Here is a 115,343-nt window from a genome sequence, read left to right as displayed (position 1 = left end):
CCGATAACTAAGTTGGGAGGCGAGAAATCCAGCTATCCAGTACCTACTTACCAAGCATTAAAAGGAATCGCAGAATCAATTTATTGGAAGCCGACAATTATATATATTGTTGATGAAGTTCGGGTGGTTAATCCTATTCGAATGGAATCAAAAGGAGTTCGTCCATTGGTTTTCAATAACACGTCCAGCAGTAACCTCGCTTATTATAGTTACTTGCGGGATCCGGTTTATGAAGTAAAAGTGCATTTTGAATTCAATCACCATCGTCCTGATTTGCGGAAAGACTACAATGAGAACAAACACTATCAAATTTTGAAGCGATCATTGGCCAAAGGTGGTCGACGAGATATCTTTCTAGGAGCTAGAGAGTGCCAAGGATATGTCGAGCCCTGTGAATTTGGTGAAGCTGTAGGTGCCTATGATGAGGATGAAAATCCACAATATTTTGGAACGATGGTTCATGGGTTATCTTACCCTGATGAAACAGGAAAAGATGAACTACAAGTTCGTCTGTGGCAACCAAAGATGGAGCAAGGGGTAATCATTTTTCCACGGCCGGAAGAGTGTCACCTTGTTCGTACCGTGAAAAAGATGAAGGCTAAAGAATTTACGCTGTCAGACATTCAATCAGCAGAAGTCTTGTTTCAGGAGTTGGAGGTGGAGAAATCGTGACTTGGATTGCAGACTTATATGAAACCTATGAAGCAAATCAAGACCAAATTGGCCAAATTTTGATAAGAAGAAACCAACAGTTTTCTCTACTTCCAGTGGGTCATGCCTATAGAAATGTACAAATTGAGATGCAGATTACGCCAGATGGGGAATGCTTTGATGCTCGAGTTTTGAGTAAAGAAGAGATGCCGACTATCATTCCGGTAACTGAAGCATCTGGGGGAAGGACCAGCAGTCCCGTTCCGCATCCGCTCCATGATGGGCTGAAATATGTTGCAGGAGATTTTGACCAATATGTAGATGCAAAAAAGAAAAAACCGACACCTCATGAAATGTATATGGAACAGTTACAGCATTGGTCTGATCATGACCCACGCTTGATGGGAGTATACCGCTATCTGCAAAAAAATCGATTAATCAAGGATTTGGTAGAAAAAAAGATTTTGTTCCTTGATGACAATGGCAAATTACTACCAAAATGGTCGAAAGAAATGACGGATAAACTAGGGTACAAACCGGCAATCTTTGATGTATTGGCAGGAAGTCAGGATTCAGCGATGATTCGTTTTACGATTCATGATCCACGAGGGAATAAAAATGAGCTCTTGTTATGGGAAGATCCTGAAATTGTAAAATCAGCAACTAAAGAATTCATTGGAGGACAAGAGGGTATCGATTATGTAACTGGAAAACCGATGCCTGTGACAGAATCACATGCCTCTGGATTACGCTATGGCGGCGATATGGCTAAACTGATTTCAGCTAATGACGCGACTAACTTCACTTATCGGGGCAGATTTACAGATAAAACACAAGTTGCCGGTGTCGGTTATGAAGTGTCACAAAAAGCACATAACGCGCTAAAATGGCTGATTTCTAAGCAAGGTATTATTCGTGATGGACGCGTTTATCTAGTTTGGGGAAAATCACTTCCAGAACGTTTTACACCGATGGCGGGAGGTCTTGATTTTTTTGGTGAGGATGACGATCTGGAAGAAGATTCTGGAATACCTCAAACACAAGAAGAGTTCGCAAAATTGCTAAAGAGTGCAATATACGGAAAAAATGAAAATTTGGCCATTGATGACAGAGTAAATATTATGATTTTAGACAATGCAACTCCGGGACGAATTGGTATTTTGTATTATAACTCTACCGATCAAAAACAATATTTAACACGTATCGAACTGTGGCAACAGCAAGCAGCTTGGCGTCATACGTATTTTGTGAACAAACAGCCGCGACATTATTATGGAGCGCCCAATTTGTATGACATCGCCAAAGCTGCTTTTGGTGAAAATGCCAATGATAGAGTCTTGAATAATGCGACAACGGCTTTATTTACCTGTGTAGTTGAAAATAAAAAGGTTCCTTACGATCTGATGTCCAAATTGGCTCATCGGGTTTCAAACCCAGCAAGTTTTGAACAAAATTGGCAGTGGCGTAAAGCTTTAGAAATTTCTTGTTCCATGGTAAATAATTACTTTTTCCGTGATAAAGGAGGATGCTCAGTGAGTCTCGATAAAGAAAGAAATGAGCGTAATTACTTGTTTGGACGCTTATTGGCTGTTAGTCATGTACTTGAAAATGAAGTTTTAAAAAATCAGGGAGCATCTGGACGATCTACTAGCGCGGAACGTTATATGAATGCGTTTAGTATGCATCCGGTAAAAACCTGGATGATCATTCGAAAAAATTTGCAACCTTATATTGATCGTTTGCGCCCAAACCAAAAAGTTTTTTATGACAAGTTATTTTCTGAAATTATGGATCAATTTAATCCAGAAACGTATACAGATAAGTCATTAGATGGGCGTTATCTGTTAGGGTACTATAGTCAAGAATATGCAATTTATCATAAACAACCGGTCAAAGAGGAGGAAGAATAAGATGAGCTTGCAGAACAAATACGATTTCAAGGTGATTTTTTCAGTGAAAAATGCGAATCCAAATGGCGATCCATTGAACGGAAATCGGCCGCGGCAGGATTTTGAAGGGTTTGGCGAAGTCTCTGATGTTGCTATCAAACGGAAAATTCGCAATCGACTACAAGATCTTGGTGAACGCATCTTTATCCAATCAAATGACCGTGCAGATGATGGTTTTACTAACCTCAAAGATCGTGCCGAAAGCGTAGAATCTCTGAAAAAGATTCTTGGGGACAAGAAAAAAGCGGACGTTGATGCTTTTGCTAAGGTTGCTTGTGAGAACTGGTTTGATGTTCGAGCTTTTGGGCAAGTTTTTGCTTTTTCAGGAACGCAAGTATCAGTAGGTGTACGAGGGCCCGTTTCCGTTCAATTAGCCGAAAGTGTAGAACCGGTAGAAATTACTTCTATGCAGATTACTAAAAGTGTCAACTCAGTTCCTGGTGATGGGAAAGGCTCTGACACCATGGGAACGAAGCATTTCGTGAGTAGCGGTCTTTATACCTTTAATGGAAGTATTAATCCTCAATTAGCTGAAAAAACGGGCTTTACTGATGCTGATGCTGAAAAATTTTTGGAAGCTTTAAAATCTTTATTTGAAAATGATGCGTCAGCTGCTAGACCTGAAGGATCAATGACAGTGGAAAAAGTTTACTGGTGGAAACATCCGAGTAAAGCAGGCGCTTATCCATCCGCAAAGGTTCATCGTTCCGTTAAGCTGATTAAAAAGGGTGATGTTGATGTACCACGCTCTATTGAAGATTACGATATTGAAGTGGCTTCTTTAGAAAAATTGCCGGTTCAGGAATTTGATGGTATCTGAGCATGTATCAAGAAGAAGATTTCTTGATGATTTCGGGAATTCAGCATTTTGTTTTTTGTAAACGACAATGGGCGCTGATTCATATTGAACAACAGTGGGCAGAAAATACGCTGACGGTAGAAGGCAGCCACCTGCACGAAAAAGCAGATCAGCCTTTTATTCGAGAAAAGCGTAATGATCAATTGATTGTTCGAGCCCTCCCCATCCATTCGCGAGAGTTAGGAATAAGTGGTATTTGTGATGTAGTGGAATTCATCCGTGATGATAGCGGAGTAATGATTCCCAAGTACCAGGATCGTTTTCGCATCAACCCTGTTGAATACAAGCGTGGAAAGCAGAAGCCGGATCTCAGTGATGAAATGCAGTTGACAGCACAAGCTTTCTGTTTGAACGAAATGTTAGTTGCTGAAATCAAAAGTGGCGAACTATTTTATTTTGAAACCCGTAATCGACTGACCGTAGAAATCACTAAAGAGAAATTAGAAAAATTGCAGGAAATTACGGCTGAGATGCATGAATATTGGCGTAAGCGGTGGACGCCGACTGTGAAAATCACGAAAAAATGTGAACGGTGCTCCTTAAAAAACGTGTGTTTGCCAGTCCTTTCCAAAAAAGAATCAGTAGCATCCTACATGAAGCGGAGGTTGGCAGAATGAGAAAACTCCTAAATACAGTTTTTATTACAACTCCTGATTTATACCTTCGCTTGGATGGTGCGAATTTAGTAGTTTGGAACCAAGATGAGCGAGTGGGGCGGATACCGCTTCATAACCTAGAAGGAATCATAACCAATAACTATGTGGGGATGAGCCCCGCGTTGATGAGTGAGTGTATGAAACGAAATATCGCCATTACATTTTTGACCGCTGGCGGTAAATTTCAATGTCGTGTTGTGGGGCCAACTTTTGGCAATGTACTTTTGCGTAAGAAACAGTATCTGATGTCGGAATCTGAACCAGAAAGCTTGACCATTGCCAAAAATTTTATTATAGGTAAACTATACAATCAACGTTGGATGTTAGAGCGTTTTACTCGAGACCATGGGTTGAGGATCAATCAAGAGTTGTTTAAGCAGGTTTCAGCTGAATTGAAAGATGGTATTGGAATAATTCGCTCTCAAGTAACTGAATTGGATACATTACGAGGAATTGAAGGGCAGCTGGCTAGCCGATATTTCTTTGTATTTGATCAGATGATTTTGCAACAAAAAGAGACCTTTCAATTTAGCAACCGCAGCAGGCGACCGCCACTCGATCCAGTCAATGCACTATTATCTCTCTCCTATTCATTGTTGACCCACGATTGTGCAGCAGCATTAGAGTCAGTTGGTTTGGATCCGTATGTTGGCTTCATGCATCAGGACCGACCAGGTAGACTATCTTTAGCGTTGGATTTATTGGAAGAACTCCGAGGAGTCTATGCGGATCGTTTCTGTCTGGGATTGGTCAATCGTAAAGTATTGACTAAAAAACATTTTCTGGAAAAAGAGAGTGGAGCCGTCTTATTGACAGACGATGGACGAAAAATATTTTTTGATGCCTGGCAGTCAAAGAAAAACGAAAAGCTGCAGCATCCTTTCCTAGGAGAACAGATTCAATGGGGCCTGGTTCCTTATGTTCAAGCCTTGCTACTTGCGAGATACTTGCGGGGTGATCTGGATGAATATCCGCCCTTTCTTTGGAAGTAGGTGCTCAAAATGATGATATTGGTAACCTATGATGTTTCAACCCTCGATCGTAAAGGTAGCAGGAGACTTCGGAAAATTGCAAAAATCTGTCAAGATTATGGAGTCCGTGTACAAAATTCAGTCTTTGAGTGCGTTGTAGATCAAACGGAATATACACAGCTAAAAATCAAACTCTTACAAACAATCGATGAGAGTGAAGATTCATTACGTATATATCGCTTGGGTAAGCAATACAAGTCTAAGGTTGAACATTTTGGTGTCAAAGAAGCGATTCAAGTTGAAGATACACTGATCTTCTAAGTAATGAATGGTGCGAACCAGGGGCAAACATCTTTTTCCTATAGGTTTCGCACCTGATTTTTTTTGAAATTCTTTTTATTTGTGGAAATATCCATATGGTTGTATGCATATATTAATCATATGCACAGAAATAAACAAAAATGAGACGATATTTACTTATTTTTGCAGTCGCTCCCTGTATTGGGAGCGTGGATTGAAATCCTTTTTTATTTTCATAAATATCAAAATTTATTGTAGTCGCTCCCTGTATTGGGAGCGTGGATTGAAATACTATTCATAAACAAGATTATAGAGTCAGTAACCACGTCGCTCCCTGTATTGGGAGCGTGGATTGAAATCCAAAAACAAGAAATGCCTACCTCAAAAAATTAGGTCGCTCCCTGTATTGGGAGCGTGGATTGAAATTATGCCCTCCAGCGGTTGAAGGAGTTCGGCATTGTCGCTCCCTGTATTGGGAGCGTGGATTGAAATTGTAATGTATCGGTAATTTTGAGATCATTATTTTGTCGCTCCCTGTATTGGGAGCGTGGATTGAAATTTTCTTGAATTGGTAACAACGAAAAGAAAAATCGTCGCTCCCTGTATTGGGAGCGTGGATTGAAATAAATTCACTCACCTCTCAAAATACAGTCTCAGTAGTCGCTCCCTGTATTGGGAGCGTGGATTGAAATTATCACTTTATAACTAGCCGTGCCGTTTTGATCTAGTCGCTCCCTGTATTGGGAGCGTGGATTGAAATACATAACCGATTATATAATCGGTAAATAAAATAACGTCGCTCCCTGTATTGGGAGCGTGGATTGAAATTTTTCCGTCTGGATGGAAAAACATTCCTTTTTTGTCGCTCCCTGTATTGGGAGCGTGGATTGAAATACGTTTTCCATTGTTTGAGCAAACTCTCTCGCCGCGTCGCTCCCTGTATTGGGAGCGTGGATTGAAATTTTAAATTTTGGTCTAGTCCTTTTCGGTCTAGTCGTCGCTCCCTGTATTGGGAGCGTGGATTGAAATTCCATTTTCTTCGGTTTCTAAAAGATTTACATTACGTCGCTCCCTGTATTGGGAGCGTGGATTGAAATCCACGATAATAAAACACGACTACCAACAATCTTTAGTCGCTCCCTGTATTGGGAGCGTGGATTGAAATCGCACGATAGTCCAGGTATTCACCGGTAGCAGTCTGTCGCTCCCTGTATTGGGAGCGTGGATTGAAATTCAAAGGGTGTACGAAACGCCATTCTTGAAGTCAGTCGCTCCCTGTATTGGGAGCGTGGATTGAAATCAAACCTCTTTAAAGTGAGGATTGACGTTTTTCGTGTCGCTCCCTGTATTGGGAGCGTGGATTGAAATATTTTTATCATTCCTTTTTTGGCTATTTATTTATGTCGCTCCCTGTATTGGGAGTGTGGATTGAAATAATAAAGCCCATAAGCAATACATGAAAAATAAACGTCGCTCCCTGTATTGGGAGCGTGGATTGAAATTACAAAAACGTTTGTTTCAAGGTCCCACGCATAGGGTCGCTCCCTGTATTGGGAGCGTGGATTGAAATGTTATTTTGTGATTGCCCCTGTTGGATTTCAGGTCGCTCCCTGTATTGGGAGCGTGGATTGAAATTTTCGAACGCCATCGAGGTCAATCATCACGTCTCCGTCGCTCCCTGTATTGGGAGCGTGGATTGAAATGCTTGTAATGTATGATATGCTTTTCTTTTTTTGGGTCGCTCCCTGTATTGGGAGCGTGGATTGAAATAGCGGTTAAGGCAATTTGATCAGCGTTCTTTTGGTCGCTCCCTGTATTGGGAGCGTGGATTGAAATTTTATGGTCAGGCGGTGACTGCTGATGGCAATTGTCGCTCCCTGTATTGGGAGCGTGGATTGAAATGCAAGAACTTTGGCGAGGAGCTAGAAGCGGGCTATGGTCGCTCCCTGTATTGGGAGCGTGGATTGAAATATCAAGTTGCATCAAAACACCTACTTCTTTTTCGTCGCTCCCTGTATTGGGAGCGTGGATTGAAATAGCCAATTCACGATCATCAGCTCTTCCGGCTTTTGTCGCTCCCTGTATTGGGAGCGTGGATTGAAATATCAAACGGATGCGCGATGAGGAAGGCAAGAAATGTCGCTCCCTGTATTGGGAGCGTGGATTGAAATAATAACTATATTTCTTCAATGATTATCGGAAACGGGGCGCTCCCTGGATTGAGATACAGCCAATAGCAAACTAAGTTCTTTTTGCTGTCGCTTCCTGTATTAGGTGCGATTCAATTGAAATAAACATTTCTTTGCTCGTTATTTTAAGTAGTGATAGCAATCATTATCCCCTCTTCACGATAACTCTGTTTAATATTGGCCAGAGAATTAGGTAGAAGCTAATATTGCCCAAGGCGTGTAAGGCATCAAAGCTCAGACCGCTGATCCAGTAGGGCCAAAATACGGTCATTCCCATAAGAAAGTAATTAAAAATAGAGTAAATAAATCCGTAAACAAACCCTAGAAGACCGGAAATCACGGCTTGGAACCATAATTTGGAACCAAAAACTGGAAGACGGGTGAGTAGATAGAAAATCAGTAGGATGCCAGTGTAACTGATGAATTGTCCGATAGTCCAAATTCCAAAGCCTAAAAATAAATTCGTGATTACCAGGGATAAACCAGTAACTAATAGAGCTTCAGGAAGACTCAAAATGAGAGTCAGCATTAACAAAATTGCTGTCATAGGTTGGACGTTTGGAAGAAAGGTGAACAAAAATCGGCCTACTACACAGGCGGCAGTGAGCAAAGCCAAAAAAGCAATGCGGCGGGCTGTGAAAAAGGCAGATACGTGGTGTTTTGAAGGGTTCCGATCATTAATTAGATGATCGGCTTTTTTTTCGTGAGGTAACTTATTCATCAGGAATTCTCCAGTTCGCTTTTTTTGAAGTTCGTTCAACAGGCAACGGACTCAGAGCCTGTCTTTTTATTATCAATATCGATTAGAACTCGTAAAAAACAGTCAGGTTGTGGACTGTGTGCAGTACAACTTTATCATATCTTGTGGAAGGGTGGAATATTCTGAAAATTATTTCTAATTTTTCCAAATGATAGGATAAGCATGATAAAATGTGTACAAAGTAGAACTGGTTCCTAAGAATTGGTGAATCACGTTCCACAAGATGGAGGGATGTACCCAAACATGAAAATTTCAAAATTATTTGAACCAAATAAGACAGTTCTTTCTCTTGAGGTTTTTCCACCTAAGAAAGAGAGCGGGTTAGGAATGATTTATGAAACGCTCCATGAATTGCAAGGGGTACGTCCGGATTTTGTGAGTGTGACATATGGGGCTGGTGGCAATGAAAGTTCCAATAAGACACTGGAAATCGCTGCGACTATCAAAAACAGATACGGAATTGAAGCGTTGCATCACCTGACTTGTGTAAACAATACCCAAAAAGAGATTCAGGCTATTCTCAAAGCGATGAAAATAGCAAAAATTGAAAATGTGTTAGCCTTACGGGGAGATTTTCCTGAAGACAGTAAGGGACAAATGCAGGCTCAGGATTTTACCTATGCCAAAGATCTAATCTCAGAAATTGTGGTTGATCCTTCCTTTTGTGTGGCGGCGGCTTGCTATCCGGAGGGGCACATTAGCCAAGCTTTAGACGAGGAAAATTACAGTCATCTTTTGGAAAAAGAACAGGCGGGAGCAGAATTTTTCATTTCTCAGCTCTTTTTTGACAATGAATGCTTTTATCGTATGGTTGAAGGGGCACGACAGATTGGGGTGACTAAGCCGCTGGTGGCTGGAATTATGCCAATTTTATCGCAGGCCCAGGTTCAGAAAATGATTTTCATGTGTGGGTCTAGTCTGCCATCAAAATTGATAAAGCTGATTTATCGCTATGGTAATGACCCCATCGAATTGCGCAAAGCAAGTCTGGAGTATGCTTGGCAGCAAATGGATGATCTAATTCGTCATGGTGTCGATGGGGTACATCTTTATACTATGAACCGATCAGAGATTGCAATCAAGACTTTTGCCCATCTACGCAAGGAGGAGAGCAGTAAATGAAGAAAGGTCTAATCCCTTTAAATAAAAAGGAAGTGCTTCGTTACTTAGGATATAAGCGAGGGCAGGAACTTACTGGTGATATCAATGCAATTGTGGAGGAGATGATGGTCGAAGTTCAAAAAGTATCCAATGCACGATATCTCTACCAAATTTTTGATATTGAAGCCGATAATGAGGAAGAGATAATTCGTGTGTTAGATACAGAACTAGTGTTAACTGGCAAGGCTATCTGGCGGCATCTTCACAAAGCTCAGAAGGTAGCCCTTTTAGGATGTACACTCGGTATTGAAGTTGAGCAGGCTATCCGTCGCTTTGAAATCACTGATTTGACCCGGGCTTTAGTGTTAGATTGTGCTTGTACAGAATACATTGAAAAAGTCTGTGATCTTGCGGAATGTGATATCGCTGAGGCGGCATCTATGATGAGCTTTAGCGATATTTCCCAGACGCAGAAAGCTTGTCCGAACTATACATTGAACCAACGTTTTTCTCCAGGTTATGGGGATTTGCCGCTAGCGATTCAGCCGACCTTTATTCAGACAATCCAGGCGGATACTAAACTTGGAATTACATTGACAGAAACGAATTTAATGATCCCCAGGAAGTCTGTTACTGCTATTATTGGTTTATTTACTGACCCCGCGGCTGCCAAACCGAGAAGAAGGGACAGTTACTGCCGAGAGTACGATTTTAGAAAATGTGATTTCCGAATTGGAGGACAAAGATAATGAAGCGAAGCGGGCAAACGAGCTTTATCAAAAAGAAAAAGGAACAATGTGAAAATATCCCAGTCTTAAAGGCTTTACATGAAGGTTTTTTGTTGATTGATGGCGCTATGGGAACGATGTTGCAAAAAAATGGTCTGCCAACTGGGATGCAGCCAGAATTTTTCAACTTGACGCATCCTGAGGTAGTTGCAAAAATTCATGAAGAGTATGTTTTAGCTGGTGCGGATATTATTACTGCTAATACTTTTCAAGCAAACCGACACAAGATTGCAGCAGAAAAATTACCGGAGATTATTACGACAGCAGTTCAATTAGCTAGATCTAGTAACCCACGTTTTGTCGCCTATGATATAGGTCCCATCGGTACTTTGATGGCTCCTTATGGTACGTTGTCTTTTGAAGAAGCCTACGCTATTTTCAAAGAGCAGGTCGTGTTGGCAGAAGCAGTTGGTGCAGATTTAGTGATTTTGGAGACAATGAGTGATTTATTGGAGACAAAAGCAGCATTGTTAGCTGTCAAAGAAAATACCTCACTACCGGTTTTTGTGACGATGACTTACCAGGCTGACGGTCGAACTTTTGTTGGGACGGACCCGTTGACTGCGACATTGACATTACAGGCACTGGGGGCAGACGCCATTGGTCTAAACTGCTCCTTGGGGCCTAAAGAACTACTGCCGCTGGTAGATACAATCCTTGACTATGCCAAAGTTCCGGTAGTGGTACAAGCAAATGCCGGGTTGCCAGAAATGGAGGAAGGGAAGACTGTTTATCGGATTACCGTGCCGGAATATATAGAGCATGCGACAAAAATGTTGACTAAAGGAGTACGGGTAATCGGAGGATGCTGTGGCACCACCCCTGATTTTATTGCCGCACTACGGCACATTTTAGATGAAAAATTTGGTGGCCAACCACGATTGACGACACCCAAAAGTGTGACTGCTGTGACATCTGGCTCACAAACAGTAATACTGAATCACCATCTGTCTTTGATTGGTGAACGATTGAATCCTACTGGAAAAAAACGCTTAAAAGAGGCGATTCGGCAGGAAGACTTCGCTTATATCTTGAGAGAAGCCATTGACCAAGTACAGGCGGGTGCTGATATTCTTGATGTCAATATGGGATTACCTGAAATTGATGAGGCTGCAATGATGGTAAAAGCTATCGGGGAATTGCAAGGCGTGGTGAACGTGCCACTACAGATTGACAGTTCGTCCATTCGCGCTATTGAAGCTGGGGCCAGAGTTTACAATGGTCGGCCGCTAATCAATTCTGTTAACGGCAAAGCAGAAACTATGGCTGAAATTTTTCCAATTGCAAAAAAGTATGGAGGAGTAGTACTAGGGTTAGCGCTGGATGAATCCGGTATCCCTGAAACAGCGGCTGGTCGGTTGGTAATCGCCCAACGAATTGTCGAGACAGCGGCATCTTATGGAATTGCAAAAGAAGACGTGTTGATTGATCCGTTAGTGTTGACAGCTTCCGCGCAGCAAGACCAAGTACAAGTGACGCTCGATACATTGAAATTGTTAAAATCAGAGCTAGGTGTTCAAACGGTGGCAGGAATTAGCAACGTTTCATTTGGATTGCCAAATCGTCCACTTCTAAATACGACGTTTTTAGCAGCTTGTGTAGGAGCAGGGCTAGATGCGCCAATTATGAATCCTTTGAGTGAGCAAATGATGGCTGCTGTTCACAGCCTGCGAGTAATCAATCATCAGGATCGAGAGGCCACTACTTATATTGAAAAAAACCAAAACGTAACTCTAAATGCCATTGGAGGAGATAATAAACTTGCGGCCGTTGAGGTGAACAAAGCTGTCAATAAAGAAAAAATAGTTGCTTCTGCGGAAGATTCATTAAGAACTATGATTTTGCAAGGACGAAAAGATGAAACGCCAATAAAGACCGCTCAATTATTGGAAACGACCTCACCGTTGGAAATTGTGAATCAAGAGTTCATTCCAGCGTTGGATGAAGTAGGTGCAAAATTTGAATCAGGGCAATTATTTCTACCTCAACTGATGCAAAGTGCAGATGCGGTGAAAAGAGCGCAGGCTGTTTTGAAAGACTATTTAAGTAAACATGACCAGCAAGTAGATAAGCAGGGGAAAATTCTTTTAGCTACAGTCGAAGGCGATATTCATGATATCGGCAAAAATATCGTCAAAATGATTTTGGAAAACTATGGTTTTGACGTGGTTGATTTGGGAAAGGATGTTCCGATTCAGAAAGTTGTGGATAGTATTCGCGAACAAGATATCAAATTGGTGGGATTATCGGCGTTGATGACCACCACTGTTCAAAATATGAAGGCCACCATCACTGCTGTGAAAGAGGCAGGGCTCAACTGCAGTTTTATGGTAGGAGGGGCTGTACTAAATGAGGAATATCGCGCATTCGTAGGCGCAGACTATTATGCAAAAGATGCTTTGGAATCGGTGACAATCGCACAAGCTTTTTTTAATGAACATCCTGAATATAAATGATTGGAAAAGCTGACGCATAATACAAAGCGGTGGAGTGAGGAGAAGAGACAGTGAAAGAACAGTGGCTGCAATTAAAAGGAGAAAGGCGAACATTACCAAAGCTGATCTTGGGGACAGCAAACTTTGGTGATCCGAGTCGGGAAGACCTTGCTCAAGAGGTATTTGATGCGTATGAAGAGTTGGGAGGACGCGTTTTCGACACTGCCCGAGCTTACGGTAACGGAAAAAAGGCGCTAAAACGTTGGCTGACCACAATCAACCCTGACAGTGGTCGCTCTCGCATGGCACAGCGAAATCAGTATACGATTATCACCAAATGCTGCCACCCTAAATCAGGAAGTAGTAGCCCTCGCGTGACTCCTAAGGCTGTCCGGGAAGATTTAAATGCAAGCCTGAGAACATTAGGGTTGGATTACGTTGAAGTTTTACTGTTTCATCGGGATGATGAAACCATGGCAGTGGGTCCCCTGATGGAGGTAATGGCAGAGTTGTTAGCAGAAGGAAAGATTGGCGGGTTTGGTTTTTCTAATTGGAGTCAAAAACGTATGACGCAAGCTATTGCTTATTGTCGAAAAAATGGTTTGGCTACTCCAATCGCAAATAGCCCTAACTATTCGTTAGCACAAGTCAACGGGCAACGATGGCCAGGATGCCTAACAGCGGATGAAGAGATGCTTCGTTGGCATACGCAAAACCAGCTGCCACTTTTAGCGTGGTCACCGCAGGCAGAAGGTTTTTTTGTACCCCGCTATGAGTCAGAAAATGGCAAAAATCATGCGCCAACAGACTATGTAGCCGCCTATTTCAATACTGTCAATTGGCGACGCTTGGCTGCCGTAGAAAAGAAAGCTACTGAAAAGCAATTAGCACCTACACAGCTTGCACTGGCTTACGTCATGCAACGACCGGACTTTCCGGTGGCCGCCATTGTAGGGACCTCGTCTGTTACTCACCTGAAAGAGGCTTGGGAGGCACAGACCATCAGCTTGACGAATTCTGAATTGCAACAACTAGCATGTGACTAAATTTTTCTGTACCCATTATCCTACAATTGAAGCAGCGGTAACATAAGTTAGCTTGACTTACTGGTGAATGCAAGCTTCGATGAAACGTATCTTTACAGGACCGCTTTTCTTATATAAATGACTGAAATAGCTGCTTTTTCAAAGTAAAAGAATGCTGTGACAGTCGTCTAGTCACCTGCCTTCGAAGCGAGCACTATCAAATATGAGCCATAATGAAAAACCAAGTCACTTCCATTAAAAAAATAGTGGGAGTGGCTTGGTTTTTCATTGTTGAAAATTTCAAACGCGAACTTTCCATGATTTTAGGAAGGAAAGTTACCGTCATCTGTACTTAGATCTAATGACGCCAAAGGAAGTCTTTCTTCTTTTGAAACCAGAAACAATGCTGAGTACATGGAACTTATTGATAGTGATAAGAGATGCCTTAAAAGAGGTTTTCTGAAAAGCAACTCTCAGTTAGAAGATAATATTGTCTTTAATCATTTCTAAGTCGTGGATTAGGATTTTTCGCTCTTTCATGCAAATCGCTCCCATCTCGCGGAGCTGTTGCAGCATGCGGCTGACTGAAGAAGCTGTTGTTATTCCACAGAAATGTGCGATTTCTTCGTTGGTAACGATAAAATCAATCAAGATTCCTTCATCAGTTGGGACGCCGAATTTTTCTTGCAGTTCAAACAGCTGGGTACAGACTGCTCCAAATTTTCCGTTCATCAACATTTGTTGTAGTTTTTTCATATTGTGAAGTAGGCGCACACGATAATAATCCTTGACATACTGCTGCAGGTCATGACTTTGATTGATATCTTTCCAAAACTGGACGCGATCAATTCGATAAAGCTCTGCGACTGGCGATTCAATACGGATGTTGAAGGGTGCGTCAATAAATTGGGAGTACTCATCTTTCAAAAGAGACACAATCTCTAGTTGATTGATGTAGCGCAGATTGAACTCGCGGCCATCCTTTGAGATGACGCTGGTTTTGATAACGCCGCTTTTCAAAATGTAAGCATAGCTGTCTTGCAAACCTTCATAAGTCAGGTATTTTTTGCGGGTCTTTTTTACGATAGGAAATTGGTGGGCAGTGAGGTATTCCTGTAAGACGTGATTGTCCATCCGGTTGGGCTCCTTTGGTCTTTTCAGCTGCCAACTGTCGTAATTTTGATGGCAATACTTGTTGGCTGATACGACAATTTAGTTAAGCTTGAAACTGTACAATTATTTTCTGAAAAGATAGTTGCCTCTATTAAAAACCTGCTGACGGCAAAAAGCAATAACAAATGTTAATAAAAAATGTTTTCAGCACATGTTGATAGCAAACTCGATTTTTCTTGATGAAAATTTTCTGTAAACTATCGCCATTAAGTATTAGCTGCCGTGAAAATCTATTAAAGGGCGCCTTGATAGATTTTTCGCAGTGAAAATATTGAAGCCGCAGCTGCTGGTGAAGGATTGCATCAGTTGGAATCAGCTGGTAATTCAGCAGTTTTTCACTTTGCTGACTGCACACAGTGGACTTATTTCAGGAGGAACCTATGGAAAATCAAGAGAAATTATTTAACAAAGGGTTTGTCAGTATCACGTTGATCAATTTTGTCGTGTACTTGGTGTATTACCTGTTGATGGTAATCATTGCAGTGATTGCCCAAGACAATTTGCATGCCACTCTCAGTCAAGCAGGGTTGGCGTCGGGAATTTATATTATCGGAACGCTGATTGCTCGCCTGCTGATGGGGAAAAAATTGGAATTGTATGGGAGAAAAGCGGTCTTGCGCTATGGCGCGTTGTTCTATTTGGCAACGACGATTGCCTATTTGTTCATACCAGGAATTGGCGTACTTTATGGGGTTCGCCTGCTGAACGGTTTTGCCTATGGGACTGTTTCTACTGCTACGAATGCCATTGTCACCGCCTATATTCCACGTTCTAAAAACGGCGAGGGAATTAATTATTATGGACTGTCTACCAGTTTAGCGGCAGCCATTGGTCCTTTTATTGGGATGATTCTGTTAAATCTCACCAATTTTTATACAATCATCATTTTCTCAGTCGTATTAATCGCTGCGACAACAATTGCTTGCTGGGTTTTCCCAGTGAAAAATATCACCTTAACACCAGAACACAGAGCTGCTTTGGACAGTCGCAGTCTCGATAGCTTTATTGAGAAAAAGGCGCTGTTTATCACTTTCATCGCTTTTTGGATGGGCTTAGCCTACTCCAGTGTGCTATCTTTCTTATCTTCTTACGCACAGGTTATCCATTTAGTCGATGCGGCTAGCTTTTTCTTTGTTGTCTACGCTTTAGTAATTACCGCCACACGACCAATGTCTGGTCGAATCTTTGATGCAAAAGGTGAAAACTATGTAATGTATCCCAGCTATCTTTTCTTGGCCGCTGGATTAGCAGCGTTGAGTTTCACTACTAGCAGCTGGATGCTTTTAGTATCTGGTGCCTTGGTGGGACTTGGCTATGGTACCTTTATGTCAAATGGGCAAGCCGTTTGTTTGAAAACTGCAGATAGCCACCGGATTGGTATTGCGTTGTCTACTTATTTTGTAGGACTCGATCTTGGTTTGGGGGTTGGACCTTACCTTTTTGGCATGTTGCGTAGCCACATGAGCTTCCAGAATATGTATTTGGCTGCCGCTATTTTGCCGATTGCTTGTGCTGTAGTCTATCGACTGTTCTATCGCCAAGCAGATGCAATGGAAGATGCTGTAGAAGAAGTGGTGGAAGAAGTTAGCGCTAAAGCAAAATCAATTGTTAAACCACTAAACTCAGCAGACGATACAGTCAAATAACTAGTTATTTGGATTGTTGTTGAAAGTATACCGTCCAACACTGACAGCTTAGTTGTCCGTAGACGGTGAAAAAATAAACGCCTTAAGGCAGGAGGTGTCCCGTGCATGGACAAGGATATGGTAAAGATCATGCAACAGACATTGAACAAACTAGACGAAATCGCCCATAAATTGGAGCATATCGAGGTCAACACTCATCATCTAGACGACCAGCAACAAAGCTTAGAAGGTACGATGAAGCAGTTGAAACAAGTCGTTCAAAATGATAATTTTATCGGCTAATTACGGCTAAACGCTTCGATTGCAATGAAATAGGGAGAGTTCGTTTCCCACTCAGAAATGAGCAACTAAAAACCTGCTGAAAGATTCCTTTCCGATTCTTTCAGCAGGTTTTTTACCAGTTAAGAAAAATGTGAGTAGCGATTATCAAAACCACACCGGTAGCATCATAGCGCTGATTGCCACACCTTTGTAAGCTTCAGCCTCTTTTTTGAGTTGATAAAACAAAGTCAATAGTGCTTTGGGGAAGTGGTCTTTGTTTTCCAGATAACGCATTGGAATCTCACTGCAAATACGAGCAGCGATCAGCTTTGGATTTTGGGTCTTTTCCAGTTCAGATGCGGCTTCCAAGACAAAATCCTGCAGCTCAGAAATAGCCGCTACTTCTGGATCTGAGTAAGCGGTACTCAATTGCGCCATCATGGTTGTTACTCTGTTTTCAGTCATCTCATCATCTCCCAAATCCTACTATACGCTTCCTCTAAAGGGTGTAAAGTGGGAACCATTGAGCTTACGGTTTTGATAGCTGGTTGATGCGAAAAAGGCAATGATGAATTTTCAGAAAACTCTTGACAATTGTCGTTTAGCGCTTTATCATGTAAAAAAGCACAAAAGAAAAGCGATGATAAGAATCAGTACACTTGAGACGAAGGACAGAAAGCAGCCGGTAGATGAGAGGCGCACGAAGTCAAAAGTGGAATTCCTCTTGGAGCTTCCCGTTGAAGAGCAGTAGGCGGTGACGGATGTGGCCTTCGTTAACAGGCCGGGGTATCAGTAGGCAGCATTCTCAGTTTCAGTCTGAGTATGAGATGGCCGACAGCGTACCTGTCAAGGTGTACGGTGTGAGCCGGACACAAAAAAAGGTGGTAACACGAGCATATAGCTTCGTCCTTTCCCGGATTGGGAAGAGGGCGGAGTTTTTTTATTTTATCGTTCTTGGAGGAATAGCGGCTGCTGCTATTTGTGCCAAGAAGGCAGGTGTGAATGTACTCAAGGATAAGAATTTTCCAAAATGAAAGCACCGAAAAATAAGTTTTGAGGCCAGGTGTCTAAACAAGATCCGCACCGTCACTCAAAGCGGACGTTTTCAAAAGTCCTTTTTGAAAACAGAAAATCTACACTAAAAACTAAAGCACCGAAAAACAAGTTTTGAGGCCAGGTGTCTAAACAAGATCCGCGCCGTCACTCAAAGCAGATGTTTTCAAAAGTTCTTTTTGAAAACAGAAAATCTACACTAAAAACTAAAGTACCGAAAAACTTCAAATTGGGGGAATTTAAAATGAGTTTCAAACAATTGAGTCAGCGTATCAATACAGAGACGGTAAAGGCGGTTACAAAATTGGATCCGGAGGTGGCTGCCAAAAAGGCTGACCGGGATGCCGAATTGGAGAAAATTATCACGGGTGAGGACCAGCGTATCCTTTTGGTGATTGGGCCGTGTTCTGCCCACGATGAAGAAGCTGTGATGGAATATGTCCGTCGTTTGGCCCAATTACAGACGGAAGTCGCTGATAAGGTCTTCATGGTTCCTCGTATTTATACCAACAAGCCGCGGACCAACGGCGATGGGTACAAAGGATTGTTGCATCAGCAAAAGTTGGATGAAGGGTCCAATCTGATTCGAGGCATTCTGGCTGTTCGTAAATTGCATAAAAGAGTCATTACCGAAACGGGGCTGACAACTGCTGACGAAATGCTTTACCCGGAAAATCTGGAGCTGGTGGAAGATCTGGTGAGTTATGTGGCGGTGGGGGCACGTTCGGTGGAGGATCAACAACACCGGTTTGTAGCTTCAGGCATCGATCAGCCAACAGGGATGAAAAATCCAACCAGCGGCAATTTGACAGTGATGTTCAATTCGCTATATGCGGCACAACAAAAGCAGGAGTTCATTTACAATGGGGCCGAAGTGGAGTCTAGTTCGAATCCACTGGCTCATGTAGTCTTGCGGGGAGCATTGAACGAGGCGGGAAAAAATGTACCCAACTACCATTATGAAGATTTGATGGCCGTTGCTGACATGTATAAGAAGGGGACTTTCAAAAATCCTTTCATCGTTGTCGATACCAACCATGACAATTCTGGAAAACAATGGGAGCAACAGGTTCGAATTGTCAAAGAAACGATGAACAATCGCGACTGTCAAGCTGACTTAAAGACTATGGTCCGCGGATTCATGATTGAAAGCTACTTGGAAGATGGCCGTCAAGAACCAGATGGACAAGTCTTCGGACAGTCCATTACCGACCCTTGCTTAGGTTGGGAGAAAACAGAACAACTGGTCCGCTGGATTCACGCCAACGCCTAGAGAAATGATTTTTGATAAGCTATTAATGAAGCTTCTTTCCTTTAGAAAACGCGAAAAGTAACTAAAAAAATCGATAAACCCAAATCTCAATGAGTCGGGTTTATCGATTTTTTTAGTTAAGCTAGTTATTGCAGCAATGAACCAAAGCGGGGTTCTTGCAGCTCGTGTCCTAGATAGCGATAGACAGGATAGTTCTCTCCATTTGGCAACTGGAGAAGTTTGACTCTAAAACTGTAAAGAATCGTTGGCAAAGTGTTGCAGTGCTGCTGTACATAAGAAATCACTCGGTGGTCCCAATCACAAGCAACAGTAAATGTATCTTTGAAGACCCGTTCATCTAAAGCTTTCGTGATCCTTTGAACCAACGCCGGGTGATCGTTTTCCGAGGTATGCTGCCGGAGATCATAAAGCAGCTGATTTTTATTGGGAATTCGACAAAAATTGTTGCGATGGAGGGTCACTTCCTCCCAATACTCTTGTTGGTAGTGCTGTAGCTTATTCAGTATAGTGAGCAGGTCCGACTGCTGACTGCTGTATTGGTGTAGATCTTCCAAAAGAGCAATGGGTAGTTCATTGACCGGCGTATGAGCCTGCCTCCATTCAAGAATCAGCGCTTCGTTCCAGCGGGTCTCGTGATAAAAGTGGGTCGCAGAAACTGTCAAATTATGTTCGATGAAGCGTTGGATCGGATATTTCATGATATTCCTCCTTTTGCACAGCAGCAGATAGCGTAAATGGCAACAATCACAGATGGATTTCACATTATCGGAGAATAAGAAAAAGAGACAGCAGCAAACTAGAAGTTTCTTTCTATCTTCTAATGATAGCACAACCGAAATGAAAGCGTAATCAAAAAGTAAGATAGTTCACAAAGCTTTTGAAAGAATATGATCTTTTGAATTCCTGGATTTGGTTGTGATGACTCTGTAAGAGGAAAAACGTCTGTTAGATTCCCTAAGAAGCTCCAAAAGAGTTTGTACATCAATCATTAGATAAATTTGTTATTTTTCCCATGATAAGGTGGCTTCATTTTCGGCTAAAAAGTGATACAATAAGAACAAGGTCTAGACCTGTAAGCGTTTTGCTGAAGGCAGGCAAAAGGCAGCGGCAGGCTTCGAAACAATCCATAAGAGGGAAGCAACTTCCTCTAGCATAAAACGTTTTTGAAGCAAACTGGCTGCTCAACCAATCTCTAGGAGGAAATACTATGAAATTAGCAGTATTTGATATCGGCGGCTCAGCTGTAAAATATGGATTATGGGAAAATCGTGAAATTAGTCACACTGACAAATTTACAACACCTGCCAGTTTCGATGAGATGAAGGCAGAAATGAAAAAAGTAGTCGCTGGCTTTGGCGAGGGAATTGAAGGCGTGGCAATCAGTGCACCGGGGGCAGTCAACGTACCTGCTCGCCGGATTGATGGTATCAGTGCCGTGGAATACATCCATGGTCGACCTATTTACGATCAGTTGGAAGAACATTTGGGATTACCTGTGACTATCGAAAATGATGCCAACTGTGCCGGCATCGCCGAAGTTCAGATGGGGGCCGGAAAGGATGCTGAGAATGCTGTCTTTGTAGTAATCGGTACCGGTGTGGGAGGTGCGATCTTCATCGACCGCAAACTTTACAAAGCCTCTCACCTTTTCGGAGGTGAATTCGGTTTGATGAAACCGCGCGGCGATCGGACCTTGAGTCAAGTGGGAACTGGGGTCAAAGCCGCACTACAGTATGAACAAATCACTAAAAAAGAAATTGATGGCAAGGCGCTCTTTGAACTTCAAGAAGCCGGTGATAAGACTGCAGATCTGGTTTTGAAGGAAATGTATGACAATATCGCAGCTGTTTTGTACAATATTCAGGTTTCCATTGATCCAGACGTCGTAATTATCGGTGGTGGCATCTCTGCCCGCGCTGAATTACCGGAAGAGTTGGGTAGTCGTTTGTACAAAACATTGGCAGAAGAACGGGTCGAAGAAATCATGCCCGTGATTCGCAATTGTGAATTCCAAAATGACGCCAACTTACTAGGAGCCGCCTTGAACTTTGAATTATTGCACAAAGAGTTGCAAGACAAAACCTTGCGGGACTAATTGTCGATTGGCAATCGTTAATCGCTGGTAACAAATCAGAATAAGGTGCTCTGGTGTCAAAAAAGATACCGGAGCACCAATCAGACGGATAGTCGGTAAAACGCCAAGCAGTAAAGACAATGGGGACTAAAAAACGGTACTTTGCCTAACAAGGCAGCTGCGTTCAAAAAGGCTGTTACCAAGAAACAGTTGTTGAAGGTGGCTTGAAACGCAACTACCGTAAAGAAAGCAGCTGACATTCCCCCTCCCCCAGTTCTTTTGCCTGCAAGGTATTTTGCCGCTTTTTTATATTGCAGAGCTTCTGAGTGGCTGGACTTAAAAAGTCAAATTATTTTGAAAGTTCACAGAAAATATACGGCTATTTGTGTTACAATGCCATTAAATAGTAGAAGAATCGCCATAATGTTCGGCTTTGAAGGAAAGAACAGTGGCTCACAAGCGGTTGGGTTGCGGAGTTTTCCTGCTTCTGCTACTCTCAAATTGGCATTGCGGCTTTTTCGTAGGTAAAAGACGAAGAATCGCAGCAAGCTGAAAAATGTTTTAGAGCTATCAATAAGGTGAAGGGGTGTTTTTGTATGACGTATCGTGATTTTGATCCGGATCTATGGCATGCTGTGGATCTCGAGCTGAACCGGCAGCAAAATAATTTGGAGCTGATTGCTTCTGAGAATATCGTTTCTGAAGCGGTCATGGCAGCACAGGGCAGTGTCTTGACCAATAAATATGCTGAAGGCTATCCGGGGCGCCGCTATTATGGTGGTTGTGAATTTATTGATGTAGTAGAAAACCTAGCGATTGATCGTGCCAAGGAACTTTTTGGTGCCAAATATGTCAATGTTCAGCCTCACTCCGGCTCTCAAGCGAATACAGCGGCTTATCTGGCTTTGATCGAAGCAGGAGACGTTGTGTTGGGGATGGATCTTTCCGCTGGCGGACACCTGACGCATGGTTCCCCGGTGAACTTTTCTGGTAAAACCTATCACTTTGTCAGCTATGGGGTCGATCCTACCACTGAAGTTATCGACTATGATGTTGTTCGAATCCTTGCCCGTAAGCATCAGCCAAAATTGATTGTAGCCGGTGCCAGTGCGTATTCCCGCACCATCGATTTTGCGAAGTTTCGTGAGATTGCAGATGAAGTCGGTGCCAAATTGATGGTGGATATGGCCCACATCGCTGGATTAGTAGCTGCTGGTCTGCACCCATCACCGGTTCCTTATGCTGACATCACCACCACGACTACCCACAAAACATTACGGGGACCACGGGGCGGGATGGTCTTGACTAACAACGAAGAACTGGCTAAAAAAATCAATTCTGCGGTCTTTCCGGGAATTCAAGGGGGACCTTTGGAGCATGTAATTGCAGCGAAGGCTGTTTCTTTTAAAGAAGCATTGGCTCCTGAATTCAAGGACTATGCCCAACAAGTCATTGACAATGCCCAAGCGATGGCCCGTGTCTTTAATCAGGCACCAGAAGCCCGGTTGGTATCTGGAGCAACGGACAATCATCTGCTTTTGATTGACGTTCGCGGTTTTGGGCTGAACGGCAAAGAAGCCGAAACAATTTTGGACAGTGTCAGCATCACCGCCAACAAAAATTCGATTCCTTTTGAATCACTGAGTCCATTCAAGACGAGTGGTATTCGAGTTGGGACACCAGCAATTACCAGCCGCGGCTTCAGCACAGAAGATGCAGTTGAAGTGGCCAAATTAGTGGTGCGGGCCTTGCGAGAACGTGACGACGAGGCAGCTTTGGATCAGGTTCGTTCTGAGGTAAAAGTACTGACTGAAAAATATCCATTGTATCCTAATTTGTAATTTTATTACCCAATAAATATTGTTCTGACAAAGAATTCCGTAGTCCAGAGGGGCTGCGGTTTTTATTTTAAATTTTCTGACAACATAGACAGAGGTATGCAAAGGGAGTACAATGATGGAAATTTGAAAAGTGAGCTGTAACCCAGCTATTACAAGATAATGACTGGGCTACAGGAAAGTGGGGATAACATGATTGAATTTCAACAAGTGACAAAAAAATATGGCAACAACACAGCTTTGGATCGGCTGGACCTTCAGATTAAAACCGGAGAAATTTTTGGCTTTTTGGGACACAATGGTGCCGGAAAATCCACTACCATCAAGAGTTTGGTTTCAGTGATTGAACCCACTAGCGGCAAAATCATTGTCGACGGCAAAGAGCTGAGTGCCAATCGTTTGGAGATTAAAAAGCGGATTGGCTATGTTCCGGATACACCAGATTTGTTTTTGCAGTTGTCTGCCGGTGAGTATTGGGATTTGATTGCGGCTGCCTATGAATTGCCAACTGACAAGAAAAAAGAGCGTTTAGAGGAACTGGCAGGCTTGTTTGATATGTTGTCACACCAAGAAGAAGCTATTGGTAGCTTTTCCCATGGGATGCGGCAAAAGGCGGTTTTGATTGGCGCCTTGTTGCCAGATCCGGATATTTGGGTGTTAGACGAGCCTATGACCGGACTTGATCCACAAGCTGCTTATGATTTGAAAGAGATGATGAAGCGGCATGCGGCACGGGGCAATACGGTGATTTTTTCGACTCACGTTTTGGATACCGCACAACAGTTGTGTGATGAACTGGCGATTTTGAAAAAAGGCGAGTTGATTTACAATGGCAATACTGATGACTTGTTGGCGCAATCACCGGGGGAATCACTGGAAGCAATCTATTTGAAGATGGCCGGCCGGCAATCAGATGGCAACACCTTAGCAAGATTGGAGGGTGAGGCCCATGAATAGACAAAAATTGGGGGCATTGATTCGTACATCGCTGCGTTATGCCAATCCTCAATATACCGAGAAGGCTCGCAAAAAAGGAAAAAGCGGGGCTAAATTGACCCGCTCGCTGGTTTTGCAGTTTGTCTTTCTGGCAGCGTTGTTTACAGTGTTATACGGGGGAATCCTCTTTTTGACTGATTTTTCTCGTATGTCGGGTTATTTTACGATGTATGTCGGTCTTTTCGGAATCTTGGCCTTGTCCCAGGGAATTTCGGTAATCTACAATGTCTTTTTTGAAAGCAAGGATCTGGGAGCTTACTTGCCGCTGCCGTTTCAGCAGGCGGAAATTTTTCTTTCAAAAATCCTGGTCGTTATGCTGACAGTAGTACCTTTTGTGTTGCCATTGTTGGTATTGTTTGCGCTAACGGCATGGCAATCTGGCAGCATGATTGTGCTAGCCGCCGTTTTGGGAATCGTGGGCTTTCTACTATTTTTAGGCGTCATGTTGTTCTTGTGTGCCTTGATTGTATTGGGTTTGACCCGGACCAAGCTGTTTCAAAAGCATAAGAAGCTGATGACGACGGGGTTGATGGTTTTGTCGACTGGGATTGCGGTTGTGGGTGTACTGGTGATGCAAAACTCTGGTCATGTGGACTATTCAGAAGCCTCGGAAGCTTTGCCGGATCGAGGGGCACTGGTGCCGTTTTTGCCAGTCTATTGGGCCATGAATCGTCCATTTTCGCTGCAAGGACTTTTGGGATGGGCAATCTTGATTGGTGTCTTTTTGATTTTGGCTCTGGTCATCAAAGTGTTTTTCTTGCCTAAACTCTACGAACAATTGACTGAGATTTCGACTGCCCAAGCGGTGGTCAAGCGCAAACGCAAAGATGGTCAAAGCCTGAATCAATTGCTGCGGGCCTATAACCTCCAATTAATCAAAGATCCGAATCTGGCAATGCAGGTGCTATCCAGCTCGGTCATGATGCCGCTGGTGATGTTGATCTCTTCTGGCGGAGCGGTTCGCAGTACCCTGACAGACGGTTTGCCTGCTAAATTAGCTGGGGTGGCGTTTGCTGCAGGCTTGTTATTGTCTTTTCTGTCTTCCAATCCGACGTCCTTTGTGGCTAATATCATTTCTTTAGACCGAGAAAATTATGACTTTATCAATACGCTGCCTATCTCTAAGAAAGACTATTTGAAGCAAAAATTTCTCGTAGGTTATCTGATCCAAGCAGTGATTGCAATTTTGATGGCGGTGGTAGGTGGCGTGATGTTCAAGCTGTCACCACTGTTGATTATCTCATTGATTTTGGGCACTTTAGTGGGCAGTTTTGTAATGAGTCTGTTTTATTTTGCCAGAGATCATCGACTGCTTTTGACTAACTGGACCAGTGTCACACAGCTTTTTCAACGTGGTGGTGGGACTTGGCTAATGGTAATCGTGATGTTTTTGGGAATCTTTTTAGGATTTATTGCTATTGGTGTGTATGCAGTTGCGGCGCTATCGCTACCTTTTGTACCACTGAATATTTTAGTAGTAGGCGGACTGCTGTTGATTTGTGGCGGCGTGATTGTTTACTTCAAAAAACAATTTTGGGACAAGCTGGACACACTGGACTGGCAGCGACGAATTTCTTTAAATAAAGGCGAAGGTCCTCGAAAAATTGGACCCAAAAAATTTCGCTAAACAAGAAACTCCCCCATAACGGCGGGAGTTTCTTGTTTAGCAGATGAACGCAAATTGTCGTTGGAATCTTCAAAAAAGAAGATATTTTCAGCAATTCACTTTGTCAGTTGTGAGAATCGATATCTTGCATTACAATAAAAGAAAACTGCGCCAGTGGATCGGGAAGCTTTTCCGATGCAAGGTGACAATCAAGGAGTGTACGTAATGGGCAAATTTCAAGTGATCGACCATCCGTTGATCCAACACAAACTGACCATCATTCGGGATAAAAACACCGGAACTAAAGTATTTCGCGAGGTAGTCGATGAAATCGCCATGCTGATGGCTTATGAAGTTTCACGAGACATGCCACTGGAGGACGTTGAAATCGAAACACCGATTGGCCGCTCTACCCAAAAAATGCTTTCCGGTAAAAAAGTTGCTGTGGTACCAATCTTGCGTGCCGGTATCGGAATGGTGGATGGAATTTTGGAATTGATTCCAGCTGCTAAAGTGGGCCATATCGGTATGTATCGGGATGAAGAAACATTGGAACCTCATGAGTACTTCTTCAAGATGCCAGATGATATCGCTAGCCGTCAGCTTTTTGTAGTGGATCCTATGCTGGCTACTGGTGGCTCTGCAATTATGGCCATCGATTCATTGAAGCAACGGGGTGCTTCAAACATTAAATTCGTCTGTTTAGTAGCCGCTCCTGAAGGCGTTAAAGCATTGCAAGACGCTCATCCGGACATTGATATCTACACGGCTGCCTTGGACGATCACCTGAATGAACACGGCTATATCGTGCCAGGTCTCGGGGATGCCGGTGACCGTTTGTTCGGTACGAAGTAAACGCTGGAAAACTAATGATAGAAAGCCGAGGGGAAATTTTCCAATCGGCTTTTTTTTTAAGGGTAAAAGAAAATGGTTCTTGGATCTGACCGCTGAAATTGGAACAACTTATTTATGCTGCTACCCTGTTGAAAAAATGACTGAAAAAGTATTGGGGACTAGAGTGATGAAGGTGAAATTTTTCGAAGGAATGCATGGCCGAATGTCGTATGTTTTACAAAAGGGGGAAAGTGGCCGACCGCTGCTGGTTTTTATGGCTGGCTTTGGCACGACGAATAATTACTTGGAATTGAAGAATATTGCTAGGAGAATCGATAGTACTTTTTCAAAATTATTCATTGATCGCTTGGGTGTTGCCAGAAGTGATGAGACTTCGGCACCCCGAACTTGGCAGAATATTGTCGCTGAACTGCATGAATTGATTCGTACTTTGCATGAGGGCCCGGTTCTTTTCTTTGCACATTCCGCTAACGGTCCAATTTCATTGGCATATGCTCTAAGTTATCCTGATCAGGTCGCAGGATTGATTTTAAATGAACCAACCACTGTCAAAGTCGCAGAATTTTTTACTACTTCGAGTTATCAAAAAGCAAATGAGTGGCTTTCAGAAATGACCCCGGAAGAGCGTTATGAGGCAACAAAGGATCAGGAGTTAACACCGCAAGAGGAACAATTATTGGAAGCGTCAGAGAGGACATTTTCTGAAGGCACGACGATTTTTTCCGAGTATCTGGCTTCTGAGCAAAATTTAAAGGAAATTAGCGCCATTACCAAAGCCACAACTTCTCTACCGCCAATACTACTATTTGCTCAGCCTTTTAGAGAACAGGAGTACCGAGATTCTGAGTACGCCGGAGAAAAGACTAAGCTGTGTCTTATAAAAGGGCACCATGCGCTCTATTTGGCTCAGCCGGATTCGGTGGCCACAGCTATTAATGACTGGTTAAAAAGCCGGCCGATTTGATTCAAGAAAAAAACGGTTTTTACTTTACAAACGGCTGTTTTTTCACTATACTCTTATTCGTTGACATTGCTTCAACGAATGCCGACTTAGCTCAGTTGGTAGAGCAACGCACTCGTAACGCGTAGGTCGTAGGTTCGATCCCTATAGTCGGCATTTGAGAAACCTTGAGTAATCAGGTTTCTTTTTTTTACTGTAAAACACGACGGTGGCCTACGAAAATAAGAACAAAAACGATGCTGAACAGTCCTAGACGATGCAGGGAAAAGGATTCTTGTGGTGATTTTCTTGAGCCAATTTTTGAAGAAAAGTTAAAGCTGAAACTGTGAAAAAAATGATTTCCTGAAAAATTTCACAAAGTGTGCTATAATGAATGATATAAAGGGAGGTTTTTTATTGTGGCTACTTTTGGAAAATTTGATGCAACAGTCGTCCCGTCAGATCTCGGTAAGAAATTCAAACCCGAGACACATGTGAAATTTTTGATCTATGGTCAACCGCAAACCGGTGTGGTCACCAAACAGCTGAAGAATTCAGCAGTGGTGGAACTGGATCAGACTCCTGAAAATCAGCAGTTGATGGTTCAGAGCAATGGTGTCATGATTATCAATTATAAAAAAATGCAGAAAGTCTGAAGAGACTGCCAATAGCCTACTAGCCCAAAGTCGTTGCTTAGTCAGCGGCTTTTTTTGCAGAGTTTTGCTAAGTACAGCAAATATTACAGAGAAACTTTCTTCGTCGTATCAATTTGACGGGATACCTGGCACAACGATCATCGTAAAAGGGACTGTTGGTTTTAATACAGATGTATGCAGCTTTATCCCTAGAAGAGCCTACGGAAAACTCTGTGAGAGGGTATTTTTCTTAAGATTCTTTACTGTTGGTTAGGGCCGGACTTTCTTTTCCTGACGAAACCCTCTATAATGTATCAGTGTATCTGAAAAGCGCCCAGCAGTTGAATCCTTCGTTTTTACTGGCTGTGGAATGGACTTTTCGGAGTAGAACGAAATTGTCGGAGAAAAGAGTGACTTGATGGAGAACAGACTTTCCCAAAAGAATGACCGGGCGTTGCGTGACAGCCGTATCGACTACGGTGTCATCCTACCCGTTTTTTTATTGTGTATGATTGGCTTGGTTTCTTTGTATTCCGCCTTGTCCCATGACCCCAGCGGTCGTTCTGTGGTTCGCGGGGTATTGATGCAAAGTTTGTGGTATGGTGTCGGTACAGTAGCAATCGTAATTATCATGCAGATGAAGTCCAAATGGCTTTGGAAGCTAACCCCGGTGATTTACGGACTAGGTTTAGCAGTAATGGCGGCTTTATTGAAATTCCATGATAAGCAGCTGGCGATAGAGACGGGTTCAAAAAACTGGTTTCGAGTGACCTCTAACCTGACGTTTCAGCCTTCTGAATTAATGAAAATCGCCTATATTATGATGATGGCGCTGGTGGTAACTTCCCATAATGTAAAATATAAGGCTCGTACCTTACGTTCAGATTGGCTGTTGATTGGCAAATTGATGCTGGTCACCTTACCCACAGTCGGCTTGGTTATTGCCCAAAAAGACTTAGGGACGATGTTGGTGTTTCTGGCAATCTTCGGTGGCGTCTTTTTAATGTCAGGTATCAGCTGGCGCATCATTATACCGGCTGTAGCAATTGCTGTGATTATCGGCGGTGGGCTGATTTTCTTAGTCATGACGGATTTTGGTCGTGAGCTGTTGTCTCATGTGGGTTTTCATCAGTATCAGTTCAAACGGATTGACTCTTGGTTAAATCCGTTCCATGATATACAAGGGGATTCGATGCAACAAGCTTATGGCATGATGGCAGTCGGTTCCGGCGAAATGTTTGGGAAAGGGTTCAATGTCTCCGATATTTACGTGCCGGTACGAGAGTCAGATATGATTTTTACCATGATTGGTGAGATGTTTGGCTTTGTCGGCAGTGCCTTTGTGATTTTGGTTTATTTTGTTCTGATTTATCAAATGGTAAAAGTCTGTTTTGATACCAATAACGAATTTTACACATATATTTCAGTGGGGATCATTATGATGATCTTGTTTCACGTTTTTGAAAACATCGGTGCTAATATTGGTCTTCTGCCTTTGACGGGGATACCACTGCCGTTTATCAGTCAAGGGGGGTCATCAATCTTGTGTAATATGATCGGGATTGGGTTGATTTTATCCATGCGTTATCAAGCAGGAGCTCCAAAAGACAGCCTGTCATAAAAACGGCGGTCTCGACCGCAGCATAAGGAGGACAAAATGTACACATTGTATTGGTACCCGAAATGCGGTACATGTAAGAAAGCCAAAGCATGGCTGGATTCACAACAGGTAACGGTCCAAACCGTCGATATGGTCCAGAATCCTCCCAGTGCAAATCAGTTGTCCGAGTGGATGACCCAAAGTGGTTTACCAATTCGGCGCTTTTTCAATACCAGTGGCATGAAGTACCGAGAGCTGGGATTGAAGGACCGCGTGGCTGATTTAACGAAGGAACAGGCTTGTGCATTGTTAGCTACGGACGGCATGTTGATCAAACGTCCGATTTTAGCAAAAGATGGTCAATTTTTGGCTGTCGGCTTTAAAGAAACAGATTATGAAGGAGCAGTAAATTAATCATGGAAAAGAAATGTTTGAAAACAAAGGATAATTTATGGATCTTGTTTAACGGAGCGGAGTATGTGATTGGCCTGAGTGCCCAAGCACAAGAAGACTTGGGAAAAGTGACTTTTGCTAACTTGCCTAAGCCTGGAGCAAGTGTGAAACAAGGGGAACCAATGGTCGAAGTTGAAGCTGAAAAAGCGGTTCAAGAATTCCCAGCACCATTGTCTGGTACGATTTCTTCAATCAATGATAAGATTGCTGAAAACATCGACGTCTTAAATGACGAAGATGAAATGAATGCTTGGCTGGTTGCGTTAAAAGACGTGGACACAACCGAGTTTGACAATCTTTAAAATCAGCCAATAACAGCAAAAAGTCGCCGCCGCAATTGTCGGCGGTTTTTTACTGTTTCGAAGCTGCGGAGCCTTTTTTACAAGAGTGAAAATTTCTGAAAGTTTCTGGTTGACAGTCTTAAATCAGCTTGCTATAATCATCATCAATAACAACACAACTGAAAGCTTTGAAAAGAAGAGTACGTTTCGGAGCCGTTTGCAGAGAGCCCGGTCAGCTGAAAAAGGGTAGCGGAGAGAAGAAGCGGAAGATGGTCTTTGAGCAGATCAAGTGAGCAACTGCAAGCTTGATACGGGAACGCCCGTTATAGCGTCACGGTATGCAGCTGCACATCAGAAACAAATCTGAAGAGCTTAAGTACCGGATGAGGTTATTATTGAGAAATAATAGCGAACCAAGGTGGTAACACGAAATGATAAAGTCGTTTCGTCCTTTGCAACAGCAATGTTGTATCGTGACGAGACGGCTTTTTATTTGTATACTGACAAGGTGAGTACGCTTGTGGGTTAAACAATAGACAACGGACAGCCACATTTTAGATTTAACGCAAAAGAATGGAGAAAAGTACGATGGCATTGATCCAATTGAACAACGTCAAACGAACCTTTGACGTGAAAGGAAAACAGATCCGTGCAGTGGACGATGTAACACTGGCAGTGGAAAAAGGCGATATCTACGGTATTGTTGGTTATTCCGGCGCCGGGAAAAGTACCCTGGTACGGTTATTGAATGGTTTGGAACTACCCACAGATGGAGAAGTAGTTGTGGACGGGGAGAATATCTCTGCCCTCAGCAAAAAAGGGCTGCGAGATTTCCGTAAAAATATCGGGATGATCTTCCAGCATTTCAACTTATTGTGGTCTCGTACGGTTTCGGAAAATATCCAGTTTCCTTTAGAATTGTCGGGAATGAAAAAAGCCGAACGGGTACGCCGGGCCGAAGAACTCATGCAGTTGGTTGGTTTGGAAGGCCGCGGGGATGCCTATCCAAGCCAACTCTCTGGCGGACAAAAGCAGCGGGTAGGGATTGCGAGAGCATTGGCAAATAATCCGAAGATTCTCTTGTGTGATGAAGCGACGAGTGCGCTGGATCCCCAGACCACGGATGAAGTGTTGGATTTGCTGTTGGATATCAACCAACAGCTGGACCTGACCATTGTGCTGATTACCCATGAGATGAACGTCATTCGAAAGATCTGTAACAAAGTAGCTGTGATGGAGCTGGGAAAAGTCGTGGAAGAAGGTTCGGTGGCTGAGGTGTTCCGCAATCCTCAACAGGAAGTCACCAAACGATTTGTACAACAAGACTTAAAACCAAGTGAAGATCCGGCAGAAGTGCTGACGGAATTCATCAAGGAAAATCCAAACGGCACACTGTTGACGCTGACTTTCAAAGACGACAATGCCAATGAACCGGTAATCAGCCAAGCCATCCGGCAATACGACGTGGATGTTAATGTCGTTTATGGCAATATTCGACAGGGCAAAGAGGGCTCTTTTGGAACCTTGACCGTCCTTTTGACCGGAGATGCCACCGCTATTCGTCAAGCGACTGCGTTCTTCAGTGCCCAAGAAGTAGGAGTGGAGGTGTTGCACCATGGATAAGAGTTTTTCTGAGATCTATCTGAATTTTGATAAGGTCAACTGGGATCGCATGAAAGAAGCCACCGTAGCAACACTGGCAATGACGGTTTTCTCTTTAATCGTTGTTTTGATTTTAGGCTTTTTACTAGGACTTGTGTTGTACAGCCTCAGTCGTAAAAAAGGCTTAGCTTACACACTTTTGTACAATGTCGTTTCGGTGGTCAGCAATATTTTTCGCTCGACACCATTTATGATTTTGATGGTGTTGATTATGCCTTTTACAAAAGCAATCGTTGGGACCATCATTGACTGGCCTGCAGCTTTGCCGGCGTTAATCCTTTCAGCGGCACCATTTTATGCACGTATGGTGGAGATTGCCTTACGGGAAATTTCACCCGGTGTTATTGAAGCTGCCAATGCAATGGGTGCCAACAGTTGGCAAGTCATGTACAAAGTATTGATTCCGGAAAGCCTGCCCGCGCTAGTTTCTGGTTTTACCGTAACGGCGGTGTCTATGATCGGCTTTACCGCAATGGCTGGTGCTATTGGAGCAGGTGGTCTAGGATCATTAGCCTGGTCAGAAGGATTCCAGCTGAACAATCAGACCGTGACGTTGGTTGCCACAGTCATTATTTTGGTTATTGTTTTTATTGTCCAAGGATTGGGCGACTTTCTTACCAATAAATTGGATAAACGTTAAAAGGCTTTTCGACAACATTTGGGCTTTCGCCGCGGCTAATTTAAAAGGCGGCTTTGAAAATAAGGAGATTTTACCAGAAGCGGTCTGAACAAACCGCTAAAAAGAAAAAGGGGAAATGGACATGAAAAAGATTATTGGACTCGCAGCAACATTCTTATTGGCATTCGGCGCATTGGCCGCTTGCGGAAACAACGACAAAGATACCGCCGATAGCTCAGCAAATAGCGGCAAAGACGGTGAAACCACGTTAGTAGTGGGTGCTTCACCAAGTCCCCACGCTGAAATCTTGGAGGCAGCTAAACCTGTCCTGGAAAAAGAAGGCATCAAACTGGAAGTAAAAACCTTCACTGACTATGTAATGCCAAATAAAGCGTTGGCTGAAAAAGAAATCGATGCCAACTACTTCCAGCATATTCCTTATTTTGACAAACAAGTGAAGGAATATGATTATGATTTTGCAAACGCAGGTGCTATTCATATCGAACCGATGGGGATTTATTCCAAAAATATCAAGAGTCTGGAGGACATCAAGGAAGGCACCCAAGTGATTACTTCAAACTCTGAGTCCGACTGGGGCCGTATTCTGACTATCTTGGAAGATGCTGGGTTGATCAAATTGAAAGATGGCGTGGAAAAGACAACAGCAACATTTGATGACATTACCGAAAATCCTAAAAAATTAGTCTTCAAGCACGACATCGATCCAGGGGTCTTAATTCCAACCTATGAAAATGAGGCTGATTCATTGGTAGCTATCAATGCGAATTTTGTCTTGAGTGCTGACATGAATCCGACGAAAGACTCTCTTTTGTTGGAAGCTGATAACTCACCATATGCCAACATCATTGCTGTTCGTGCAGGTGATGAAAACAAAGAAAGCATCAAAAAACTTGTCGCTGCTCTTCACAGTGACGAAGTGAAGAAATTCGTTGACGAAAAATGGCAAGGTTCCGTTAAAATCGTAGACGCTAATTAATTGATATTTTGAAAAACATAGGCCGTGCTTGTTAAGATACGGCGGCGGGTTACGAGACAACTTCTATAATAAATGGAAAAACGAACAATGGGCGCCAATTTTGGCGAGACCATTGTTCGTTTTTTATAACTCTTATCTGTAGTCATCAGTCAAATACCTATGGACTATGGTTTCTTGTTGATTAGATGTAGCAGTTATCAAGAAACCGATTTTGCAAGCTGGTAATTTTGCTTTGTGGACCTACCAGCCGATTAAACCATTGCGATCTTGAAAGGTGCCAGTAGGACCATTTTGATCCAGTGTGGCCAGGCGGAAGATCGCATCAGTGCCTTCTGTGACCGATTGGCGGCCGCGATTAAAGTTGCCGCCGGTATTGGTGGGCCCGGGATCAGCAGCATTGATGCGCATGTTTGGCAATGCTTTTGCATATTGAAGAGTCAGCATCGAAAGAGCCGCTTTGGAAGAAGCGTAGGCGGGTGAAATGACTTTTGATTCTAAGGTAGTGTCATCTGTCTGTTTGGCAAAGGAACCGACACCGCTGGAGACGTTGACAATCACCGGATTATGCGAGCGTTGCAACAATGGTAAAAAGGCCTGTACGACCCGAAGGCTGCCAAAAACATTGGTGGCAAAGACTGATTCCAGCAAAGCCGCATCAACTGCTTCAATAGGGCGCCGCTCGCCAGGAATCCCTGCATTGTTGATCAGGACATCCAAAGAGTCTTCGCGGGTTTGGTATTGGAGGAATGCTTGTTGGACCGAAATTTCGTCGGTTATGTCCATTACCAGAAATTCACAGCCCAGCTTTTCAGCAGCAAGGCGTCCTCCTTCAACACTTCGACTAGTAATATAAAGTTTATGGCCGACTGCTAAAAGTCGCTTGGCAGTTTCAAAGCCAAGGCCGGTATTGCCACCGGTAATCAAAATTGTACTCATAAAGTCCCCTCGTTTCTTTTTGACAACTGTACCGCAAAGCTGCTGAAATGAACAGCAAACAGGGTAGTTGTCAGCAGCTGATGGCTAGGGTGCGAAATCAGCCAAGACGCCATTTGGGACAAGAAAATGGTGTGTAGATAGGAAAGAAGAGCAAATTCTTTAAAAAAGAGATTGTGGTGGCGACTGCAACAATTCATAGAGTTGTGAGGCAAATGCTTCATCAGGAAAATCATAAAACAGCGCACGACCATTTCGAAAGATAGTGATGCTGGGAAGTTTCTCTTCTTTTACAGCGTGTGATTCAGAATCGGCTGTTTGGGTATCTTGAGAGTGCCCTTCATTTTCTTGTACCAATTGGCGTTCAGTTGAAGTTTTTGAGTGAAGCTGAATCAGCAACGCCAGCTTATTTTGCCGGCAGGGCCAACCGGCTGCAGTAGAGATGGCTGCCAGTTCTGACAGTGAAACCGGTGCTGCCAATTGACCTTGGTAGATATGGCCGCAGACTTTTTTCAGGGGACGTTTAATTTGTAAATCAGTTTTTTTGCCACAGCTTGGGCACTCTTCTTTTTTGCGAATCTTGAAGCGCTGTAGTTCGCCTGACCAGACATCTGTCACTAAAAGTGTCTGCCAGTCCATTTTTTCTGGTTCTAACAGGCAGCGATAAGCTAGTCCTACTTGTAGTGCACTTACCAAGGGAATCAATGGGGTAATAACACCGATTGTCTCACAACTTTTTTCTGTCAACTCAGCCATCTGAGGAAAGACACATTGCAAGCAGGGTCCGTATGCTGGCTGAAGGGCCATCACTTGTCCGCTAGTCCCCCCGCAAGCAGCAAAGATAAAGGGTAGGTTTTTTTCAAGACAGAAGCTGTTGATGCTTGTACGGACAAGAAAATTATCGGTACAATCCAACACCAAATCCAATTTCCCTAACTCTTGAAAAAGCGCCTGATCAAAAGTCATGGCTAACGGCGTGACTTTGATAGCGGGATCGATGGCTGACAATGCTTCAGCACAAGCGGTTACCTTGTGTCGTTTGGCCTGGACATCGGCTACGGTAAAGAGCGTTTGGCGTTGGAGATTAGTCAGATCGACGGTATCAGGATCGACTAGAATCAATTCACCAACCCCGCCACGAACTAATTGTTCGGCGGCATAAGTCCCTAATGCTCCGCAGCCCACCAATAGCAGTCGACTATTATGTAATTTTTGTTGTCCAGTTAAGCCGATTTTGCTGACTCTAATCTGACGGTCGTAACGATTCATGGTAAAATCCTTCCAATCTGTTAAAATAATGGGGATGAGGTTCCATTATTATCTATCGGAACCAGCACAAATGAAATAAGTTAATTCTGTTAAAAATGAGACACGGGGGTAAAACAATGGACGAATTGACACATTTTAATCACCAGCAACGGGCGAAGATGGTAGATGTTACGGATAAAGCTATCACCTTTCGCGAAGCTGTAGCGACTGTCAAAGTCATCATGGCACCAGAAACGCTGCAACGGATCCATGCCGGACAAATCAAAAAAGGGGATGTTCTGGCTGTGGCCCAAGTAGCCGGCATCATGGCAGCTAAGAAGACGAGTGAATTAATTCCTATGTGCCATCTGCTGCCACTAAATGGTGTGGACATCAGCTTTGAAGACGATGGTCAGACTACCCTCATGATTACTGCTGTCGCTAAGGTCAGCGGCAAGACAGGCGTCGAGATGGAAGCACTGTGTGGCGCACAAATCGCTGCACTCACGGTTTATGATATGTGTAAAGCTATGGACCGCGGGATGGTGATTACAGACTGCCACCTAGTAGAAAAAAAAGGCGGAAAGAGTGGCCATTTTGTTTTTGGTGAATAATCACGGCCGTAAAACAATGAGAACTACCAATTTTACCTGATATTTGGCGGGTTCTCACTCAGAAATTAGAGCCTTGCTAAGAAACAGAGCCTGCGTTGTTGCGCAGGTTTTTTTGTTGCCGAGTTTTCAAGTCGAAAAAGTACCTAAGCAAAAGCTTGTCGGAAAGTCATTTCCAAGCTTCCACCAAAGTTTATTCCATAATTTTCATTAAAGCAACTGTATTTAGAAAGGGCTTTCGTATATAATGAGTTGGAGCATTAAAATTATTCATGATATCTAAAAAATAGTGAGAAGGTAAAGCCATGGCATTCATCAAATTACAAACCGAACCCATCGACGTTGCTGCTTGCTACGCACGTTTGAAGGCACCTCAATATGGCGGGATTGTGACGTTTTGCGGCACAGTACGGGAATGGACCGGTCCGCTGCAGACTACTTATATTGAATACACTGCTTATGAAGACATGGCGGTGAAAGAATTGGAAAAATTGGCTGCTCCTGTTGAAGCTGCTGGCGGACAAGTGGTGATTGTGCACCGCTTAGGACCTTTAGCCATTGAAGACGAGGCCGTGTTTATCGGCGTGGCCACTGCCCATCGCGGGGCCGCTTTTGATGGCTGTCGACAGATTATCGATCAGTTGAAAGTCAACGTACCTATTTGGAAAAAAGAAATCAATCACAATGGTCAGCGCTGGGGAGGAGAGATGGCAAATGAAAGAGCTTAAGCTGTTTGCCTATTTGGCAGAGACTCTCGGCGATACGATTACCCTGCAACTGCCACCGACATTTGATAAAGAACAAATTTTACAGGTAGCAGCTGCGGCTTACCCATTGATGAAAGCCGAAATTATGACCTGTAATGTAGCAGTGGACCAAGAGTTTGCCACTATAACAGATACATTTGTCAGGGAGGAAGTTGGCGAGATCGCATTGATCCCACCGGTGAGCGGAGGTTGAACAAATGACAAAAAGAATGGCGCCAGCACCGGGCTTGGCACAAGCTCCGGCGACTGAAAGAATAAAAGAAAAACAACAACCGCAAGAAGTTGGAAAACGAGTACCTTCTCAGACAGAGGATGTGCTTTCTAAACGTCAAGGATTAAGGGACCCTTATGGCCGGTTGCATGATTATGTACGCATTTCTGTGACAGATCGCTGCAATCTCCGCTGTGTCTATTGTATGCCGGAAGAGGGGCTGCCGTTTTTCCCTACAGATAAAGTGTTGAGTGCAAATGAAATCATACAGTTAGTGGAGAACTTTGCCCAGTTGGGAATCACTAAAATCCGTTTGACTGGCGGGGAACCATTGTTACGAAAAGATATTCTTGATATTGTACGAGGTATCAGCAATGTGGCGGGCATTAGAGATTTGTCAGTGACGACAAATGGTTTGGCATTGCCACGACTAGCCGGTCCACTATGGGAAGCCGGTGTCAAACGGCTCAATATCAGTTTGGATACTTTTGATCCGGAACGGTATAAAAATATTACTCGTGGCGGCAATCTCAAGCGGGTATTACAAGGTCTTGAAGCAGCAGCAGCTTTGCCCTTTGAGCAGATCAAATTAAACACTGTCGTCATTCGTGGACAAAACGATGACGAGTTAGCTGATTTTCTCCGTTATACCTTCGATCATCCGGTGAATGTCCGCTTCATCGAATTTATGCCAATTGCAGCAGATCAGGACCAGTGGGAAAAACAATATTTTGGTATCGAGAGAGTCTTTGACGTCTGTCGAGAAGAAGGCTGGGACTATGAGCCTATCGAATTTGCCGGCAATGGTCCTTCAGAAAACTTCCGTATCCGGGGTGCTCGTGGTAGCTTTGGTTTGATTCATCCTGTTAGTTGCCAATTTTGCGAAGGCTGTAATCGGCTACGAGTGACAGCTGATGGATGTTTGAAATCTTGTCTGTTTTGGGATGATGAAGACAATATCCGCCCAGAAATTTCTGATTTTGCCGCTTTTTCCGAAAAAGTTCACCGAGTTTTAGCAACTAAGCCGAAAAATCATGAAATGGCTCTTGATCGCCAAGAAGAAGTCAAAGATAAGCGGCCTACTTGGCGTCATATGAGCCAGATTGGTGGGTGAATAGCTCACTATTTGTTGCGGATTTTAGGGGTTCTTTACTTCTTAAAATGGGAAATCACTCGCCAGATAAGCTCAAAAAGCGGGTACATTTTTTTCGTTGGATTTGAGAGTGAGTTTTATTGGTTCGCAAGCAGGTGTCAGCGACTGCTTGCGGGCTTTTTTCATTTATTACTGTGGAGTTTAACTTTTGACTGGGTGGTAAATAGAGCCGGCTTTCCGCTGAGTTGGACTATGGGAGCTTTCCTTCAAAATTATTGCCGCTTTGTGGTATCTTTTTTCGATTGACAAACACACGTAAATCAAATACAATAACACCAATCATATAAGCGACTGCTTTGAAAAGAAGAGTACCGATCATGGATTTTTACAGAGAGCTCCGTTTGGTGGAAAGGGGCATTTGAAGTGTTTGGGAAGATGGTCTTTGAGCAGACGGGTGCGAACCTTGTTAAGGAGTGATCTAAGGCAAGGACAGTGCTCGACGGGAGCGCCCGATATAGCGCCACGGTCTTGCAGGGCCAGATTCTAAACTGCTTTTGGAATCTGTGAGCTGTTGCAGTACTTGGTGAGGTTGTTGCAGTGATGCAGCAGCGAAAAAAGGTGGTCACACGATACGTCGTCCTTTCATACATTTTTGTATGGAAGGACTTTTTTGTACCCGGGATGAGCTGACAACCACGAAAAAAATCACAATAGGAGGAGGTTTTCCTATGCCTATCAAATTGACGGAAGGTTTTCCCGCAAAGGCAGTGTTGGAAAAAGAGAATATTTTTGCCATTGATTCGAAGCGAGCTCGCAGCCAAGATATCCGTCCTTTGCGTTTGGCTATCTTGAATCTGATGCCACAAAAAATGGATACAGAAGTCCAGCTGTTGCGTTTGATTTCCCAAAGTCCACTGCAGATCGATGTGGATTTTTTGAGAATCGCGACTCATGAACATAAGCACACGAGTCTGCATCATTTGAACAAATTTTACCAGACTTTTGAGGAAGTGGCAGAAAAGCGCTATGATGGGCTGATTATCACTGGTGCACCGGTGGAACAGTTGCCTTTTGAAGAAGTGGATTACTGGGACGAGTTGATAGAAATTCTAGATTGGGCCAAAAACCATACCACCAGTACGCTGCATATTTGTTGGGGGGCGCAGGCAGCCTTGTATCACCATTACGGGATTGCTAAAGTTCCCTTGGAAAAGAAATTATTCGGAATCTTTGCCAATCGCTCGGTAGGCAATCACCGTTTGATCAGAGGCTTTGATGATTATTTTTATACACCGCAATCTCGTTATACCAGCGTAGATGAGCAGCAATTGGCTGAGTGTGAGCAGTTGAAGGTGATTGCTCGCAATCCTGAGATTGGCTCTACCATGATTGTCAGTCGCGACCACCGGGAAGTTTATGTTATGGGACATTTTGAATATGCGACTGAAACCCTGAAGAAAGAATATTTTCGTGATCAAGATCGTGGGCTGGCTACAGAACTACCGGAAAATTATTTCCAATACAATTACCCTACAGACAGCATTCGTAATACTTGGCGGGGACACGCCTATCTTTTTTTCCACAATTGGTTGAATGATGTCTACCAGGTAACACCCTATGCAATCCAGGAGGTAGGTAGCAAATTAACGCTGCCAGAACTAGAAAAGCTTCCAGACAGCTGAAACTGTGACAAATGGAAGTACCAGTAAGAAAAAGTAAGAATAAAGGAATATCTGGGGCAGGAAAACTTGCCCGAGAGGAACCAGGGAAATGGCGATTGGACACCGCCAAAAACAAGTGATTGCCTGGACAGCAGTCACTAATGTCACCCGCAGTGGCGATAAAAATAACCTGTCTTCTAGAGATTAGCAGGCAGACTTATACACAGCAAGATAAAGGATGACTGAGGAAAGAAGTGGAAGTTATGGACATACAGACATTTATCGAAACTTACGCAGTGGCGCGCAAAGGCAGTGACTGCCTCAAATGGGACGCGCTGCAGGAACGTTTCGGTGCAGAAGATCTGCTGCCTTTATGGGTGGCGGATATGGATTTCAAAGCGCCGCCGGCTGTTGAAAAAGCCCTCATTCAGCGCGTTCGTCAAGGAGCTTTTGGCTACTCACAAAATCTACCGGATTATTTTTCAGCTTTTGCTGTTTGGCAGAAAAAGCGTCACGGAATCACCCTTGAGTCGAATTGGCTGCGTTTTTCAAAAGGGGTGGTGGAATCCATTTATCATCTGATTCAAATTTTTACGACTCCCGGCGATGGTGTTTTGATCCAGCCACCAGTTTATTATCCTTTTTTTAATGCTGTTCGAGAAACTGGTCGCAAGCTAGTAGAAAATCAATTGGTGCAGTCAGAAGACGGCAGTTGGCAAGTGGATTTGGCAGCTTTTGAAAAACAGTTGGCCACTGGCAATGTTCGGTTGTTTCTGCTTTGTTCCCCTCACAATCCAGTGGGACGAATTTGGCAGGAAGCAGAGCTGCAAGCACTGTTTGCGCTTTGTGAAAAATACGATGTCTTAATCTTAGCTGATGAGATTCATCAAGACTTTGATTTCAGCGAAACAGGGTTTGTTTCTGCGTTGCAGGTAGCAGAAGGCCATTTTCAAGAAAGATTAGTCGTCGTCAATGCCCCATCAAAAACTTTCAATTTGGCCAGTCTGCTTCATGGGCATATTCTTATTCCAAATCATGAGTTGCGGGAATGCTTTGATCAGAAAATCAAACCCTTGAGTCAGTCAGAAAACAACCTTTTGGGGCAAATAGCCGGTGCAGCAGCCTATCGTGATGGGGGAGACTGGTTTGACGCCGTAAAACAAGTGATTTGGGAAAACTACCGCTATTTGCGAGATTATCTGGTCAAAACAACACCTAAAATTCAGGTGAGCCAGTTGGAAGGAAGTTACCTGGTTTGGTTAGATCTCAGTGGACTCGGTCTTACAGATGCCCAAACGGTCGAAAAATTCATCAAAGAAGACTGCCAGCTGGCGGTGGATTTTGGCAGTTGGTTCAGCGCCGAAAGTAGTTCTTTCATCCGTTTGAATCTGGCTTGTTCACCAGCTGTGATCAAACAGGCGTGTGACCGTTTAGCAACAGGAGCTTTAAAGCGACAACTGTCTGCAGAGAGGCAAATCAAGTGAGAAGCAAGGGATAAAAGCACTTCATTTGCAGGAGCGGTATCTTTTTAGAAAAGGCAACCAGCTGATGAGATTACAAAAAGGCAAAAACCACTAGCTGCCGACAACCTACATGAAATTGAAAGAAGGAATTTTCCATGACCAAAGAAAAAGTGACGACCTTTTTAGCGCAAATCGGTAATCAAAAAGATCCTTATACTGGAGCAATTTCTGCACCAATTCATCTTTCTACAACGTATTCCCACCCGCATCTGGGGCAATCGACGGGTTTTGATTATACCCGCACAAAAAATCCAACTCGTTCAATCTTGGAAGAAGCATTGGCAAAGTTGGAAGAAGGCAGCTTAGCCGTAGCGACGAGTTCTGGAATGGCAGCAATCCAACTAGTCTTGGGACTGTTGCCACAAGGTGCGCATATTTTGGCGGGGCGTGATCTTTACGGCGGCAGTTATCGGTATTTCAACTTTTTAGAAGAACAGGGAGTTGCTACCTTCGCTTATTTTGACAGCCAGGAGGAATTTGAGACTCTGTTAGCAGATACCCCAGAAGTAGCAGCGGTCTTTTTAGAGACCCCCACCAATCCTTTGATGCACGAGTTTGATATTGAAACGATCGCTGACAAGACCCATGAGCACGGGGCGCGTTTGATTGTGGACAACACATTTTTAACCCCACTTAGACAAAAGCCGCTGACATTAGGTGCAGACTTTGTCGTTCATTCCGGTACAAAATTTTTGTCTGGTCACAATGATTTATTAGCAGGAGTGGCTGTGGCTAAAAGTCAAGAGGGTGGGGAGAAACTCTCTTGGCTAGCCAATACGACAGGTGGTACGTTGGCACCTTTTGATTCGTGGCTGTTTATCCGCAGCTTAAAGACACTGTCACTGCGCTTGGAGCGACAAGAGGAGAATGCCGGAAAATTGGCTGCACAGCTTCGAAAGCTTCCTCAGGTGACGGAAGTTCTTTATCCGGGAATCGGAGGAATGATTAGTCTGCGGGTTACTGATCCCCAAAAAATTCCAGCCTTTCTTGAAAGCTTGGAGCTGTTCACCTTCGCAGAGAGTCTGGGGGGCGTAGAAAGTTTGGTGACTTACCCCACAACTCAGACCCACGGCGATATTCCGGTAGCAGTACGGGAAGCCTATGGACTGACACCAGATTTGTTGCGACTGTCGATTGGAATTGAGGATGCAGAAGATCTCTTAGCCGACTTGGTTCAGGCCTTGGAAGTATTTCCCACTGCCAAAACTATTTAGAAAAAGTGACAAATTAGATACCAACAAGAGGTTCAACAAAATCTTTTACTGACAAATTGCTGCAGCCAGGGGGACTAAAGCAATGTTTGGATGCAGTCGGCAGCATGCGCAATAATTTTTTATAAAAAATCTGCTTTTTGTGGTCTAGACGTTTGCCAGCTATGCTAGATGGTGCTATAATCGGACTATACCAAATACAAGAAAGCAGGGCTGAGCATGGAAATCATCCGCGTGAAAAATGCTGAAGAAGGCGGCAAAAAGGCATTTGAATTGATCAAAGAAGGTATGGCAAACGGCGTAAAAACACTAGGACTGGCAACAGGCAGTACTCCGATTCCATTGTATAATGAAATGACAACAAGCGATCTGGACTTTTCTGAGATGACTTCTGTCAACTTAGATGAATATGTAGGTTTAGGCGGCGACGACGAACAAAGCTACCGTCATTTTATGAACACGAACTTGTTTGATAAAAAGCCTTTCAAAGCCACTTATGTACCAAATGGCAAAGCGGCAGATTTGGCAGCTGAATGTGGTCGCTATGATGAAGTCATTGCTTCTAACCCAGTAGATATCCAAATCTTGGGTATCGGCGTGAACGGTCACATTGGGTTTAACGAACCTGGTGCTGACTTAGAAGGCAAAACAGCTGTCGTAGAATTGACAGAATCAACAATTGAAGCTAACAAACGTTTCTTTGACAAAGTTGAAGATGTGCCGACACGAGCGATCTCTATGGGAATCGGCTCTATCATGCAAGGAAAACAACTGATCTTGATGGCCTTTGGTGAAAACAAAGCAGATGCAATCAAAGGAACAGTTGATGGACCAGTAACAAACCATCTACCAGCTTCTGTTTTACAAAATCATCCCAATGCAATCATTATCGTGGATGATGCAGCAGCTTCAAAATTATAAAAAAAGACCGGAAGTAGCGTCCGAATGACGCCACTTTCGGTCTTTCTTTTTACCAAATTTAGAATCAGCGGCAAACACGATTAGCGCTACTCAGAAAAGTACCTGCCACAAATAGGCCAGTCCCAATGTTAAGAGGCCGCTGAAAAAGTTGACGGTATCATTGTTGAAGCCGATAATACCACTGATTTTTTGCGTAGCCGCCCCATGATGCTGCGTTTTTTCGGTAATCCGGCCGCAAATTTGACAACGGTATTTTTGTTGCAGTGTTGCTCCTAATAAGCTGTCGATCCATGTGGCAGCAAACCCACAAAGGGCCGGTAACCAGAAGGTGAGTCCGTTGGTCATTTGTGGAAATAGCAGCTGATTAGGCAACCACCAGACACCGGCAATTATTCCGGCCGCTGCTATTCCAGCGCAAGTTCCTAACAAGCTGACACCACCAGATAAACCGGCTGCTAAAGGACGTCCTGTCAGTAGTGAACGAGGCGGTCGTCGGGACAGCACACCAATCTCAGATGACCAAGTATCAGCAGCAGCACCAGCAATTACAGCAATTTGACAATATACGAGACGAGGATCACCGCCGGCTAGTTGTTGCCAAAGTAATGCAATTAACAAAGGGCCACAGTTTGCAACCACCTGCCAACCATCTCGAGCATGACTTTTTGCAATACGTTCATCGGAATCAGCAAGCTGCCCACCAGTGGTCAAAGCTGTTACCTGTGATGGAGCTTTCCGAAAGTACTTTTTCAATCCTTGGACTAGATAACTCATAGCAAAAAACAGAGCTAGATAACCTGCCATCACCGGTGAAAGAGCAAAAATAGCTGTGCCCATCACAAGTAAGAGCAGGGCCCCAGAAACATCTAGCCAATCACAAGCCAGACTGAAGACAGCAAGCAAACTACAGCCAATCAGCCCTATCACAGCTAGGTAAAATGTGATCATCGGTTTTTCTCCTCGTTTCATTGATAAAGTAAAGGTAAAACTAGCATCAGCCAGCGAGTCCTCATTTTACTGTAACAGCCCATCGGTAACAAGGCCTGGATGGAATTTGCCAATAATTTGCCGATTTTTTTGCAGTGTTCGATCAAAGGCTTTGAGCAGTGGCTGTAATTGAAATTTCAAATAAGAGGAAGTCTTGCTTGATTTGTTTCATTCCAGCACATAAAAAGGATAGCAAAGCAAAAAGACGCTTTTATAGCTATCAATTGATAATTTAACAAAAAAGCCAACCAGCAGTAGAATTATCCACACTACTGCTGGTTGGCTAAAAGTCGGTGTTGGGAAATTTGCAAATTACTTACATACCGATAAGATAATCATCATCTTGCATTGCTTCTACGGTTCCCAACAGATAACCATTACCCACTTGTGAGAAGAAATCGTGGTTTGATGTTCCGGTGGAGATCCCGTTCATGACAATTGGATTGACATCATCAGCAGTGTCGGGAAACAGTGGGTCTTGACCGAGGTTCATCAAGGCCTTATTGGCATTGTAACGCAAAAAGGTTTTAACTTCTTCTGTCCAGCCAATTCCGTCATAAAGTTCTTCGGTGTAACGCTCTTCGTTTTCATATAATTCGTAAAGCAAGTCATACATCCAATCTTTCAATTGTCCTTGCTCTGCTTCAGGCAGTTCATTGAATCCTAACTGGAATTTATAGCCGATATACGTGCCGTGGACACTTTCATCGCGAATAATCAGCTTGATAATTTCTGCTACATTGGCCAGCTTGTTGTTGCCAAGATAATACAGTGGGGTATAAAAACCTGAATAAAATAAGAAGGTTTCCAAAAAGACGCTGGCAATCTTTTTTTCTAAAGGCGTGCCGTTTTTGTAAATTTCATTGATCCGTTCGGCTTTTTTCTGGAGAAATTCATTGGTATTGGTCCAGGCAAAAATTTCTTCGATTTCAGCAGTGGTGTTTAATGTTGAAAAAATCGAGGAATAACTTTTTGCGTGGACAGATTCCATGAATTGAATGTTGTTGAGGACGGCTTCTTCGTGTGGCGTGCGAACATCTTTGCGGAGCTGATCCATCCCGCTTTCTGATTGCACCGTATCCAACAAGGTCAAACCACCGAAAACTTTGCCGACCAGGTCTTTTTCCGCAGGAGTCAGCTTGCGCCAATCGTCAAGGTCGTTGGATAAAGGAATCCGAGTATCCAGCCAGAATTGTTCCGTCAGTTTTTCCCATGTCGATTTGTCGATGATGTCTTCAATCTCGTTCCAGTTGATCGCTTCATAATAGGTATTGGTCATAATCGTTCCTCCATTGTTCTTTGTTGGGGACCAAGAAGAGCTGTCCGCAACAAGCTGCTGACAATCGTGTTCAAAATACGTCAAATGAAAATCGCAAACAGCTCGTCGCGGAGGGCTAATTCAAACTTTAAAAAATCAGATGACACAGCTTTCGCACTGGTTGGAGCCGATTTCTTCATTGTCGTCAGTAAAGGTGCGGACATAATAAATGGATTTGATGCCTTTGTTAAACGCATAGTGACGCAGAATATTTAAATCACGAGTGGTTTGCTTGTTCGTGTCTGTCTTCCATTCGTAAAGACCCGCAGGAATTTCTGAACGCATGAACAAGGTCAAACTCATTCCTTGATCGATGTGTTTTTGAGCTGCGGCATAAACGTCAATCACTTTGCGCATATCCATGTCATAAGCAGACTTGTAATAAGGCAAGGTATCGTTGGACAGGTAGGCTGCAGGATAATAGATCTTACCGATTTTTTTCTCTTGGCGTTCCTCAATCATACGAGTGATTGGGTGCAGACTGGCGCTGGTATCATTGATATAAGAAATCGAACCGTTGGGTGCAACCGCCAAGCGATTTTGGTGATATAACCCATCTTTTGCGACGGCTTTTTGCAATTTGCGCCAATCTGCAGCCGTCGGAATGAAAATCCCGGCAAAAAGTTCTTTGACTTTTTGTGAACGAGGGACATGTTGACCGGCTGTATAGTCGGCAAAATAGCTGCCGTCTGCATAAGCTGATTTTTCAAAGCCGTCAAAAACAATCCCCCGCTCCCGAGCAATCAGATTGGATTCTGTCAATGTCCAATAGTTTAACAGCATAAAGTAGATATCGGTGAATTCAATAGACTCAGCCGAGCCGTATTCCATGTGGTTTTTAGCAAAATACGTGTGTAGGCCCATCGCGCCCAATCCGATGGTGTGGGCTTCCTGATTGCCTTTTTCAATAGAAGGAACCACGTCAATGTGGGAATGATCTGTCACGTAAGTCAGCGCTCGAGTCATGGCTTTAACGGAGCGGCCAAAGTCAGGACTAGCCATCAAATTCACGATATTGGTGGAACCCAGATTGCAGCTGATATCAGTGCCTAAAACCTCATATTCCTGCTTGCCATTGATGAGTGAGGGTTTTTGCACCTGTAAAATCTCAGAGCAGAGGTTACTCATGATAATCTTGCCATCAATTGGATTGGCCCTGTTTGCGGTGTCGATGTTGACGATATAAGGATAGCCGGATTCTTGTTGCAGTTTGGAAATTTCGTTTTCCAAATCCCGGGCTTTAATCTTCGTTTTTTTGATTCGAGGATCGGCCACCAGCTTGTCATATTCAGCAGTGATATCCAGATAAGAAAACGGCATTCCGTAGACCTGCTCTACGCTGTAAGGAGAAAATAGGTACATATCTTCGTTTTTGCGGGCAAGTTCATAGAATTTGTCCGGGACGATGACACCTAAAGACAAGGTTTTGACCCGAATCTTTTCATCGGCATTTTCCTTTTTCGCTGACAGGAAGTTGATAATATCTGGGTGGAAAACGTTCAAGTAGACGACGCCTGCTCCTTGTCGTTGCCCCAATTGGTTGGAATAGCTGAAGCTGTCTTCAAAAAGCTTCATGACTGGCATCACGCCGCTGGCTGCCCCTTCGTAACCCTTAATAGGAGCGCCTGCTTCCCGCAGATTACTCAATGTAATACCGACACCACCACCGATACGAGAAAGCTGCAAAGCACTGTTAATTCCACGACCAATAGCATTCATGTCGTCTGTGATTTGAATCAGAAAACAAGAAACCAGTTCACCACGACGTTTACGGCCAGCATTCAGAAAAGAAGGGGTTGCCGGTTGGTAGCGTTGGTGAATCATCTCATCTGCCAATTGCAGCGCCAGCTCTTCGTTGCCTTCTGCAAAATAAAGGGCATTGACGGCGACGCGATCTTCGTAGCTTTCCAAATAATACTCTCCGTCATTGGTCTTCAAAGCATATTGCGAATAGTACTTGTAAGCTGCCATGAACGACTTGAAGCGAAAGTTTTGAGCGGTCAAAAAATCATACAATTTTTCCAAAAATGCCGGAGTATACTGCTGCAAAAATTCAGCCTCTAAGTAGTCCTGGGCTACCAGATAAGCCAGCTTTTCATGGATATCTTTAAAGACCATTGTATTGGGAATGACATTTTCTTCAAAAAAAGCTGCCAAAGCTTCTTGGTCTTTGTTCAATGGAATCTGTCCGTGTACCGGGCGGTTGATCTCATTATTCAATTTATAATAGCTGACATCTTGCAATGTTTTTAAACTCATAGGGATCCTCCTCGTTGAAACTGTGATTGCGGCCACCGCAGTTCAAGCTGGTGGGCGGTAAAAAAGGACTTGCCGACCCTGGTGGCTGGCAAATCCAAAGTGCCGAAAGTTCGTGTTTGGCATGTGTGTTAAGAAGCCAATTGGCGCAATTGATCCGGGCGGAAACCGACGATTGCAGATTCCGCACCCAAGATCACAGGAACAGTTTGAAAACCCTCCGCCTTCAAGCGGTCTACCGCCTCGGGGTGTTCGTCAATATTGATTTCAGTAAAGGCAATCTCGTTCTCTGTCAGGAAACGTTTCGCCATCTTACATTGCATGCAGTTATTTTTTGAGTAAAGGGTAATGTTCATCTGCTGATCCTCCATGTCTTCTGTTGGTATTTTCAGTATAGCGGATGACTGTAGTAAGTCAACGGTTTTGCTTTGCTCAGACACAAGATATAGTATTCGAGATTGTTATCAGTCACTACAGGTTGTGTTTGTCTGTAGGAGTATTGAGAGGTAAAAAATCATGGAATCGGTTCTTTTCGTCGAAAAATCAGTAGAAATTGAAAAGAATTATTTTGACTTTAATCAGTGACCAATTTTTAACTACCTGTTATCTCCATCAGACAGTTATAAGAAACAATCCTGCCAGCTTGTTTTAACACTTACGGGATTTTTTTGAAAAATGCTGCTGATGGGCTTTGTAAAAGGAAAAAGAAGTATCCGCTTTCATTCAATTAATTCCTGCGTTTTGAAGAGTTTACAACAAAGGTTCAAACAAAAAAAGTTTTCCATGTGAATTTTATTACAAATTGCAAAATCTCGTTGACTTACAAGGAAAATCCCTTTATTCTCAGAAGTAGAAAAGCATTGAGAATAATTCTCATTCGCAACGGGGAATTGCGAATGAGTCCAATAAAGTGAAAGTCGGGGGAACTATCATGGGGAATCTAACAGAAGCAATACCACACAAAAATTATCAGGTAACCAGCATTCCTGAAGAGCCGCAAATTAAGCAACATTTGCAAAATTTGGGGCTGATTCCAGGCAGTGAAGTCATCTTGCTAAAGACGCAAGGGAAAAACGGCATCGTTCTTTTGCACAATAGCCGCATTGCTTTGGATCAAAGTATTCTTGAAAAAATCCTCGTAACGGATGCTCAGACGGAAAAAGAAATCCTTTCTCTAGATCAATTAGCCGTGGGAGATAACGGCAAAGTGGTCTCGGTCTTCGGTGAAGGTGCAGTGAAACGTCGTTTGATGGACATGGGGCTCACAAAGAATGTGCAAGTTACCGTTAAAAAATTGGCGCCATTAGGAGATCCTATCGAACTGTCTTTGCGGGGGTACTCCCTTTCTCTGCGTAAAAATGAAGCGGAGTATATTTTAGTAGAGAAGGAGGCCGCGGCATCATGATGAAAAAAAGACAGCTGCAGATTGCACTGGCAGGTAATCCCAACAGTGGAAAGACCAGCACTTTCAATAATCTAACCGGCTCTTTGCAATACGTGGGGAACTGGCCGGGTGTAACAGTGGAGCGTAAAAGCGGCAAACTGAAAAAAGACAAGAATATTACTATTCAGGATTTGCCTGGGATTTATTCCATGTCTCCTTATACACCTGAAGAGGTCGTTTCTCGTGACTACCTGTTGAGTGGTCAACCAGATGCCATTTTGAATGTTATCGACGGCTCCAATATTGAACGCAACCTTTACCTGTCCACTCAGTTGATGGAATTGGGGTTACCGATGGTAGTCGGGGTCAATATGATGGATATCGTCAAAAAGTCCGGTAAACGTATCAATCTGGAAAAATTAGCTTACGGATTGGGTGTTGAAGTTGTCGGGATGAGCGCACTTAAAAAACAAGGGCTGGATCAGGCGATTCAAAAGACTGTAGAAACTGCCGAAGCCGCGCAACTGCCTCACTATCCTTCTTATGATGATCGTTTAGAAGCTTCTATTTCTGAAATCATCGACGTTTTAGGTAACACAGTACCGGAAAAGCAAGCCCGTTATTATGCCTTGAAGCTTTTTGAAAAGGATTCGCTAGCCCAAGCACAATTGGATCTTTCCAAAATTCAGCAAAAAGACATTGCTGAAATTATCGCCATTACAGAAAAAATCTTTGGTGACACTAGTGATGCAATCTTAGTTAATGAGCGTTATGAGTTTATTGCCCGCTTGATGAAGCTATGTATGACTGACGAAGGGGATCTGCGACTGTCGGTTTCTGACCGAATCGATCAGGTGGTCACAAACCGGATTTTGGCACTGCCGATTTTTGCCTTGGTGATGTGGGGTGTGTATTATATCTCCATTCAAACGATTGGGGTAATGGGAACCGACTGGGTCAATGATGTGTTGTTCGGGGAACTGGTTCCCAATCATGTGGCGGGCTGGCTTGAGGCAGGCAATGTTGCTCCTTGGATGCAAGATCTCTTGTTGAACGGGATCATTGCTGGTGTCGGCGCGGTAATTGGCTTCTTGCCACAGCTATTGGTTTTGTTCTTCTGTTTGGCTCTTTTAGAAGACTGCGGGTATATGTCACGAATCGCCTTTGTCATGGACCGAATTTTCCGCAAGTTTGGCTTGTCAGGAAAATCATTCATTCCTATGCTGATTGCTACTGGCTGTGGGGTTCCCGGAGTCATGGCTAGTCGTACTATTGAAAATGAAAAAGACCGGCGCATGACGGCTATGATTACGACCTTTATGCCTTGTGGTGCCAAACTTCCTATCATCGCATTGATTACCGGTGCCTTTTTCCCTGAAGCTAGTTGGGTAGCTCCCTCTGCTTATTTCGTCGGAATCGCAGCTATCGTGTTGTCAGGCATTGCGTTGAAAAAAACGCGTTTGTTTTCTGGTGATCCGGCGCCATTTATTATGGAATTGCCGGCGTATCACCTGCCACAAATTCGTGGCGTCTTTCATCAGGTGGCTGATCGTGGGATGGCCTTTGTCAAAAATGCGGCAACGATTATTTTCGTTTCCAGTATCGTGATCTGGTTTACTTCTACCCACAGCTTTACGTTCCAGAGTGTGAGTGAAGACGGCAGTATTCTGGCTGCCTTTGGTCGTTTGATTGCACCACTGTTTGCACCACTAGGCTGGGGCAATTGGCGAGAAACCGTTGGAGCCATCACCGGTTTGATCGCCAAGGAGAATGTTATCGGAACTTTTGGTGTCCTATATGGTGGACTGGACGAAGTGGCAGAAAATGGCGCAGAAATCTGGGGCGCCTTATCAGTTGCTCTGACACCGGTAGCTGCCTATTCTTTCTTAACCTTCAACTTGCTTTGCGCACCGTGTTTTGCAGCAATCGGGGCTATTCATCGGGAAATGGGCGATATCAAGTGGACTATGCGAGCAGTCGGATACCAATGCGGGCTAGCTTATGGAGTCAGCTTGGTGATTTATCAATTCGGACATATCATCTTTGAAAACGGCACAGTTGGTATCGGAACCTTTGCAGCAGCAGCTGTTTTGGCCTTTATGATTTGGGCGGTTCTTCGTAAAGTTGATGTGAAGAAAGCTGACGGGTTTGTTTTGACACTGCCGGACGCTGTTGTAAAAGAAGGAGCGAAATAATATGTTTTGGACTATTGTTTTGAGCATTGCAATTTTTGGAGGTGCCGGGTGGGTCGTTTTCAACAAAGTCACCGGTCGTTCGTCAAAATGTGAAGAGTGTAATTGCGGCTGTAGTGTCAAAGACAACAAGTTGATGCAGCAACAAAACGCTTCAAAAAATTGAACATTGTTAAAAAGGCTGTGACAATCAACTAGTCACCGTCCTTCAAAGCGAACCTTACCAAACGTGAGTCCACAAAAGCCAAGTCCCTTCCATTAAACAATGGAAGGGACTTGGCTTTTTATGTTAAAAAATTTAAACACAGACTTCTCTTTAAAACTGGGGGAGTGTTCTTGCTGGGGCTTTGACACGAGGATTGTCGTATCCATTTTCTTGCATATAGTTGCTTGCTCAGTTGATGAAACCCATCAGACACAATAAGAACATGGTTGTGGTGACAATAGCAATCATAATTAATTCCAACTGTGTCGGTGTAGCGGCTAATTTTGATGGATTCCCTTGGATAACCGCAGTGTTTGGCCAATGGGTGGTAATGTATTTTTCATAAGGCATGGCCTGGGGTGTCAATGCGACAGTGACATCTTGGGAATTTTCAGCTAATTTTTCCTTCAATTCATCAAAGGTCACCACAGTCCAGTAAATGGTGGGATAGTCTCGCATCAATTGACGTAGGCTTTCATTGCTAAATGCTGCCTGGCGCTTTTCTGAGGGGAGCCCGCGGACCGTAAGCTTGGGGCCTTGTGCCACCAGATAACCGGTGGTCCGACCCAATACCATTCCCTTAGGTGCCATCATGTAAAGAAATTCATCCCGATCAGGAATTATGATCTTTAACTGCGGATCCAGATCCTTCAGTGTTTTAGCAAATCGCTCTGAGACTGGGGGCAGTGCGGCAGCTTGATAAAGGGTGAGATCAATTTTTTTCAAATCATAACCAGGAACAATCTCCCATTCATAAGCCGGATAGGTGACTTTCAAATAATTCATAAGGCGAGGCAGGTACTGCTGGTCTTGCCAAGTCCATTGCAGCGCATTGTTCTGCTGGCGGCTAATGGTAACGACGATGCCTTTCATAAAAAACTCCTCCTCTGGGGATGAATGTGAAACTTACGGATTGATATAACCTTGAAATCCTATCGCAGCCAAGATCATCATATAAGTGAGGGCCCACAAGATAATCGCTGGGTCATACATATTTTCACCTTGACCATACACATTGGCTCCGCGGTTAGTTTTTATCAGGTAGCGCCAGGTTTGGATAAAGCATAGAAGGCTGTAAAAAAGAGGAATCAAAAAGCCTGATGGTTGAAAAATAATCTGGCAGATCAATGCGGTCAAAGATAAAAAGACAAAACCAGTGAGAAAGCGGTGAGCAATGAAAAATTTTGGTTTTTGTTTGTCCGGCAGCTTCTGATCCTGCAAAAGCTCATCTAAGGAAAGGTGATAGAGCTCACTGAGCAGGATCAGGTTTTCAATATCCGGCTGTCCTTTGCCATTTTCCCAGTTGGAAACACTCTGACGAGAGACAAAAATAGCTTGGGCCAACTCTTCTTGAGTCAATTGGTGTTCTAAGCGTAATTCTTTTAAGTGACGACTGATATCCATAATGAAGCACCTGCTTTCTTGAGTTCAAGTTCAAAAATACTGGCAATGGTTAGGCTTTTAGTCAATGAGAGGTAAACCTGACTGAGAACAACAAAACGATGGAAAAAAAGAATTTTGCTCAGGTACCTCTGATACATTCATCATAGCAGAGCTTGAGTAAAACTGAACTGATTTCTGGAATATTTCAGTGTCAAAATCAGTTGACATGGCTTTAGAGCGGGCTTTTTTGCTGCTGGATATGCTATAGTGAATGAGAGAAAACGTCCGGTTTACTATAAATCGGAATATGTTGGAGGAACCTGTTTATGAAAAAAATCATCGTTGCCATCACCGGAGCATCCGGCTCAGTCTATGCAGTGGACTTGTTGAAAAAATTGAAAAGTCGTCCCGATGTGGAAGTCCATGGAGTAGTGAGTCGCTGGGCCTGGGAAAATCTTCGTTTGGAGACGTCATTGACGCAAGAAGAAGTCATTGCCTTGATGGACGTCTATTATGAGGAAGAAAACCTAGGTGCGGCAATTGCCAGTGGTTCTTTTCTTACTGACGGCATGGTTATTGTGCCGGCCAGCATGAAGACGGTAGCGGGAATTGCCCACGGTTTTTCAGAGACCTTGATTGGGCGAGCGGCGGATGTCATCTTGAAAGAGCAGCGACGTCTGGTGATTGTCCCCCGGGAAACGCCGCTGAGTGTGATCCATTTGGAAAACCTTACTAAACTGGCGCGTCTGGGAGTAGTCATTGCGCCACCGATGCCGGCTTTTTACACACAGCCTCAGACGATTTCTGACCTGGTAAGTCGTCAGACTGATCGGCTGCTGGATTTATTGGGATTGCCACAAGCCGATGCTGTGCGCTGGCAGGGGGAGGAAAAATGACGTTTTTACGAAAAGAATTTATGACGACTCAGGCAGAGTATACAATGCAAGCAGAAGTGACGATAATCAACGAAGATCTTGTGGTGCTCTTGACCGGTGGAGATGTCCCGCATGTGGGAACTGTGACTGAAACGCTGGCTGAAGGGGTGCAGGTAAGCATACCGGCTACTAATTTTGAGTCCGAGTTTTACGCTTCGAAAAAGACGGCTACTGATTACGGTACTCTACGTTTTCCCAGTCATTCTGGACGCTTTCATAAAGACGATGTATTGGCGGAATCTTTTTTGAAAGCACTGTCCTTAGCGCCAGAAAAAAAAGCTGTTGTCATCGCCGGTGTGCATGTGGACGGCATCACAAAAGAGCAGATTGCAGTTTCCTGTCAAATGGCAGCCGCACTGGGGACGCAGGCGAAAAGCTGGCTGACAACAGTGGCTCCTGAGACTCGTGCCCCTCGCTATTACGATTGAAAAGTAGGCACAAATGGCCTTAAAAAACCTTAACAAAAAGGGGCGATGTCAATAAAGGCGATCGTCCCTTTTTAATGAGCTCTTTTTAAAAACAGCATAAAAAGGCAAAACGCTTTCTGATAAGCGGGACTTGAGTTTGCAGCAGAAGTAACAAAAAGAAAGTTTTATTTTAGCAAGTTAGCTTTTGTCACAGCCGTTTTTGCTTGAATTAAATAATGGTGAAAAGCAGCACAGACATTTTATTTTTCGGTGGGTTAGTGTTAGAATAAGCATGTTTGTTTTTGTGATACAAACTACAAAGACTGCTGTAATGTTGAGCGCGTCCTTAAAGACGACTCAAAAGGAGAACAGTGCAAATGAGCGCTGTTTTCAGACGGCCGTTGTTTGAGCGAATAGTGCGACGTATTCATATAGAAGGGAACTGTTTATGGCTTATAAAAATCTGCAAGAATTTATCCGCAGGCTGGAGAAAGATGGGGAATTGAAACGAGTCAAGTCACCGGTCTCAGCTGAATTGGAAATTACTGAAATCACCGATCGTGTGTCAAAAGCCCACGGACCAGCCTTGTTGTTTGAAAATGTAGTTGGTTCAGAATTTCCGGTACTAATCAATGCGATGGGGTCAGAAGAACGAATGGCATTGGGACTAGGCGTCGACAACTTGAACGAAGTCGGTGAACAGATCGCAGACTTGATCAATATGGCCAATTATGCCGGTTGGCTCAAAAGTGCGGCACAACTGCCGAAACTATCGCGGATGGCGGCGGTTTTTCCTATTAAAGTGAAAAACGGCGCTTGCCAAGAAGTGGTGATGACCGACCCTGATCTGACAAAACTGCCTATTTTGCAATGTTGGCCACAAGATGGCGGGCCATTTATCACCTTGCCGCTAGTGATGACAAAAGATCCAGACACCGGTCAGCAAAACACTGGCATGTATCGGATGCAAGTATATGATAAAAAAACGACCGGAATGCATTGGCACTGGCACAAAGATGGTCGGGAAATCTATGAAAAGTATCGCAAATTAGGGGGCAAAATGCCGGTTTCAGTTGCCCTTGGTGGCGATCCTGCAATCACTTATGCAGCCACCGCACCCTTGCCTAAAATGATTGATGAAATGATGTTGGCGGGCTTTTTGCGCAAGCGACCGGTGAAAATGGTCAAGTCCATCACAAATGATATCTATGTGCCGGCAGAATCTGAGTTTGTCATTGAAGGCTATGTGGATGTGACAGAGCCATTGCGAGAAGAAGGGCCTTTTGGAGATCATACAGGTTATTATTCTTTAGAAGACATGTACCCGGTATTTCATGTGACTGCCATCACCCACAAAAAGAATGCCGTGTATCCTACAACGATTGTCGGGCAGCCGCCGATGGAAGATGATTACATGGGATTGGCTACCGAGCGGGTCTTTTTACCTTTGCTGAGGATGATGGCACCTGAAATCGTGGATTTGGCCATGCCTTTTGAAGGAGTCTTTCACAACTGTGTGATTGTTTCCATTAAGAAAAAATTCCCTTATCACGCCCACAAGGTGATGAATACTTGCTGGGGAATGGGCCAGATGATGTATACCAAGATGATTGTTGTAGTAGAAGAAGATGTCGATCCTCACGATTTCTCCAAAGTCGCGTGGAAAGTCTTCAATAATATTGACGCCAAACGTGACCTGGTCATGAACGAAGGGCCGCTGGATGCCTTAGATCATTCCTCGCCAAATGCCTTTTTTGGCACACGCTTGGGAATCGATGCCACTCGGAAATGGCCCGAAGAAGGACATACCCGTCCTTGGCCAGACGATGTAACGATGGATGAGACAACGAAAAACAAAGTGACGAAACGGTGGGCTGAATATGGCCTGGATTAAAAAGTTAGGACAAAAACTGCATGCATACGGTGTGTTGGTGATGTTCCAACACACGATTTTTTCCTTTTCTTTTGGGATTGTCTCGCTGCTCTTGGCTTCTAACGGTCAATTTCACTGGCGTAAGATTCTCTTATTAGTCATTGGCCTTTTGGCGGCTAGAACTGGCGCTAATGCAATCAATCGAGTAATTGATGCTGACATCGATCAGGCCAATCCTCGAACAGCGGTACGACAGATTCCGCAAGGGAAAATGAGTAAAAAAGAAGCGCTGTGGTTTGCGATTGCCTGCTTTATAGTCACAGTGATTGTGGCGGGCCTTTTGGGACCAGTGACACTGGCATTGTCGCCTATTGCATTGTTCTTTATGGTCTTCTACTCTTACACAAAGCGTTTTACGGCATTGTGCCACCTGGTATTGGGTTTCACTTGCGCTATGGCGCCGGCGGGAGCTTGGATTGCCATTACCAACAGTTTCTCTTGGACAGCCTTCTTTTTGTCCGGAGCCAATATGCTGTGGGTCGCAGGTTTTGATATTATTTACGGTTCACAAGATGTGACGTTTGATCGCAGTCATGGCATCCATTCGATTCCAGCAGCTGTGGGTGTCAAAAATGGACTCTTGATTGCACGGTTCTTTCATGTCATCACTTTTGGCTGTCTGGTGCTGGCAGGGATTGTGACACCGCAATTTGGCTGGATTTATTTTGTTGGCTTGGTGGCTATCGGTAGTTTGCTAATCGTAGAACACAAAGTTGTGCGGCCGGACCATTTGGCACATGCAGAAATTGCTTCATACAATGTCAATGAAATCGTCAGCCTGGTCTTTTTGGTTGCCGGGGTGTTGGATGTGTTTTTATAACTTCTTGATTTATGTGTTTAACGGAAATTTGGAAATGTGGACAAAAGAATGTAAAGAAAAGGGGATTTATACAGTAATGAAAAAATGGACAAAAGCATTGGGAATTTTAACATTGGCAGTCGTGACGCTGGCGGCTTGCGGCAGTGGCGATAAAGAAAGCGACAAAACCGGAGTATCCAGCAGCGCTAAAGAAAACGAAGTCACTACTTTGACATTAGGTGTTATGCCTTCTACCGATAACATTCCATTGATTTTAGCCCATGAAAAAGGCTTTGATAAAAAACACGGTGTTGAAATCAAGCTGGAAAACTTCAAAGCAGCCAAAGACCGTGACGCAGCTTTCCAAGCCGGCAAAGTCGATGGTGTTTCTACTGACTTAGTGGCGATTGCTATTTATCAAGAAGCCGGCATGGATGTAAAGATTACAGGAAATACTTATGGCCAATTTGATTTGGTAACCGGTGACGACAGTATCCAGTCTGTTGCTGATTTGAAGGGCAAAGACGTTATTTTGTCTAAAAAGACCGGGACAGAATATGCTGTGACGAAAATGTTGGAAAAAGCGGGGCTCAAAGAATCTGATATCAATGTCAGTGAAGTGCCGCAAGTACCGACTCGTTTGGAGTTGTTGAAGAATAAACAAGCACAGGCGGCAATCCTGCCAGAACCTTTTGTAACGATGGCTGTAGCCGATGGGTTGCGGGTCTTGGATTCAACTCGTGAGATTGGAATCAATCCATTTGTTATGGGGATGCCAGCGGATGTCATTGATAAAAAAGCAGATGCTATCAAGGGGATGTATGATGCTTACAATGAGGCAGTGGATTACATCAAAGACCACGACAAATCCGATTATATCCAGCTGTTCATCGATGAAGTTGGTTTCCCGGAAACTTTGAAAGATCAAATCACTGTACCGGATTATACTCACGCAGAACAAGCAACGGATGAAGATATCACTTCAGCATTTGCATGGGCGCAAGAAAATGATTTGCTGACTAAAGATTTGAAACCGGCAGATGTCTTGTCGGATGTCTATTTCAAGTAACAGCTGAATTTGCTGATCTTCAGCAGAAACTTTGATAAAAAAATGACCTCAGCGGCCTGCATTTGTTCGGGCCGCTGTTCTTAATAACCGGCAGCGATAATCAGTCGGGGCCACAGGAGGAAACAAGACATGACACGTATGTATCAAGGACGCACCATCGAACTTTTGGCACCGGTGGGCACTTATGCAGATTTTCAACAGGTAATCCAAAGTGCCGCAGATGCCGTCTATCTTGGGGGCAAGAAATTCAACATGCGGATGCACAACCCCAAACACAATCTCACCAATGAAGAAATAGCAGCCGCAGTAGTTACCGCCCACAGTCTCGGAAAAAAAGTTTATGTGACCTTCAACAATATGATGACCAATGAGGAACTGGCGGATGCCGAAGCTTACCTGCGCTTTTTGGAAGGCGCAGGTGTCGATGCGCTGATTATTCAGGACTTTGGGGCGGTCCAATTGATCAAAGAATTGAATTTGGATCTGGAGCTGCATCTGAGTGTTATGGCTAACGTTCACAATGACGAGATGCAGGCAAGTGCCCAAGAGCTGGGAGTGACCCGCTGCGTAATCTCCCGCGAAGCTTCCCTGAAAGATGTCCAAGATTTTGTACGGGAATTTCCAGAGCTGGAGTATGAGTATTTTATCCACGGAGACATGTGTGTGGCTCATGGAGCGCAGTGTTATGCGAGTGGTGTTTATTTCGGAAAAAGTGGTAACCGGGGGCTGTGTATGAAGCCTTGTCGCTGGGCCTATCAAGATCCGCAAAAAACAGAAGAAACGACTAAAGATGAGCTGATTTACCCGATGGCAGTCAAGGATATGTCTTTGTACCAACACATTCCTCAACTCATTATGTCAGGTGTAAATTCTTACAAGATTGAGGGACGGATGCGCGGAGCCGATTATCTGATTGAATTGATTAATCTTTACGGCGAAGCAATTGACCGCTTTTTAGCGGATCCAATCAGTTATCAGACGGATCAAGAAAAGGTAGCCTTTCTTGAAGAAAATCGCGTGCGAGATTTGTCGACCGCCTATGCATTTGGTAAGCCGGGTCTGAGCAATATCGCCATCGATGGAAAAAGAGAGCCCCGGGTCTTTTCCCGTCCTTTGGAAGAACCAATTATGAAAGAGCGCCGAGTGGAAAAAGTGGCGGCACATTTGCAGGAGCTGTTAGCAGCTGCCCAACAAACCAGAAAAAATGAGCAAGTTGGACTAGCAGACTCAGCGACGCTTTCCCAAAAAGCTGAGGGTGTCGAGTCTGATGCTGAGGTGAAAACCAGCGCAGCAACGGCAACTATGGCAAATCCTGCTGAACCGACAATTCCTGAAATCCGCGTGACAGTGGATAATAAGGCCTCTGCATTGGCAGCGTTGGCGTGTGGAATCGACAGTCTCTACCTTTCTGGAGAAGTTTTGGCTCCCAATCCACCATTTAGCAGACAAGATTTACAAGAAATTGCCGACTGTGCAAAAGAAAGTCAGACGCCGGTCTTTTATGTGCTGCCCCGCATGGTCAATGAGGATCAGTTTCGCCGATTAGATGGATTAGTAGCGCAATTGCCGCAATTAGGCATCGATGGTCTGCTGGTTTCCAACATTGGCGAGGTTCATCGTTATAAAAACAGTGGTCTTAAACTTCGCGGCGACTACGGCTTAAATGTGTACAATCATCTCAGCGGCTGCTTCTATCAAGCACAAGGTTTGGAATCGGTGACCCTTTCCATCGAAGCACCAGCAGCCATTGTTGCCGAAACGCCAGCTTTGATGCCCATTGCTACTGAGGTGATTGTACAAGGTGCTCCGACGCTTATGTATATGGAACACTCCTTTAAAAAAGCTGAAATCGATCGGACAGACGAAGATTGGATCGATGGCGGAAATGCCGGTGACAATCTCGACTTAATCGATGAAAACGGCTTTATCCGCAAGATTCGTGCGGACCAATATGGTAAAAACCACCTACTGCCAACGAAGGATTTTTCTTATGCGGTATTATTACCTGAGTTGCTGCAGACTGGAGCAAAAGCGCTGCGGATTGAAGGAAAAGAATACGATTCAAGCGCACTGCGCCAAGTGATTGCTATTTACAAAGAGGCCTTGCAAACACCACAAGCAGAGCTGACCCAACGAATGGCTTGGGCACAGCGTTTGGAACAAGCAACAGGGCATGAACAGAGCTTGCAAACACTTATTTTTGATTGAAGGCAGCTGCTAAAAATAAGAGGAGCAGCCCTGTCTGCCTGCTAGAGTCTCGCGTTAAAGAGAAGTTAGTTTACTACAGAGAAAGGATGAAGATGTATGAGTTATTTGGGGCCAGAAGGTGTCATTGCTAAGAAAAATGAGTATTTTGTACCTTGTATCAACCATTTTTATAAAAATCCACCGCAATTTGTCAAAGGGGAGATGCAGTATCTCTTTGATTCCACCGGTAAAAAATACTTAGACTTCTTTGCCGGTGTTTCTGTCATGAACTGCGGCCACTCCAATCCCGCCATCATCGACCCGGTGATAGAGCAGATCCACGATTTGCAGCACGTCTGCAATATCTATCTTACTGAAAATGGTGTCAACTTAGCTGAAGCGTTGGCTGAGGTAACACCAGGAAATCTGAAACGGAGCTTTTTCGTTAATTCCGGGACTGAAGCCAATGAAGGGGCTCTGCTGATGGCACAGCTGTACACCGGGGCTCACGAATTCATCGGGTTGGATTTGGGACTGCATGGCCGGACTCAGTTGACGATGAGTTTGACAGGTATTGGAATGTGGCGAACTACGGATACGCCAAATGGCGGCATTCATTTTGCCCGTAATCCTTATTTTTATCGGGATGGTCGCCGTGATGAAAATCAAACGCAAGAAGAATTTGAAGACGAATGTATCGCTGACGTGGAGCGTTTGATCCGACGCCGAACTTCTGGCAAGATTGCGGCAATGATCGTAGAGCCGATTCAAGGAAATGCCGGAATTGTGACGCCAACGCCCCATTACTTCCAAAAGCTCAAAGCATTGTTGGATCAACATGGCATCTTATTGATTGTGGATGAAGTCCAAACCGGTTTCGCCCGTACCGGAAAGATGTTTGCTATCGAAAATTTTGGTGTCGTACCGGATATTTTGACAGTTGCCAAAGCACTAGGCAATGGCTTTCCAATTGGAGCTTATATCACCACGGATGAAATTGCCGCTGCTTTTACGCGTCCTTCGGCATCTACGTTGGGGGGCAATCCGGTTTCTGCTATGGCCGGTCTGTCGGTCTTGCGCTATATCAAAGAGGCCGGGCTGATGGAAAATGCAATTGCTCGCGGGACTCAACTACGAGAAGGACTTTTAGAATTAGCTAAAAAACATCCCTTGATTGGAGATGTCCGTGGGTTAGGGCTGATGCTTGGGGCGGAAATGGTGACCGATCGCAAAACGTTGGCCCCGGCTGCCGACCAAGTGGATGAAATTTTGGAAAAGATGAAAGATCGCGGTATCATCGTAGGCAAGAACGGGGAAAATCGTAATGTCATGGCAATGCAGCCACCTCTTGTTGTCACGGAAGCCGATGTTCGCTTTTTCTTGGATAATCTGGATGACGTATTAACCGAAGTGAAATAAACGTATTTTTGAAAAGGTAATGACTATTAGACTATTAAGAGTCTTGTTATACAACCTGTTAATAAAACAAGCCGCTGCCTTCACCAAAATCTGGTGAGGGCAGCGGCTCGTTCATTGCAAAAAAAGACCTACTGGCGGGGGACCAGTAGGCAGGAGTAAAAATGAAAAAGTGTTAGGGTTTGTCTTGGAATAAGACAGGTTGTTTGTTGGTACACTGTTAATATACAATCTAATTGTGAATAAATTGTGAACAGTGTTTTGCATCCAAGTAAAGATTCTATTGCAAACTGTTTACGAAGCATTTTTTGTCGTTAAAAAGGTAAAAAAAACTGGATTTTGACAGGAGAAGTTAAAAGTAACCGCTCTTTTTTATAACCTAAAAAAACTTGGCTGCAAGGGGCTTTTTTTTACTCTTACTGCTTGCATTTTCAAAATCGGAGTGCTAACATAAGAAAGTACTTTTCTTAACAAATTGTATACGGGCTGTTAGCTCAGTTGGTAGAGCAGCTGACTCTTAATCAGCGGGTCGCGGGTTCGAGCCCCTCACAGCCCATTGGGTGCCAAACCCACGCCATCGGTAAACTCTTGGTCTCCTCGGAGATTTCGAAAAGAGTTTACGCGGTGGTATTTTTTTGTCTCGAAAATTTTTCGGCAGCAGGATCAACTGATCCGCTGCCGTTTTTTTATTTGTGAATGGTACCACTCAAGTAGTATGAGAAGTTATAAGGGATTCTTACATCAAGGGAGGACGTCGTCTTTTTTTCTGTCTAGTTGTGTGCTATAATTTATCTAGTTTTAAAAACTAGATGTAATAATCATTGAAATTCAGAAGGTGATGCGAAGTGGAAACAATGACCGCAAAATTGGAAGAATGGGGCACTGAGATGGCTCTCGCTCGTCTGCCTCGTTGGTCAGAGCTGCCGGACTTAGAGCTGTATATGGATCAGGTGATTAATTTAGTAGATGTGTATCTGACTCCTTTTATCAAGCCGGAAAAGCACAATCTGCTGACCAAATCCATGGTGAACAATTATGTGAAGCTAGGCATGATTCCGGCGCCTAAAAAGAAACGTTATACAAAGACCCATGTGGCATTTTTGATTGCCATTACCACCTTGAAACAGGTACTGACTATCAACGAAATCAAAGAAGGAATTTTATTTCAAGGAAAAGTGGATGGGATTCAGCAAGCCTATGATTTATTTTGCCAGGAAACCGAATCAGCAGTTGGTCGGATCGCTTCTTTGGCACAAGGCAAAACACTTGCTGAAACGGACGTTGTGATTCCAGTCCGATACTTGGCAGTGCGCTCGGCTACTTTGTCATTTGCCAACAAACTGTTAGCCGAAAAAGCCATCCAGTTGGAGATTGATTATTTGCAGGAAGCATAAATTTTTGATGATAAGGAGCTTACTTTTATGAATAAAGAAAAAATCGCCGTGTTAGCGGACTCCGGAAGCGACGTACCACAGGATTTTGCGGCAGCCCATCAGGTGTTCACGCTGCCTTTGAAGGTCATTTATCCGGAGAGAGAATACATCGATAAGCTGGAGATTACTACGGATGAAGTAATTGCTCGCATGCCCGGCGAGATTCCTTCCACCTCATTGCCAGATGGTCAGGCAATCCTAGCGATTTTTGATGAGATTAAAGCAGCCGGCTATGAAAAGGTAATCGCGGTGACTATTTCTAGCGGTCTTTCGGGAACCAACAACATGGTTCGCTTGATGGCCGAAGAGTATCCAGCATTGGAGATTTTTGTATTGGATACGAAAAATATCGGGATTGCTTCGGGTTTGCAGGCGATTCGCGCAGTAGAGCTGATTGAAGCTGGGGAGACCTTTGAAACTATCTGCAAAAAATTGACAAAAGAAGTTTTACAAAACAAAGTCTTCTTCAATGTTGCGACCTTAGAATATTTGCAAAAAGGTGGTCGGATTGGCATGGTGACGGCTCTTTTAGGAACGGCTTTAAAATTGAACCCGATTATTTCTTGTAACGAGGAGGGCGTTTATTATACTGTAGCCAAAGCCCGGGGAAGAGCCAAAAGTTTGGCAAAATCACTGGAACTGGTCAAACAGTTTGCTGCCAGCCATAAAAAATACCGCTTAGCCGTAGCCCACGCTGGTGCTGAAAATGAAGCCCGAGAGATGGCTCGACTGTTAAAAGACATGCTGCCGAATGCTGTGGAAGAGGTCTTGTTTGGGGAAATCTCACCGGCATTAGTCGTCCACACTGGCCCACAACTTCTAGGTGTCGGTGTACAGGTCTTAGATTAGCCTTTGGTGACTGGCGGTTTTCCAGAAATGGCCTTTCCTCCTAAAAGCTGCTTTTGCTCAGCCTTATGATGAAAAAGTGGCAGGAGAAAAGAAGTTAGTCAGCACCGAAAGAAAAACGCGTCAAAGAAGATAGGAAAAAGAAACGGGGCTGTGAGGATAGTTCTGTCAGCCTCCTCTTAAGCGAACACTACCAAACGTGAGAACCCAGAAGCCAAGTCCCTTCCATTTGAAAAAGTGGAAGAAACTTGGCTTTTTATTGTTAAAAATTTCAAGCACAGACTTTTCTTGATTTCACTAAGCTCAGCTAGTGTCATTCACTTCTGCATTAAAGTGGCCGAGGCGTGTCAGACAGCTTGGGGGTGCCAAAAGCAATAGTGTCGCTCGTTCACTAACGGATCGTCCGACACTGAAAAAATGAAAAACGTCGGTATTTTAAGAATTCGTTGCGAAGGACTGAGGGTTTTTGGGCTTTTAATGAAAACCCTGTGAAAATAAGGTATAATGGCAAGGACGAACCAGAGCGTGCTTGAAAACATTAAAGTCACTTGCTTTAGATTTTTTGAATCGGTGGTTTAAGGTTTTCCCAATGAGTAGCAGGAGCAGAGCTTTAGCTTTTATTGCCAAGGAAAAGCAACAGGTTGCCGATGTTTTCAAGCGTGTTCTGACAGAACAGTAAAGTAAGAAGAGGTGTTCTTTTTGAAAAAAATTCTAGTAGTCGATGATGAGAAACCAATCTCCGATATCGTAAAGTTCAATCTATCCAAAGAGGGCTATGACGTTTATACCGCCTATGATGGTGAGGAAGCGTTGGAAAAGGTCAAAGAAGTGGAACCAGATTTGATTTTGTTAGATCTGATGTTACCTAAGATTGACGGCCTTGAAGTGGCTCGGGAAGTCCGTAAAAATTATGACATGCCCATCATCATGGTGACTGCCAAAGATTCTGAAATCGATAAAGTGCTGGGCTTAGAGCTGGGGGCCGATGACTATGTCACCAAACCATTTTCCAACCGAGAACTAGTAGCTCGTGTCAAAGCCAACCTTCGTCGGGGTTCCCAAGCGGCCAAAGAAGCCGAAGAGCCAGCGACTACCGATTTGACCATCGGGGATTTGACCATCTTACCTGATGCCTACATGGTGACTAAAAATGGTGCTGCAATCGAGTTGACTCACCGGGAGTTTGAATTGCTTCATTATTTGGCGAAGCATTTGGGACAGGTCATGACTCGTGAGCATCTGTTGCAAACAGTCTGGGGGTATGATTATTTCGGTGATGTACGGACAGTGGATGTGACTGTTCGCCGCTTACGGGAAAAAATCGAAGACAACCCCAGCCACCCTAACTATCTGGTAACTCGTCGCGGTGTCGGTTATTACCTGCGAAATCCGGAACAGGAGTAAACTCTCAATGAAAAAAAAAGTTCGCTTTTTTCAATCGGTGAACTTTAAAATCGCCCTGGCATTTATCTTGATCCTGTTGATTTCGATCGAGATTATCGGGGCGTATTTTATTCGCGGATTGGAACGCAATACCATCAAGACATTCACTGACAATATGAAAGACCAGGCTTCCCGAGTGGCACCGGAATTTGCCAATGATATTACGCAAAAAAATGGCGAAGAAGCTACCGGTGATGAATTGTCCAATATCCAGTTGCGGCTGGAAAACAGCGTTTCTACCGACGTGCTAGAAATGCGGGTGGTGGATGCTAACGGGATCGTTTTGGGAGCCACACCTTTGACCGACAAATCCCTTATCGGCAAGAAAAATGACTATCGTGACATCAATGACTTAGCCTTTGTCGCTAAAACAGCATATGATGAGGTCACGAATAAACGGGTCTATATTGTAGTTCAACCTATTCAATCAGCCACTGGAGACACTGTGATCGGGGCCTTGTTTATGAAAAGCGACATTGAAGGCCGCTATGAGGAAATCCACGAAACGGCGTTAATCTTTGTATTTGCTTCTTTGATTGCGGCGGGGATTTCGATTGTTGTTGCGGTATTGGTTTCTCGCTCCATTACACAACCTATTGTTGAAATGCGGGAGCAGGCGCTGCGCATTGCTCGGGGAGATTACAGTCGGCGGGTGACGGTTTACGGTCGAGATGAGCTGGGACAATTGGCGGAAACCTTCAATCAGCTGGGGGATCGAATTGCCGAGACGCAAGACGCCATGGAGTCCGAGCGAAACCGCTTGGACAGTGTATTGTCCCATATGACCGATGGAGTCATCGCCACCGATCGCCGAGGCAAGGTGATCACTATCAATGAAATGGCGTTAACTCTGTTGAATGTCAAACGAGAAGAAGTCATCGGTGAATCGATTTTGGAACTGTTAGAAATCGATGAAGACTATACGCTGCGTAAGCTATTGGAAGATCCTGATGAAATGCTGATTGAACGAGAAAATCCATATCGGGGTCTGGTAATCTTGCGAACAGACTTTTCAATGATTCGCCGGGAATCCGGATTTATTTCCGGTTTGGTTGCTGTTATGCACGATGTGACTGAACAAGAAAAAACTGAGCAGGAGCGCCGCGATTTCGTATCCAACGTGTCCCATGAATTGCGGACACCATTGACCAGCATGCGCAGCTATATCGAAGCGCTGAGTGAAGGGGCATGGAAGGACGAAGAAATCGCACCAAACTTTTTAAAGGTAACCTTAGATGAGACAGATCGCATGATTCGTATGATCAATGATCTGTTGGACCTTTCTCGAATGGATAGCGGCAAAGCGGTGCTGCAACTGGAATATGTCAACTTTAATGAGTTGGTGAATTTTGTTTTGGATCGCTTTGATATGATCGTCGACAACCAAGACGTTCGGAAAAAATACCGTATTCGCCGGGATTTCACGAAGCGGGATTTGTGGGCCGAAGTCGATACGGACAAAATCATTCAGGTGATAGACAACATCATGAACAACGCTATCAAGTACTCTCCTGATGGTGGGACAATTACGGTGCGTCTGTCAGAGACCCACAACAATATCGTCTTAAGTGTCACTGACCAAGGTCTGGGAATTCCTAAAAAAGATCTGGGTCGCGTCTTTGACCGCTTCTATCGAGTGGACAAAGCCCGCGCTCGTAAGCAGGGGGGAACCGGGTTGGGTCTAGCCATTTCCAAAGAAGTGGTGAAGGCACATGGTGGTAACATCTGGGTAGAAAGCCAAGAAGGCCGCGGCTCCACTTTTTATATCACACTGCCTTACGAACCTTATGAGGAGGATTGGTGGGAATGAAGGTATCCGAAAAAATCATTCGTTACGGCTTGATTGCTTTGTTGGCGTTGAGTCTGTACCTCTCTTATAAAATCTGGTTAAGCCCTAATGCTCGTACCTATCTTGGTGATAACCAGGCGACGGTGGTGGCCAATGCGTCCAACGTGCGTAAAGCCGATGAAGTTTTTCTACCCACACGATTGGTTTGGGTCAAGAGTCCAGAAGACATCAAAATGCTCTCGTCGGAAAATGCCATCAGTAAAATCCACGAATCGGTAATTAAGGGACGTTACGGAGAAGTCAGTGGCACGACTTACGATGACGACCAAGCTTTTTTGGAGGCGGCTGACATTCGTCATGGAGTCGAGATGAGCTATTTTGGATCGTTTCAACTTTACGAATATGCCAAAATGTTCAATCTAAAAATCGACTTAAAGGGGATTGCTGATGGAAAAGATGTCTACTTTACCAAAGTACAGTGGGATTTTGACAACAGCCGCATCCGTTTTATCAATACCAGAAGGCATCAAATCTATGAAGCGTCTATGACAATGGAATTGGATCCTATAGAGCAGAAATTGCAGCAATTGGATGAAGCGTGGATGCCTATGACTGCCGAAAATCGGTTGTCCAGCCTGCAATACAATACTAGCGAGAAAGTGAAACTGAAACTTTACAGTTATATTGCTTCTACTCAAACGTATACGGTTTTCCGAAATGCCTTTTTCCAAGATCCAGAAAATGTCAAAAGTAGTGAAGAAAGTCGTGATACCGTATTGTATGGTGGTTCAGAAACGATGCACGTTCAAGAGAACCGTCAAATCGTGGAATTTCAAGGACAGTTAGAGACAACAACAGAGGGCGAAGAAGACATTTATGATCGTAGTTATGGTTATATCAGTCGTTTAGGGACGGGGATTGGTTATTTGCGTTTCTTTGATCGGGACAAAGATGGCATCACTTACCGCACCTTTATCGAGGGCTTTCCGGTGTTTGGTGATGCCTATCAAGGGGAAGTAACCTTTGACATTCGTGACAGTGGAACTGGTGTGCCACAAGTGGATATTCACAGCAGTTTAAACACGATTCAAATTCCGATTCCATCAGATGAGACGGTTGAACTGGCCTCCAGCAGTGAAGTGATTGCCGAGCTGACAGCAAAGGGCGCTCAGACAGACCTTTGGCAAACAATGGTTATCGGTTATCAGCGACAAGATGTCAAAAATGCAGACGGTATTGTGGATATGGTGCCTACCTGGTATATCAAGTATGATGACAACTGGTATTCTTATCAACAGCTGCTAGATCACTTGGCACAAAAGGAGGGAGCTTGATTGGATTTTAAACGAATCGAATGGATCTTCTTTCTGGCTTTTCTAGGGGTAAATATCTTTCTCTTGAGTATTTATCGTTCTGCAAGAACTGAAGAAAACAGTGTGTCCGCCTCCAATCAAAAGATTGCAATCGAACAACGATTAAAAGCTGATGACATCAAATATAGTGGTGAGCTATCTACAAAAAAGGCGGAAGGCTATTATCTCAGTGGAGAACCGACCGACATGCAAAAAGCAATTCAGGACTATCGCGATCAGCTTGACGACAGTACAGCTTTTCGCTTAGGGATCAAAGTTGATGATAACCAATTGATCCGCAATGTTTCTGAAGGCTTTAATATCACTGATGATGGCAAAACTGCCGAGACGTTAGCCAAATTTTTGAGTCAGGAGGGCGAAGTTCTTTATGGAAAAGAGTACCAATATCTGCCGTACCTCTCGTTTCAAGACAAAGAGTATCCGTCAATTGTGGCTGCTCAGAGTTTTGAAGGAATCCCTTTTAATGATGCTTCCAGCCGACTGGACATCACCTTGGAAAACACCGATGATCTCTTAAAAATCACCCGCTACACACAAACCCACATCGGCAAAATTGAAAAGCTGCGGGACAAAGTCAATCTATACACTGAGCGGGATGCGATTGATACTTTGTATATCAATAATCGAATCCCACCCAAATCTACTATCGTTTGGCGGCAACTCGTTTACACACTGAGCCTGCAGTTTAGAGGAACCAATGTGTATATTCCTGCGTGGTTCATTGCTATCGACACTGGTAGCAGTCTGCAGGTGGAGAAGGTTAACGCCATCACCAATCGGGTCTTTACCAACAATCCCGTTCAAAAGGTGGAAAAAAATTGACGATGGCCTTATAATGGAAAACGATTTAAGGCGCGCTTGGCACTAAGAGTATTGGCTGGGCTCGTACTGACAGATGAAACAGCCACAACTTTCTCAGCAAGCCTCAACCTGGAGAAAACGGCTGGTAGCAGCTTAAAGAAGGGAAGTTTCAACTCATGACCACCACAACGGCGACGGCAACAATGAATATTTCAATCTTAGCCAGCGGCAGTTCGGGAAATTCCCTCTATATTGAAAGTGACAAAAAGAAAATTTTGGTGGATGCGGGTCTTTCCGGTAAAAAAATCACCGCGCTTTTGGCAGAAGTTGGTCGTAAGCCGGAAGATTTGGATGCTATCTTAGTAACCCATGAGCATCGAGACCATATTCATGGTGTCGGTGTGATGGCTCGCAAGTATAAATTGGATGTCTATGCCAACGAGAAAACTTGGGAAGCGATGGATCCATTGATTGGCAATGTGCCAGTTGAACAAAAGCAGATTTTTGATATGGGAAAAGTGCTGACTCTGGGGGATCTGGATATTGAAAGCTTTGGTGTGTCCCACGATGCAGCGGCACCACAGTTTTACAGTTTCCATAAAGATGGAAAAAAATTCGTAATGCTAACGGATACGGGGTATTGTTCTGACCATGTGCGGGGGGTGATTCGGGATGCCGATGCTTACCTGATGGAGTCCAACCACGATTTAGAAATGTTGCGGATGGGGCCTTATCCATGGAGCCTGAAGCAACGAATCTTAGGCGATCGCGGACACTTGTCCAATGAAGATGGCGCATTGGTGATTACCGATATCATTGGTGATAATACTAAGCGAATTTATCTGGGACACTTGAGTAAAGAGAATAACCTGAAAGAACTGGCCCATATGACGATGGAGAGTACCTTAAAGGAATACGATCTTGGAGTTGGGGTAGACTTTGATATCTTTGATACCGATCCTGATCGGGCATGTGAGATGTTTAGCCTTTGACCGAGTCTCTAACCAAGAAGAACGAAACGATTGCTCGTTATCTTTGTTTCAAAAAATGAATACGAATAACGAAGACTCTTTGAGAAGCGAATGACTTTTCAAAGAGTCTTTTTTTGTTTTGGCAATAATCGTTTCCTGTGGGAAAAAGCTAGCGCTAAAACCATCTGTAACAATATTTAGTTGCTGTTGGAAAATAAACGGACACTCAAATCAACTGGCTAAAAAGCACATTAAAAATAATAACGCTTTCATTTTCCTTGTTGACCTTGCCAAAAAACACGACTATACTAAAACTGAAAAAAAATTAGAATCACAAAAAAATAGTTAGGGTGTTGGGGATGGATTTAGGTGAAGCAACAGCGGTGGTTTTGTGCGGGGGCAAAAGCCACCGCATGGGTTTTAACAAAGCGCTGCTACAGATGGATGGACAATTTGTATTGGCTAAAACAGCGCAGCTATTGAAAAAAATCTTTCCTGAAGTTGTCTTGATGACAGATCGGGCAGAACGCTTTTTCGAAAAACCGGCTTTTAACGAACTAACAATCTGGGAAGACGACTACCCAGGGTGTGGGCCATTAGGAGGAATCACCTCAGCGTTGGAGAAAATTACGACGCCTTATGCCTTTGTGATGGCTTGTGATATGCCAGAGCTGTCATTTGCGGCAGTCAATGAGTTGGCGCAAACTGGGCAAACTCCTCAGGTCTTGCTTTACCAAAGAAAGGGGCGCTTGGAGCCATTGTTTGGATTTTATCACCGTTCTTGTTTGCCGGTCTTTAAAGGGCAATTGGAGCAAGGCGATGGCCGCATTCGAGAGCAATTTGCGCAATTACAGGTAACAACGGTGCCAACAGACAAGTTTACTTTTACAAATGTCAACACACCGGAAGAGCTTATTCATTGGAAGAAAATGGAGGGAATGCTATGAACAGTTATACCACCAGAGAAGCAATTGATATTTTGATTGCTAAGGCCAAGGCGAAAACAAAGCTGCCGCTGCCGCAACTCATAATTTTAGGAATCAATGCCGGCGCGTTGATCGCTTTTGGCTACTTGGCTTTTTTGCGAGTCAGCGGGGCGGTTCCCAAAGAATGGGGCAGCGTGGCTACTTTTCTGGGTGCTTGCGTCTTTCCCATTGGGCTGATTGCATTGTCATTTCTGGGAGGTGAGCTGTTGACAGGTAATATGATGGTCATGACTATGGCAGTATTAGACAGAGAAATTCGCCTGCGAGAACTGTTTAAAAATTGGCTGCTGGTCTTTTTAACCAATGCCATTGGTGGCATCCTAGTGGCGTTCTTTTTTGGGCATTTTGTCGGTTTGAGTGAAGGCAGTTTTTTGGCTAAAACAGGAGCTGTGGCTACCGCAAAGTTGGCGGATGGGCCGCTGATGATGGTAGTTTCAGGCATTGGTTGTAATATTTTTGTCTGTATGGCGGTCTTTATTGCGACTGTTAGTAAAGACTTTCTAGGGAAAATGTTCAGCTTGTGGTTTCCCATCATGATTTTTGTCGTTTGCGGGTTTCAGCACGTCGTAGCAAATGCCTTTATCTTACCAGCATATCTTTTTGCTGGCGGGGCCATCACCTGGGGACAAATTATTGAAAATCTGATCTTTGTCGGAATCGGAAATGCCCTTGGTGGAGCATTGTTTGTCGCATTTCCTTTGATTATTTTGAATCCGCGACAAAAGGAGGCCGACAATGAAAGCAGAGCCTGAAATATGTCTGGCTAACTTAATTCAAATTGGTTCTACTGGGCGTAATAGTGGCAAGACAACGCTAGCACTGGAATTAATCAACTATTTGCGACAGGAGCGCCCGGTCTATAGCTTGAAAATCATTACCATCAGCGGCCGCCAAAAAGGAAGCTGTCAAAGAGGCGGCACAGGCTGTGGAATCTGTACGGCATTTACCGGTGGTTATGAGTGGAGTGAAGAGCATTATGCTAAGGGCAGTAAAGACACTAGTAAGATGTTGGCTGCCGGCAGTACCAAGACCTTTTTGTTGAAAGCGTTGGAGGAAAATTTGGCAGCAGGCTTTAGAGATGTTTACCAGCAAGTGCCTGAAGATGCTTGGTTAGTTTGCGAATCAAATTCGTTGCGGAAGTTTTTCCGGCCGCAGCTCTTCATCATGATGGACAATCAAAAAAAGGCAAAGCCCAGCGCAGCAGCAGTAATGAACAAAGCCGACTTGCTGATTCAGCGGGCCGAGGAGTTTGATTGTCGCCAGTTGTCTTTAATCAATGTCTGAAACTTTTTTGGAGGAAACTATGACTACTTTAACATTGGACGAAAAATTAGATATCATCGAAAAATATGATGCCAATCCTGAGCAGATTTTAAATATTCTAGTGGATCTGCAGTTTGCTTCTGAGGCGGGCTATTTAGATGATGAAACCATCAAATTGGTAGCGGAATGTCTGCATCTGACACAAACGCGAGTTTCTGAAATTGTCAGCTTTTATTCAATCTTGAAAGATCAACCGCAAGCCAAATATGTCATCAAAGTCTGCAATAGCAGCCCCTGCCGTTTTTCACATGGGCCGCTGGTTTTTGCTGAGCTGGAAAAACAGCTGGGGGTCAAAGAGAATCAGATGACGGCGGATGGGCTCTTTATGTACCATGGGATTCCTTGTTTTGGGGCCTGTGATCGCGACCCGGTAGTAAAGATCAAAGACACTGTTTTTGATCAGTTGACTGCTGAAAAAATTAGTCAGCTGTTGATGGGACTGCGCAATGGGCAGTACCCGGATTTATAGGAGGATCACAAATGGAAGAAAGAGTATTGACAGCGCGCTTTGGTCGTTTGAATGATCCAGCCGCAGTAGACGAATACCTGCAATTAGCCGGGTATGCTGGCTTGAAAAAAGCCCTGAAGATGTCCGGGCCGGCAATTTTAGATGAATTGGATGAAGCGCTATTATTGGGCCGTGGGGGCGCTTCCTATCCATTGGGGAAAAAGTGGCGACATTTGTATCAGGCAGCCGGTCCAGACAAATACATTGTCTGCAATGCTGATGAAGGAGAGCCGGGAACATATAAAGACAAAGCCTTACTAGAACAAGATCCGCTTGCAGTTATTGAGGGAATGACCATCGCCGGCCGGTTGTTTGATGCCCGCCAAGGCTACATTTATATCCGGGGAGAATATCGACAGGTGCATGAAATTTTCCAACGGGCCTTAAAAAACGCTAGAAAGGCGCATTTATTAGGACAAGATATCATGGGGATTGCTGGTTTTGATTATGATATCAAAATCATTTCCGGTGCTGGCGCATATGTTTGTGGGGAAAACTCGGCACTTTTGAATTCCATCGAAGGCAAGACCGGACGTCCACGAGTCAAACCTCCTCACTTGGCAGATGTCGGATTGTACGGCAAACCAACTTTAGTAAATAACGTGGAATCCTTTGCGGGAATCCCGGTAATCCTACGAGAGGGGGGGCGCTTTTACCGTCAACTGGGGACTGAAGGTGGCGGGGGTACCAAGTTAGTGTGTCTAACGGGGCACATCAAGCAGCGGGGCTTGTATGAAATTAAGCTGGGAACACCGCTGCAGGAGCTGATTTATAGTGAAACTTTTGGGGGCGGCAGCAGTACTGGTCGACCGCTAAAATTTGCGCACTTTGGTGGGCAATCGGGGATGATCGGTGACCTTAGTCAGTTGGAGAATTGTTTGTATTCCTACGAGGATTTGTGGGATCATGGGGTATCTGTAGGTTGTGGGGCAATTGTAGTCTTAGATGACAGTGTCAATCTCGTCGATTACTTGACCAGCGTGGCGGCTTTTTTTGCCCATGAGTCTTGTGGCAAATGTACGCCTTGTCGGATTGGAACTTTGCGCCAATTGGAATTGATGGAAAAAATTCAAAAAGGGCAAGCCACAGCCTATGATCTGGAAGTACTCACAGCGATGATTGGCCAGATTACTGCCTTATCCGCTTGTGGTTTAGGACAGTCAGCAGGCAATGCAATCGCCAGTGGACTCGCTTGTTTTCCACAAGATTTTCAAGAAAAAATGACTGTTGCAGCTGATCAGCGGAAAGTCGAGGTATCTTGGTTATGATTGAAACAAAAGAGAAACCATTAACTGTTACATTGTGTATCGATGATCAGGAAGTCACCGTTGCCAAAGGACAAACAATTTTGGAAGCCGCACAACAAGCGGGGATTTCGATTCCAACTCTTTGTCATTTAAAGGAACTTTCACCGGATGGCTCTTGCCGCATGTGTACGGTGGAAGTCGAAGGCGGGCGCAAAGGTGGCTTGGTCACCGCTTGTACTGCTCATGCCCAAGAACAGATGGTCGTTCACACGCAAAGTGAAAAAGTTCGCAGGGCTCGGCGCTTCATCTTAGATTTGTTGCTCAGCAATCACAAACTCGACTGCTTTACTTGCAGTGCCAATGGCGATTGCCGCCTGCAAGAATACTGCATCGAATACGGACTGGAGGCGACCAGCTTTGATGGGCGCCGGCAACTGGCTGACCAGCAAGATCGAAGCAATCACTTCTTTGATTATGACCCGGAAAAATGTATCATGTGCCGCCGCTGTGCCCGCGTTTGTCAAATGCGTCAGGGGCGTGATGTCATCAGCACGGCGAATCGCGGCTTCGATACCAAAATGCTGCCGTGCGGAGGAGAAGACTGGAGTGAATCCATGTGCGAATCCTGTGGCAATTGCGTGTCTGTCTGTCCTACCGGGGCATTGAGTACAAAAGCCCATAAAACATACCGAAAATGGCAGACAGAAAAAGTGTTGACGACCTGCCCTCATTGCGGAACCGGCTGTCAATTTTACTTTGTGGTCAAAGATGGCAAAATCGTCGACGTCGAGCCGGCAGACGGACCGGCAAATGAGAACCTGCTATGTGTCAAAGGAAAATTTGCTTCTTATAAATTTGTGACTGCAGGCGATCGTCTCAAGACGCCGTTGATCAAGCGAAATGGTCAGTTTGAAGAAGCCAGCTGGGAAGAAGCATTGGAGGTTGTTGCGGATGGCTTTAGTCGCTTGAAAGAGCAATACGGCGGCGATAGTCTCGCAGGCTTTTCTTGTTCCCGCTCCACTAATGAAGACAACTACGTCTTTCAAAAGATGGTTCGGACGGCGTTTCAAACGAACAATGTCGACAACTGTGCCCGGGTTTGTCATTCGGCTTCTGTACACGGACTGGCGATGACTTTGGGTAGCGGGGCAATGACTAACCCCATCGCCGATATTACTGAAGATGTGGACGTGATTTTACTTGTAGGTTCCAACCCAACAGAGGCGCATCCAGTCATCGGGGCACGAATTCGTCAAGCCGTACAAAACGGAACAAAATTGATTGTGGTAGATCCTAGAAAAATCGATTTGGCTCGTCAGGCGACTCTACATCTGCAGATCAAAGCTGGCACTAATGTCGCGTTTGCAAACGGACTGATGCACATCATTATCAAAGAAGGCTTGGCAGACATGGACTTTATTGCCCGCCGAACAGAAGGCTTTGATGAGTTGCGACAACTGGTAGCTGATTATACGCCAGCCAAAGTTGCAGCCATTTGTGAGATTGATGAAGCCGATTTGATTGAGGCAGCCCGTTTATATGCTAAGGCGGACAAAGCACCAATCATTTACTGTTTAGGTGTCACCGAACACTCCAGTGGGACAGAAGGTGTCATGAGCATGTCCAACATTGCCATGTTAGTTGGCAAATTGGGACGCTCCGGTTGTGGTGTGAATCCATTGAGAGGTCAAAACAATGTGCAGGGTGCTTGTGATATGGGCTGCTCGCCATTTGACTTCCCCGGCTATCAAAAAGTTGCCAACCCTGCGACAATTGAAAAATTTAGCCGCGCTTGGCAGACGAGACTCAATCCAGCTATTGGTTTAACGTCAACTCAAGTATTGCCAGCTGCTAGCCGCGGTGAAATCAAGGGGCTGTACATCTTTGGTGAAGACCCTGCAGTGACAGATCCAGACTTGTCTCATGTTCGTCATGCATTGAACAGCTTGGAATTTCTGGTAGTCCAAGACCTATTTATGACAGAAACTGCTAAATATGCCGATGTCGTTTTGCCGGGAATCAGCTTTGCCGAAAAAGATGGGACCTTCACCAACACCGAGCGTCGTATTCAACGTATTCGCCAAGCGGTAGCGCCAGTGGGACAAGGCCGGGAAGACTTCCGAGTTTTCTGTCAGGTTGCGACGAAAATGGGCTATCCAATGACTTACGAAGGACCAAAGGAAATCATGGATGAAATTGCCGGGGTCGTACCGACATTTGCCGGTGTTACTTATGATCGGTTGGAAGATATTCAGGGACTTCAGTGGCCTTGCCGCAGTCTGACAGATCCCGGAACGGCTATCATGCACGTAGGGGAATTTTCTCGCGGCAAGGGGCTGTTTAAAGCGTTGGCGTACAAGCCTGCCAAAGAACTACCAGACAAAGAGTATCCATACTTGATGTCGACGGGGCGGATGCTTTATCAATACAATACCGGTGCCATGACTAAAAGGACAGAAGGCATCAATGAACTGGCCGGCAGCTCTTATATCGAGCTCAATCAAGAAGACGCCGAAAAAATGGGAATTATCGATGGCAGTCGCGTACGGGTTTCTTCTCGCCGCGGCGCTATTGAAACTCGCGCAATCGTTGGTGAAAAGGTGCTTCCGGGAGCGTCATTCATGACCTTCCACTTTGAAGACGGCAATGTCAATGAACTGACCAATGCGGTTTTCGACGACATTGCCATCATTCCGGAATACAAAGTATGTGCAGTGGCGATTGAACCGTTAAGCTAAAGAAAATGGAGGAGAAAGATGATTGAATTGGAAGCAGCAGTGCTGAAAGTGAAGGAACGACTTTCTCCTCAAACACGAATTGAAAGCATCCCCTTAGCAGAAAGCGTTGGTCGTATCACAGCTGAGGCCATTACAGCACCCGCACCGGTACCAGCCTTTCCGCGCGCTGCAATGGATGGCTATGCTGTGGCTGCAGAGAGTACTGCAGGTGCCTCAGTCTTACAGCCGGTAGTTCTTAAGGTAATCGGGACACTGTTTGCAGGAGATAATCCGGCAACTTTGCAGCCTAAATTGGGGGAAGCGGTTCGCGTCATGACCGGAGCGGCTCTCCCGCTTTCAGTTGACAGTGTGGTGCCTCAGGAGTGGACGGATTATGGAGAAAGTCAAGTAAAGATTGTCAGAGAAATCTTGCAGGGAAAACACTATGTTGCTATTGGCGAGGATCTGCAAGAAAAAGAAACAATCATTGAAGCTTCCCAATATTTGACCAGTGAAAGCCTGGGAGTGTTAGCGAGTGTGGGCGCAGCGTTTGTTCATGTCAAAAAAAAGCTCCGTGTGGGTATAATTTCTACCGGTAGTGAGTTGACTGAAGTCGAAAAACCGCTAAAGACGGCACAAGTGTACAACAGTTCGGCTTATGTATTGGCTTCTTATATCCAACGTTCCGGCGGAGAAGTCGTCTTTCAAACGATTTGTGACGATGAGCCGCAGCAATTTGCAGAACAGCTGCGGCTTGCTCATAATCAAGTCGATCTAATCATCACGACTGGCGGTGTCTCAGTGGGACAAAAGGATTTTCTGCCGGCAGCAATTACGGAAAATGGCGGTGAAATTTTGTTCCATTTTGTCGCCTTCAAGCCTGGAACACCGGTGATGGCAGCCGTTTGGGAGGAAATTCCTTTGCTGTGCTTGTCAGGTAACCCGTTTGCAGCTTTGGTGGATTTTCACTTGTTTTATTGGCCGCTACTGGCTCACTTTTATCAAACGGCGACCTTTGAGCTGAAAAAGGAACAACAGCTTTTACGCTCAGAAGAAATCAAGGGCAGTGGTTTGCGACGATTTATCAGCGGTTACAGTGAAAATGGTCATGTGACGATCGAGAAAAATCGAGCCAAAGTCTCTCGTTTCCAACAAATTCTCCATAGCAATTGTTTAGTGGAACAACTACCACAGCAGCCCTTGCAAGATGGAAATCTTGTCACTGTGTATCGCTGGTTTCAAGGCTAATACTCTCTAATACTATAGTAGAAATTAAGAAAACGTCCTCGGATTTGTACCTTAATATAAAAACGAGAAGAGTATGGCATGACGTGGGAGCCCGGCAAAAGTCTGAACTGTGACAGCCATCTATTCGTCTAGTCACCGCCTCTGAAGCGAGCACAACAAAATGTGAGTCCTAAAAAGCCAAGTCACTTCCACTATTTCTTAATGGAAGTGACTTGGCTTTTCATTGTTAAAAATTTTAAATGCTGCCTAATCGTTGGGAGAGCTCTGTTCAAGGGAGAAAATCACGTCAGATTCCTACGACGCCTACATGTTGGTTTTCATAGAGGTCTTTTTGCGCGATATCCAACATGGCTACAGCAAAATCAGCCATACTGATTTCACTTTGGCCGGCGGAGTTAAAACCTAATTGTTCGCCAGTAAAGCGATATTCGCCACTGCGAGGGCCGTTGGGATTAAAGTAAGCGGCTGGTGAAAGATAGGTCCAGCGTAAATGGCTGCTATTTTTAAGTTCTTCAAAGGCTTTATACATATGGTAGGCTGTTGGATAATAAGGCGCATCAGCAGGGGATTCATCGATCATACGTGTACCATTGTCGTCAATGAACAATGAACTAGAGCCGCCGACGACTAACAAGCGGGTATCGGTATTTTGCAATAAACCAATCAGATGTGCCAAGCTAGTTTCGTGCATGTCCTCTTTACCAGCTGGTGCTCGAAACGCATCAATGATGATATCAAATCCCTGTAAATCTTCAGCGGTTAGATCGTATAGATCCTTTTCGATGAAAGGGACGTCGACGGGCAATTTTTTAGCATTGCGCATGATTGCAGTGACAGCCAGCCCACGAGCCAATGCTTCTTTTGTCAATAAGGTACCAGCGTGACCGGTAGCACCAATAATGGCGATTTTCATAATGATCCCTCCAGATTTGTTGAGCAACAGCTTGACCAAAAATGAATGGCCGCCAGAACTGTTTGGCTCAGTTTTCTTCATTTTATGGGGAAATGTCCATCAGGGTCAACGAATATGTCTTATGTCAGCGGGTTTCACGAATCTTTCACAATTTCTTCGCTATTTTTTGAAGTAAAAAACTTGCCAATAGCAACCAAAATGAGTATCATAAGTTTTGTAGGTTAGCACTCGAGATATGAGAGTGCTAATTCCCAAAAACACAAAATCGTAACAACATGTTACAGTAGCTTTTTTGATTAGGCGGCTGTAGCACACAAAAATTGGAGGGATTTATCGTGTTAAAACCATTAGGTGATCGCGTCATCATCAAAGTCGCGAAGGAAGAAGAAAAAACAATTGGCGGAATCGTATTGGCATCTTCCGCTCAAGAAAAACCCCAAACTGGTGAAGTAGTTGCAATTGGTGATGGTCGGACATTAGACAACGGTGAAAAAGCACCAGTAGAAGTCAACGTTGGTGACCAAGTTATGTTTGAAAAATATGCTGGCTCTGAAGTGAAATTCGACGGTCAAGAATATTTAATCGTTAACGGCAAAGATATCGTGGCAATTGTTGAATAATTTGTAATGCGTATCTTCCCCAAACTCTACCGGCAATCGCCGGAAAAAAACTTATGAGGTGAAAATTTATCATGGCAAAAGAAATCAAATTTGCAGAAGACGCTCGTGCCGCAATGCTGCGTGGTGTTGACAAATTGGCAGATACAGTCAAAGTTACCTTAGGACCAAAAGGCCGCAACGTGGTTTTGGAAAAATCTTATGGCTCACCTTTGATTACTAACGATGGCGTAACGATCGCTAAAGAAATCGAATTGGAAGACCATTTTGAAAATATGGGGGCTAAACTAGTTTCAGAAGTCGCTTCTAAAACGAACGACATCGCTGGTGACGGGACTACCACTGCAACGTTGCTGACACAAGCAATCGTACGGGAAGGTTTGAAAAACGTGACCGCCGGTGCTAATCCAATCGGCATCCGCCGTGGGATCGAATTGGCTACAAAAGCAGCAGTTGAAGAACTGCACAAAATTTCAACGGTCGTGGATTCAAAAGAAGCTATCGCTCAAGTAGGTGCAGTTTCTTCCGGTTCTGAAGAAGTTGGTAAATACATTGCTGATGCGATGGAAAAAGTTGGTAACGATGGTGTAATTACGATTGAAGAATCAAAAGGGATCGAAACAGAACTAGACGTTGTGGAAGGGATGCAATTTGACCGGGGTTACCTGTCTCAATACATGGTGACTGACAACGACAAGATGGAAGCTGTTTTGGACAATCCATATATCTTGATTACAGACAAAAAGATTTCCAACATCCAGGATATTTTGCCTTTGCTGGAACAAATTTTGCAACAATCTCGACCACTGTTAATCATTGCTGATGATGTGGATGGCGAAGCATTACCAACTCTAGTATTGAATAAAATCCGTGGGACATTTAACGTAGTTGCTGTTAAAGCACCTGGCTTTGGTGACCGCCGCAAAGCGATGTTGGAAGATATCGCTGTCTTAACTGGTGGGACAGTTATTACAGAAGATCTTGGTTTGGAATTGAAAGATGCTACGATTGAAAGCTTAGGGCAAGCTAGCAAAGTGGTCGTTGATAAAGACAACACAACAGTTGTTGAAGGTGCTGGTGCCAAAGAAGCCATCGACGCCCGTGTACAATTAATCAAAAATCAAATCGCAGAAACTACTTCTGATTTTGATCGTGAAAAATTGCAAGAACGCTTGGCTAAACTAGCTGGCGGGGTTGCTGTCATCAAAGTGGGTGCCGCAACTGAAACAGAGTTGAAAGAACTGAAACTGCGAATTGAAGACGCATTGAATGCGACGCGCGCTGCAGTTGAAGAAGGCATGGTTTCCGGTGGGGGTACGGCACTGGTAAACGTCATCACAAAAGTTGCTGAACTGGAAGCGGAAGGTGATGTTGCTACTGGTATCAACATTGTGGTTCGTGCTTTGGAAGAACCTGTACGTCAAATCGCTGAAAATGCCGGTTATGAAGGCTCTGTTATTATCGACAAGCTGAAAAATGCCGATTTGGGTGTCGGTTTCAACGCTGCCAATGGCGAATGGGTCAACATGGTGGAAGCCGGTATCGTGGATCCTACCAAAGTGACTCGTTCTGCACTGCAAAACGCCGCTTCTGTTGCAGCCTTGCTGTTGACGACTGAAGCTGTCGTAGCGGATAAACCAGAACCAGCTGCACCAGCAATGCCACCAATGGATCCAGGAATGGGCATGATGTAAGCTAGATTATAAAAAAAAGCGCAAAAAACTGCAGGTCGGCTGAATTTCAGTGACCTGCAGTTTTTTTAAGCTTCTGTGTAGTGAAAAATAATGTCGTGCAAAAGTGTTACAGATGGCTGACTGGTACGTTGATTGTAATAGGCGGCAAAGCGCTCGTCGTTCACATACATGTCTGCTAAGCCACGATGGTAGTCATTATTGTAAAAAGGTGCGACTAGTGTCAGCCACGTTTTATGGGCTTTGAAAACTTGGCCAGCTAGCGGACTATCAAGGTCTACTGGTTGTGGTTGGCTACTCAAAATCTCAAGAGCAGAAAATAGCTGGGCTTCTGCTGCTTGCATTTGCTGGTGCTCTTCTGAAGTGAGATTTAACCATTTTTGGTTGGCTTTTGCGACGGTCTCTTCGCCATATTTTTCGCGAATTTCTTGACCATAGTGGGCTTCGTTCTCTTGCAATTGCTCTTTTTTAAAAGCAGTAAATTTTTCTTTGTCGGTCATGTTTTTCTCTCCTTTGTAATAGGCCAGCGTCTGGTCCAATGTTCCAATGAGTGACGTCAATTGCAGCAACTGTTGCTCTAGCAAAGACCGCTGCTGACTCAGTAATTTTTCGATATCAAAGCCCGGCGCTTCTAATGTTTCTTTGATTTCTTCTAATTTGACTCCGAATTTTTTTAAAAAAAGAATCTGCTGCAGTCGGTCGACTTCGGCTTGTCCGTAGATTCGATATCCGGAAGAAGTGAATCGTTTTGGCGGCAACAAGCCGATTTCGTCATAATAACGCAATGTCCGGCTGGAAACACCAGACAGGCCAGCGAGCTTTTGAATCGTATATTCCATAAAGAGTCATTCCTTTCTTTTTTGCTGAGTAACAGCGGTGGCCACACTTAAAGAATAGCGGTTGACGTAGCGTGAAGGTCAAGAAAAAAAGCACAAAAAATTCAAAAAAATGTGCTATACTTTTTCTGTAAAACAAGTGCACACACTGTATTTTAGCGATTGATCAGAAAATAATAAGATATATGATAGTTTACTCGTAATGTATATTACTGAACAGTTATCGGATTGCAGAAATGCCCGTAAAGTTTGTCTTACGTCACACAACACTTAACAAAAGGAAGGTCATGCTATGAAATTAATCGAATCACCTGTTAATAAAAACTTGAATCTGGAAACATTTTATCCTAATATTACCAAATTTCTCTTTGATCATACGGCAATCAAATTTTATAAAATGTATGCGTTGGATCGGGTCCAGATCGTCTATGTAGATGCTTATGAAAAAATCTATCTGGTTATGGTGGATTCTCGTAAAAAAATTAAACGTAGTGAAGTGGACTTTGCGATCCATCGACTGCTGAAAACCGATCGTGAACATGTAAAGGTGGATGTGAGTGTTAAAGCTCGCATGGAGGATGCCGGAATCAAGTTTTCTCAGCCTCGTAAAGATATTATTCTAGTGACAATGGCAGCGCCGGAAGCTTAAATGAGTTTTACTTAGTGATAAGCCCTTTGCATCAGCCCCATTAGCTGATGCAAGAGGCTTATTTATTTTGGCTCGATTTCTATCAGTAAAAGATTGGCTCTCAAAATGGCTATATTTTTAGCAAGTTTTGCCTGTCTTTTGGTAATTTCTACTGTTAAACGGCGGCGTTTGCCACCCTATTGCTGATTTTTTGTTATAATGGAGGGCGAATATAGGGGTGCAGCGGTGTGTTCACCGAAAAGGCAGTCAGTAGTGCTGCCTACAGCCGGATTTAACAGATACTGCCGGTTGCTGCAGAAAAGAAAGGGAGAAAATTCATGAAACGATACCCGGACGACAGTTTAACACTGCACACGGACCTTTATCAGATTAACATGATGCAGACTTATTGGGAATTGGGACGGGCAGACCGCAATGCTGTTTTCGAATGCTATTTCCGTGAAATGCCTTTCAACCACGGCTACGCAATCTTTGCCGGCCTAGAACGGCTCGTTCACTATCTGGAAAATCTAAAGTTTAGTGAAAGTGACTTGGAATACTTACGGGAAGTTGGCGGTTACCCGGAAGATTTTCTACAATATTTAGCTGACTTTGAGTTCAAATGTTCAGTACGTTCGGCGTTAGAAGGAGACCTGGTCTTTGCGAATGAACCGATTGTCCAAGTGGAAGGACCTCTGGGACAAGCACAGCTGATTGAAACGGCTTTGTTAAATATGGTGAATTTCCAAACCTTGATTGCCACGAAAGCTGCCCGTATCAAATCTGTTATTGGCGACGATCCTTTGTTGGAATTTGGCTCTCGACGCGCACAAGAGGTGGATGCTGCCTTTTGGGGTACGCGGGCGGCTTATATTGGCGGTGCCGACGCTACCAGTAATGTTCGGGCAGGGAAAGTTTTTGGAATTCCGGCTAGTGGAACCCATGCCCATTCTCTGGTGCAATCTTACGGGAACGATTACGATGCTTTCATGGCCTACGCCAAAACTCACAAAGATTGTGTTTTTCTAGTAGATACCTACGATACCTTAAAATTGGGCGTACCTACAGCTATTCGCGTGGCTAAAGAAATGGGCGATAAGATCAATTTCCTGGGTGTGCGCATCGATTCTGGTGATATGGCCTATATCTCCAAACGAGTGCGGGAACAGTTGGATGAAGCTGGCTTTACAGAGGCGAAAGTTTATGCTTCCAACGATTTAGATGAAAATACAATTCTCAGTCTGAAAATGCAAAAAGCCAAAATTGACGTCTGGGGTGTCGGCACCAAACTGATCACTGCCTATGACCAACCAGCTTTGGGAGCAGTCTACAAATTGGTCTCCATCGAAAACGATGAGGGCGTAATGGAAGACACTATCAAACTTTCCAGTAATGCTGAAAAAGTTACCACACCGGGTAAAAAACAAGTATGGCGGATCAATCGCAAATCAGATGGTAAATCTGAAGGGGACTACGTAACTCTGGTAGACGAGGATCCTCGCGAAGAAGCGGAAATCTTCATGTTCCACCCGGTTCACACCTTCATCAATAAAACGGTGCGGGATTTTGACGCGCGGCCGGTCTTGCTGCCAATCATCGAAGAGGGCCGTTTAATCTATGATTTGCCAGATCTGGAGCATATCAAAGCCTATGCGCAAGACTGTTTGAGTTCATTGTGGGAAGAATACAAGCGGGATCTCAATCCGCAACAATATCCAGTGGATTTGTCTACTGATTGCTGGAACCATAAGATGGCCATCATGGAAAAAGTTCGCAAGCGGGTAGCTGCTTCAAGTGAGAAAGGGGATAACGAATTGTGAGTTTGCAAACAGAAATCATCAAAGAACTGGGCGTCAAACCTGAAATCGATCCAAAGGCTGAGATTCGTGTCAGCGTCGAGTTTATGAAGGCTTATTTACGAAAGTATTCCTTCTTGAAAACATTGGTGTTAGGTATTTCCGGCGGGCAGGACTCCTCTTTAGCAGGTCGTCTGGCACAAATCGCTGTGGCAGAACTACGAGAGGAAACGGGAGATAACAGTTATCAGTTTATTGCCCTTCGATTGCCTTATGGCGAACAAGCCGATGAAGAAGATGCCCAACGAGCACTGGCCTTTATTCAGCCGGATGTAAGTCTGGCGGTAAACATCAAGCCAGCTGTAGATGCCCAAGAAGCCGCTGTCGAAGCAGTGGGTATTGATGTTTCTGATTTCAACAAGGGCAATATCAAAGCACGTCAGCGTATGATTACCCAGTACGCCATCGCCGGTGCCAAAGCTGGTGCTGTTATCGGGACTGACCATGCAGCTGAAAATCTCACGGGCTTTTTCACGAAATTCGGTGACGGTGGAGCGGATATTCTACCGCTGTTTCGTTTGAACAAGCGACAAGGCAAGCTGTTACTCAAGGAATTGGGAGCACCAGCGGAATTGTACTTGAAAATTCCGACTGCTGATCTGGAGGACGATAAACCATTAGTGGCCGATGAAGCAGCTCTAGGAGTCACCTATGATGAAATCGACGACTATTTAGAAGGCCGCCAAGTTTCTGAAGCTGCTCGTCACACGATTGAAAACTGGTGGCAGAAAACTCAACATAAACGCCATTTACCGATTTCGGTCTTAGACGATTTCTGGAAATAGCTAAAAGTAAGGCAAAAACCGAATATTCTGATAATTTGTTTGCAGAATCACGGGTTTTCTTTTGCATAATAACTCCTCTTATTTTATACTATAAGTGGGAGTTTTGGGGAAGACTCCGTCAACAACGGCTAGAGGATACCATTTTGGTTCCTCTTTTTTTATTGTCAAAAGGCAAAGGCTTTGTTCGAAAAGATTGTATTTTCCCAAAAGAAACATTATACTTTTTTCGTTGAAAGAATCACAAAAGCGTGAACTGCCAGGGTAAAAATGATTTTTGAATAGTCTATGGATACTGCTAGAATGCGTTTTAGAGAGGGTAACAAGTGAAAAACAGTTTAACAATCTGTGATGTTTTTTGTCACGGTTTTTAGGAGAGGGGGCTAAAAATGAAACGGGCCAAGATTATGTATCTGGAGATTGCCGACCAGATCAAAAGTGAGATCATCAATGGTAAATATCCGGTGGGCAGCCTCCTGCCAACAGAAAACGAGCTGGAGGCGTTGTTTGGTGTCAGTAAAATCACCGTTCGTAAAGCCATTGAAATTCTGGCGGCTGATGAATACGTGGAGAAGAGAAGCGGCAAAGGGACTACGGTTTTAAGCGACCGTCCGTATAATAAATTATCCAAAGCGGCCAGCTTTTCGCAGCTCTTGAAGGAAGCGGATCTGCAATTAGAGACGCGTATTTTAGATTTGAAGAAGCAAAAGTTGACGCCGGCTGATGAGCTATATGCTTATTTTGGACGAGAAATGCTCGTCTATCGGCGACTGTATCTGCTTCAGGGGCATCCGTATATCTTGTTTAGCCACCATTTGCCGGCAGCGCTGAGTAAATTGCGACCGGCGGTATTTGCGGGGACGTCTTTATACCGTCTTTTAATCCTGCAAGGCTATGAGATTGAAAGCTTTGAAGACGACTTTGTAGCGGTACAGCTGAGTGAAAAAGAGCAGCAGCTACTAGAAACCACCAGCAACATCGGGCTCAAGCGCATCCGTAAATCATCAGCGGCTGATGGCAGTTTAGTGGAATATTCGACGGCGATTTATGATACAGCCAGACATCCTTATCAGATTGCTTATGAGACCTGAGTGAAAAGAATAGTTGGGTTTGGTGCCAATTGCTTGTGTCAGTTTAGACCTCTGGGAAACGGTGAACTCCGTTTTCCAGAGGTTTTTTCATTTTCCAGCAAAAATTATAAATAAAAAACAAAAAAACGTTTACAGACATCTAAAATCGTGTTATATTTCTTTGTGTAAAACATTATAATGTTATAAACTAAAACGGATTTTAGGAGGGTACTGCAATGAAAGGATTTGTAGGGGTCATCGAGGAGAAGATCATGCCAATTGCCAATAAAATGGGCAATCAGCGACACATGGTGGCCATCAGAAAAGGGATCATCGCGACGATGCCACTGACCATTGTCGGCTCATTCTTCACGATTCTATTGAATATTCCGGTAGACTCGATTGCCGCAATGATCGAACCGTATCGGGAAATCTTGGATGTGCCGTTTCGTTATACGGTAGGAATTTTGGCATTGTATGCTACTTTTGGGATTGCATCTTCTTTGGCCCGTTCTTACAAGCTGGATTCACTGACCGCGGGGATTTTAGCAACGATGGCTTTTCTAGTGACTGCTGCACCACCGCTTAGAGTATTCGAGGATGTAGATGGCGTAATCGCTGCCGGCCGTTATATCAATATTGCTAATCTGAGTTCCAGCTCATTATTTGGTTCAATCGTTACTGCAATTGTATCTGTTGAAATTTATCGTTTCTTTATCGTTAAAAATATTACTATTAAGATGCCGGATGGTGTACCACCGGAAGTTTCAAATTCCTTTATCGCATTGGTTCCTGGAGCGGCAATTTTGATCTTGTTCTGGGTGCTTCGCCATATGATTGGTTTTGATTTGAACGGCTTTTTGAGTAATCTCTTGATGCCACTGAAAGGTGTCTTAGCTGGAAACAGTCTGTTTGGTGGACTTTTGACGGTCTTCTTGATCTGTTTCTTCTGGGTGTTGGGGATTCACGGGCCAGCTATCATGGGTCCGGTCATTCGACCTTTTTGGGATATGTCGATTGCTGAAAACATGGAAGCTTTCCAAGCTGGAACCAACGCCCATGATTTGCCAAACTTGTTTACAGAACAGTTCTTGCAATGGTTTATCTGGATTGGCGGCGCTGGCACGACATTGGCATTAGTGGTCTTGTTCTTGTTCTCAAAATCAAAATATTTGAAAAAATTGGGTCAATTGTCAATTTTACCAGGACTTTTTAATATCAATGAACCTGTGATTTTCGGGGCACCAATTGTAATGAACCCCGTGTTGGCAATTCCATTTATCGGCGCACCACTGATCACGACGACTATCTCATACTTTGCGACTGTCTCTGGGTTGGTGCCGCGAATGGCTGCTCGTTTAGGGTTTGCAATGCCCTCACCGATTGCAGCTTGGATGAGTACTGACTGGAGCATCACGGCAGCCATTCTGGTTATTTTCAACTTTGTCTTGACTCTGGGAATCTACTACCCGTTCTTTAAGGTCTTTGAAAAACAACAGTTGGAAAAAGAAGCTGAAGAGCTGGCACAAGAAGCTGCTGCACAAGCAGAACCAAAACACGTTACTGTATCTTAAAGAAGGGGAGGTTAGGCTCGCAGTCGGGAAATTTAGACTGCAGGCTTGACCTTTTTGGTGATTGACATGCTGATTTTATTGCTTGGACTGTTTATCGTTTTGCAGATTTTGCTGGAGAAAAAGGGCCTGCCGCCTAAATTGGCGCAGGTAAAACTCCGCTACTTACTTTTGGCCAGCATTGGCTTTATTGTCGGTGCTATGTTGTTAGGGCTGTTGTTGCACATTCCGGTTCCACTGACGGCTGCTGCCACAATAGCTGCCAGTGTGGTAATCAGCTATCGTTTTCGCCTCCGATATGACAAATTTGAGAAAGGAAAGATCATATGAAACGCAAATTAGGAATTTCACTTTACCCGGATCACAGCGATCCCCAAGCCGACCGGTCTTACCTTGAAACCGCGCAGAAATACGGATTTAGTCGTATTTTTATGAGTATGTTGGAAGTTACAGATGGAAAAGAGGCAGTTGCTGCAAAATTTAAAGAGTTGATCTTTTTTGCAAAAGAGTTGGGATATGAGACAATCTTAGATGTAGCGCCAGCGATTTTTGACGAGTTGGGGATCAGTTATGATGATATGCGTTTTTTCCATGAGTTAGGTGCTGATGGCATTCGGTTGGATGTCGGTTTTGATGGCAACAAGGAAGCAATGTTGACTTACAATCCGCAACAAGTGGCTATTGAATTGAATATGAGCAATGATGTCGCTTATTTAGACAATATTTTGACCTATCAGGCGAACCGCCCTTACCTATACGGCTGTCACAATTTCTATCCTCAAGCGGGCACTGCTCTTCCTTATGATTTTTTTGCAAGTTGCAGTCGTCGCTTTAAAGAACAGGGAATCCGGACGGCGGCTTTTGTGACGTCACAGGTAGGACAGATTGGTCCATGGGATGTCAATGATGGGCTGCCAAGCTTGGAGATGCATCGAAAGTTGGCACCGGCTACGGCTGCCAAGCACTTATTTGCAACTGGCTTAATTGATGATGTAATTATCGGCAACGCCTATGCATCTGAAGCTGAACTGGCCGCAATGGGGGAGATAGATCGTTATCAGACAGCCTTTTCGGTGGAGTTTCTGCCAAGTGCAAGCGAACTGGAAAAGCAGATTGTTTTGAATGAACAACATTTTCGTCGTGGGGATATCACAGAAACGATGATCCGTTCAACGGAAGTTCGTAAAAAGTACAAAGCTGAGACCAATCCGCCCCACGATAACCTGGCAGAATTTCAGCCGGGGGATATCGTGATTGGCAATGATGACTTTGGTAAATATAAAAACGAGCTGCAGTTGGTCTTATTGCCTCACAAGGACAGTCGTAAAAATAAAGTGGCCGCGATTCGACCAGAAGAGCAGATTTTACTGCCGTTTATCGCACCATGGTCGAAGTTTCGTTTTACGGAAAAAAACTGAGGGATTTTTGATCCCGAAAAAAGGATGAAGAAGATGTATGATTTAGTGATCAGAAACGGACGTACAATCACAGGGGAACAGGTGGAAATAGCTGTTACCGACGGAAAGATTGTCGAGGTGACAAAAGTAATCAGTGGTCGCGGGGCAAAAGAGTTGACTCTTGCAGACGACGAGCGATTGTCCGCCGGCTGGATCGATGATCACGTACACTGCTTTGAGGAGATGAATCTGTACTACGATTATCCGGATGCTATCGGCGTGGAAAAAGGTGTGACTACAGTGATTGATGCTGGCACAACTGGGGCAGAAAATATTGGCCGTTTTTATCAGTTGGCCCAAGCGGCAAAAACCAATGTCTATGCACTGGTGAACATCTCCAAGTACGGGATCGTGGAACAAGATGAATTGGCCGACCTCACAAAGGTTCAATCACAACGAGTGGCAGAGGCCTTAAAAGCCTACCCCAATTTTATTTTAGGAATCAAGGCTCGCATGAGCAAAACTGTAATTGGAGACAACGGCATCAAACCACTCCTTATGGCAAAGGAAATTCAAGCAGAAAATCAGCAGTTGCCTTTGATGGTACACATTGGCTCTAATCCTCCGGAGCTGTCAGATATTTTGGCAGTTATGGAAAAAGGCGATGTCTTGACCCACTGCTTCAATGGTAAGCCCAACGGAATCCTGGATCAAAAAACAGACCGTATCAAAGATTTTGCCGTAGCTGCGTACCAACGAGGTGTGGTTTTTGATATTGGGCATGGAACCGATAGCTTCAATTTCCATGTAGCGGAGATTGCGCTGGCAGCTGGAATCAAATGTGAAAGTATCAGCACCGATATCTACATCCGCAATCGGCAAAATGGGCCGGTCTATGACATGGCTACAACATTGGAAAAATTACACTTAGTTGGCTATTCGTGGGAAGAAATCATTGATAAAATCACCATCGCGCCGGCTGAAAACTTCAAATTAACCACAAAAGGCCGCTTGCAGCCGAAGATGGATGCGGACTTTACAATTTTCAAGATTGGCAAGAAAGAAAAACAACTTACCGATTCCAATGGTAACGTACGTACGACGGATGAAGTGATTCAGCCAGTCAAAACCATTATAGGAGGCAGAATCTATGACAATCAGTTATGAAAAATTCGGCTTGAAAGATGTAATCAATGCTTCAGGACGGATGACGATCCTAGGGGTCTCTAAAGTGTCTCCATCCGTATTGGCAGCACAGCGCTTTGGCGGCGAACATTTCTTTGAGATGGCAGACCTTTTGGAAAAGACCGGCGCTTATTTGGCCGATTTATTAGACGTTGAAGATGCACAAATCGTCTCTTCAGCTTCTGCCGGGATTGCCCAGTCAGTAGCAGCAGTTATCGGACAAGGAGATCTATACCATACCTATCATCCTTATACTTCCCGCGTGACGCGCAGAGAAATCCTATTGCCTAAAGGACACAACGTTGACTATGGAACTGCAGTAGAGGTCATGGTAGAGATGGGTGGGGGACGTGTCGTTGAAGCCGGCTATGCAAACATGTGCACACCAGAGCATATCGAAATGATGGTTACCGCAAACACGGCAGCTGTTCTTTATATCAAGAGCCACCACACTGTCCAAAAAAGCATGTTGACGGTTAAGGAAGCCGCCGCAGTAGCCCATCGTCATGGTTTGCCTTTGATTGTCGATGCTGCTGCCGAAGAGGATCTGTTTAAATATATCCGTGAAGGCGCAGATTTGGTAATCTACTCTGGTGCAAAAGCTATCGAAGGACCGAGTGCTGGCTTAGTGATTGGGAAAAAAGAACTGATTTCATGGGTGCGCCTGCAAGGTAAAGGCATCGGTCGCGGCATGAAAATCGGTAAAGACAATATTTTAGGCTTTACCCAAGCCGTAGAAGACTATTTAGCCAATGGCAGCGAGTCTGGAGCAGCGATGCAGAAACGACTGGTTCCATTTGTGGCAGCAATCAATGAAATCTCAGGGCTGCAGGCTACTATCGTACAAGACGGTGCCGGCCGCGATATTTATCGGGCCAGTGTTAAAGTCAGCGGCCCCAAGACTGCTAAAGAAGTTATCCAAGGATTGAAGCTGGGCAATCCGGCAGTTTATACCCGGGAATATCAAGCCAACAATGGCATCATCGAATTCGATGTGCGCTCGGTAAATGAAAATGAATTGCAAAAAATCGTGAATCAACTAAAAGAAATCATCTAAAGGAGAATTTATTATGTCATTGACCCCGAATTATTTGGAAGACCGTATTTGTTTGAATGTCTTGGCCAACTCTGTTGAAAACGCGAAAGCTTGCTATGAAGCAGCTGACGGCCACGTTGTTCTCGGCGTTTTATCTAAAAATTATGAAACAGATGAAGCGGCAATCACCGATATGAAAAGATATCAAGAGGCCTGCGACAATGCACTGTCAGTAGGTCTGGGCGCCGGCGATCCCAATCAAAGTCAAATGGTTTCTCGGTTATCCGGTGTGTTGCAACCGCAACATGTCAATCAGGTTTTCACTGGCGTAGGAACATCCCGCGCTCTTTTGGGACAAGGAGAAACTGTGATCAACGGGTTGGTTTCACCTACTGGCAAAGTGGGCTATGTGAACATTGCGACTGGGCCGCTGAGCTCCAAAACGCCAGAAGCCATCGTTCCTATCGAGACAGCTATTGCACTTTTGAAGGATATGGGAGGTAGTTCTATTAAATATTTCCCAATGAAAGGCTTGGCACATAAAGAAGAATATCAAGCTGTTGCCAAAGCTTGTGGGGAAAATGACTTCTACTTGGAACCTACCGGCGGCATTGACTTGGAGAACTTTGAAGAAATTTTGCAGATTGCAGTGGATGCAGGGGTTAAAAAAATTATTCCTCACGTCTATAGCTCAATCATCGACAAAGCCACAGGTGACACGCGTACCGAAGACGTGCAGGCGCTGTTGCAGATGATGAAAAATACGCTGAAATAAGGAGTCGGACAACATGAAAATCGGTGCTTTCGGAGAAGTGATGCTGCGCTTGACGCCGCCGGAATACTTGCTTTTGGAACAGACCAATAATTTGCGGATGGAATTCACCGGTACTGGCGTAAATCTCCTGAGTAACCTTGGTCATTTAGGGCAAGAGGTCAGCTTAATGACCAAACTGCCGGCAAATCGACTTGGACAGTCGGCAGCGGCCAATCTGAAAAAATTGGGAATTGCCACAGATTATGTTGGATACAGTGGTGATCATCTGGGCAGCTTTTTTGCCGAAGTAGGTTATGGTCCGCGGGCAACACAGGTCACTTATCAAAACCGCCGCAATAGCGCCTTTAGTTTGGCAGCTGCCACGGACTATGATCTGTCAGCCTTTGTTTCAGAGATGGATTTGATCCATATTTGCGGCATCTCTTTAAGTTTGACCGAAAAAACGGCGGCTACTGCACAAGCGTTAGCAGAAACAGCAGCGGCAGCCGGTAAACTGGTGTGTTTTGATTTCAATTTTCGCCCCAGCTTGAACGATGGCGCCGGACAACGAGAATTGATGAAACAGCGCTATTTGGCAATATTGCCTTTTGTGGATCTAGTCTTCGGCTCGACGCGAGATTTGGTGGAGCTGCTGGGCTTTGGAGAGACGCCGGCTACAACGGCTGAAGCAGAAGAATTGATTCAAGCCTTTTTAAAAACCTATCAGATTCGCTGGTTTGCCGGAACGAAACGGGGGCATGATGAAAAGGGCAGCTTGCTTACCGGTCTCTTGTACACAGAAGCTGAGAGCTGTACGTCTCAGACCTATTCGTTACAAGTGTTGGACCGGATTGGTGCTGGGGATGCGTTTGCAGCAGGAATTCTGTGGGGAATCGCGCAAGAAAAGACATTGGCAGAAACAGTGTCATTTGCTTGTGCCAATGCTGTGCTCGCCCATACGATCGCTGGGGATGTCCCACTGACTACCGAAAAGATGGTGCAGCATTTTATGTCTGCGCCACAGGTGGACTTGCTTCGCTAAATGCAGCAACAAATGCAGCAACGAGCAGTTTCAAAAAGGTTCTTATTTGAAAAGAATCGACGGGTCTGCTGTTGGCTGTGGCTAGTGTTTCACTTGGCAGTTCATTAAAACACACAAGACCGACTGTGACTTATTGGAAAGTAAAAGCATTTTTGAAGCGGGGAAAAAACCGAAAGCAATCGGTTTTTTCTTCGCTTTTTTGGCTATTGATTCGCTGCAGGAATTGTTTTTTTCATAAAAGGGCTTTCGGTTATTCCCGCCTGCTTTACAAGGCCTAAGGAACAGACTAAAATAAAAGCTATTGACGAGAAAATAACGATTTTTTCTGAGTTTTTGTGTCTGATTTTTTAACGGATTCACTTTGTGGTGAAGTCGGTTGGTGATTTTGTTGGTAAATTTAACGGTTGGGAATGACGAGATGTGTTGAAGAATCATAACAAGTTGCGCTGGTTTTTAAAGGGGGGTGGAGTATTCTTTCTGATCCTTTTTAGTAATCTCTATCTGCAGTTTTGCCAAAATAATTTGTCACTGGATCTGGCATTGAAGTTTGCTTTTTCCTGGCACGAACAGAAATTTTTCTTAGGGTGTCTGGTACTCTTGGTACTGTACGGGGTGATTGCTTCGGTGATTGGCTCTGTCGGGATGGGAGCAGTGGTGTATGGTGTGTTCATCGGAATCTTAGGCTTTGCAGATTACATGAAGATGACCTATCGCCAGGAACCGGTTTATCCTGATGATTTAAAAATGGTGACCAATCTTGGAATGATGAAGGATTTGGTGGGAACCCCATTGTTTATTCTGTTGCTGGTCTTGATTCTGCTTTCTTTGGCTGGTGTGGTGTGGATGTTCATCCGCAGCTTGAAACTGACACGCAAACAGCAGTTTTTCCGTGGCGGGATGTTTTTGGCCTGTGTCTTGCTCTTAGGTTATTTCAGCAATTTCAATGATGAAAATAATCTGCTGCGTAAAGGCTACAATCATACTGCATTATGGATTCCCTACTCACAAAAAATGAATTATTACAATGTCGGTTTTGTCGGTGGCTTTTTGTACAATCTAAAAGTAGTGCCAATGGATGAACCCGCTGGCTACTCGGAAGCAGCTGTTAAAGAAGTAGTAGCAGATTACCAGAAAAAGGCGGCAGCCGCCAATAAAGCAGCCAGCCCATTAGATGACAAAACGGCGCCAAATATCGTTTATGTTATGAGCGAGAGTTTTTCAGATCCTAACCGCTTGAAAGGCGTGGATATCAGTGGTGATCCGTTGAAAGATTATTATGAAGTTGCTGACAAGACCTATAGTGGTCAAATGCTGTCACAAAACTATGGCGGCGGTACTGCCAATATCGAATTTGAAGCCTTAACTGGTTTTTCCATGGAATTGTTCAATCCGCAAATGACTACTCCTTACACCTTGCTGGTACCTAAGCTAAAACAGCTGCCTTCTTTGGTTTCTTTGTTGAAAGACCAAGGGTATGATACGACAGCAATTCATCCCTATGACACGTCGATGTATAAGCGCAAGGACGTTTATCAGGTACTAGGCTTTGATGAATTTTTGGATCAGGATACGATGAAGCATACCGAAAAACTGGAAAATAATCCCTATATCTCTGATGAGTCAGCCTATGAAGAAGTCATGGATTGCTTGAAATCAGCAGACAATCCCCAATTTGTCCATCTGGTGACGATGCAAACTCATATGCCTTATGGTGGCAAATACGAAAACATTCCCTACCAAGTGACAGCTGAAAACGGCAATCTTTCTTCAATCGCCAACTATGCGCAAGATGTCGCCTATGCCAGCGCTGCATTGAAAAATTTTGTCGCAAAACTGGAACAACTGCCGCGCCGGACGTTGGTCGTTTTCTGGGGAGATCATCTGCCGGGAATTTACTCAGATGAAATCCAAAAAGCCAACGATGGCACCCAGCTGCATGAAACAGAATTCTTGCTGGTAGATAGTCAAGGCAAGCTTCAAAGCGTGGGCAATGATCATTTGTCTAGTCCGTTTTACTTTGCTCCGACGCTGTTGCAACAAGCAGGTCAGCAGGTCAGCGGCTTTTATCAGCTGCTGCTCGATTTGCAACAACAATTACCAGCTTTTGAAAAAGGAATGTATCTGCAAGATGGGCAATGGGGAAAAACAGCAGCGTTTGACAAGGAGACAGCCGCACGGTACAAAGATTACCAATTGATTCAATATGATGTGCTGGCGGGTAAGCAATACAGTTTGAAAACAACGTTCTTTAAAGAGTAATAAAGTTTAGCGGTTGCGATGAGCAGTTTTTCGCAATCGACTACATAATAGTGAGAAAACCATTTTTACACAACGTTTTCTGATAGCTGTAAAAGAATAACTAGATTAGTTGAGGAGTTTAACGATGAGTTTTGTAAAAAAGGACAATCAGCGGTATTTCAACCCTATGCGGCGGGCCATCTTGAAGCACGATATGATTCGACCGAAAGATAAAGTAGCTATTGGGATGTCCGGTGGCAAGGATAGCACCACACTCTTGTATCTGTTGGATACGATTCGACGGCAACAACGTCTGGGGTTTGACTTTGAGATTCAACCGATTACTTTGGACATGGGCTTTGCCGGCGTCGAACTGCAACCAATGCAAGATTTTGTGGAAAAACTCGGCTATGAACTGGAAGTTGTACCTACCAATATCGCCAAAGTCGTCTTTGAAATTCGGGAAGAACGTTCCCCCTGTTCCCTTTGCGCCAAATTGCGAAGAGGGACACTGTATACCCGTGCCAAAGAACTGGGCTGCAATAAAGTAGCGCTGGGCCATCACCTAGATGATGCTGTGGAAACCTATTTTATGAATTTCTTATTTCATGGGCAACTGAATAGTTTTGAACCGGTTAGCTATTTGAGCAAAACCGGGGTGACCTTGATTCGTCCTTTGATTTATATTGAAGAACAAGAGATCATCCGCTATGTAAACCGAGAAAAACTGCCGGTAATCTTCAATCCCTGCCCGGTGGACAAACAGACTAAACGAGAAGAAATCAAGCGTTTTGTTGCTACAATAGCTGAGACCTATCCTGATGTGCGGGAAAAGTTCATTATGGGGATGGAGCAAGGAACAGCAGCTGATTTCTGGAAGAAGAGTTTAGTCTTACCGTAACAACTGAAAAGAAAGTGACACTAGCGGCAATGATTTTTTTCTAAGGAAGCAGCGCTAACTTAGAAGTAAACTGCTATTTAAGAAACAGGATGATCAATGACCCGCAAGCTGCGAAAGTTAGTGCAGCAGTCTTTTCAGAATCTGATTGTCTGCTCACGTTTTAAGTGAGAACAATTTGAAATTAGCCTAAGCGATTGAAAAACAGGAGACTCCTGAAGCTGTGTAATAAACGCAGTAGAAGGGGACCTGTTTTTGTCGAAAGTGAGGGCTGGTTTATTGAATTTGCGAAAGCTGATTGAAAGACTCAACTAAAAAGGCTTCGTGAAAACGTTTAAATAAAAACGTTTCTATAGAAAAGCGGTACTACCCTTTCTTACAGGTAGTACTTTTTTCTGCATTTAAAAGTAAAAAAATCAGAATTGAACTATCGTAAATACCTTTATATAGGCTTTCTTAAGCCGGTTTTTCATTTTCTAAAAAAATTTATCTGAAAGGGGTTGCATTTTCTGGCGGCGAGAATTATACTCGCTTATAGAAACGTTTCACCGAAAGCTTGAAGGGAGTCTGCTAATTAAAGTGAACAGTAGGAGAGGAACAGCATATGAAGAAATTATCTGAGATTTGGAAGCAGCGACAACTGCACTGGATGGTTTTACCGGGTGTCGCATTTATGATCGTGTTTAACTACATTCCAATCTACGGAATTATTATCGCTTTTAAGAATTATACGATTGTGGATACCATCACTTCGGCACCGTGGGTAGGATTGAACAATTTTAAAATCATCATGGAAGACGCTTTCTTTTGGGAAGCTGTTCGAAACACATTGGGCATCAGCTTGTTGAAATTGGGGCTGGGTTTTATGATCCCGATTGTACTGGCAATCATGATTTTTGAAATGAAGGATGGTCGCTTGAAAAAATTCATTCAGACTGTTTCTTACATTCCCCATTTCTTTTCGTGGATTGTATTAGGCGGCATGTTGATTTCCTGGCTGTCCTCTAACGGTTTTTTAAATCAAGTGTTGATTTCACTGGGTGTGATGGATAAGGGTGTCAATCATCTCTTGGATCCGGATAAGTATTGGTGGATTGCTGTTTTATCTGATTTGTGGAAAGAAGTCGGTTGGGGGACAATCCTTTATCTAGCTGGGATGTCTCGTATCGATCCGACATTTTATGAAGCAGCCCGTATCGATGGCGCAACCAAACTGATGCAGATCCGAAAAATCACCTTGCCATTGTTAACGCCAATTATTTCACTGAATCTGATCTTAAATGTCAGCGGGATACTAGGTTCTAATTTGGATCAAACATTGGTTTTGATGAATTCTCAAAACCAAAGCAAATCTGAAGTTATCAATTCATTTGTTTATCGCATGGGGTTGGCACAGGGGGACTTCTCCTATGCAACTGCAGTTGGTTTAGGTATTTCCGTGATATCAGTTATTTTGCTGGTGATTACTGACCGAGTGACCCGTAATCTAAATAATGGTAAATCGGTTATTTTATAGGAGGTGACGAAATGATCAAACGACATTCACAAGAAAATAAATGGTTCTACTTTTTTAACACGCTGATCTTGATCTTATTCTCACTTCTGATCATCGTGCCAATCTGGAACATTTTAGTATCTTCTTTTTCTGCCAATTCTGGCTTAGGGCAAAATGGCTTAGTCCTCTGGCCAAAGAACTTTACGCTTGAAAACTACAAAAAAGTTTTTTCGGATGCCAGTATTCCCCAAGCGTTTGGAATTTCAGTCTTAAAGACTGTGATTGGTGCACTGACACATACCTTGTTTTGTTCAATAGTAGCCTATGGATTGAGTAAATCCCATCTGATTGGCCGTAGTTTTTATACGACTCTTGGAGTGATTACCATGTACTTTGGTGGTGGGATGATTCCTACGTATTTGCTGATTAAATCGCTGGGTTTATTAGACACCTTTTGGGTTTACATCATTCCGGCATTGTTTTCTTATTATGATACCGTGATTTTGATGAACTTCTTCCGCGAAATTCCACCGTCACTTGAAGAGTCGGCAAAAATTGACGGAGCTTCAGAGTTCACGATTTTTTCCAAGATTTTTTTGCCCTTGACTAAACCGGCGTTAGCGACAATCATCCTATTCAATGGTGTTGGTCAGTGGAACGACTTTATGACCACCAAATTATATATCACCAAAGAATCCCTTTACCCATTGCAGATGAAGATTTACGAGATCATCGTGCAATCCAATCTGAGTACCATGACGGAAAGTGGGAGTACCGATGTGGTCGTTCAAGCGACGACTCGTGGGGTACAATTAGCCACTATCGTGATTACAACAGTTCCGATACTTGTCATTTATCCGCTGCTGCAAAAGCATTTTATCGGCGGTATGATGGCAGGAGCTGTGAAAGAATAACTTTGGTTTTTGCGGCGTAGGACCGCCGAAAGCGCGCCGGCGATCTAAAAGCGCTGTTTCAACACTAAAAAGAAAGAGGTCAAAGAAATGAAAAAATTACTGACAGGCACATTGTTGGCAGCAGCAGTCCTTGGTTTGGCTGCCTGCGGAAACGGCGGCGACAAAGATCAAGCCGCGGATTTTTCCATCAAGGACCGTTACGAGTTGGATGAAAATACACCAGCTTGGAAATTGGACAAGAAAGAAGAAACAACAAAGATTCGTTGGTACATTAATTCCGATTGGACGGCACTGCCTTTTGGCAAAGATGTCACTACTGCCCAGATCAAAAAGGATCTTAATATCGACATCGAATTTATTTCCGGTGATGACTCTAAGCTGAACGCGATGATATCTGGCGGTGACCTTCCGGATATCGTAACCCTCACCAGTAAGACGGGGCAAGCAGCTTTGAAGGCCGATAGTTGGGCTTATTCATTGAATGATCTGGCCAAAAAATATGATCCTTATCTTATGAAAGCAGTCAATGAGGATACATTCAAATGGTACTCGCTGGACAATGGCAAGACTTATGGCTACCCAAACTACTCCAACACTGCTGCAGATTATGAAAGTGGCAATATTCCAGTAAATGACAACTTTGTAATCCGTGAAGATGTTTATGAAGCTCTGGGCAAGCCAGACGTTTCTAAACCAGCGGACTTCGTGAAAGTTATGCAAGATATCAAAGCGAAATTTCCTGATCTGACACCGATGGGCTTTACTACCGTAGGGGATGGTGCGGGTCCTTTCACTGATAAGTTGCAAGACTTTTTGGGTGTCCCTTTAGAAGATGCCGATGGTAATTTTTATGATCGCAACTTGGATGAAGAGTATGTCAACTGGTTGCAAACTTTGAATCAGGTGTATCGGGATGGCAATATCTCTGACGATAGCTTCACTGATGATGGCCCTACCTATGATGAAAAAGTTAAACAAGGACAATACGCAACAATTTTGGTAGCCGGTACGAGTGGTCAAGGGGGCAACTTTACGGAGTTCACTAAAAATTCTGGCACGAAATATATTGCTATTGATGGTCCAGAAAGTACTTCTGATCGCAAGCCCACGATGAATCAAACAGGGATTTCCGGTTGGTTGAGCAATTACATTACCAAAGACGCTAAAGATCCAGCCAAAGTAACGGAGCTGTTCACTTATTTGATTGATGAACCAGGGCAAATCTTGACCAAATACGGTGTTGAAGGCGTAACTTACGAATACAACAAAGAAGGCAAGATTGATTATCTACCGGAAGTTAAAGAAATGGAAAAAACGGATAATGATGCCTATAACCAAAAATATGGTATCAGTCGTTTCAACTACTTCAACAACGACCGGGTCAACGCGTTGAAAGTCACTACCGAATCTGCTTTGACTCAGATGCAAGCATGGGGCAAAGGTAAGCTTGTACCGCATTTCGTGATTGAAAACATCAATCCGGATTTAGGAACCCCAGAAGCTCGTTCCAACGAGGCTATTGAAACCAAGTTGAACGCTAGCGTGATTTCAATGATCCGTGCCAAAGACGAAAACAGCTTTACCAGTACTTTGGACGAATTTAAGAAGTTCTTGGATAACAACAAATGGGACGAAATCAAGAAGATAAAATCCGAAAAAATGGCTGAAAACCGCGAAAAACTCCAATAAGTCACAGAGAGGAGACAAGAGAAGGGTGGCCTCCGCACGCTGCCCTTCTTCTACTTATTATGATCGAAAAACTATTTTCCTTTGATGGCTGGTACTACCGGACATTCACCTTTGCTGCCAATCTCATCATCTTAAACTTATTATTTCTTACCACCGCTTGGACGTTGGTGTTGACGGGGCCGTCCTTAATTGCCTTGTATCAAAGTGTAGATCGCCTTCTAAAAGAGCAGGGAAACTCAGTCTTTAGAGATTACTATCGTCTGTTAGCTGCTAATTTAAAACGAGGAACAATACTCGTAGCAACACTTTTATCGATGGCTGCTGTTTTGGCAGGAATTATTTATCTCTTAATGGGAGTATCGACTTCACTAGGTTTTTTGGCTGTAGTGATAGCTGCGTTGACGCTTTTGTTTTTGGCAGTGTTGACAGTCGTTTACAGTGTGTTGCCATTACCTTTTAAGTCCGCACTTCGGGAATCATCCTATGTCTTGTTGGCCAGCACAGCACATGGGATTATTCTCTTGGCGCTTCCGGTAATGGTGGCTGCTGTTTTGATCAAAGTTAATCTGATGCTTTACGTTATTGTTGGTTTTGCAGTAACGATTTGGCTACAGCTGCTTTTTTTCAATAAAGTATTGGTGGATAAAACAAATGAATGAACTGGAAAAAGAACGCTTTTGGGACGAAACGGCTGCTCAGTTGGCTGCCATTCCACTAGAACTGGAGCTTTCTCCAAAAGTGATAACACAACCTAAAATCAAATGTTTTTCGATCAGTTTCAAAAGCCTGCAGGGTGAAAAAATCCATGGCTTGCTGCTGTTACCGGAAATAACTCACGGTAAGGTACCAGTGGTCGTGGATATCCTTGGCTATATGACACATATTCAAAATGCGGAAGAATTTGCTCACTGGCCACAGATTGGTTGCGGCTGTTTAGTAATCGATAATCGCGGACAAGGGGGACAAACTCTTGATACAGCTCCTTATTTAACTACTAACGGGGAGTCACCCATGGTACGAGGACTGCTGACGCCTGAGGACAGCTATATGCGGCGGTTGGTAGCTGATCAGATGCGTTTGTTTTCAGTTATTGACGCAATTCCTGAATTAGACAATGACCAGATCTTTTTACATGGTAACTCTCAAGGTGGCGGTTTGGCTCTGCTTTTAAATGGTATTTGCCGGAAAAAGATTCGCGCAACCTTGGCAAATGTCCCAAGCCACTCGAATATTTCCCGACGAGTCCATGAAAAAACCGGTTCTTATGGGGCGATTGCCGACTATTTGTTGTTGCATCCGGAAGATGAACAACATGTGCTGGCGACACTGGCTGTATTTGATACCAAGTATTACGCAAAAAGAATTGCGAACCCGGTGTTTACTTCTGCTGCTAGTGCTGATACCACTTGTCCCATGAAAGACTTTCTGGTGACTTATCGTCGCTTAGCAGCACCTAAAAGTTTGACGGTCTATTGGGGCAAAGGACATGAAGGTGGCGGAAGTCGGCAATTAGCCCGCGAAATTTCACTAATGAAACAGCTGACAGAGGAGTTGAACAAAGATGCAGATTGCAACTTATAATGTCCGTGTGGATACAGAGTTTGATGAAACGTGGCAGTGGCCCTTCCGGAGTCGTTATGTATTGGACCTGCTGACATATCATAATTGGGACTTGGTAGGGATTCAAGAAGTCAGACCCAATCAAGTGGCAGATTTGAAAACGTTGACTGACTATTATTGCTTGGCCGCCGAAAGAGATGGCGATGGTCAAGGGGAGGGGTTGGCGATTCTCTACAAAAAAACGCGGTTCCGGTTAGAAGATAACGGTTTTTTCTGGTTGTCTGATACGCCTGATCGACCCAGCATTCACCCTGAAGCCGGTTGTCCCCGAATCTGTTTGTGGGGCATCTTTAAAGAAATTGCCAGCGATCGGTCCTTTTTAGTGATTGATACGCATCTTGATCATGTCTCTGAGGCAGCTCGGCGAAGTGGAATGCAGGTAATACTGCAGCAATTAGCAGAGAAGATTGCTGAGCTACCCACGGTATTGTTAGGAGATTTCAATGCTTTGCCTGAAGAAAATGTCCATCATTTGGTGGCACAGCATTTCGATAATGGGAAAACCCTCAGTGAGCAGTCTCACTATGGACCCGACGGCACCTTCCAAGATTTTGACTATCAGCGTCCTTGGTCCCAGCTTGAGGAAATCGACTATCTCTATCTCAAAGGTTTTACTGTAAATAAAACGGCTGTCTTAACGGATGCCTGTGATCGACGCTTTGCTTCTGATCACTTTCCGCTAGCAATGACCGTCAAACTAAATGAATAGGTGAAAAAACATGGAAAAGACACAATTAAATGAACTTTTGTCACAAATGACACGACAAGAAAAAATCGATCAGCTTTTGCAGTTGATGGCAGCGTTCTATTCTGAAAAAGCAGAAGAGAAGACGGGACCCATGAGTGATCTGGGATTATCAGAAGAAAATATCAACAATGCCGGCTCAACATTGGGTATCTCTGGTGCTAAAGAAGCAATCCGCGTTCAAAAAGCCTACATGGCCAACAATCGTCTGCATATCCCAACGCTGCTCATGGCAGATATTATTCACGGCTTCCGTACGATTTTTCCAATTCCGTTGGCTCTGGGAGCTACTTGGGATTTAAAGGCAGCAGAAGAAATGGCGCGAATCTCAGCCAAAGAAGCAGCGGTATCGGGATTACATGTGACTTTTTCGCCAATGGTGGATTTGGTGCGTGATCCTCGCTGGGGCCGAGTGATGGAATCAACAGGGGAAGATCCATTTTTGAATAGTCGCTTTGCTGAAGCTTTTGTGAAAGGGTATCAAGGAGCAGACTTGACCCATGATTTTCAGCGAGTTGCCGCGTGTGTGAAGCATTTTGCAGCATACGGCGGAGCGATTGGCGGACGGGATTACAATACCGTCAACATGTCTGAACGTCAGTTACGAGAAATGTATCTGCCAGGCTATCAAGCGGCACTGGCGGCGGGAGCAAAATTGGTAATGACTTCCTTTAATACCGTAGATGGCATTCCCGCGACTGGAAATAAATGGTTGTTCCGTAACGTTTTGCGAGACGATTTTGGCTTTAACGGTGTGGTAATTTCCGATTGGGGGGCAATCCAGGAGCTGATTCCTCATGGGGTAGCTGAAAATGAAAAAGAAGCAGCCGCATTAGCTATCACAGCCGGTGTTGATATCGAGATGATGACTTCTTGTTACAGTCGCTATTTGGAAGAGTTGATTGATGAGGGGCGCATTGATGCAGCGTTAATTGATGAAGCGGCGCTGCGAATTTTAGAGCTTAAAAATGATCTGGGTCTCTTTGAAAATCCCTATCGAGGAGCCGATGAAACAGCCGAAGCCACCGTTATTCTTTGTGAAGAACATCGACAGGCGGCCCGCGAGATTGCTGAAAAAGCAATCGTTCTATTGAAAAATGACAATGTACTGCCGTTACAACCAAATGAAAAAATTGCCTTGGTAGGCCCTGGCGTTTACTCCAAAGATGTATTGGGCGCTTGGTCCTGGCAAGGGAAAAAAGATGAAGCTGTTTCATTGGCAGAAGCTTTTGCAGGTCGGAAAAATGTGCTGTTAGGCACCGCGTTGTTCGACTATTTTGATCCTTCCGAAAAAGCCATCACAGAAGCTGTTTCGTTGGCAAAAAAAGCGGATAAGGTGATTGTTGCTTTGGGGGAAAGCGACTGGATGAGCGGAGAAGCAGCCAGCGTAACAGATATCCGGCTGCCTCAAGCGCAGTTGGACTTGTTCCGAGCAATAATTGCTGTCAATAGCAATGTAATCGTGACCTTGTATAACGGAAGACCTCTGGATTTACGTGAGCTGGATGCGGCTAAAGGGATTGTAGAAGCTTGGTTTCCCGGTACAGAAGCCGGCAATGCCCTGCGAAATGTTTTAGAAGGTAGCGTAAATCCCACTGGTCGTTTATCCATGTCATTCCCGGAATCTGTAGGTCAGGTGCCCGTTTATTACAATCCGGACAATACCGGGCGCCCATATGAATCGGCACCAGAGGAAAAATATGTTTCCAAATATTTAGACGGCAGTAATTACGCGAAATATCCTTTTGGTTTCGGATTAAGTTACAGTCACTTTGTCTACTCGGAGCTAACGGTGGATCATAAAACCATGACTGTAGATGAGTCGATTCAGGTTACAGTCACGGTTCACAATGACTCTGACGTAGACGGTATTGAAACCGTCCAACTGTATCTCCGAGATCTGGTAGGCGAAGTCGTTCGACCAGTGAAAGAGCTGAAAGGATTTCAAAAGTTGGCGGTTCCAGCCGGTGAAAGTCGCCAGGCAGAATTTGTTATTAAAGATGAATTGCTGCAATACGTTCATAGTAATCAACAAAAGACCAGTGACCCCGGCAGATTTACGGTAATGGTGGGCGGCAATAGTCGCGACCTGTTGGCCACTGAAATCATCTTGACTAAATAGGAAACGAGTGAAAAAATTCATGACAATGATCAACTTGCACAACGGCCGACTAACGGCTGATTTTCTAACTACCGGTGACCTTTATGAGTTGTCGGCTGATGGCATCATGATCAATCAACTAAACGGTAACCCATTAGACGGCAGTCTGAATCAAATTTGGCTTCGTCTATACACCACTGATGGCATCAAAAGTACACCGTTAATAGGGTCCAATTCTGCTAGTTATCTGACGGTAACAGATAATGCTTTGCTGTGGGATGGCAGCTTTCAGCAGGTCAATTACCAAGTTCGTTTTGTTTTAGGAAAGGAAAACTGTTGGTTTTGGCAGGTTTTCTTACAAGGAAATGGCGAAACGGCAGATCTGATCTGCGGACAAGACCTCGGGAATGCCGCAAAAGGGGCCGTTCAATCCAACGAGGCGTACGTTTCTCAATACATTGACCACAAAGTAGTGGACACAGCGCAAGGTCCACTACTTGTTTCCAGACAGAACCAACCACAAGATGGACGTTTTCCAGCTGTTCAGCTAGGGGCATTGGGTAGTGTAAAAGCGTTTGCAACTGACGGCTATCAATTTTTTGGAAAAGAATATGTCCGTACAGGCATCCCTAAAGCGTTAGTGCAAGAAGAGCTAGCAAATGAAGTCTATCAATATGAATTTGCTTATATTGCCTTGCAATCGGAGCAGTTTGTGCTGCAAGAGCCAAGCACATTCGTCTTTTACGGCAGCTTTACAGCAGATCACCCACAGGCCGTTACCGAACCATTGCTCCCTATTGCTAATGTAAAGAATTCCCTTGAAGAGATACCAGCATTTTCTAAAGAAGATTTGGCGGGCAATATTGTTAGTGAAAAGCAGACGAAACGAGGGGCGGTTCTAGCCGGTGACGTGATGACTGAAGCAGAGGTAAATGCTCTGTTTCCAGAACGACTGTTTACCGAAGAACAAGCGGGAAAACGACTAGCATTCTTTACACCAGAGCATCATCATGTGGTGCTTCAAGAAAAAGAACTACAGATGGAACGATCTCATGGACATATTTTGTTGAGTGGTATGGACCTTACTGTTGATCGGCCGTTGATGAGTACTACGGTTTATATGCAGGGATTGTTCAATTCGCAAATTGTCTTGGGAAATACCAGCTCGAATAAATTATTGAGTAACAGTCGCAATGCGCTGAATGCTATGACGCATTCCGGTCAACGAATCTATTTGAAAGAAGCTGGCAGCTGGCGTCTTTTAGGTCTGGCCTCGCTGTTTGAAATGGGCTTGAATTCCGCTGTTTGGTATTACAAATACCAAGACGATCTTTTGAAAATCGAAACCTATACAGTCGCAGATGGTCGCGAAATTCGAACTACCTTTACCAGCAAACGTCAAAAGACTTACGATATTTTGGTCACCAATCATTTGCTGATGTCTGGTGATGAACAAGGGCATTATGATCTGCAGCAGCAAGATCAGTTGTTGACAATCACGGCTACCAGCGATTCGGTAATCCACGAAACCTATCCAGAGCTGACCTATTATTTGAAAGCCGCGCCAGCCTTTACACGAACAAATGAAAGTATTTTAGGAGTTTCAGAAGCAGACAGCGAGCTGATTGGCCTTTTATTTGAGAAAACTGATCAGGTGTCAATGACTATTCAAGGAACATTAACTGGTGCGTCCTTTGTTGAAAAACCGACAACGGCTGCCTACGAGAAAGCTTGTTACCGGAAATTTATCGATGAGCTGTTGCAAGGTTTTCACTTAGCACATCCTTCAGAAGAAGTGGCTAGTTTCAATACATTATCCCGCTGGTACACTCACAATATGTTGGTGCACTATTTATCCCCGCATGGCTTGGAACAATACGGCGGTGCAGCTTGGGGAACGCGAGATGTTTCCCAAGGCCCGACAGAATTCTTTTTGGCCTTGGATCGCCCGGAGATTGTCGCGGACATTATTGGAAAATTGTTTGCGAATCAGTTTGCCGATGACGGAAATTGGCCACAATGGTTTATGTTCGATCGGTATGAAAAGCAAAAAGCAGATGAAAGTCACGGGGATGTGATTGTCTGGCCAATGAAAGTAGTGGCCGATTACTTGGAACATACGGGGGATTTGAGTATTTTGCAAAAGCAGATTCCTTATACAGAACGCAGTACCTTTGCCAAAACACTGGAGCAGTATTCCTTATTAGATCATGTGAAAAAAGAAGTTGCTTACATTGAAAATCACTTTCTTCCGGGAACGTATCTTTCTTGTTATGGTGATGGGGATTGGGATGACACATTGCAACCAAACGATGCACGACTAAAAAAACAAATGGCTTCTAGTTGGACAGTGGCTTTAACCTGTCAAGTAATTACTAAACTTGCCTCGGTCTTAGAAGCTGCTGACAGTTCTTATGCAGCTCATTTGAAGACATTGGCCGCCCATATTAAAGAAGATTATGAGCGTTATATTCTTTCAGATGAGATTTTACCCGGTTTTGTTTTGCAAGACGGGGACCACTTTGAATTTATTATCCACCCAACTGACAAAAAAACGGGCATCAACTATCGACTGTTGCCCATGACTCGTAGTATGATTGCGGAACTGTTGACACCGCAACAAGCGGAGCAGCATTTAGCTGTGATTAAAGAACAGCTGCAATTTCCCGATGGTGTACGCTTGATGAATCGCCCGGCCCGCTACAAAGGTGGAGTCAGCACCTATTTCAAACGGGCGGAACAAGCAGCCAATTTTGGTCGAGAAATCGGCCTGCAATACGTCCATGCCCACATCCGCTTTACTGAGGCGATGGCTAAATTAGGTAAGAAGCAAGAAACCTGGAAAGCGCTGCAGACAATCAATCCTATTGGGCTGCAAAAACAAGTGACCAATGCTTCTCTGAGACAGTCGAATGTTTATTTCTCCAGTTCCGATGGGGATTTCAAAACGAGGTATGAAGCACAGGAAAACTTTGATAAACTTAGAGATGGCAGCGTTAACGTGAAAGGCGGTTGGCGGATTTATTCCAGCGGTCCAGGGATCTATTTGAACCAGTTGTTGAGCAATGTTTTGGGAATTCGTTTCGATCAGGTGCACTATATCTTTGACCCGGTATTACCAAAAGAATTGGATCAATTGACGATGAATTACCATTTGGCAGGTAAAAGAGTAACGATTCGTTTTGAACTGACGGGTGAAAAACGAACTGTACTCTTGAATGGAAATGAGTTGCCGGTAACATTACTGGAAAATCCTTACCGTGTTGGTGGGATGGCCGTTGCTAAAGAAGTATTGGCGGCGCAGTTGAAAGATGATGACGAACTTGTCATTTGTATCTGATGAAACAAATCATGATTTGAGGAGAGTGGAACCCATGGTGGGAATCAAAGATATCGCAAAAGCTGCCGGTGTCTCCATCTCAACGGTATCCTATGCGTTGAATGGCAGTCCGAAAGTAACCGAGCAGACTAGAAAAAGAATTCAGGATATCGCTCGCGAGATGAACTATGTTCCCAACATGGCGGCCCGCACTTTGAAGAAACAACAGACCAATATCGTAGGCGTTTATCTAGCTGATTATGGCGGCAGTTTCTATGGGGAGCTGTTGGATGGGATCAAACGGGGACTCGCTACTTTCGATTATGAAATGATTGTTTGTAGCGGTCAACGCTCTCATCTATTTATTCCCGAGAGGATGGTAGACGGCGCGATTATTCTAGATTGGACGTTTAAAACAGAGGAAATCAATCTTTTAGCAGATCGAGGTCATCCACTAGTTGTGTTGGACCGAGAAATCGATCGCAAATCTGTCTGTAAAGTATTGTTGGACAATAAAGGTGGTTCCACCTTGGCAATCAGCAAATTGGCAGAATCCGGTTCTCAGAAAGTCTTTTTAGTGACAGGGGCTGATGGCTACGACAGTCAAGAGCGATACAAGACGAGTATTAAAGAATTGGAACGCTTTGGCATAGATTATGAAGTGATTCCTGGAGAATTTACGGAACCTTCCGGATACCGAGCAGCGGAAACTATCATGGCTAAAAACCCAGATTTTCCCGTCGATATTTTCAGTTTTAACGATGAAATGGCAGTGGGGATCTATAAGTACTTTTCAGATCGTCCAGAAAAGATTGGCCGAGAAATTCGTCTGATTGGTTTTGACAATATTGAGCTGGGCACTTTTATGGACCCACGCTTAGCCACGATTTCTTATTCGAAACATCGATGGGGTATGGTGGCTGCTGAAAAACTGATGCAGCTGATCAAAGGCGAGTCCACAGAAGATGAAGTAATTTACACCACCTTTGTGGCCGGAGATTCATTTTCTTGAGAATTGAGATGGGTAGGGATGGACATAGAGCAATCAATGAAAACCTATTTCAATACGTTTTGTAAGAAACACTTTAGCATAGGATTGTTTATTTTATTGGAGCAGCGAAAAACTGCTCCGCTACATAGCTACAGTATTACCATGTATTATATAGTAGCAAACTAGTGAGTTGAGGGGGCTTTTTGATGAGTATCAGTCGGATAACATTTCGCTCGGAAGTGCTGGGAAAAACAACAGCTTGCAATATTTTTCTGCCCGAGATGAAGCGATCGTCTTACCCAGTTTTATATTTACTCCACGGCTGGTCGGATGATTGCAATGCGTGGTTGGATAATACTTCTTTGGCGCGTTATGCTGCTGATTATCCTTTTGTCATTGTCATGCCACAAGTAGAATTGAGCTATTATACCAACATGCACGATGGCGAGCGCTATTTCGATTTTTTGACAGCAGAACTACCAGCTTTTATTCAGCAGTGGTTTCCAATTTCAGAAAAGCCGGAGGAGCGGTTTGTAGCGGGTCTATCGATGGGAGGATATGGGGCTTTCAAATGGGCATTTACCTATCCAGAGCGTTTTTGTGGGGCAGCCTCACTATCTGGTGCACTGGATGTCGTGTCCCTTTGGCAAAATGACCCCAGTCGTGATGAAAGATTTACGCGAATCTTTGGACCTTTGCAAAAGTTGGCAGGGGGGCCAGATGATTTGAACAAAATAATCCGTCATCATAATTCAGCCGTTGCGAAACTAGTCCTCTATCAATCCTGTGGTACGGAGGATTTTTTACTAGATATAAATCGTAAATTTCAAACTCATTTTACAGAAGAATTCCAAAACTATCAGTACAGTGAAGCTCCTGGTAACCATAATTGGAAGTTTTGGGACAAAGAAATTCAACAAGTACTGGCGTTGTTTAATGAACAAGTGCACTAAAAAAAGTTGGCTAAGAGCAGAAGGACGCTCTTAGCCAGCTTTTTCATTTGCTGCAGAAACTTGGTAAAAAGAGTAAAGGAATCAGCAACCTTTTATCTATCAATAAGTTAAGAAAAAATGGTTAAAGCTCAGGATCGAACTCTTCTGTTGCAATAGTCGCGGAACAGTCACCAGATGCTGTGGGCGCTGTTTTGAAAAAAGTTGTTTCCCAAAGTCGAATGCCCCGTCCGACAGTCAATGCAGCAAACAATGTTCCAATGCCAATTCCTTCTGGTCGCCCCAAAAAGAGCAATCCGAGGAGGGTGGCCGTCAGGATCATGACCAAGTCGAACCGGAGTTTCATCTGTCCAAAAGTTTTGCCAGTCTGCAAGCTTAACAAAGCGACGACGCCATCTGGTGCATTCATGATGAAATTGCCTTGCAGCATAAAAAAAGCACCAGTAGCGGTAGCAGCAGTCGCTAAAAAAAGTACTAGGATGCGAAACAGCAGAGATTCTGGTTGAAATTGGGCCAAACCCAAGCCGAGAGTGTAAAAATCAACGATACTGCCAAAAACAAAGGAGAACGGGAGCTGTAGCAACGTTTTGAGTGTGAGTTTTCGCTGTAAAAACAGTTGCAAGATGACCATGACACCAAAGACCAGTGTGGTGGCTGTTCCCAACGTCAATCCTGTGATGTCGGCGGTAATAAAAGGGACGGAGACTAAAGCGCTGGTACCTAGACGACAACAGGTAAAAAGAACGGTACCTAAGGCCAGGATAAAGATACCCGCTGTATATAAGGCGAGACGAAAGAGCCATGCTTGTATAGATTTCATGAAACAACCACCTTTTTTAAAATAATGAAACAGGGTGTTTGGTGTAATAGATTGGCAATCTAATTGTTACAACAACTCCTACGCGCCTAATGGATCCTGCAAAAAGCCTCGTACAGGCAACAACCAGCATCAGACAAAATACTCAATAGCCATCAAGTCTGTAAGAGTTGACTTCCCTTCTCTAGTTGAAGTTGCTTTTGATGTTTAATGATTACAATTCAATTATATCAATAATTCCCTAATAATATTAATTTATTTGATAAAATTACGACAGGTTAGCAGGTGCTTGTAAAGTTTCCAGTGCTTACTTAATTATTACCCGAAATATCTACAAATAAAAAACACTGCCCCGATACGGAGCAATGTTTTTTGAATCAATTTTTGGAAAGTAAAATCAGCAATCAACCGAAGACGGCTGCGATTCGTTGCAAGCCAGCTACCAATGTTTTTTTCGGACAGGCCAGATTCAGACGCATGTGACCGCTACCTTGCTTGCCAAAGAGTGTTCCGGCATTCAAAACGACGCCGGCGTCTTTCACCAGCCGTTTTTGCAGAGCAGCATCGGTTAAGCCAAATTCTGAAAAGTCTAACCAAGCCAAGTAGGTTCCTTCAGGAGGCATCATTTTTACTTGAGGGAGATGCTCGGCTAAAAATTCTTGGGTAAAACGACTATTTTCCGACAAGTAAGACAAGAGCTCTGTTAGCCACGAGCCTCCATGACGGTAGGCAGCTTCAGTACCAATCAGGCCAAAGGTGGAAATTGTCGCTTGCTCCGTCATTTCCTGCACCTCTTTAAAGGCACGACGTAATTTTTTGTCTTTGATATACACCATTGAATTTTTGATTCCTGCCAAGTTGAAGGTCTTGGTTGCGGCGGTCAAGATGATAGAAAAATCAGCAAAATCTGAGGCTACCGTCTGAAAGGAGATATGCTGACGAGGAGCAAAGACCAAATCTTGATGAATTTCATCGGCAATCACAGTAACGCCATATTTTTGGCAGAGTTTGCCAACTGCCAGTAATTCCTCTTTGTCCCAGACACGACCACCAGGATTGTGGGGGTTACAGAGGATGAAGAGTTTAATATTTTCAGCAACGATGCGTGCTTCCATATCTGCCAAATCCATTTCAAAGTGATCGTTTCTTTCTACTAGCGGAGAAGCAGAGACGATTCGTCCGTTGGCTTTGATCATATTAGCAAAAGGATGATACACCGGATCATGAATTAGCACGGTGTCACCGGGAGCAGTGTAAGCTTGAATCGCCACGCCGATACTAGGTACGACACCGGGAGAAAAGAGAATATCTTCCTTCTTTAATGAATAGTTGTAACGTTCAGCTTCCCAGGTGATGACTGCTTCGTAAAGAGACTCAGGAAAAATACTATAACCAAAGATGCCGGCCACTGTATACTCTTTCAGTGCCTCAATCACGGGCTGGGGTGCCATGAAATCCATGTCTGCGACCCAAAGTGGAATCAAGTCGTCTTTCTGGTAGGTTTCACGGATACTGTCCCATTTCACGCTATCTGTCCCCACGCGGGAATACTGCCGATCAAAATTTGTCATCGTCTGCGCCTCCTGTAAGCTCTTGTATAAGTTCGCCTGCAAATGAAACGAACTTCTTTTTTTTCAACACTTACAGTATAATGAAAAAAGTAGAAGAGAGGGAATAAAATGACTTATAAAATCGGCCAGATCATTCAAGGGACCGTAACAGGTATCCAGCCATACGGCGCTTTTGTAGCGTTGGACGAGCGAACTCAGGGATTGATTCATGTATCCGAGATCCAATCCGGCTATACCAAAAATATCAATGAGGTTGTCAAAGTCGGCGACAAGGTTCGCGTGCAGATTATCGACATTGACGAATACTCTCAAAAAATCAGTTTGTCGCGTCGCAGTTTGGACGGTGAACAGATTAAAAATCGTCCCCATCGCAAACGCTACTTTACGAATAAAAATAAAAAAATCGGATTTCGAAGTGTAGAAAAACAGTTACCAATATGGGTAGAAGAAGCACTGACCACGCTGCGTAATGAAAACACAAAGAAATAGTTATGTACATTTTCAGAAATCATGTTAAAATTGAACAGCAAGGATAAACAAAATACGAGGTGGTATCGTGGAAAACAAAAAAGTCGCAGGCACTGTAATACTGCATCTGCAAGACGGCGCCAAACGTTTCTTAGTACACTCCACCGGTGAGACCTTGGAATTGGCCTCTACCGATTTCATTGCCGAGAAGACTGGCCTTGCCAACATTTTGGAAATGTTGAAAGATCAGGTTCATCTTGATGTGAAAAAAATTGATTTGGTGGAATTGACAAATGGCCAAATCGACCATGAAAATGTCCCTCTGTTTGTTTTCGAAGCGCAAGAAGCCGTGCTGGAAAGCGAGCTACCCCAAGATTTCTACTGGGAAGAGCCCCAACGTTTCCGAGAAATCATTCGCAACTATGATATTGAAGGCGTGCCTTACTTTTAGAAAAACTGCACCCATTGGTTCTTGTCTCATATTGGGACAAGAACTTTTTTTATTTATAAAGCTGTTTGATTTAAGAGTATCTTAGAAATCCATTCGTGTTTTTGGCAGATATCTCGCAAGACCTGTGACTGTTTATTAAAGAAAGCGGGACAAAGGCGAATGATTCTTTTGCAATGTGAAAAGAGACGACAATTGCGCTAAAAAAAGATTACTAAAAAGGCTTGACCCGCTCTTTAAGAAATGGTAAATTAATCAACGTTGACGACGAGAAAGTCTCGTAGAAAACTTCTTGAAAATCAATTCAAAAAAGTAGTTGACACTGGCAACTAAGCCTGTTAAACTAACGAAGTTGCCGCTTGAAAGCACAACCTGTTATTGAAAAAGTCGCGCCAGTCGCGAAAAACTTTTTCAAAAAAGCGCTTGACTTTTAAAAATCAACGTGATATGATTTAAAAGTTGACGGCGAAACAAGTCGTAACAACAACTTAGACCTTTGAAAACTGAACAACAAGCAAACGAACCAATGTGTAGGGCATCTCAATTTCGATTGAGAGAACAAAACATTGCAAGCAAAAGCTAGCAAACAATTAATGAGCTTAAATGGTCTTCGGATCATTTCAAACACTTTTTATGAGAGTTTGATCCTGGCTCAGGACGAACGCTGGCGGCGTGCCTAATACATGCAAGTCGAACGCTTTTCTTTCCACCGGAGCTTGC

At 44.1% G+C, this 115,343-nt stretch carries 101 protein-coding genes, 2 tRNA genes, 1 rRNA gene, 1 CRISPR repeat array and 1 other annotated feature (1 of these 106 running past the window's edge); of the genes, 88 read left to right on the top strand and 16 right to left on the bottom strand.

The genetic code is table 11. The annotated features are described in order from the left end of the window. The 6 genes in view from cas5c to cas2 are tightly spaced (at most 9 nt apart) and all read left to right on the top strand, a layout consistent with a single transcriptional unit that may run on beyond the window. Positions 1-672, top strand: partial view of a type I-C CRISPR-associated protein Cas5c gene (cas5c, locus tag ACOMA8_RS00520; protein WP_421367500.1) — the 3' portion only. It extends 54 nt beyond the left edge of the window; the window shows 672 of its 726 coding nt (coding positions 55-726); its start codon lies off the left edge, out of view; it ends in the stop codon at positions 670-672. After that, complete coding sequence (gene cas8c, locus ACOMA8_RS00515) at positions 669-2,561, top strand: type I-C CRISPR-associated protein Cas8c/Csd1 (protein WP_421367498.1); 1,893 nt, start codon at positions 669-671, stop codon at positions 2,559-2,561. Before cas5c ends, cas8c begins: the two co-directional genes overlap by 4 nt. Position 2,562: 1 nt before the next feature. Next, positions 2,563-3,420, top strand: coding sequence for a type I-C CRISPR-associated protein Cas7/Csd2 (gene cas7c, locus ACOMA8_RS00510; protein WP_421368240.1), 858 nt, complete (start codon positions 2,563-2,565; stop codon positions 3,418-3,420). A 2-nt stretch (positions 3,421-3,422) separates the two neighbouring features. Further along, positions 3,423-4,076, top strand: coding sequence for a CRISPR-associated protein Cas4 (cas4, locus tag ACOMA8_RS00505; RefSeq protein WP_421367496.1), 654 nt, complete (start codon positions 3,423-3,425; stop codon positions 4,074-4,076). Next, positions 4,073-5,107, top strand: coding sequence for a type I-C CRISPR-associated endonuclease Cas1c (gene cas1c / locus ACOMA8_RS00500; RefSeq protein WP_161899163.1), 1,035 nt, complete (start codon positions 4,073-4,075; stop codon positions 5,105-5,107). Before cas4 ends, cas1c begins: the two co-directional genes overlap by 4 nt. A 9-nt stretch (positions 5,108-5,116) precedes the next feature. Beyond that, on the top strand, positions 5,117-5,407 hold the full coding sequence (gene cas2, locus ACOMA8_RS00495; protein WP_421367494.1) for a CRISPR-associated endonuclease Cas2: 291 nt from the start codon (positions 5,117-5,119) through the stop codon (positions 5,405-5,407). Between the two features lie 167 nt (positions 5,408-5,574). Continuing rightward, positions 5,575-7,557: direct repeats of the CRISPR family, unit length 33 nt; unit sequence GTCGCTCCCTGTATTGGGAGCGTGGATTGAAAT. Positions 7,558-7,720: 163 nt separating this feature from the next. Here cas2 and ACOMA8_RS00490 read toward each other — a convergent pair. Then, positions 7,721-8,296, bottom strand: coding sequence for an ECF transporter S component (locus tag ACOMA8_RS00490; protein WP_421367492.1), 576 nt, complete (start codon positions 8,294-8,296; stop codon positions 7,721-7,723). Positions 8,297-8,578: 282 nt separating this feature from the next. Between ACOMA8_RS00490 and ACOMA8_RS00485 the strand changes: the two genes are divergently transcribed. From ACOMA8_RS00485 to ACOMA8_RS00470, 4 genes are read left to right on the top strand one after another with little or no spacing between them, the layout of a single operon-like run. Next, on the top strand, positions 8,579-9,457 hold the full coding sequence (locus ACOMA8_RS00485) for a methylenetetrahydrofolate reductase (RefSeq protein WP_421367490.1): 879 nt from the start codon (positions 8,579-8,581) through the stop codon (positions 9,455-9,457). Next, entirely contained in the window at positions 9,454-10,185 is a 732-nt protein-coding gene (locus tag ACOMA8_RS00480) for a methionine synthase (protein ID WP_421367487.1), read from the top strand. Before ACOMA8_RS00485 ends, ACOMA8_RS00480 begins: the two co-directional genes overlap by 4 nt. Next, positions 10,185-12,680, top strand: a complete 2,496-nt coding sequence (locus ACOMA8_RS00475; protein ID WP_421367484.1) for a homocysteine S-methyltransferase family protein — start codon at positions 10,185-10,187, stop codon at positions 12,678-12,680. Before ACOMA8_RS00480 ends, ACOMA8_RS00475 begins: the two co-directional genes overlap by 1 nt. A 50-nt stretch (positions 12,681-12,730) precedes the next feature. Beyond that, complete coding sequence (locus ACOMA8_RS00470; RefSeq protein WP_421367482.1) at positions 12,731-13,705, top strand: aldo/keto reductase; 975 nt, start codon at positions 12,731-12,733, stop codon at positions 13,703-13,705. 456 nt (positions 13,706-14,161) lie between these two features. Here ACOMA8_RS00470 and ACOMA8_RS00465 read toward each other — a convergent pair whose 3' ends face one another. Next, a complete protein-coding gene (locus ACOMA8_RS00465) occupies positions 14,162-14,818 on the bottom strand; it encodes a Crp/Fnr family transcriptional regulator (RefSeq protein WP_161899157.1) in 657 nt (218 codons plus the stop codon). Positions 14,819-15,237: 419 nt separating this feature from the next. Between ACOMA8_RS00465 and ACOMA8_RS00460 the strand changes: the two genes are divergently transcribed. Then, positions 15,238-16,503, top strand: a complete 1,266-nt coding sequence (locus ACOMA8_RS00460) for an MFS transporter (RefSeq protein WP_161899156.1) — start codon at positions 15,238-15,240, stop codon at positions 16,501-16,503. A gap of 105 nt (positions 16,504-16,608) precedes the next feature. After that, a complete protein-coding gene (locus ACOMA8_RS00455; protein ID WP_421367478.1) occupies positions 16,609-16,785 on the top strand; it encodes a hypothetical protein in 177 nt (58 codons plus the stop codon). Between the two features lie 144 nt (positions 16,786-16,929). On the opposite strand, the gene ACOMA8_RS00450 is transcribed toward ACOMA8_RS00455, so the two are convergent. Next, positions 16,930-17,229, bottom strand: a complete 300-nt coding sequence (locus ACOMA8_RS00450; RefSeq protein WP_161899154.1) for a bacteriocin immunity protein — start codon at positions 17,227-17,229, stop codon at positions 16,930-16,932. Between the two features lie 832 nt (positions 17,230-18,061). Here ACOMA8_RS00450 and ACOMA8_RS00445 point away from each other — a divergent pair. Beyond that, positions 18,062-19,090, top strand: a complete 1,029-nt coding sequence (locus ACOMA8_RS00445; protein ID WP_421367475.1) for a 3-deoxy-7-phosphoheptulonate synthase — start codon at positions 18,062-18,064, stop codon at positions 19,088-19,090. A gap of 125 nt (positions 19,091-19,215) precedes the next feature. On the opposite strand, the gene ACOMA8_RS00440 is transcribed toward ACOMA8_RS00445, so the two are convergent. After that, a complete protein-coding gene (locus ACOMA8_RS00440) occupies positions 19,216-19,788 on the bottom strand; it encodes a hypothetical protein (protein WP_421367473.1) in 573 nt (190 codons plus the stop codon). Positions 19,789-20,297: 509 nt separating this feature from the next. On the opposite strand from ACOMA8_RS00440, the gene ACOMA8_RS00435 reads away from it, so the two are divergent. From ACOMA8_RS00435 to ACOMA8_RS00370, 14 genes are all read left to right on the top strand, one after another. Continuing rightward, positions 20,298-21,185, top strand: a complete 888-nt coding sequence (locus ACOMA8_RS00435) for an ROK family protein (RefSeq protein WP_161899151.1) — start codon at positions 20,298-20,300, stop codon at positions 21,183-21,185. Positions 21,186-21,760: 575 nt separating this feature from the next. Then, entirely contained in the window at positions 21,761-23,005 is a 1,245-nt protein-coding gene (gene glyA, locus ACOMA8_RS00430) for a serine hydroxymethyltransferase (RefSeq protein ID WP_421367469.1), read from the top strand. Positions 23,006-23,194: 189 nt separating this feature from the next. Next, positions 23,195-23,959, top strand: a complete 765-nt coding sequence (locus ACOMA8_RS00425; protein ID WP_161899149.1) for an ABC transporter ATP-binding protein — start codon at positions 23,195-23,197, stop codon at positions 23,957-23,959. Next, positions 23,952-25,625, top strand: a complete 1,674-nt coding sequence (locus ACOMA8_RS00420) for an ABC transporter (protein WP_421367466.1) — start codon at positions 23,952-23,954, stop codon at positions 25,623-25,625. The genes ACOMA8_RS00425 and ACOMA8_RS00420 overlap by 8 nt, the downstream gene beginning before the upstream one ends. Before the next feature lie 204 nt (positions 25,626-25,829). Then, positions 25,830-26,459, top strand: a complete 630-nt coding sequence (gene upp / locus ACOMA8_RS00415; RefSeq protein WP_161899147.1) for a uracil phosphoribosyltransferase — start codon at positions 25,830-25,832, stop codon at positions 26,457-26,459. A gap of 166 nt (positions 26,460-26,625) precedes the next feature. Beyond that, positions 26,626-27,423, top strand: coding sequence for an alpha/beta hydrolase (locus ACOMA8_RS00410; protein WP_421367464.1), 798 nt, complete (start codon positions 26,626-26,628; stop codon positions 27,421-27,423). An 80-nt stretch (positions 27,424-27,503) separates the two neighbouring features. Continuing rightward, a tRNA-Thr gene (locus tag ACOMA8_RS00405) sits at positions 27,504-27,576 on the top strand. Between the two features lie 242 nt (positions 27,577-27,818). After that, positions 27,819-28,055 (top strand): hypothetical protein, encoded by a 237-nt coding sequence (locus ACOMA8_RS00400; RefSeq protein ID WP_161899145.1) that lies wholly within the window; start codon positions 27,819-27,821, stop codon positions 28,053-28,055. A 397-nt stretch (positions 28,056-28,452) separates the two neighbouring features. Continuing rightward, on the top strand, positions 28,453-29,655 hold the full coding sequence (locus ACOMA8_RS00395; protein ID WP_161899144.1) for an FtsW/RodA/SpoVE family cell cycle protein: 1,203 nt from the start codon (positions 28,453-28,455) through the stop codon (positions 29,653-29,655). Between the two features lie 36 nt (positions 29,656-29,691). After that, a complete protein-coding gene (locus tag ACOMA8_RS00390) occupies positions 29,692-30,048 on the top strand; it encodes an arsenate reductase family protein (RefSeq protein ID WP_161899143.1) in 357 nt (118 codons plus the stop codon). A 2-nt stretch (positions 30,049-30,050) separates the two neighbouring features. Beyond that, entirely contained in the window at positions 30,051-30,389 is a 339-nt protein-coding gene (locus ACOMA8_RS00385; RefSeq protein WP_161899142.1) for a glycine cleavage system H family protein, read from the top strand. A gap of 158 nt (positions 30,390-30,547) precedes the next feature. Then, positions 30,548-30,824 (top strand) — a binding site (T-box leader). A gap of 132 nt (positions 30,825-30,956) precedes the next feature. Then, positions 30,957-31,991, top strand: coding sequence for a methionine ABC transporter ATP-binding protein (locus tag ACOMA8_RS00380; RefSeq protein WP_161899141.1), 1,035 nt, complete (start codon positions 30,957-30,959; stop codon positions 31,989-31,991). Then, positions 31,984-32,670, top strand: coding sequence for a methionine ABC transporter permease (locus ACOMA8_RS00375; RefSeq protein ID WP_161899140.1), 687 nt, complete (start codon positions 31,984-31,986; stop codon positions 32,668-32,670). Before ACOMA8_RS00380 ends, ACOMA8_RS00375 begins: the two co-directional genes overlap by 8 nt. A 121-nt stretch (positions 32,671-32,791) precedes the next feature. Continuing rightward, positions 32,792-33,646, top strand: coding sequence for a MetQ/NlpA family ABC transporter substrate-binding protein (locus ACOMA8_RS00370; RefSeq protein WP_421367459.1), 855 nt, complete (start codon positions 32,792-32,794; stop codon positions 33,644-33,646). 240 nt (positions 33,647-33,886) lie between these two features. Here ACOMA8_RS00370 and ACOMA8_RS00365 read toward each other — a convergent pair whose 3' ends face one another. Together ACOMA8_RS00365 and ACOMA8_RS00360 are read right to left on the bottom strand one after the other, a co-directional pair. Beyond that, on the bottom strand, positions 33,887-34,582 hold the full coding sequence (locus ACOMA8_RS00365) for an SDR family NAD(P)-dependent oxidoreductase (protein WP_421367458.1): 696 nt from the start codon (positions 34,580-34,582) through the stop codon (positions 33,887-33,889). Positions 34,583-34,741: 159 nt separating this feature from the next. Further along, a complete protein-coding gene (locus ACOMA8_RS00360) occupies positions 34,742-35,848 on the bottom strand; it encodes a HesA/MoeB/ThiF family protein (protein ID WP_421367456.1) in 1,107 nt (368 codons plus the stop codon). Positions 35,849-35,964: 116 nt separating this feature from the next. On the opposite strand from ACOMA8_RS00360, the gene moaC reads away from it, so the two are divergent. The 8 genes from moaC to ACOMA8_RS00320 all read left to right on the top strand — a co-directional run bounded on the left by moaC (position 35,965) and on the right by ACOMA8_RS00320 (position 43,825). After that, positions 35,965-36,441, top strand: a complete 477-nt coding sequence (moaC, locus tag ACOMA8_RS00355; RefSeq protein WP_421367453.1) for a cyclic pyranopterin monophosphate synthase MoaC — start codon at positions 35,965-35,967, stop codon at positions 36,439-36,441. A 302-nt stretch (positions 36,442-36,743) separates the two neighbouring features. Next, a complete protein-coding gene (locus ACOMA8_RS00350; RefSeq protein WP_161899135.1) occupies positions 36,744-37,166 on the top strand; it encodes a molybdenum cofactor biosynthesis protein MoaE in 423 nt (140 codons plus the stop codon). Then, the gene (locus ACOMA8_RS00345; protein ID WP_421367450.1) at positions 37,153-37,398 is read left to right on the top strand and encodes a MoaD/ThiS family protein; all 246 of its coding nucleotides are present in this window, start codon (positions 37,153-37,155) and stop codon (positions 37,396-37,398) included. Before ACOMA8_RS00350 ends, ACOMA8_RS00345 begins: the two co-directional genes overlap by 14 nt. Before the next feature lie 4 nt (positions 37,399-37,402). Continuing rightward, positions 37,403-38,530 (top strand): GTP 3',8-cyclase MoaA, encoded by a 1,128-nt coding sequence (moaA, locus tag ACOMA8_RS00340; RefSeq protein WP_421367447.1) that lies wholly within the window; start codon positions 37,403-37,405, stop codon positions 38,528-38,530. 707 nt (positions 38,531-39,237) lie between these two features. Continuing rightward, complete coding sequence (locus ACOMA8_RS00335; protein WP_161899133.1) at positions 39,238-40,191, top strand: homoserine O-succinyltransferase; 954 nt, start codon at positions 39,238-39,240, stop codon at positions 40,189-40,191. 242 nt (positions 40,192-40,433) lie between these two features. Next, the gene (locus tag ACOMA8_RS00330; protein WP_421367444.1) at positions 40,434-41,654 is read left to right on the top strand and encodes a MalY/PatB family protein; all 1,221 of its coding nucleotides are present in this window, start codon (positions 40,434-40,436) and stop codon (positions 41,652-41,654) included. 134 nt (positions 41,655-41,788) lie between these two features. Continuing rightward, entirely contained in the window at positions 41,789-42,907 is a 1,119-nt protein-coding gene (locus tag ACOMA8_RS00325; RefSeq protein WP_421367441.1) for a PLP-dependent transferase, read from the top strand. Between the two features lie 216 nt (positions 42,908-43,123). After that, positions 43,124-43,825, top strand: coding sequence for a glucosamine-6-phosphate deaminase (locus tag ACOMA8_RS00320; protein WP_161899130.1), 702 nt, complete (start codon positions 43,124-43,126; stop codon positions 43,823-43,825). 90 nt (positions 43,826-43,915) lie between these two features. On the opposite strand, the gene ACOMA8_RS00315 is transcribed toward ACOMA8_RS00320, so the two are convergent. The 4 genes from ACOMA8_RS00315 to nrdH form a co-directional block, all read right to left on the bottom strand. Then, complete coding sequence (locus ACOMA8_RS00315; RefSeq protein ID WP_421367439.1) at positions 43,916-44,773, bottom strand: DUF92 domain-containing protein; 858 nt, start codon at positions 44,771-44,773, stop codon at positions 43,916-43,918. Positions 44,774-45,128: 355 nt separating this feature from the next. Further along, a complete protein-coding gene (gene nrdF, locus ACOMA8_RS00310) occupies positions 45,129-46,091 on the bottom strand; it encodes a class 1b ribonucleoside-diphosphate reductase subunit beta (RefSeq protein WP_161899128.1) in 963 nt (320 codons plus the stop codon). A 135-nt stretch (positions 46,092-46,226) separates the two neighbouring features. After that, positions 46,227-48,389 (bottom strand): class 1b ribonucleoside-diphosphate reductase subunit alpha, encoded by a 2,163-nt coding sequence (gene nrdE, locus ACOMA8_RS00305; RefSeq protein ID WP_421367435.1) that lies wholly within the window; start codon positions 48,387-48,389, stop codon positions 46,227-46,229. 128 nt (positions 48,390-48,517) lie between these two features. After that, complete coding sequence (nrdH, locus tag ACOMA8_RS00300) at positions 48,518-48,742, bottom strand: glutaredoxin-like protein NrdH (RefSeq protein ID WP_161899126.1); 225 nt, start codon at positions 48,740-48,742, stop codon at positions 48,518-48,520. Between the two features lie 575 nt (positions 48,743-49,317). Between nrdH and ACOMA8_RS00295 the strand changes: the two genes are divergently transcribed. Genes ACOMA8_RS00295 through ACOMA8_RS00285 form a run of 3 tightly spaced genes read left to right on the top strand, consistent with a single transcriptional unit; the run spans position 49,318 to position 52,128 of the window. Further along, positions 49,318-49,791 carry a FeoA family protein gene (locus ACOMA8_RS00295; protein WP_161899125.1) on the top strand — a complete coding sequence of 158 codons (474 nt, stop codon included), beginning with the start codon at positions 49,318-49,320 and terminating at the stop codon, positions 49,789-49,791. Continuing rightward, complete coding sequence (gene feoB / locus ACOMA8_RS00290; RefSeq protein WP_161899246.1) at positions 49,791-51,965, top strand: ferrous iron transport protein B; 2,175 nt, start codon at positions 49,791-49,793, stop codon at positions 51,963-51,965. The genes ACOMA8_RS00295 and feoB overlap by 1 nt, the downstream gene beginning before the upstream one ends. Before the next feature lies 1 nt (position 51,966). Beyond that, positions 51,967-52,128, top strand: a complete 162-nt coding sequence (locus ACOMA8_RS00285) for a FeoB-associated Cys-rich membrane protein (protein ID WP_161899124.1) — start codon at positions 51,967-51,969, stop codon at positions 52,126-52,128. A gap of 228 nt (positions 52,129-52,356) precedes the next feature. On the opposite strand, the gene ACOMA8_RS00280 is transcribed toward ACOMA8_RS00285, so the two are convergent. Beyond that, positions 52,357-53,040 (bottom strand): hypothetical protein, encoded by a 684-nt coding sequence (locus tag ACOMA8_RS00280; RefSeq protein ID WP_421367431.1) that lies wholly within the window; start codon positions 53,038-53,040, stop codon positions 52,357-52,359. Positions 53,041-53,073: 33 nt separating this feature from the next. Beyond that, complete coding sequence (locus ACOMA8_RS00275; RefSeq protein ID WP_421367428.1) at positions 53,074-53,571, bottom strand: helix-turn-helix transcriptional regulator; 498 nt, start codon at positions 53,569-53,571, stop codon at positions 53,074-53,076. Between the two features lie 305 nt (positions 53,572-53,876). Here ACOMA8_RS00275 and ACOMA8_RS00270 point away from each other — a divergent pair, with 305 nt between their 5' ends. The 22 genes from ACOMA8_RS00270 (at position 53,877) to ACOMA8_RS00165 (ending at position 78,981) form a co-directional block, all read left to right on the top strand. Continuing rightward, entirely contained in the window at positions 53,877-54,446 is a 570-nt protein-coding gene (locus tag ACOMA8_RS00270) for a UbiX family flavin prenyltransferase (RefSeq protein WP_421367426.1), read from the top strand. Further along, on the top strand, positions 54,443-54,913 hold the full coding sequence (gene lpdD / locus ACOMA8_RS00265; RefSeq protein ID WP_421367424.1) for a prenylated flavin chaperone LpdD: 471 nt from the start codon (positions 54,443-54,445) through the stop codon (positions 54,911-54,913). The genes ACOMA8_RS00270 and lpdD overlap by 4 nt, the downstream gene beginning before the upstream one ends. Before the next feature lie 427 nt (positions 54,914-55,340). Further along, complete coding sequence (locus ACOMA8_RS00260) at positions 55,341-56,786, top strand: menaquinone biosynthesis decarboxylase (protein ID WP_161899120.1); 1,446 nt, start codon at positions 55,341-55,343, stop codon at positions 56,784-56,786. Then, positions 56,773-57,645: a 4-hydroxybenzoate octaprenyltransferase gene (locus ACOMA8_RS00255; RefSeq protein WP_421367421.1), complete on the top strand. Its 873-nt coding sequence runs from the start codon at positions 56,773-56,775 to the stop codon at positions 57,643-57,645. Before ACOMA8_RS00260 ends, ACOMA8_RS00255 begins: the two co-directional genes overlap by 14 nt. Positions 57,646-57,721: 76 nt before the next feature. Then, positions 57,722-58,693: an ABC transporter substrate-binding protein gene (locus ACOMA8_RS00250; RefSeq protein WP_161899118.1), complete on the top strand. Its 972-nt coding sequence runs from the start codon at positions 57,722-57,724 to the stop codon at positions 58,691-58,693. A 129-nt stretch (positions 58,694-58,822) separates the two neighbouring features. Further along, positions 58,823-60,901: a peptidase U32 family protein gene (locus ACOMA8_RS00245; protein ID WP_421367418.1), complete on the top strand. Its 2,079-nt coding sequence runs from the start codon at positions 58,823-58,825 to the stop codon at positions 60,899-60,901. Between the two features lie 96 nt (positions 60,902-60,997). Further along, entirely contained in the window at positions 60,998-62,299 is a 1,302-nt protein-coding gene (locus tag ACOMA8_RS00240) for an aspartate aminotransferase family protein (RefSeq protein ID WP_421367415.1), read from the top strand. 480 nt (positions 62,300-62,779) lie between these two features. Then, positions 62,780-62,852: transfer RNA gene (locus ACOMA8_RS00235), tRNA-Lys, on the top strand. Positions 62,853-63,150: 298 nt separating this feature from the next. Then, complete coding sequence (locus ACOMA8_RS00230; RefSeq protein WP_161899244.1) at positions 63,151-63,690, top strand: DUF1836 domain-containing protein; 540 nt, start codon at positions 63,151-63,153, stop codon at positions 63,688-63,690. Between the two features lie 27 nt (positions 63,691-63,717). Continuing rightward, positions 63,718-64,578, top strand: coding sequence for a DegV family protein (locus ACOMA8_RS00225; protein WP_421367413.1), 861 nt, complete (start codon positions 63,718-63,720; stop codon positions 64,576-64,578). A 696-nt stretch (positions 64,579-65,274) separates the two neighbouring features. Continuing rightward, complete coding sequence (gene yycF, locus ACOMA8_RS00220; protein WP_161899114.1) at positions 65,275-65,979, top strand: response regulator YycF; 705 nt, start codon at positions 65,275-65,277, stop codon at positions 65,977-65,979. A 7-nt stretch (positions 65,980-65,986) separates the two neighbouring features. Then, on the top strand, positions 65,987-67,828 hold the full coding sequence (gene walK / locus ACOMA8_RS00215) for a cell wall metabolism sensor histidine kinase WalK (RefSeq protein WP_161899113.1): 1,842 nt from the start codon (positions 65,987-65,989) through the stop codon (positions 67,826-67,828). Next, positions 67,825-69,141 (top strand): YycH family regulatory protein, encoded by a 1,317-nt coding sequence (locus tag ACOMA8_RS00210; protein ID WP_421367409.1) that lies wholly within the window; start codon positions 67,825-67,827, stop codon positions 69,139-69,141. Before walK ends, ACOMA8_RS00210 begins: the two co-directional genes overlap by 4 nt. Further along, positions 69,142-70,002 carry a two-component system regulatory protein YycI gene (locus ACOMA8_RS00205; RefSeq protein ID WP_161899111.1) on the top strand — a complete coding sequence of 287 codons (861 nt, stop codon included), beginning with the start codon at positions 69,142-69,144 and terminating at the stop codon, positions 70,000-70,002. Positions 70,003-70,184: 182 nt separating this feature from the next. Next, positions 70,185-70,973 (top strand): MBL fold metallo-hydrolase, encoded by a 789-nt coding sequence (locus tag ACOMA8_RS00200; protein ID WP_161899243.1) that lies wholly within the window; start codon positions 70,185-70,187, stop codon positions 70,971-70,973. Positions 70,974-71,311: 338 nt separating this feature from the next. Continuing rightward, positions 71,312-71,899 carry a molybdenum cofactor guanylyltransferase gene (gene mobA / locus ACOMA8_RS00195; protein WP_421367405.1) on the top strand — a complete coding sequence of 196 codons (588 nt, stop codon included), beginning with the start codon at positions 71,312-71,314 and terminating at the stop codon, positions 71,897-71,899. Further along, entirely contained in the window at positions 71,896-72,690 is a 795-nt protein-coding gene (locus tag ACOMA8_RS00190; RefSeq protein WP_421367402.1) for a formate/nitrite transporter family protein, read from the top strand. The genes mobA and ACOMA8_RS00190 overlap by 4 nt, the downstream gene beginning before the upstream one ends. Continuing rightward, positions 72,674-73,222 carry a hypothetical protein gene (locus ACOMA8_RS00185; RefSeq protein WP_421367399.1) on the top strand — a complete coding sequence of 183 codons (549 nt, stop codon included), beginning with the start codon at positions 72,674-72,676 and terminating at the stop codon, positions 73,220-73,222. Before ACOMA8_RS00190 ends, ACOMA8_RS00185 begins: the two co-directional genes overlap by 17 nt. A gap of 19 nt (positions 73,223-73,241) precedes the next feature. Then, a complete protein-coding gene (locus tag ACOMA8_RS00180) occupies positions 73,242-73,730 on the top strand; it encodes an NADH-quinone oxidoreductase subunit NuoE family protein (protein ID WP_161899107.1) in 489 nt (162 codons plus the stop codon). 11 nt (positions 73,731-73,741) lie between these two features. Beyond that, entirely contained in the window at positions 73,742-75,037 is a 1,296-nt protein-coding gene (locus tag ACOMA8_RS00175) for a complex I 51 kDa subunit family protein (protein WP_421367395.1), read from the top strand. Continuing rightward, positions 75,037-77,754 (top strand): formate dehydrogenase subunit alpha, encoded by a 2,718-nt coding sequence (gene fdhF / locus ACOMA8_RS00170; protein WP_421368236.1) that lies wholly within the window; start codon positions 75,037-75,039, stop codon positions 77,752-77,754. Before ACOMA8_RS00175 ends, fdhF begins: the two co-directional genes overlap by 1 nt. Positions 77,755-77,772: 18 nt before the next feature. Then, positions 77,773-78,981, top strand: a complete 1,209-nt coding sequence (locus ACOMA8_RS00165) for a molybdopterin molybdotransferase MoeA (RefSeq protein WP_421367392.1) — start codon at positions 77,773-77,775, stop codon at positions 78,979-78,981. Positions 78,982-79,267: 286 nt separating this feature from the next. On the opposite strand, the gene ACOMA8_RS00160 is transcribed toward ACOMA8_RS00165, so the two are convergent. Continuing rightward, on the bottom strand, positions 79,268-79,894 hold the full coding sequence (locus tag ACOMA8_RS00160; RefSeq protein ID WP_421367390.1) for an NAD(P)-dependent oxidoreductase: 627 nt from the start codon (positions 79,892-79,894) through the stop codon (positions 79,268-79,270). A gap of 335 nt (positions 79,895-80,229) precedes the next feature. Between ACOMA8_RS00160 and groES the strand changes: the two genes are divergently transcribed. Together groES and groL are read left to right on the top strand one after the other, a co-directional pair. Then, positions 80,230-80,514: a co-chaperone GroES gene (groES, locus tag ACOMA8_RS00155; protein ID WP_161899102.1), complete on the top strand. Its 285-nt coding sequence runs from the start codon at positions 80,230-80,232 to the stop codon at positions 80,512-80,514. 71 nt (positions 80,515-80,585) lie between these two features. Next, entirely contained in the window at positions 80,586-82,205 is a 1,620-nt protein-coding gene (groL, locus tag ACOMA8_RS00150) for a chaperonin GroEL (protein ID WP_161899101.1), read from the top strand. 65 nt (positions 82,206-82,270) lie between these two features. Here groL and ACOMA8_RS00145 read toward each other — a convergent pair whose 3' ends face one another. Further along, entirely contained in the window at positions 82,271-83,041 is a 771-nt protein-coding gene (locus ACOMA8_RS00145) for a MerR family transcriptional regulator (protein ID WP_421367386.1), read from the bottom strand. A gap of 289 nt (positions 83,042-83,330) precedes the next feature. Between ACOMA8_RS00145 and ACOMA8_RS00140 the strand changes: the two genes are divergently transcribed. The 23 genes from ACOMA8_RS00140 (at position 83,331) to ACOMA8_RS00030 (ending at position 111,322) form a co-directional block, all read left to right on the top strand. Continuing rightward, positions 83,331-83,687 (top strand): DUF1827 family protein, encoded by a 357-nt coding sequence (locus ACOMA8_RS00140; protein ID WP_421367383.1) that lies wholly within the window; start codon positions 83,331-83,333, stop codon positions 83,685-83,687. A 317-nt stretch (positions 83,688-84,004) separates the two neighbouring features. Next, positions 84,005-85,486 carry a nicotinate phosphoribosyltransferase gene (locus ACOMA8_RS00135; protein ID WP_161899098.1) on the top strand — a complete coding sequence of 494 codons (1,482 nt, stop codon included), beginning with the start codon at positions 84,005-84,007 and terminating at the stop codon, positions 85,484-85,486. Next, complete coding sequence (nadE, locus tag ACOMA8_RS00130; RefSeq protein ID WP_161899097.1) at positions 85,483-86,307, top strand: ammonia-dependent NAD(+) synthetase; 825 nt, start codon at positions 85,483-85,485, stop codon at positions 86,305-86,307. The genes ACOMA8_RS00135 and nadE overlap by 4 nt, the downstream gene beginning before the upstream one ends. 386 nt (positions 86,308-86,693) lie before the next feature. Further along, positions 86,694-87,395: a GntR family transcriptional regulator gene (locus ACOMA8_RS00125; RefSeq protein ID WP_421367380.1), complete on the top strand. Its 702-nt coding sequence runs from the start codon at positions 86,694-86,696 to the stop codon at positions 87,393-87,395. Positions 87,396-87,610: 215 nt separating this feature from the next. After that, complete coding sequence (locus ACOMA8_RS00120) at positions 87,611-88,948, top strand: PTS sugar transporter subunit IIC (RefSeq protein WP_421367378.1); 1,338 nt, start codon at positions 87,611-87,613, stop codon at positions 88,946-88,948. Between the two features lie 66 nt (positions 88,949-89,014). Continuing rightward, positions 89,015-89,275, top strand: coding sequence for a hypothetical protein (locus tag ACOMA8_RS00115; protein ID WP_421367376.1), 261 nt, complete (start codon positions 89,015-89,017; stop codon positions 89,273-89,275). After that, entirely contained in the window at positions 89,272-90,363 is a 1,092-nt protein-coding gene (locus ACOMA8_RS00110; protein WP_421367373.1) for a DUF871 domain-containing protein, read from the top strand. The genes ACOMA8_RS00115 and ACOMA8_RS00110 overlap by 4 nt, the downstream gene beginning before the upstream one ends. Before the next feature lie 33 nt (positions 90,364-90,396). Next, positions 90,397-91,509: an amidohydrolase/deacetylase family metallohydrolase gene (locus ACOMA8_RS00105; protein ID WP_421367371.1), complete on the top strand. Its 1,113-nt coding sequence runs from the start codon at positions 90,397-90,399 to the stop codon at positions 91,507-91,509. Continuing rightward, positions 91,493-92,584, top strand: a complete 1,092-nt coding sequence (locus ACOMA8_RS00100; protein WP_421367369.1) for a DgaE family pyridoxal phosphate-dependent ammonia lyase — start codon at positions 91,493-91,495, stop codon at positions 92,582-92,584. The genes ACOMA8_RS00105 and ACOMA8_RS00100 overlap by 17 nt, the downstream gene beginning before the upstream one ends. A 13-nt stretch (positions 92,585-92,597) precedes the next feature. Beyond that, complete coding sequence (dagF, locus tag ACOMA8_RS00095; protein ID WP_421367367.1) at positions 92,598-93,338, top strand: 2-dehydro-3-deoxy-phosphogluconate aldolase; 741 nt, start codon at positions 92,598-92,600, stop codon at positions 93,336-93,338. Positions 93,339-93,351: 13 nt separating this feature from the next. Continuing rightward, the gene (locus tag ACOMA8_RS00090; RefSeq protein WP_421367364.1) at positions 93,352-94,359 is read left to right on the top strand and encodes a sugar kinase; all 1,008 of its coding nucleotides are present in this window, start codon (positions 93,352-93,354) and stop codon (positions 94,357-94,359) included. A 420-nt stretch (positions 94,360-94,779) separates the two neighbouring features. After that, on the top strand, positions 94,780-96,618 hold the full coding sequence (locus ACOMA8_RS00085; protein WP_421367362.1) for an LTA synthase family protein: 1,839 nt from the start codon (positions 94,780-94,782) through the stop codon (positions 96,616-96,618). A gap of 124 nt (positions 96,619-96,742) precedes the next feature. Beyond that, a complete protein-coding gene (locus ACOMA8_RS00080; RefSeq protein ID WP_421367360.1) occupies positions 96,743-97,498 on the top strand; it encodes a tRNA 2-thiocytidine biosynthesis TtcA family protein in 756 nt (251 codons plus the stop codon). A gap of 601 nt (positions 97,499-98,099) precedes the next feature. Beyond that, the gene (locus tag ACOMA8_RS00075; RefSeq protein ID WP_421367358.1) at positions 98,100-99,011 is read left to right on the top strand and encodes an ABC transporter permease; all 912 of its coding nucleotides are present in this window, start codon (positions 98,100-98,102) and stop codon (positions 99,009-99,011) included. Between the two features lie 11 nt (positions 99,012-99,022). Next, entirely contained in the window at positions 99,023-99,904 is an 882-nt protein-coding gene (locus ACOMA8_RS00070; RefSeq protein ID WP_161899086.1) for a carbohydrate ABC transporter permease, read from the top strand. Positions 99,905-99,991: 87 nt separating this feature from the next. Then, positions 99,992-101,593, top strand: coding sequence for a type 2 periplasmic-binding domain-containing protein (locus ACOMA8_RS00065; RefSeq protein ID WP_161899085.1), 1,602 nt, complete (start codon positions 99,992-99,994; stop codon positions 101,591-101,593). A 59-nt stretch (positions 101,594-101,652) separates the two neighbouring features. Beyond that, positions 101,653-102,252 carry a YesL family protein gene (locus tag ACOMA8_RS00060; RefSeq protein WP_161899084.1) on the top strand — a complete coding sequence of 200 codons (600 nt, stop codon included), beginning with the start codon at positions 101,653-101,655 and terminating at the stop codon, positions 102,250-102,252. Next, positions 102,245-103,174 carry an acetylxylan esterase gene (locus ACOMA8_RS00055; protein WP_421367355.1) on the top strand — a complete coding sequence of 310 codons (930 nt, stop codon included), beginning with the start codon at positions 102,245-102,247 and terminating at the stop codon, positions 103,172-103,174. Before ACOMA8_RS00060 ends, ACOMA8_RS00055 begins: the two co-directional genes overlap by 8 nt. Continuing rightward, the gene (locus ACOMA8_RS00050) at positions 103,155-103,922 is read left to right on the top strand and encodes an endonuclease/exonuclease/phosphatase family protein (RefSeq protein WP_421367353.1); all 768 of its coding nucleotides are present in this window, start codon (positions 103,155-103,157) and stop codon (positions 103,920-103,922) included. Before ACOMA8_RS00055 ends, ACOMA8_RS00050 begins: the two co-directional genes overlap by 20 nt. Positions 103,923-103,932: 10 nt before the next feature. Beyond that, the gene (gene bglX / locus ACOMA8_RS00045; RefSeq protein ID WP_421367351.1) at positions 103,933-106,080 is read left to right on the top strand and encodes a beta-glucosidase BglX; all 2,148 of its coding nucleotides are present in this window, start codon (positions 103,933-103,935) and stop codon (positions 106,078-106,080) included. Positions 106,081-106,099: 19 nt separating this feature from the next. Beyond that, positions 106,100-109,399, top strand: a complete 3,300-nt coding sequence (locus tag ACOMA8_RS00040) for a GH36-type glycosyl hydrolase domain-containing protein (RefSeq protein WP_421367348.1) — start codon at positions 106,100-106,102, stop codon at positions 109,397-109,399. 34 nt (positions 109,400-109,433) lie between these two features. Further along, a complete protein-coding gene (locus ACOMA8_RS00035) occupies positions 109,434-110,390 on the top strand; it encodes a LacI family DNA-binding transcriptional regulator (protein WP_421367346.1) in 957 nt (318 codons plus the stop codon). A 185-nt stretch (positions 110,391-110,575) separates the two neighbouring features. After that, positions 110,576-111,322: an alpha/beta hydrolase gene (locus ACOMA8_RS00030; protein WP_161899078.1), complete on the top strand. Its 747-nt coding sequence runs from the start codon at positions 110,576-110,578 to the stop codon at positions 111,320-111,322. 121 nt (positions 111,323-111,443) lie between these two features. On the opposite strand, the gene ACOMA8_RS00025 is transcribed toward ACOMA8_RS00030, so the two are convergent. Beyond that, the gene (locus ACOMA8_RS00025) at positions 111,444-112,139 is read right to left on the bottom strand and encodes a DUF6198 family protein (protein WP_421367343.1); all 696 of its coding nucleotides are present in this window, start codon (positions 112,137-112,139) and stop codon (positions 111,444-111,446) included. Positions 112,140-112,540: 401 nt separating this feature from the next. Then, positions 112,541-113,707, bottom strand: a complete 1,167-nt coding sequence (locus ACOMA8_RS00020) for a MalY/PatB family protein (RefSeq protein ID WP_421367341.1) — start codon at positions 113,705-113,707, stop codon at positions 112,541-112,543. Positions 113,708-113,815: 108 nt separating this feature from the next. Here ACOMA8_RS00020 and ACOMA8_RS00015 point away from each other — a divergent pair, with 108 nt between their 5' ends. The 3 genes from ACOMA8_RS00015 to ACOMA8_RS00005 all read left to right on the top strand — a co-directional run. Continuing rightward, entirely contained in the window at positions 113,816-114,196 is a 381-nt protein-coding gene (locus ACOMA8_RS00015; RefSeq protein ID WP_421367337.1) for a CvfD/Ygs/GSP13 family RNA-binding post-transcriptional regulator, read from the top strand. A gap of 67 nt (positions 114,197-114,263) precedes the next feature. After that, the gene (locus tag ACOMA8_RS00010) at positions 114,264-114,626 is read left to right on the top strand and encodes a hypothetical protein (protein ID WP_161899074.1); all 363 of its coding nucleotides are present in this window, start codon (positions 114,264-114,266) and stop codon (positions 114,624-114,626) included. Positions 114,627-115,252: 626 nt separating this feature from the next. Then, positions 115,253-115,343: ribosomal RNA gene (locus tag ACOMA8_RS00005) — 16S ribosomal RNA — on the top strand; the annotation flags it as partial.

The sequence above is a fragment of the Enterococcus infantis genome (assembly GCF_049166715.1).
Lineage (GTDB): Bacteria > Bacillota > Bacilli > Lactobacillales > Enterococcaceae > Enterococcus_C > Enterococcus_C leclercqii.
This window is presented reverse-complemented; position numbering and strand designations above follow the sequence as displayed.

Coding starts and splice junctions, on each gene's coding strand:
- ACOMA8_RS00485 (WP_421367490.1), top strand. CDS start 8,579: ATGAAAATTTCAAAATTATTTGAACCAAATAAGACAGTTCTTTCTCTT.
- walK (WP_161899113.1), top strand. CDS start 65,987: ATGAAAAAAAAAGTTCGCTTTTTTCAATCGGTGAACTTTAAAATCGCC.
- ACOMA8_RS00230 (WP_161899244.1), top strand. CDS start 63,151: ATGACCGCAAAATTGGAAGAATGGGGCACTGAGATGGCTCTCGCTCGT.
- ACOMA8_RS00145 (WP_421367386.1), bottom strand. CDS start 83,041: ATGGAATATACGATTCAAAAGCTCGCTGGCCTGTCTGGTGTTTCCAGC.
- ACOMA8_RS00445 (WP_421367475.1), top strand. CDS start 18,062: ATGAGTTTCAAACAATTGAGTCAGCGTATCAATACAGAGACGGTAAAG.
- ACOMA8_RS00350 (WP_161899135.1), top strand. CDS start 36,744: ATGGCATTCATCAAATTACAAACCGAACCCATCGACGTTGCTGCTTGC.
- ACOMA8_RS00240 (WP_421367415.1), top strand. CDS start 60,998: ATGAGTTATTTGGGGCCAGAAGGTGTCATTGCTAAGAAAAATGAGTAT.
- ACOMA8_RS00175 (WP_421367395.1), top strand. CDS start 73,742: ATGGAAGAAAGAGTATTGACAGCGCGCTTTGGTCGTTTGAATGATCCA.
- ACOMA8_RS00380 (WP_161899141.1), top strand. CDS start 30,957: ATGGCATTGATCCAATTGAACAACGTCAAACGAACCTTTGACGTGAAA.
- ACOMA8_RS00450 (WP_161899154.1), bottom strand. CDS start 17,229: ATGACTGAAAACAGAGTAACAACCATGATGGCGCAATTGAGTACCGCT.
- glyA (WP_421367469.1), top strand. CDS start 21,761: ATGACGTATCGTGATTTTGATCCGGATCTATGGCATGCTGTGGATCTC.
- ACOMA8_RS00440 (WP_421367473.1), bottom strand. CDS start 19,788: ATGAAATATCCGATCCAACGCTTCATCGAACATAATTTGACAGTTTCT.
- ACOMA8_RS00200 (WP_161899243.1), top strand. CDS start 70,185: ATGAATATTTCAATCTTAGCCAGCGGCAGTTCGGGAAATTCCCTCTAT.
- ACOMA8_RS00225 (WP_421367413.1), top strand. CDS start 63,718: ATGAATAAAGAAAAAATCGCCGTGTTAGCGGACTCCGGAAGCGACGTA.
- ACOMA8_RS00090 (WP_421367364.1), top strand. CDS start 93,352: ATGAAAATCGGTGCTTTCGGAGAAGTGATGCTGCGCTTGACGCCGCCG.
- nrdE (WP_421367435.1), bottom strand. CDS start 48,389: ATGAGTTTAAAAACATTGCAAGATGTCAGCTATTATAAATTGAATAAT.
- ACOMA8_RS00435 (WP_161899151.1), top strand. CDS start 20,298: ATGAAATTAGCAGTATTTGATATCGGCGGCTCAGCTGTAAAATATGGA.
- ACOMA8_RS00055 (WP_421367355.1), top strand. CDS start 102,245: ATGAATGAACTGGAAAAAGAACGCTTTTGGGACGAAACGGCTGCTCAG.
- ACOMA8_RS00185 (WP_421367399.1), top strand. CDS start 72,674: ATGAAAGCAGAGCCTGAAATATGTCTGGCTAACTTAATTCAAATTGGT.
- ACOMA8_RS00075 (WP_421367358.1), top strand. CDS start 98,100: ATGAAGAAATTATCTGAGATTTGGAAGCAGCGACAACTGCACTGGATG.
- ACOMA8_RS00325 (WP_421367441.1), top strand. CDS start 41,789: ATGACCAAAGAAAAAGTGACGACCTTTTTAGCGCAAATCGGTAATCAA.
- ACOMA8_RS00210 (WP_421367409.1), top strand. CDS start 67,825: ATGAAGGTATCCGAAAAAATCATTCGTTACGGCTTGATTGCTTTGTTG.
- moaC (WP_421367453.1), top strand. CDS start 35,965: ATGGACGAATTGACACATTTTAATCACCAGCAACGGGCGAAGATGGTA.
- groL (WP_161899101.1), top strand. CDS start 80,586: ATGGCAAAAGAAATCAAATTTGCAGAAGACGCTCGTGCCGCAATGCTG.
- ACOMA8_RS00025 (WP_421367343.1), bottom strand. CDS start 112,139: ATGAAATCTATACAAGCATGGCTCTTTCGTCTCGCCTTATATACAGCG.
- ACOMA8_RS00245 (WP_421367418.1), top strand. CDS start 58,823: ATGACACGTATGTATCAAGGACGCACCATCGAACTTTTGGCACCGGTG.
- ACOMA8_RS00140 (WP_421367383.1), top strand. CDS start 83,331: ATGAAATTAATCGAATCACCTGTTAATAAAAACTTGAATCTGGAAACA.
- ACOMA8_RS00490 (WP_421367492.1), bottom strand. CDS start 8,296: ATGAATAAGTTACCTCACGAAAAAAAAGCCGATCATCTAATTAATGAT.
- ACOMA8_RS00425 (WP_161899149.1), top strand. CDS start 23,195: ATGATTGAATTTCAACAAGTGACAAAAAAATATGGCAACAACACAGCT.
- moaA (WP_421367447.1), top strand. CDS start 37,403: ATGACAAAAAGAATGGCGCCAGCACCGGGCTTGGCACAAGCTCCGGCG.
- ACOMA8_RS00455 (WP_421367478.1), top strand. CDS start 16,609: ATGGACAAGGATATGGTAAAGATCATGCAACAGACATTGAACAAACTA.
- ACOMA8_RS00465 (WP_161899157.1), bottom strand. CDS start 14,818: ATGGACAATCACGTCTTACAGGAATACCTCACTGCCCACCAATTTCCT.
- ACOMA8_RS00180 (WP_161899107.1), top strand. CDS start 73,242: ATGACTACTTTAACATTGGACGAAAAATTAGATATCATCGAAAAATAT.
- mobA (WP_421367405.1), top strand. CDS start 71,312: ATGGATTTAGGTGAAGCAACAGCGGTGGTTTTGTGCGGGGGCAAAAGC.
- ACOMA8_RS00315 (WP_421367439.1), bottom strand. CDS start 44,773: ATGATCACATTTTACCTAGCTGTGATAGGGCTGATTGGCTGTAGTTTG.
- lpdD (WP_421367424.1), top strand. CDS start 54,443: ATGACGTTTTTACGAAAAGAATTTATGACGACTCAGGCAGAGTATACA.
- cas4 (WP_421367496.1), top strand. CDS start 3,423: ATGTATCAAGAAGAAGATTTCTTGATGATTTCGGGAATTCAGCATTTT.
- ACOMA8_RS00120 (WP_421367378.1), top strand. CDS start 87,611: ATGAAAGGATTTGTAGGGGTCATCGAGGAGAAGATCATGCCAATTGCC.
- feoB (WP_161899246.1), top strand. CDS start 49,791: ATGAAAAAAAGACAGCTGCAGATTGCACTGGCAGGTAATCCCAACAGT.
- ACOMA8_RS00390 (WP_161899143.1), top strand. CDS start 29,692: ATGTACACATTGTATTGGTACCCGAAATGCGGTACATGTAAGAAAGCC.
- bglX (WP_421367351.1), top strand. CDS start 103,933: ATGGAAAAGACACAATTAAATGAACTTTTGTCACAAATGACACGACAA.
- ACOMA8_RS00460 (WP_161899156.1), top strand. CDS start 15,238: ATGGAAAATCAAGAGAAATTATTTAACAAAGGGTTTGTCAGTATCACG.
- ACOMA8_RS00345 (WP_421367450.1), top strand. CDS start 37,153: ATGAAAGAGCTTAAGCTGTTTGCCTATTTGGCAGAGACTCTCGGCGAT.
- ACOMA8_RS00070 (WP_161899086.1), top strand. CDS start 99,023: ATGATCAAACGACATTCACAAGAAAATAAATGGTTCTACTTTTTTAAC.
- ACOMA8_RS00250 (WP_161899118.1), top strand. CDS start 57,722: ATGAAAAAATGGACAAAAGCATTGGGAATTTTAACATTGGCAGTCGTG.
- cas1c (WP_161899163.1), top strand. CDS start 4,073: ATGAGAAAACTCCTAAATACAGTTTTTATTACAACTCCTGATTTATAC.
- ACOMA8_RS00125 (WP_421367380.1), top strand. CDS start 86,694: ATGAAACGGGCCAAGATTATGTATCTGGAGATTGCCGACCAGATCAAA.
- nrdH (WP_161899126.1), bottom strand. CDS start 48,742: ATGAACATTACCCTTTACTCAAAAAATAACTGCATGCAATGTAAGATG.
- ACOMA8_RS00035 (WP_421367346.1), top strand. CDS start 109,434: ATGGTGGGAATCAAAGATATCGCAAAAGCTGCCGGTGTCTCCATCTCA.
- dagF (WP_421367367.1), top strand. CDS start 92,598: ATGTCATTGACCCCGAATTATTTGGAAGACCGTATTTGTTTGAATGTC.
- ACOMA8_RS00385 (WP_161899142.1), top strand. CDS start 30,051: ATGGAAAAGAAATGTTTGAAAACAAAGGATAATTTATGGATCTTGTTT.
- ACOMA8_RS00080 (WP_421367360.1), top strand. CDS start 96,743: ATGAGTTTTGTAAAAAAGGACAATCAGCGGTATTTCAACCCTATGCGG.
- ACOMA8_RS00475 (WP_421367484.1), top strand. CDS start 10,185: ATGAAGCGAAGCGGGCAAACGAGCTTTATCAAAAAGAAAAAGGAACAA.
- ACOMA8_RS00115 (WP_421367376.1), top strand. CDS start 89,015: ATGCTGATTTTATTGCTTGGACTGTTTATCGTTTTGCAGATTTTGCTG.
- ACOMA8_RS00060 (WP_161899084.1), top strand. CDS start 101,653: ATGATCGAAAAACTATTTTCCTTTGATGGCTGGTACTACCGGACATTC.
- ACOMA8_RS00330 (WP_421367444.1), top strand. CDS start 40,434: ATGGACATACAGACATTTATCGAAACTTACGCAGTGGCGCGCAAAGGC.
- ACOMA8_RS00395 (WP_161899144.1), top strand. CDS start 28,453: ATGGAGAACAGACTTTCCCAAAAGAATGACCGGGCGTTGCGTGACAGC.
- ACOMA8_RS00365 (WP_421367458.1), bottom strand. CDS start 34,582: ATGAGTACAATTTTGATTACCGGTGGCAATACCGGCCTTGGCTTTGAA.
- ACOMA8_RS00100 (WP_421367369.1), top strand. CDS start 91,493: ATGACAATCAGTTATGAAAAATTCGGCTTGAAAGATGTAATCAATGCT.
- ACOMA8_RS00165 (WP_421367392.1), top strand. CDS start 77,773: ATGATTGAATTGGAAGCAGCAGTGCTGAAAGTGAAGGAACGACTTTCT.
- ACOMA8_RS00110 (WP_421367373.1), top strand. CDS start 89,272: ATGAAACGCAAATTAGGAATTTCACTTTACCCGGATCACAGCGATCCC.
- ACOMA8_RS00335 (WP_161899133.1), top strand. CDS start 39,238: ATGCCTATCAAATTGACGGAAGGTTTTCCCGCAAAGGCAGTGTTGGAA.
- ACOMA8_RS00255 (WP_421367421.1), top strand. CDS start 56,773: ATGGCCTGGATTAAAAAGTTAGGACAAAAACTGCATGCATACGGTGTG.
- ACOMA8_RS00270 (WP_421367426.1), top strand. CDS start 53,877: ATGAAAAAAATCATCGTTGCCATCACCGGAGCATCCGGCTCAGTCTAT.
- ACOMA8_RS00015 (WP_421367337.1), top strand. CDS start 113,816: ATGACTTATAAAATCGGCCAGATCATTCAAGGGACCGTAACAGGTATC.
- ACOMA8_RS00105 (WP_421367371.1), top strand. CDS start 90,397: ATGTATGATTTAGTGATCAGAAACGGACGTACAATCACAGGGGAACAG.
- ACOMA8_RS00040 (WP_421367348.1), top strand. CDS start 106,100: ATGACAATGATCAACTTGCACAACGGCCGACTAACGGCTGATTTTCTA.
- cas2 (WP_421367494.1), top strand. CDS start 5,117: ATGATGATATTGGTAACCTATGATGTTTCAACCCTCGATCGTAAAGGT.
- ACOMA8_RS00295 (WP_161899125.1), top strand. CDS start 49,318: ATGGGGAATCTAACAGAAGCAATACCACACAAAAATTATCAGGTAACC.
- ACOMA8_RS00160 (WP_421367390.1), bottom strand. CDS start 79,894: ATGAAAATCGCCATTATTGGTGCTACCGGTCACGCTGGTACCTTATTG.
- cas7c (WP_421368240.1), top strand. CDS start 2,563: ATGAGCTTGCAGAACAAATACGATTTCAAGGTGATTTTTTCAGTGAAA.
- ACOMA8_RS00410 (WP_421367464.1), top strand. CDS start 26,626: ATGAAGGTGAAATTTTTCGAAGGAATGCATGGCCGAATGTCGTATGTT.
- nrdF (WP_161899128.1), bottom strand. CDS start 46,091: ATGACCAATACCTATTATGAAGCGATCAACTGGAACGAGATTGAAGAC.
- ACOMA8_RS00370 (WP_421367459.1), top strand. CDS start 32,792: ATGAAAAAGATTATTGGACTCGCAGCAACATTCTTATTGGCATTCGGC.
- ACOMA8_RS00260 (WP_161899120.1), top strand. CDS start 55,341: ATGGCTTATAAAAATCTGCAAGAATTTATCCGCAGGCTGGAGAAAGAT.
- ACOMA8_RS00280 (WP_421367431.1), bottom strand. CDS start 53,040: ATGAAAGGCATCGTCGTTACCATTAGCCGCCAGCAGAACAATGCGCTG.
- ACOMA8_RS00420 (WP_421367466.1), top strand. CDS start 23,952: ATGAATAGACAAAAATTGGGGGCATTGATTCGTACATCGCTGCGTTAT.
- ACOMA8_RS00320 (WP_161899130.1), top strand. CDS start 43,124: ATGGAAATCATCCGCGTGAAAAATGCTGAAGAAGGCGGCAAAAAGGCA.
- upp (WP_161899147.1), top strand. CDS start 25,830: ATGGGCAAATTTCAAGTGATCGACCATCCGTTGATCCAACACAAACTG.
- ACOMA8_RS00375 (WP_161899140.1), top strand. CDS start 31,984: ATGGATAAGAGTTTTTCTGAGATCTATCTGAATTTTGATAAGGTCAAC.
- ACOMA8_RS00285 (WP_161899124.1), top strand. CDS start 51,967: ATGTTTTGGACTATTGTTTTGAGCATTGCAATTTTTGGAGGTGCCGGG.
- ACOMA8_RS00030 (WP_161899078.1), top strand. CDS start 110,576: ATGAGTATCAGTCGGATAACATTTCGCTCGGAAGTGCTGGGAAAAACA.
- ACOMA8_RS00050 (WP_421367353.1), top strand. CDS start 103,155: ATGCAGATTGCAACTTATAATGTCCGTGTGGATACAGAGTTTGATGAA.
- ACOMA8_RS00190 (WP_421367402.1), top strand. CDS start 71,896: ATGAACAGTTATACCACCAGAGAAGCAATTGATATTTTGATTGCTAAG.
- ACOMA8_RS00065 (WP_161899085.1), top strand. CDS start 99,992: ATGAAAAAATTACTGACAGGCACATTGTTGGCAGCAGCAGTCCTTGGT.
- ACOMA8_RS00480 (WP_421367487.1), top strand. CDS start 9,454: ATGAAGAAAGGTCTAATCCCTTTAAATAAAAAGGAAGTGCTTCGTTAC.
- ACOMA8_RS00020 (WP_421367341.1), bottom strand. CDS start 113,707: ATGACAAATTTTGATCGGCAGTATTCCCGCGTGGGGACAGATAGCGTG.
- ACOMA8_RS00360 (WP_421367456.1), bottom strand. CDS start 35,848: ATGAATCGTTACGACCGTCAGATTAGAGTCAGCAAAATCGGCTTAACT.
- ACOMA8_RS00135 (WP_161899098.1), top strand. CDS start 84,005: ATGAAACGATACCCGGACGACAGTTTAACACTGCACACGGACCTTTAT.
- ACOMA8_RS00275 (WP_421367428.1), bottom strand. CDS start 53,571: ATGGATATCAGTCGTCACTTAAAAGAATTACGCTTAGAACACCAATTG.